Source organism: Dactylosporangium sp. NPDC000521 (assembly GCF_042898305.1).
GTDB lineage: Bacteria > Actinomycetota > Actinomycetes > Mycobacteriales > Micromonosporaceae > Dactylosporangium.
This window is the reverse complement of the sequence record NZ_JBIAYW010000016.1, coordinates 57,245-169,187: the sequence shown is the minus strand read 5'-3', so window position 1 is coordinate 169,187 and position 111,943 is coordinate 57,245. Positions and strand designations below refer to the sequence as shown.

At 73.3% G+C, this 111,943-nt stretch carries 106 protein-coding genes and 1 riboswitch (2 of these 107 cut by a window edge); of the genes, 49 read left to right on the top strand and 57 right to left on the bottom strand.

Annotation, left to right across the window (positions count from 1 at the left end; all coding sequences use genetic code 11):
- Window positions 1–302, bottom strand: the 5' portion of a protein-coding gene (gene tsaA, locus ACFY3L_RS39285; RefSeq protein ID WP_389336454.1) for a tRNA (N6-threonylcarbamoyladenosine(37)-N6)-methyltransferase TrmO. 109 nt of this gene lie to the left of the window's left edge; only the first 302 of its 411 coding nucleotides appear in the window; the start codon lies at window positions 300–302; its stop codon lies off the left edge, out of view.
- 92 nt (window positions 303–394) lie between these two features.
- Between tsaA and ACFY3L_RS39280 the strand changes: the two genes are divergently transcribed.
- The gene (locus ACFY3L_RS39280) at window positions 395–2,134 is read left to right on the top strand and encodes a trypsin-like peptidase domain-containing protein (protein WP_389336451.1); all 1,740 of its coding nucleotides are present in this window, start codon (window positions 395–397) and stop codon (window positions 2,132–2,134) included.
- On the opposite strand, the gene ACFY3L_RS39275 is transcribed toward ACFY3L_RS39280, so the two are convergent.
- Window positions 2,112–3,068, bottom strand: coding sequence for a hypothetical protein (locus ACFY3L_RS39275; RefSeq protein ID WP_389336448.1), 957 nt, complete (start codon window positions 3,066–3,068; stop codon window positions 2,112–2,114). The two genes, ACFY3L_RS39280 and ACFY3L_RS39275, sit on opposite strands and share 23 nt — an antisense overlap.
- A 63-nt stretch (window positions 3,069–3,131) precedes the next feature.
- On the opposite strand from ACFY3L_RS39275, the gene ACFY3L_RS39270 reads away from it, so the two are divergent.
- The gene (locus ACFY3L_RS39270) at window positions 3,132–3,728 is read left to right on the top strand and encodes a TetR/AcrR family transcriptional regulator (RefSeq protein WP_389336445.1); all 597 of its coding nucleotides are present in this window, start codon (window positions 3,132–3,134) and stop codon (window positions 3,726–3,728) included.
- Between the two features lie 126 nt (window positions 3,729–3,854).
- Here ACFY3L_RS39270 and ACFY3L_RS39265 read toward each other — a convergent pair whose 3' ends face one another.
- Complete coding sequence (locus tag ACFY3L_RS39265; RefSeq protein ID WP_389336442.1) at window positions 3,855–4,793, bottom strand: RNA polymerase subunit sigma-70; 939 nt, start codon at window positions 4,791–4,793, stop codon at window positions 3,855–3,857.
- Entirely contained in the window at window positions 4,790–5,572 is a 783-nt protein-coding gene (locus ACFY3L_RS39260) for an SAM-dependent methyltransferase (protein ID WP_389336439.1), read from the bottom strand. Before ACFY3L_RS39260 ends, ACFY3L_RS39265 begins: the two co-directional genes overlap by 4 nt.
- Before the next feature lie 143 nt (window positions 5,573–5,715).
- Between ACFY3L_RS39260 and ACFY3L_RS39255 the strand changes: the two genes are divergently transcribed.
- Together ACFY3L_RS39255 and ACFY3L_RS39250 are read left to right on the top strand one after the other, a co-directional pair.
- Window positions 5,716–7,962 (top strand): PAS domain S-box protein, encoded by a 2,247-nt coding sequence (locus ACFY3L_RS39255; protein ID WP_389336436.1) that lies wholly within the window; start codon window positions 5,716–5,718, stop codon window positions 7,960–7,962.
- A 32-nt stretch (window positions 7,963–7,994) separates the two neighbouring features.
- On the top strand, window positions 7,995–8,477 hold the full coding sequence (locus tag ACFY3L_RS39250; RefSeq protein ID WP_389336433.1) for a DUF6069 family protein: 483 nt from the start codon (window positions 7,995–7,997) through the stop codon (window positions 8,475–8,477).
- Here ACFY3L_RS39250 and ACFY3L_RS39245 read toward each other — a convergent pair.
- From ACFY3L_RS39245 to ACFY3L_RS39235, 3 genes are read right to left on the bottom strand one after another with little or no spacing between them, the layout of a single operon-like run.
- Window positions 8,394–9,062 (bottom strand): TetR/AcrR family transcriptional regulator, encoded by a 669-nt coding sequence (locus tag ACFY3L_RS39245; protein WP_389336430.1) that lies wholly within the window; start codon window positions 9,060–9,062, stop codon window positions 8,394–8,396. The genes ACFY3L_RS39250 and ACFY3L_RS39245 overlap by 84 nt on opposite strands.
- The gene (locus ACFY3L_RS39240) at window positions 9,062–9,979 is read right to left on the bottom strand and encodes a class I SAM-dependent methyltransferase (RefSeq protein ID WP_389336427.1); all 918 of its coding nucleotides are present in this window, start codon (window positions 9,977–9,979) and stop codon (window positions 9,062–9,064) included. The genes ACFY3L_RS39245 and ACFY3L_RS39240 overlap by 1 nt, the downstream gene beginning before the upstream one ends.
- Window positions 9,980–9,983: 4 nt before the next feature.
- Window positions 9,984–11,072, bottom strand: coding sequence for an ROK family protein (locus ACFY3L_RS39235; protein ID WP_389336424.1), 1,089 nt, complete (start codon window positions 11,070–11,072; stop codon window positions 9,984–9,986).
- Between the two features lie 41 nt (window positions 11,073–11,113).
- On the opposite strand from ACFY3L_RS39235, the gene ACFY3L_RS39230 reads away from it, so the two are divergent.
- Window positions 11,114–12,346, top strand: coding sequence for an MFS transporter (locus tag ACFY3L_RS39230; RefSeq protein ID WP_389336421.1), 1,233 nt, complete (start codon window positions 11,114–11,116; stop codon window positions 12,344–12,346).
- A gap of 243 nt (window positions 12,347–12,589) precedes the next feature.
- Here ACFY3L_RS39230 and ACFY3L_RS39225 read toward each other — a convergent pair whose 3' ends face one another.
- Window positions 12,590–13,333 carry an NADPH-dependent F420 reductase gene (locus tag ACFY3L_RS39225; RefSeq protein WP_389336418.1) on the bottom strand — a complete coding sequence of 248 codons (744 nt, stop codon included), beginning with the start codon at window positions 13,331–13,333 and terminating at the stop codon, window positions 12,590–12,592.
- A 44-nt stretch (window positions 13,334–13,377) separates the two neighbouring features.
- Here ACFY3L_RS39225 and ACFY3L_RS39220 point away from each other — a divergent pair, with 44 nt between their 5' ends.
- A complete protein-coding gene (locus tag ACFY3L_RS39220) occupies window positions 13,378–13,866 on the top strand; it encodes a hypothetical protein (protein WP_389336415.1) in 489 nt (162 codons plus the stop codon).
- A 5-nt stretch (window positions 13,867–13,871) separates the two neighbouring features.
- Here the strand turns inward: ACFY3L_RS39220 and ACFY3L_RS39215 are convergent, their stop codons facing one another.
- Together ACFY3L_RS39215 and ACFY3L_RS39210 are read right to left on the bottom strand one after the other, a co-directional pair.
- Window positions 13,872–14,354 (bottom strand): DUF6069 family protein, encoded by a 483-nt coding sequence (locus ACFY3L_RS39215; protein WP_389336412.1) that lies wholly within the window; start codon window positions 14,352–14,354, stop codon window positions 13,872–13,874.
- A gap of 38 nt (window positions 14,355–14,392) precedes the next feature.
- A complete protein-coding gene (locus tag ACFY3L_RS39210; protein WP_389336538.1) occupies window positions 14,393–15,373 on the bottom strand; it encodes a helix-turn-helix domain-containing protein in 981 nt (326 codons plus the stop codon).
- A gap of 49 nt (window positions 15,374–15,422) precedes the next feature.
- Between ACFY3L_RS39210 and ACFY3L_RS39205 the strand changes: the two genes are divergently transcribed.
- Both ACFY3L_RS39205 and ACFY3L_RS39200 read left to right on the top strand, forming a co-directional pair.
- Window positions 15,423–16,292 carry a hypothetical protein gene (locus ACFY3L_RS39205; RefSeq protein ID WP_389336409.1) on the top strand — a complete coding sequence of 290 codons (870 nt, stop codon included), beginning with the start codon at window positions 15,423–15,425 and terminating at the stop codon, window positions 16,290–16,292.
- Between the two features lie 46 nt (window positions 16,293–16,338).
- The gene (locus tag ACFY3L_RS39200) at window positions 16,339–17,130 is read left to right on the top strand and encodes a TVP38/TMEM64 family protein (RefSeq protein WP_389336406.1); all 792 of its coding nucleotides are present in this window, start codon (window positions 16,339–16,341) and stop codon (window positions 17,128–17,130) included.
- Here the strand turns inward: ACFY3L_RS39200 and ACFY3L_RS39195 are convergent.
- Together ACFY3L_RS39195 and ACFY3L_RS39190 are read right to left on the bottom strand one after the other, a co-directional pair.
- Window positions 17,097–17,690, bottom strand: a complete 594-nt coding sequence (locus ACFY3L_RS39195; protein WP_389336403.1) for a hypothetical protein — start codon at window positions 17,688–17,690, stop codon at window positions 17,097–17,099. The two genes, ACFY3L_RS39200 and ACFY3L_RS39195, sit on opposite strands and share 34 nt — an antisense overlap.
- A gap of 44 nt (window positions 17,691–17,734) precedes the next feature.
- A complete protein-coding gene (locus tag ACFY3L_RS39190) occupies window positions 17,735–18,694 on the bottom strand; it encodes an EamA family transporter (RefSeq protein ID WP_389336400.1) in 960 nt (319 codons plus the stop codon).
- Between the two features lie 47 nt (window positions 18,695–18,741).
- Here ACFY3L_RS39190 and ACFY3L_RS39185 point away from each other — a divergent pair, with 47 nt between their 5' ends.
- Both ACFY3L_RS39185 and ACFY3L_RS39180 read left to right on the top strand, forming a co-directional pair.
- Window positions 18,742–19,242 (top strand): MarR family winged helix-turn-helix transcriptional regulator, encoded by a 501-nt coding sequence (locus ACFY3L_RS39185; RefSeq protein WP_389336397.1) that lies wholly within the window; start codon window positions 18,742–18,744, stop codon window positions 19,240–19,242.
- 263 nt (window positions 19,243–19,505) lie between these two features.
- Window positions 19,506–20,039, top strand: a complete 534-nt coding sequence (locus ACFY3L_RS39180) for a hypothetical protein (RefSeq protein WP_389336394.1) — start codon at window positions 19,506–19,508, stop codon at window positions 20,037–20,039.
- A 202-nt stretch (window positions 20,040–20,241) separates the two neighbouring features.
- Here ACFY3L_RS39180 and ACFY3L_RS39175 read toward each other — a convergent pair whose 3' ends face one another.
- From ACFY3L_RS39175 to ACFY3L_RS39165, 3 genes are read right to left on the bottom strand one after another with little or no spacing between them, the layout of a single operon-like run.
- On the bottom strand, window positions 20,242–20,892 hold the full coding sequence (locus ACFY3L_RS39175; RefSeq protein ID WP_389336391.1) for a 4'-phosphopantetheinyl transferase family protein: 651 nt from the start codon (window positions 20,890–20,892) through the stop codon (window positions 20,242–20,244).
- 23 nt (window positions 20,893–20,915) lie between these two features.
- Window positions 20,916–22,190: a PLP-dependent aminotransferase family protein gene (locus tag ACFY3L_RS39170; RefSeq protein WP_389336388.1), complete on the bottom strand. Its 1,275-nt coding sequence runs from the start codon at window positions 22,188–22,190 to the stop codon at window positions 20,916–20,918.
- Entirely contained in the window at window positions 22,191–23,303 is a 1,113-nt protein-coding gene (locus ACFY3L_RS39165) for an alpha-hydroxy acid oxidase (protein WP_389336386.1), read from the bottom strand.
- A gap of 64 nt (window positions 23,304–23,367) precedes the next feature.
- On the opposite strand from ACFY3L_RS39165, the gene ACFY3L_RS39160 reads away from it, so the two are divergent.
- Genes ACFY3L_RS39160 through ACFY3L_RS39150 form a run of 3 tightly spaced genes read left to right on the top strand, consistent with a single transcriptional unit; the run spans window position 23,368 to window position 25,885 of the window.
- Entirely contained in the window at window positions 23,368–24,066 is a 699-nt protein-coding gene (locus tag ACFY3L_RS39160; protein WP_389336383.1) for an SGNH/GDSL hydrolase family protein, read from the top strand.
- A 2-nt stretch (window positions 24,067–24,068) separates the two neighbouring features.
- The gene (locus ACFY3L_RS39155; RefSeq protein ID WP_389336380.1) at window positions 24,069–25,004 is read left to right on the top strand and encodes an alpha/beta hydrolase; all 936 of its coding nucleotides are present in this window, start codon (window positions 24,069–24,071) and stop codon (window positions 25,002–25,004) included.
- Window positions 24,989–25,885 (top strand): aminoglycoside phosphotransferase family protein, encoded by an 897-nt coding sequence (locus tag ACFY3L_RS39150; protein WP_389336377.1) that lies wholly within the window; start codon window positions 24,989–24,991, stop codon window positions 25,883–25,885. Before ACFY3L_RS39155 ends, ACFY3L_RS39150 begins: the two co-directional genes overlap by 16 nt.
- A 722-nt stretch (window positions 25,886–26,607) precedes the next feature.
- Here ACFY3L_RS39150 and ACFY3L_RS39145 read toward each other — a convergent pair.
- The 16 genes from ACFY3L_RS39145 to ACFY3L_RS39070 form a co-directional block, all read right to left on the bottom strand.
- Window positions 26,608–27,387 (bottom strand): 2-hydroxy-acid oxidase, encoded by a 780-nt coding sequence (locus tag ACFY3L_RS39145; RefSeq protein ID WP_389336374.1) that lies wholly within the window; start codon window positions 27,385–27,387, stop codon window positions 26,608–26,610.
- 2 nt (window positions 27,388–27,389) lie between these two features.
- A complete protein-coding gene (locus ACFY3L_RS39140; RefSeq protein ID WP_344502406.1) occupies window positions 27,390–27,674 on the bottom strand; it encodes an acyl carrier protein in 285 nt (94 codons plus the stop codon).
- A 24-nt stretch (window positions 27,675–27,698) separates the two neighbouring features.
- Window positions 27,699–28,625: a 3-oxoacyl-[acyl-carrier-protein] synthase III C-terminal domain-containing protein gene (locus ACFY3L_RS39135; protein WP_389336371.1), complete on the bottom strand. Its 927-nt coding sequence runs from the start codon at window positions 28,623–28,625 to the stop codon at window positions 27,699–27,701.
- Window positions 28,622–29,992: a hypothetical protein gene (locus ACFY3L_RS39130; protein ID WP_389336369.1), complete on the bottom strand. Its 1,371-nt coding sequence runs from the start codon at window positions 29,990–29,992 to the stop codon at window positions 28,622–28,624. The genes ACFY3L_RS39135 and ACFY3L_RS39130 overlap by 4 nt, the downstream gene beginning before the upstream one ends.
- Complete coding sequence (locus tag ACFY3L_RS39125; RefSeq protein ID WP_389336366.1) at window positions 29,985–31,625, bottom strand: AMP-binding protein; 1,641 nt, start codon at window positions 31,623–31,625, stop codon at window positions 29,985–29,987. Before ACFY3L_RS39125 ends, ACFY3L_RS39130 begins: the two co-directional genes overlap by 8 nt.
- A gap of 4 nt (window positions 31,626–31,629) precedes the next feature.
- Complete coding sequence (locus ACFY3L_RS39120) at window positions 31,630–32,622, bottom strand: transketolase C-terminal domain-containing protein (protein WP_363411797.1); 993 nt, start codon at window positions 32,620–32,622, stop codon at window positions 31,630–31,632.
- Window positions 32,622–33,587: a thiamine pyrophosphate-dependent dehydrogenase E1 component subunit alpha gene (locus ACFY3L_RS39115; RefSeq protein ID WP_389336363.1), complete on the bottom strand. Its 966-nt coding sequence runs from the start codon at window positions 33,585–33,587 to the stop codon at window positions 32,622–32,624. The genes ACFY3L_RS39120 and ACFY3L_RS39115 overlap by 1 nt, the downstream gene beginning before the upstream one ends.
- Window positions 33,588–33,614: 27 nt before the next feature.
- Window positions 33,615–34,415: a DUF3050 domain-containing protein gene (locus ACFY3L_RS39110; protein ID WP_389336361.1), complete on the bottom strand. Its 801-nt coding sequence runs from the start codon at window positions 34,413–34,415 to the stop codon at window positions 33,615–33,617.
- 20 nt (window positions 34,416–34,435) lie between these two features.
- Complete coding sequence (locus tag ACFY3L_RS39105; protein ID WP_389336535.1) at window positions 34,436–35,347, bottom strand: phytanoyl-CoA dioxygenase family protein; 912 nt, start codon at window positions 35,345–35,347, stop codon at window positions 34,436–34,438.
- 53 nt (window positions 35,348–35,400) lie between these two features.
- Window positions 35,401–36,495 carry a 4-hydroxyphenylpyruvate dioxygenase gene (gene hppD, locus ACFY3L_RS39100; RefSeq protein WP_389336358.1) on the bottom strand — a complete coding sequence of 365 codons (1,095 nt, stop codon included), beginning with the start codon at window positions 36,493–36,495 and terminating at the stop codon, window positions 35,401–35,403.
- Between the two features lie 59 nt (window positions 36,496–36,554).
- A complete protein-coding gene (locus ACFY3L_RS39095) occupies window positions 36,555–37,805 on the bottom strand; it encodes a beta-ketoacyl-[acyl-carrier-protein] synthase family protein (protein WP_389336355.1) in 1,251 nt (416 codons plus the stop codon).
- The gene (locus tag ACFY3L_RS39090) at window positions 37,802–38,314 is read right to left on the bottom strand and encodes a beta-ketoacyl synthase N-terminal-like domain-containing protein (protein ID WP_389336532.1); all 513 of its coding nucleotides are present in this window, start codon (window positions 38,312–38,314) and stop codon (window positions 37,802–37,804) included. Before ACFY3L_RS39090 ends, ACFY3L_RS39095 begins: the two co-directional genes overlap by 4 nt.
- Window positions 38,315–38,400: 86 nt before the next feature.
- Window positions 38,401–39,561: a beta-ketoacyl synthase N-terminal-like domain-containing protein gene (locus ACFY3L_RS39085; protein ID WP_389336352.1), complete on the bottom strand. Its 1,161-nt coding sequence runs from the start codon at window positions 39,559–39,561 to the stop codon at window positions 38,401–38,403.
- Window positions 39,562–39,569: 8 nt separating this feature from the next.
- Window positions 39,570–39,773, bottom strand: coding sequence for a hypothetical protein (locus tag ACFY3L_RS39080; RefSeq protein ID WP_389336529.1), 204 nt, complete (start codon window positions 39,771–39,773; stop codon window positions 39,570–39,572).
- Window positions 39,774–39,811: 38 nt separating this feature from the next.
- Window positions 39,812–40,090 (bottom strand): acyl carrier protein, encoded by a 279-nt coding sequence (locus ACFY3L_RS39075; protein ID WP_344502394.1) that lies wholly within the window; start codon window positions 40,088–40,090, stop codon window positions 39,812–39,814.
- Window positions 40,087–41,616: a class I adenylate-forming enzyme family protein gene (locus ACFY3L_RS39070; protein ID WP_389336348.1), complete on the bottom strand. Its 1,530-nt coding sequence runs from the start codon at window positions 41,614–41,616 to the stop codon at window positions 40,087–40,089. The genes ACFY3L_RS39075 and ACFY3L_RS39070 overlap by 4 nt, the downstream gene beginning before the upstream one ends.
- Before the next feature lie 703 nt (window positions 41,617–42,319).
- Between ACFY3L_RS39070 and ACFY3L_RS39065 the strand changes: the two genes are divergently transcribed.
- The 5 genes from ACFY3L_RS39065 to ACFY3L_RS39045 are packed head-to-tail and all read left to right on the top strand — an operon-like array spanning window position 42,320 to window position 46,398.
- Window positions 42,320–43,228, top strand: a complete 909-nt coding sequence (locus ACFY3L_RS39065) for a methyltransferase domain-containing protein (RefSeq protein ID WP_389336346.1) — start codon at window positions 42,320–42,322, stop codon at window positions 43,226–43,228.
- A 5-nt stretch (window positions 43,229–43,233) separates the two neighbouring features.
- A complete protein-coding gene (locus ACFY3L_RS39060) occupies window positions 43,234–43,491 on the top strand; it encodes an acyl carrier protein (protein WP_389336343.1) in 258 nt (85 codons plus the stop codon).
- Window positions 43,488–44,684 (top strand): glycosyltransferase, encoded by a 1,197-nt coding sequence (locus ACFY3L_RS39055; RefSeq protein ID WP_389336340.1) that lies wholly within the window; start codon window positions 43,488–43,490, stop codon window positions 44,682–44,684. The genes ACFY3L_RS39060 and ACFY3L_RS39055 overlap by 4 nt, the downstream gene beginning before the upstream one ends.
- Entirely contained in the window at window positions 44,668–45,432 is a 765-nt protein-coding gene (locus tag ACFY3L_RS39050) for an ABC transporter permease (protein ID WP_389336337.1), read from the top strand. Before ACFY3L_RS39055 ends, ACFY3L_RS39050 begins: the two co-directional genes overlap by 17 nt.
- 12 nt (window positions 45,433–45,444) lie before the next feature.
- Window positions 45,445–46,398, top strand: a complete 954-nt coding sequence (locus tag ACFY3L_RS39045; protein WP_389336334.1) for an ATP-binding cassette domain-containing protein — start codon at window positions 45,445–45,447, stop codon at window positions 46,396–46,398.
- Window positions 46,399–46,458: 60 nt separating this feature from the next.
- Here the strand turns inward: ACFY3L_RS39045 and ACFY3L_RS39040 are convergent, their stop codons facing one another.
- A complete protein-coding gene (locus ACFY3L_RS39040) occupies window positions 46,459–47,715 on the bottom strand; it encodes a condensation domain-containing protein (protein ID WP_389336331.1) in 1,257 nt (418 codons plus the stop codon).
- Between the two features lie 905 nt (window positions 47,716–48,620).
- Here ACFY3L_RS39040 and ACFY3L_RS39035 point away from each other — a divergent pair.
- Both ACFY3L_RS39035 and ACFY3L_RS39030 read left to right on the top strand, forming a co-directional pair.
- Window positions 48,621–50,087, top strand: coding sequence for a condensation domain-containing protein (locus tag ACFY3L_RS39035; protein ID WP_389336328.1), 1,467 nt, complete (start codon window positions 48,621–48,623; stop codon window positions 50,085–50,087).
- A 3-nt stretch (window positions 50,088–50,090) separates the two neighbouring features.
- A complete protein-coding gene (locus tag ACFY3L_RS39030; protein ID WP_389336325.1) occupies window positions 50,091–51,416 on the top strand; it encodes a condensation domain-containing protein in 1,326 nt (441 codons plus the stop codon).
- Here the strand turns inward: ACFY3L_RS39030 and ACFY3L_RS39025 are convergent.
- Genes ACFY3L_RS39025 through ACFY3L_RS39015 form a run of 3 tightly spaced genes read right to left on the bottom strand, consistent with a single transcriptional unit; the run spans window position 51,403 to window position 55,357 of the window.
- Entirely contained in the window at window positions 51,403–52,803 is a 1,401-nt protein-coding gene (locus tag ACFY3L_RS39025) for an FAD-binding oxidoreductase (RefSeq protein ID WP_389336322.1), read from the bottom strand. The two genes, ACFY3L_RS39030 and ACFY3L_RS39025, sit on opposite strands and share 14 nt — an antisense overlap.
- A gap of 12 nt (window positions 52,804–52,815) precedes the next feature.
- On the bottom strand, window positions 52,816–53,793 hold the full coding sequence (locus ACFY3L_RS39020) for a DNA topoisomerase IB (RefSeq protein ID WP_389336526.1): 978 nt from the start codon (window positions 53,791–53,793) through the stop codon (window positions 52,816–52,818).
- A gap of 19 nt (window positions 53,794–53,812) precedes the next feature.
- Window positions 53,813–55,357: a CHAD domain-containing protein gene (locus ACFY3L_RS39015; protein ID WP_389336319.1), complete on the bottom strand. Its 1,545-nt coding sequence runs from the start codon at window positions 55,355–55,357 to the stop codon at window positions 53,813–53,815.
- 372 nt (window positions 55,358–55,729) lie between these two features.
- Here ACFY3L_RS39015 and ACFY3L_RS39010 point away from each other — a divergent pair, with 372 nt between their 5' ends.
- A complete protein-coding gene (locus ACFY3L_RS39010; protein ID WP_389336316.1) occupies window positions 55,730–57,829 on the top strand; it encodes an alkaline phosphatase family protein in 2,100 nt (699 codons plus the stop codon).
- Between the two features lie 133 nt (window positions 57,830–57,962).
- Here the strand turns inward: ACFY3L_RS39010 and ACFY3L_RS39005 are convergent, their stop codons facing one another.
- Window positions 57,963–58,553: a DedA family protein gene (locus tag ACFY3L_RS39005; RefSeq protein WP_389336313.1), complete on the bottom strand. Its 591-nt coding sequence runs from the start codon at window positions 58,551–58,553 to the stop codon at window positions 57,963–57,965.
- Complete coding sequence (locus ACFY3L_RS39000) at window positions 58,550–59,302, bottom strand: MBL fold metallo-hydrolase (RefSeq protein ID WP_389336310.1); 753 nt, start codon at window positions 59,300–59,302, stop codon at window positions 58,550–58,552. The genes ACFY3L_RS39005 and ACFY3L_RS39000 overlap by 4 nt, the downstream gene beginning before the upstream one ends.
- A gap of 101 nt (window positions 59,303–59,403) precedes the next feature.
- Between ACFY3L_RS39000 and ACFY3L_RS38995 the strand changes: the two genes are divergently transcribed.
- Window positions 59,404–60,183, top strand: coding sequence for a class I SAM-dependent methyltransferase (locus ACFY3L_RS38995; protein WP_389336308.1), 780 nt, complete (start codon window positions 59,404–59,406; stop codon window positions 60,181–60,183).
- Here ACFY3L_RS38995 and ACFY3L_RS38990 read toward each other — a convergent pair.
- Window positions 60,162–61,556, bottom strand: a complete 1,395-nt coding sequence (locus ACFY3L_RS38990; protein ID WP_389336305.1) for a condensation domain-containing protein — start codon at window positions 61,554–61,556, stop codon at window positions 60,162–60,164. The genes ACFY3L_RS38995 and ACFY3L_RS38990 overlap by 22 nt on opposite strands.
- 505 nt (window positions 61,557–62,061) lie before the next feature.
- Between ACFY3L_RS38990 and ileS the strand changes: the two genes are divergently transcribed.
- The 3 genes from ileS (at window position 62,062) to ACFY3L_RS38975 (ending at window position 66,804) form a co-directional block, all read left to right on the top strand.
- Window positions 62,062–65,196: an isoleucine--tRNA ligase gene (gene ileS / locus ACFY3L_RS38985; protein WP_389336302.1), complete on the top strand. Its 3,135-nt coding sequence runs from the start codon at window positions 62,062–62,064 to the stop codon at window positions 65,194–65,196.
- A 223-nt stretch (window positions 65,197–65,419) separates the two neighbouring features.
- Window positions 65,420–65,656, top strand: a complete 237-nt coding sequence (locus ACFY3L_RS38980) for a hypothetical protein (RefSeq protein ID WP_389336299.1) — start codon at window positions 65,420–65,422, stop codon at window positions 65,654–65,656.
- An 11-nt stretch (window positions 65,657–65,667) separates the two neighbouring features.
- Window positions 65,668–66,804, top strand: coding sequence for an SPFH domain-containing protein (locus ACFY3L_RS38975; protein WP_389336296.1), 1,137 nt, complete (start codon window positions 65,668–65,670; stop codon window positions 66,802–66,804).
- 95 nt (window positions 66,805–66,899) lie between these two features.
- Here ACFY3L_RS38975 and ACFY3L_RS38970 read toward each other — a convergent pair whose 3' ends face one another.
- Window positions 66,900–68,324, bottom strand: coding sequence for an MFS transporter (locus ACFY3L_RS38970; RefSeq protein ID WP_389336293.1), 1,425 nt, complete (start codon window positions 68,322–68,324; stop codon window positions 66,900–66,902).
- Window positions 68,325–68,409: 85 nt separating this feature from the next.
- On the opposite strand from ACFY3L_RS38970, the gene ACFY3L_RS38965 reads away from it, so the two are divergent.
- Window positions 68,410–69,357, top strand: a complete 948-nt coding sequence (locus ACFY3L_RS38965) for an Lrp/AsnC family transcriptional regulator (protein WP_389336290.1) — start codon at window positions 68,410–68,412, stop codon at window positions 69,355–69,357.
- Here ACFY3L_RS38965 and ACFY3L_RS38960 read toward each other — a convergent pair.
- The 4 genes from ACFY3L_RS38960 to ACFY3L_RS38945 form a co-directional block, all read right to left on the bottom strand.
- Window positions 69,354–71,753, bottom strand: coding sequence for an Hsp70 family protein (locus tag ACFY3L_RS38960; RefSeq protein ID WP_389336287.1), 2,400 nt, complete (start codon window positions 71,751–71,753; stop codon window positions 69,354–69,356). The genes ACFY3L_RS38965 and ACFY3L_RS38960 overlap by 4 nt on opposite strands.
- A complete protein-coding gene (locus ACFY3L_RS38955; RefSeq protein ID WP_389336284.1) occupies window positions 71,750–72,856 on the bottom strand; it encodes a glycoside hydrolase family 26 protein in 1,107 nt (368 codons plus the stop codon). The genes ACFY3L_RS38960 and ACFY3L_RS38955 overlap by 4 nt, the downstream gene beginning before the upstream one ends.
- Complete coding sequence (locus tag ACFY3L_RS38950; protein WP_389336281.1) at window positions 72,853–74,760, bottom strand: glycosyltransferase family 2 protein; 1,908 nt, start codon at window positions 74,758–74,760, stop codon at window positions 72,853–72,855. The genes ACFY3L_RS38955 and ACFY3L_RS38950 overlap by 4 nt, the downstream gene beginning before the upstream one ends.
- A gap of 219 nt (window positions 74,761–74,979) precedes the next feature.
- A complete protein-coding gene (locus ACFY3L_RS38945) occupies window positions 74,980–76,218 on the bottom strand; it encodes an MFS transporter (protein ID WP_389336278.1) in 1,239 nt (412 codons plus the stop codon).
- A 34-nt stretch (window positions 76,219–76,252) separates the two neighbouring features.
- On the opposite strand from ACFY3L_RS38945, the gene ACFY3L_RS38940 reads away from it, so the two are divergent.
- The 4 genes from ACFY3L_RS38940 to ACFY3L_RS38925 all read left to right on the top strand — a co-directional run bounded on the left by ACFY3L_RS38940 (window position 76,253) and on the right by ACFY3L_RS38925 (window position 79,992).
- Complete coding sequence (locus ACFY3L_RS38940; protein WP_389336275.1) at window positions 76,253–77,020, top strand: alpha/beta hydrolase; 768 nt, start codon at window positions 76,253–76,255, stop codon at window positions 77,018–77,020.
- Window positions 77,021–77,197: 177 nt separating this feature from the next.
- Entirely contained in the window at window positions 77,198–78,181 is a 984-nt protein-coding gene (locus ACFY3L_RS38935; protein WP_389336272.1) for an amino acid ABC transporter permease, read from the top strand.
- Window positions 78,181–78,960 carry an amino acid ABC transporter ATP-binding protein gene (locus ACFY3L_RS38930; RefSeq protein WP_389336269.1) on the top strand — a complete coding sequence of 260 codons (780 nt, stop codon included), beginning with the start codon at window positions 78,181–78,183 and terminating at the stop codon, window positions 78,958–78,960. Before ACFY3L_RS38935 ends, ACFY3L_RS38930 begins: the two co-directional genes overlap by 1 nt.
- 15 nt (window positions 78,961–78,975) lie before the next feature.
- On the top strand, window positions 78,976–79,992 hold the full coding sequence (locus ACFY3L_RS38925; protein WP_389336266.1) for an ABC transporter substrate-binding protein: 1,017 nt from the start codon (window positions 78,976–78,978) through the stop codon (window positions 79,990–79,992).
- A 246-nt stretch (window positions 79,993–80,238) separates the two neighbouring features.
- On the opposite strand, the gene ACFY3L_RS38920 is transcribed toward ACFY3L_RS38925, so the two are convergent.
- Genes ACFY3L_RS38920 through ACFY3L_RS38910 form a run of 3 tightly spaced genes read right to left on the bottom strand, consistent with a single transcriptional unit; the run spans window position 80,239 to window position 82,509 of the window.
- Window positions 80,239–80,721: a hypothetical protein gene (locus tag ACFY3L_RS38920; RefSeq protein ID WP_389336263.1), complete on the bottom strand. Its 483-nt coding sequence runs from the start codon at window positions 80,719–80,721 to the stop codon at window positions 80,239–80,241.
- The gene (locus tag ACFY3L_RS38915; RefSeq protein ID WP_389336260.1) at window positions 80,699–81,328 is read right to left on the bottom strand and encodes an RNA polymerase sigma factor; all 630 of its coding nucleotides are present in this window, start codon (window positions 81,326–81,328) and stop codon (window positions 80,699–80,701) included. The genes ACFY3L_RS38920 and ACFY3L_RS38915 overlap by 23 nt, the downstream gene beginning before the upstream one ends.
- On the bottom strand, window positions 81,325–82,509 hold the full coding sequence (locus ACFY3L_RS38910) for a S8 family serine peptidase (RefSeq protein WP_389336257.1): 1,185 nt from the start codon (window positions 82,507–82,509) through the stop codon (window positions 81,325–81,327). The genes ACFY3L_RS38915 and ACFY3L_RS38910 overlap by 4 nt, the downstream gene beginning before the upstream one ends.
- 77 nt (window positions 82,510–82,586) lie before the next feature.
- Here ACFY3L_RS38910 and ACFY3L_RS38905 point away from each other — a divergent pair, with 77 nt between their 5' ends.
- The 3 genes from ACFY3L_RS38905 (at window position 82,587) to ACFY3L_RS38895 (ending at window position 86,451) form a co-directional block, all read left to right on the top strand.
- Window positions 82,587–85,229, top strand: coding sequence for a CHAT domain-containing protein (locus ACFY3L_RS38905; RefSeq protein ID WP_389336254.1), 2,643 nt, complete (start codon window positions 82,587–82,589; stop codon window positions 85,227–85,229).
- 562 nt (window positions 85,230–85,791) lie between these two features.
- The gene (locus ACFY3L_RS38900) at window positions 85,792–86,169 is read left to right on the top strand and encodes a YybH family protein (RefSeq protein WP_389336251.1); all 378 of its coding nucleotides are present in this window, start codon (window positions 85,792–85,794) and stop codon (window positions 86,167–86,169) included.
- A gap of 159 nt (window positions 86,170–86,328) precedes the next feature.
- Window positions 86,329–86,451, top strand: a complete 123-nt coding sequence (locus ACFY3L_RS38895) for a hypothetical protein (RefSeq protein WP_389336248.1) — start codon at window positions 86,329–86,331, stop codon at window positions 86,449–86,451.
- On the opposite strand, the gene ACFY3L_RS38890 is transcribed toward ACFY3L_RS38895, so the two are convergent.
- Window positions 86,448–87,455 (bottom strand): LacI family DNA-binding transcriptional regulator, encoded by a 1,008-nt coding sequence (locus tag ACFY3L_RS38890; RefSeq protein ID WP_389336246.1) that lies wholly within the window; start codon window positions 87,453–87,455, stop codon window positions 86,448–86,450. The two genes, ACFY3L_RS38895 and ACFY3L_RS38890, sit on opposite strands and share 4 nt — an antisense overlap.
- 57 nt (window positions 87,456–87,512) lie before the next feature.
- Here ACFY3L_RS38890 and ACFY3L_RS38885 point away from each other — a divergent pair, with 57 nt between their 5' ends.
- Window positions 87,513–88,310: a phytanoyl-CoA dioxygenase family protein gene (locus ACFY3L_RS38885; protein ID WP_389336243.1), complete on the top strand. Its 798-nt coding sequence runs from the start codon at window positions 87,513–87,515 to the stop codon at window positions 88,308–88,310.
- A 15-nt stretch (window positions 88,311–88,325) separates the two neighbouring features.
- Here the strand turns inward: ACFY3L_RS38885 and ACFY3L_RS38880 are convergent, their stop codons facing one another.
- On the bottom strand, window positions 88,326–89,204 hold the full coding sequence (locus ACFY3L_RS38880) for a GNAT family N-acetyltransferase (RefSeq protein ID WP_389336240.1): 879 nt from the start codon (window positions 89,202–89,204) through the stop codon (window positions 88,326–88,328).
- A 59-nt stretch (window positions 89,205–89,263) separates the two neighbouring features.
- Here ACFY3L_RS38880 and ACFY3L_RS38875 point away from each other — a divergent pair, with 59 nt between their 5' ends.
- From ACFY3L_RS38875 to ACFY3L_RS38850, 6 genes are all read left to right on the top strand, one after another.
- On the top strand, window positions 89,264–89,836 hold the full coding sequence (locus ACFY3L_RS38875) for a hypothetical protein (RefSeq protein ID WP_389336237.1): 573 nt from the start codon (window positions 89,264–89,266) through the stop codon (window positions 89,834–89,836).
- Window positions 89,829–90,233, top strand: coding sequence for a DUF2809 domain-containing protein (locus ACFY3L_RS38870; RefSeq protein ID WP_389336234.1), 405 nt, complete (start codon window positions 89,829–89,831; stop codon window positions 90,231–90,233). The genes ACFY3L_RS38875 and ACFY3L_RS38870 overlap by 8 nt, the downstream gene beginning before the upstream one ends.
- 66 nt (window positions 90,234–90,299) lie before the next feature.
- On the top strand, window positions 90,300–93,110 hold the full coding sequence (locus ACFY3L_RS38865) for a glycoside hydrolase family 9 protein (RefSeq protein ID WP_389336231.1): 2,811 nt from the start codon (window positions 90,300–90,302) through the stop codon (window positions 93,108–93,110).
- Window positions 93,111–93,163: 53 nt separating this feature from the next.
- Window positions 93,164–93,454 (top strand): hypothetical protein, encoded by a 291-nt coding sequence (locus ACFY3L_RS38860; RefSeq protein WP_389336228.1) that lies wholly within the window; start codon window positions 93,164–93,166, stop codon window positions 93,452–93,454.
- Window positions 93,454–93,975, top strand: coding sequence for an adenylyl-sulfate kinase (locus tag ACFY3L_RS38855; protein WP_389336225.1), 522 nt, complete (start codon window positions 93,454–93,456; stop codon window positions 93,973–93,975). Before ACFY3L_RS38860 ends, ACFY3L_RS38855 begins: the two co-directional genes overlap by 1 nt.
- A 251-nt stretch (window positions 93,976–94,226) precedes the next feature.
- Entirely contained in the window at window positions 94,227–94,580 is a 354-nt protein-coding gene (locus ACFY3L_RS38850; RefSeq protein WP_389336222.1) for a hypothetical protein, read from the top strand.
- 178 nt (window positions 94,581–94,758) lie between these two features.
- Here ACFY3L_RS38850 and ACFY3L_RS38845 read toward each other — a convergent pair whose 3' ends face one another.
- Window positions 94,759–95,385 (bottom strand): FMN-dependent NADH-azoreductase, encoded by a 627-nt coding sequence (locus tag ACFY3L_RS38845; RefSeq protein WP_389336218.1) that lies wholly within the window; start codon window positions 95,383–95,385, stop codon window positions 94,759–94,761.
- A 96-nt stretch (window positions 95,386–95,481) separates the two neighbouring features.
- Between ACFY3L_RS38845 and ACFY3L_RS38840 the strand changes: the two genes are divergently transcribed.
- Together ACFY3L_RS38840 and ACFY3L_RS38835 are read left to right on the top strand one after the other, a co-directional pair.
- Window positions 95,482–95,904, top strand: a complete 423-nt coding sequence (locus ACFY3L_RS38840; protein ID WP_389336215.1) for a MarR family winged helix-turn-helix transcriptional regulator — start codon at window positions 95,482–95,484, stop codon at window positions 95,902–95,904.
- Window positions 95,905–95,917: 13 nt separating this feature from the next.
- Complete coding sequence (locus tag ACFY3L_RS38835) at window positions 95,918–96,841, top strand: hypothetical protein (protein WP_389336212.1); 924 nt, start codon at window positions 95,918–95,920, stop codon at window positions 96,839–96,841.
- Between the two features lie 30 nt (window positions 96,842–96,871).
- Here the strand turns inward: ACFY3L_RS38835 and ACFY3L_RS38830 are convergent, their stop codons facing one another.
- Window positions 96,872–98,800, bottom strand: coding sequence for a S8 family serine peptidase (locus ACFY3L_RS38830; RefSeq protein WP_389336209.1), 1,929 nt, complete (start codon window positions 98,798–98,800; stop codon window positions 96,872–96,874).
- Between the two features lie 246 nt (window positions 98,801–99,046).
- On the opposite strand from ACFY3L_RS38830, the gene ACFY3L_RS38825 reads away from it, so the two are divergent.
- A complete protein-coding gene (locus ACFY3L_RS38825; RefSeq protein ID WP_389336206.1) occupies window positions 99,047–99,541 on the top strand; it encodes a roadblock/LC7 domain-containing protein in 495 nt (164 codons plus the stop codon).
- Between the two features lie 18 nt (window positions 99,542–99,559).
- Here ACFY3L_RS38825 and bluB read toward each other — a convergent pair whose 3' ends face one another.
- From bluB to ACFY3L_RS38810, 3 genes are all read right to left on the bottom strand, one after another.
- The gene (gene bluB, locus ACFY3L_RS38820; RefSeq protein WP_389336203.1) at window positions 99,560–100,180 is read right to left on the bottom strand and encodes a 5,6-dimethylbenzimidazole synthase; all 621 of its coding nucleotides are present in this window, start codon (window positions 100,178–100,180) and stop codon (window positions 99,560–99,562) included.
- Window positions 100,181–100,221: 41 nt separating this feature from the next.
- A riboswitch (cobalamin riboswitch) is annotated at window positions 100,222–100,427 on the bottom strand.
- Window positions 100,428–100,437: 10 nt separating this feature from the next.
- Entirely contained in the window at window positions 100,438–101,124 is a 687-nt protein-coding gene (locus ACFY3L_RS38815) for a metallophosphoesterase (protein WP_389336200.1), read from the bottom strand.
- 29 nt (window positions 101,125–101,153) lie between these two features.
- Window positions 101,154–101,894 (bottom strand): MBL fold metallo-hydrolase, encoded by a 741-nt coding sequence (locus ACFY3L_RS38810; RefSeq protein WP_389336197.1) that lies wholly within the window; start codon window positions 101,892–101,894, stop codon window positions 101,154–101,156.
- Between the two features lie 71 nt (window positions 101,895–101,965).
- Here ACFY3L_RS38810 and ACFY3L_RS38805 point away from each other — a divergent pair, with 71 nt between their 5' ends.
- Complete coding sequence (locus tag ACFY3L_RS38805) at window positions 101,966–102,916, top strand: GlxA family transcriptional regulator (RefSeq protein WP_389336194.1); 951 nt, start codon at window positions 101,966–101,968, stop codon at window positions 102,914–102,916.
- A 57-nt stretch (window positions 102,917–102,973) separates the two neighbouring features.
- Here ACFY3L_RS38805 and ACFY3L_RS38800 read toward each other — a convergent pair whose 3' ends face one another.
- Window positions 102,974–103,666 (bottom strand): HAD family hydrolase, encoded by a 693-nt coding sequence (locus ACFY3L_RS38800; protein ID WP_389336191.1) that lies wholly within the window; start codon window positions 103,664–103,666, stop codon window positions 102,974–102,976.
- Window positions 103,667–103,735: 69 nt separating this feature from the next.
- Here ACFY3L_RS38800 and ACFY3L_RS38795 point away from each other — a divergent pair, with 69 nt between their 5' ends.
- Window positions 103,736–105,163, top strand: a complete 1,428-nt coding sequence (locus ACFY3L_RS38795; RefSeq protein ID WP_389336189.1) for an MFS transporter — start codon at window positions 103,736–103,738, stop codon at window positions 105,161–105,163.
- A 151-nt stretch (window positions 105,164–105,314) separates the two neighbouring features.
- Complete coding sequence (locus ACFY3L_RS38790) at window positions 105,315–106,277, top strand: zinc-binding alcohol dehydrogenase family protein (RefSeq protein ID WP_389336186.1); 963 nt, start codon at window positions 105,315–105,317, stop codon at window positions 106,275–106,277.
- Window positions 106,278–106,463: 186 nt separating this feature from the next.
- Here ACFY3L_RS38790 and ACFY3L_RS38785 read toward each other — a convergent pair whose 3' ends face one another.
- Window positions 106,464–107,276 carry an alpha/beta hydrolase family protein gene (locus tag ACFY3L_RS38785; protein ID WP_389336183.1) on the bottom strand — a complete coding sequence of 271 codons (813 nt, stop codon included), beginning with the start codon at window positions 107,274–107,276 and terminating at the stop codon, window positions 106,464–106,466.
- Between the two features lie 98 nt (window positions 107,277–107,374).
- On the opposite strand from ACFY3L_RS38785, the gene ACFY3L_RS38780 reads away from it, so the two are divergent.
- The gene (locus ACFY3L_RS38780; RefSeq protein ID WP_389336180.1) at window positions 107,375–107,776 is read left to right on the top strand and encodes a hypothetical protein; all 402 of its coding nucleotides are present in this window, start codon (window positions 107,375–107,377) and stop codon (window positions 107,774–107,776) included.
- Window positions 107,777–108,146: 370 nt separating this feature from the next.
- On the top strand, window positions 108,147–108,647 hold the full coding sequence (locus ACFY3L_RS38775) for a hypothetical protein (protein WP_389336177.1): 501 nt from the start codon (window positions 108,147–108,149) through the stop codon (window positions 108,645–108,647).
- Window positions 108,648–109,007: 360 nt separating this feature from the next.
- On the opposite strand, the gene ACFY3L_RS38770 is transcribed toward ACFY3L_RS38775, so the two are convergent.
- Window positions 109,008–109,943 carry an NADP-dependent oxidoreductase gene (locus tag ACFY3L_RS38770; RefSeq protein ID WP_389336174.1) on the bottom strand — a complete coding sequence of 312 codons (936 nt, stop codon included), beginning with the start codon at window positions 109,941–109,943 and terminating at the stop codon, window positions 109,008–109,010.
- Between the two features lie 101 nt (window positions 109,944–110,044).
- Between ACFY3L_RS38770 and ACFY3L_RS38765 the strand changes: the two genes are divergently transcribed.
- A complete protein-coding gene (locus ACFY3L_RS38765; protein WP_389336171.1) occupies window positions 110,045–111,010 on the top strand; it encodes a GlxA family transcriptional regulator in 966 nt (321 codons plus the stop codon).
- On the opposite strand, the gene ACFY3L_RS38760 is transcribed toward ACFY3L_RS38765, so the two are convergent.
- Window positions 110,974–111,943, bottom strand: partial view of a hypothetical protein gene (locus tag ACFY3L_RS38760; RefSeq protein WP_389336168.1) — the 3' portion only. It continues 374 nt past the right edge of the window; 970 of the gene's 1,344 nt are visible here — the last part of the coding sequence; the start codon falls outside the window, past its right edge; its stop codon occupies window positions 110,974–110,976. The two genes, ACFY3L_RS38765 and ACFY3L_RS38760, sit on opposite strands and share 37 nt — an antisense overlap.

The following is a 111,943-nucleotide window of genomic DNA, read 5'->3' as shown; positions in this document are numbered from 1 at the left end:
GTGACGCGGTGCAGGCCGACCGGGTTGGGGCGGTCGGGGGAGCGCGTGCTGAAGACGCCGGTCGCCGGGCGGCTCAGGTCGCCGCGCGGGTGGACGGTCAGGGTGTCCCGGTCGGCGCGGTCGAGCCAGGTGAGCAGGAGGACGTCGGTGCCGGCGGTCAGGTCTCGCAGGCCCGGCCCGGCGGCCTCGGTGAACCGCAGCCACGCGTCAGGGGCGCCCTCGTCGCCCTGCTTCGGGGCGGCGGCCCGGTCCTGCAGCGGCGACTCCACCCAGCCGATCGGGTGAAGGACGAAATCGGTCATGGCGGTCGACCGTACACGAGCGGGGACGGCTCACGGCGAGTTCCCAGCCGAAGTCCAGTTTGGGCGGAGGTGTGGTGTGCAAGGTGGACATCATGAGTGACGAGGACCGCCAGTGGAGCGCACCGCCCACCGCAGCACGCCCTGCGACGCCCGGCCAGCCGCCGGGTGCGGACGGCTCCCCGGGCGCCTCCGATCTCCCGCCGTCCGGCGGAGGCGCTGAGTCGCCGCCGGCCCCGCCCGCCGGGTCTCCGCAGGCATCGCCGCCGGAGCCGATCTGGGCCAGGCCGGTCGGGGACGAGCCGCGCACCGTGGCGACCAGCGCGGCGACCGGGCAGGTGCCGGCGGGTCCGTTCCCGCCGTCGGTGGGTCAGCCCGCCGCCGCGCCGCAGACGGCGCCGCTGCCGGGTCACCCGCAGCACGCCGCCGGGGCGCACCCGGCGCCGCTGCCAGCCCATCCGCAGCACGCCGCGGGCACGCACACCGCGCCCCTGCCGGGACAGCCGCACACCGCGCCCCTGCCGGGGCAGCCGCAGCACGCGGCGCCGGGCGCGCAGACGTGGCCGGCGCAGCAGGCGGGCGCGTTCCCGGCCGGCGGGGCGCCCGGGATCGGCTCGAGCACGGCGACGTTCCCCGCGGTCACCGCGCCCGGCCAGCAGCCGCACAACGGCCACAACGGCCACAACGGCCACTCCGGGCACGGCAGCCAGCCGGTCTCCGGCTACCCGGTCTCGGCCTACCCTGTCTCGGGCTACCCGGTGTCCGGTTACCCGGCCTCGGGCCAGCCGGCCTACGCGCCGCCGCGGGAGCCGGTGCGCGGCGGGCGGGTCGCCGGGCTCATCGTGGCGGGCATCGTCATCGCCGTCGTGTCGGCGTTCGGCGGGGGGCTGGTCGCGACCAGGTTCGCCGGCGACAGCGCCGCGCCCACCACCGTCATCACCCGCAACGCCGCCCCCAACCTCGAGCGCGGCTCTGTCGGTGCCGTCGCCGAAGCGGTCCTGCCCAGCGTCGTGGACATCTCGACCGGCGAGGGCGAGGGGTCCGGCGTCATCATGAGCACCGACGGCACCATCATCACCAACAACCACGTGGTGGCCGGGGCGACCAACCTGACCGTCACGTTCAGCACGGGCAAGACCGCCAGCGCCACCGTCGTCGGCACGGATCCCGCCGGCGACATCGCGGTCATCAAGGCGCAGAACGTGTCGGGCCTGACGGCCGCGAAGTTCGGCGACAGCGACGCCCTCCGGGTCGGTGACACCGTCCTCGCCGTCGGCAGCCCGCTCGGCCTGCAGGGGTCGGTGACCGCCGGCATCGTCAGCGCGCTGCACCGCACGATCAGCTCGGGCGAGCAGGGCTCGCGGTCGATCGCCGACGCGATCCAGACCGACGCGGCGATCAACCCCGGCAACTCCGGCGGCGCGCTGGTGAACCTGGCCGGCGAGGTCGTCGGCATCAACACCGCGATCCTCACCGCCGGCCAGAACAGCAACGGCAACATCGGCGTCGGCTTCGCGATCTCCGCCAACCGGGCCCGCTCCGCCGCCGACCAGCTCGCGAAGGGCGGGAAGGTCAGCCACCCGTACCTCGGCGTGCAGCTCGGCGACGGCGACGGCGGCGCCCTGATCGGTGGCGTGGTGGCCGCCGGCCCGGCGGACAAGGCCGGCATGAAGACCGGCGACATCGTGACGAAGATCGGCAACACGCAGATCAAGGGCGCGACCGACCTCATCAACGCCATCCAGGCCGCCAAGGCCGGCGACCAGCTCAAGATGACCGTCAAGCGCGACGGCGCCGAGCAGCAGCTCACCGTCACCCTGGGCGAGTCGCCGTGACGCCCCGCCCGGCGATCAGCGCCCGGAACCGCTCGAACGCCGGCTTCGGCGTGTAGTCCGAGCGCACCAGGCCGAACTGGAACATCGTGGAAGGGTTGGCCGAGTCGGCGTCGCGCAGCGAGAAGTGCTCGTATGTCGTGATGTTCAGCGGCTCCGCCAGCCCTTCCACCGTCCGCACGACGGTCTCCAGCACGTCGGCCTGGCGCTCGTACGAGCGACCGGGCCCCGTCGCCCAGCCGTGCTCGGTCACGTGGATCGGCACCGACGCGGGGACGCCCGCGGCGGCGAGGCTGACGTCCCGGAACCCGCGCAACACCGACATCACCGCGCCGGCGAACGCGTCCGCCGGTACAGGACGGAACACGTCAGGGAAGAAGTCCAGGCCGACGTAGCCGAGCGCGTCGCGGAACTCGCCGCCGCCGAGGCGCCCCAGGCCGGTCCAGAACTCCTGCGCGGGGTCGAAGACCGGCGTGGAGTTGCAGCCGACCAGCACGTCGAGCCCGAGCCGGTCCACCTCGTCGCGGGCGGCCAGAACGCCTTCCACGATCGCCCGCCGTACGTGCGCAGACCCTCCGTCGCCGCCCGGGCCGTCGTGGTTGGCCTCCTCGCCGACCTGCAGCGTCGCGAGGACGTCGCCGTGCGCGCGGACCAGCCCGCGCAGGAACGCCAGCCAGCCGCCGAGGTCGCCGCCGGGCTCGCGGAAGCAGGCGACCAGGTCGAGCCGCCGCCCGCCGGTCGCGTGCCGGGCGGGGTGCGGCGGCGCCTCCTGATGACCGCCGCGGGCGTCGCTGTAGTGCACGTAGCCGCGGACGAGGTGCGGGCGCAGCTCGTCGAGCCGCTCGTCGATGCGCGCCGCGTCCTCCGGCGGGCCGGGGGTGGGCGCGCCGTCCATGTCGGCACCGAGGCCGCCCGGGTAGATCCCGAAGTTCACCATGCCGACACCGTACGGCGAAAGTTGGTGTCACACCAAATTTCAAGTGACGCTAAGATTCTGGTCGTGGCGTTGCGGGCGGAGAAGAAGGCGGCGACCAGGGCCGCGATCGCGGACGCGGCTCTCGCGTTGTTCCTGGCCAGGGGGTTCGACCGGGTGACGGTCGCGGAGGTGGCCGAGGCGGCCCGCGTGTCGGTGAACACCGTCTTCAACTACTTCCCGACCAAGGAGGACCTCTTCTTCGACCGGCAGGAGCAGGTCGTGCAGCGGTTGGCGGCGGCGGTACGAGGCCGCGCCCCGCACGAGTCGCCGGTGGACGCCGTCCGGCGGCTGTTCCTGGCCGAGCTCGACCGGGGGGAGCCGACGCTCGGCCTGTCGCCGGACGCGGGAGCGTTCTGGCAGGTCGTCGAGGACTCCCCGGCGCTGCAGGCCCGGGCGCGGCTGCTCGCGCAGCTGGCGGAGGAGGCCCTGACCGAGGCCCTGAGCGAGGTCGTGGGCGGCGCGCGGTGGCGGGCGGCCGTGCTCGCCGGCGTCGACCGGGCCCTGCATGTCCTGATCCGCGACCGGATCCGGGGCGGCGCCGACCCCGACACGGTGCGCGCCGAGGTGCGGGCCGAGGCGGAGGCCGTCTACGAGGCCCTGTCCAGGGTGGCGTGGGCGTGAGCGGGTCCGCCGCCGAGCCGCGGTCAGTGTTGGCGTGCGCCGGGGGCGCGGCCTGCTCCGAGGTCCTGTCCAGGGTGGTGTGAGCGGGCCGCGGTCAGGGCCGGCGTGCGCCGGGGTGCGGCCTGCCTACGAGGCCCGGTCCAGGCTGGCGGCGTGGGCGGGCAGGTCGAAGAGCGGGAACAGGTCCCCGCGGCCGAGGAACGCGACCGACGACGTGATCAGCGGGCCGCCGGTGAGCAGCAGCAGGGCGAAGGGCCGGCCGTCCCGGTACTGGCCGAACGCGGGCCCGCCGTTGGCCCGCACCTGGATCAGCACGTCACCGCGGCACGCGTCGGAGGCGCGCATCGTCGCCGCGATCGCGTCGCGGCCCGACAGCCACCACGAGAACGGCGGCATCGACATCGTCGCGTCCTCGTGCAGCAGCGACACGAGCGTGTCGACGTCGTGGTTGGTGAACGCGTGCACGTACCGGTCCAGCAGCTCCTGATCCAGCCGCCCCGCCGGCTGCCGCTGGTGCGGCACCGAGGGCAGGGCGGCGCGGGCGCGCTGGAGGGCGCTGTTCACCGCCGGCACCGACGAGTCCAGCAACGTCGCGACCTCCGCCGCGGACCAGGCCAGGACGTCACGGAGGATGAGCACCGCGCGCTGCTTCGGCGGCAGGACCTGCAGGGCGGCCACGAACGCGAGCCGGATCGTCTCGCGCCGCACGGCGAGCTCCGCCGGATCCGCGGGCGGCAGGACCCTGGCGTCCGGGACGGGGGAGACGAACGCGGACTCCGGCAGCGGCGCCCCGAAGCCGCCGCCCGGCACGCCCGCGGGCGCCAGCTCGACGGCGAGCGCGCGGCGGCCGGCGGCGCGCAGCACGTCCAGGCACACGTTGGTGGCGATCGAGTAGAGCCATGTCCGCAGGGTCGCCCGCCGCTCGTCGAACCGGCCGGCGGCGCGCCAGGCCCGCAGCATCGTCTCCTGCACCGCGTCCTCGGCGTCGAACGCCGAACCGAGCATGCGGTAGCAGTACCCGGTGAGCTCCACCCGGTGCGCGTCGAGGTCGGCGCCGGTGATCACGACCGGACGCCGACGGCGCCGAGACCGGCGTACGCCTCCGGGTCCTCGACCGGCGGGTCGCCCGGGTCGGGGCGCCACATCGGCAGGTGGACCAGGCCGGGCTCGAGCAGCTCCCAGCCCTCGAACAGGGCGAGGATCGCGGCGCGGTCGCGCAGCACCAGCGGTGTGCCGGTCCGCACGTACAGGTCGGCGAGGGCCTCGAGCCGGTCGGTGCGCGAGCCGGCGGTGCCGTGCGTGATCGCGAGGAGGCTGCCCGGGGCGGCGGCGTCCCGGTAGCGGCGCAGCGCCGCGTGCAGGTCCGCCGAGTCCGGGATGAAGTGCAGCATCGCGACCAACAATAGGCAGACCGGCTCGCCGAAGTCGACCAGCGCCCGCACCGACGGGTCGTCGAGGATCCGGCCGGCCTGGTGAAGATCGGCCTGCAGGACCACGGTCAGCGGGTCGTCGCCGAGGATCTGCCGGGAGTGGATCACCGCGGTCGGGTCGGCGTCGACGTAGACGACCTTCGCCCCGGGGTCGGCGGCGCGGGCGGTCTCGTGCACGTTGCCCTCGGTCGGGATGCCGGAGCCGATGTCGATGAACTGCCGCACGCCGCGCGCCGCGGCGAGCCGCACCACCCGGCGCAGGAACGCCCGGTTGTCCCGCGCGACCCGCGGCAGGTCCGGGACCAGCGCGTACGCCCGCGCGGCGACCTCCCGGTCGACGGCGAAGTTGTGCGTCCCGCCGAGGAAGTGGTCGTAGATGCGGGCGGCACTCGGCCGGTTCGGGTCGACGCTCATGCCGGCACCTTCCGCTGCGCTCCAGGCGTCAGCATGAGCCCCGCCTGCGACCTGATCCGCTCGCGAGCTCGCTCATGCGCTGCCACCTTCCGCACCCGCTTTCCGAAACTTGCCAACCGTCCGTTTTGATCATCTTACTCTGGGTGAGTAGGCGGACGTGCGGGGGCGGTCAGGTGCGGTGGACGGAGGCGCTCGCCAGCGGCCTGCTCGAGGTGGCGCCGGACGCGATCGTGGTGAGCGACGGCGACGGTGAGATCGTGTTCGCCAACGCCGCGGCCCGGGCGATGTTCGGCACCGACGACCTGGTCGGCGCCTCCGTCGACGTGCTCGTGCCGCCCTCGACGCCGACCATGACCGAGCGGGTCCGCTCGTACCTGGGGGTCCTCCAACCCGACCGCCGCCAGGGCCAGCCGCTGCGGGCGGTCCGCCGCGACGGCTCCCAGTTCTCGGCCGAGGTCGTCCTCTCCGTCGTCGAGGGCCACATCTTCGCCGTCCTGCACGACCTCACCGGCGCGACCGGCGTGGACCGGGCCCGGTCGCTGCTCGCCTCGATCGTCCAGTCGTCGCACGACGCGATCATCTCCACCGACCTCGACGGCATCGTCCTGTCGTGGAACCCGGGCGCCGAACGGCTCTACGGTTACACCGCCGGGCAGATGCTCGGCCGGTCGAAGGACCTCATCATCCCGCCGGAGCACCGCGCCGACGAGGCCGAGATCCGCTCGATCGTCGCCGCCGGCGGGCGCGTCGACCCGTACCGGACGCTGCGGGTCCGGGCCGACGGCTCGCTCTTCACCGTGTCGATGCTGGTGTCGCCCCTCGAGGGGCCTGACGGCCGCACCATCGGCGTCACCACCACCACCCGCGACATCAGCGAGCGCGAACGGGCCGAGGCCCAGATGCAGGCGGTCATCGACGCGGCCCCCGACGCGCTCGTCGGCGTCGACGAGCGCGACCGGGTCGCCCTGGCCAACGCCCAGGCGGAGCGGCTGTTCGGCCACCCCCGCTACGACATGCTCGGCATGCCGGTCGCCCGCCTGCTGCCGGAGGGTGCCCGCGTCGACGGCTGGACCGGCCCGGCCGCCCGCCGCCGCGACGGCACGCTCCTGCCGGTCGACATCACCCGCAGCGTCCTGCCCACCGACGAGGGCGTCATCACGCTCGCCGGCATCCGCGACGTCACCGAGCAGATCGCCGCCGGCGCCGAGCAGGAACGTCTCCGGGCCGAGGCCGACCGGCAGATGGACGAGGTCCGCCAGCAGCGCACCCAGCGCCTCGAAAGCCTCGGCCAGCTCGCCGGCGGCGTCGCGCACGACTTCAACAACCTGCTCGCCGTCATCCTCAACTACGCCGAGTTCATCGTCGAGGACGGCGCCGGCACCCCGTTCGAGGAGGACGCGAAGCAGATCCTGCGGGCCGGCCAGCGCGGCAGCGAGCTCACCCACCAGCTCCTGGCCTTCGCCCGGCGGGAGGTGATCCGGCCGGTGCCGCTGGACGTCAACCGGGTCATCGCCGAGATCGAGCAGATGCTGACCCGCTCCATCGGCGAGCACATCGAGCTCGGCACCGCCCTGGCCGACCGGCTCCCCACCGTCGTCGCCGACCCCGGCCAGCTGGAGCAGGTCCTGGTCAACCTCGCCGTCAACGCCCGCGACGCCATGCCCGAGGGCGGCCGGCTCACCATCGACACCGGCACCGTCACCGTCGACGACGAGCACTCCCTGACCCGCGACGGCTTCAAGCCCGGCCTGTACGTGCGGCTCCGCGTCTCCGACACCGGCACCGGCATGCCCCGCGACGTGCAGGACAAGGCGTTCGAGCCCTTCTTCACGACCAAGCCCAGCGGCGCCGGCACCGGCCTGGGCCTGGCCACCGTCTACGGCATCGTCGTGCAGGCCGGCGGCACCGTCCGCCTGTACTCCGAGCCCGGCCTCGGCACCACCATCACCATCCTGCTGCCCGCCAGCGACGCCGAGCCGCTCCACACCGGCGGGCAGCCCTGCCCCGGCCGCCCAGCCGGCCAGGGCCAGACGGTCCTCGTCGCCGAGGACGAGGAGGCGCTGCGTGAGGTGACCACCCGCATCCTCGGCCGTGGCGGGTACACCGTGCTCGCCGCCGCCGACGGCGCCGACGCGCTCGAGGTCGCCGCCGCCCACGACGGCCCCATCCATCTCCTCCTCAGCGACGTCGTCATGCCCGGCATGCTCGGCCGCGTCCTCGCCGAACGCCTCCACCGGCAGCGCCCCGAGACCAGGGTGCTGTTCATGTCCGGCTACGCCCAGCCCGTCCTCACCAGCAACGGCATCCTCGACCCGGGCGTCCACCTCGTCGAGAAGCCCTTCACCGGCGCCGACCTCCTCGCCGCCGTCGCCGAACAACTCGCGCCCTGAATTTCTTCGGTGGGGTTGTCGATCGGGGGTGGGTGCCGTTCGACCTGTGGTCAGGGACCGGCACCGCGCCGGTCATCTCACCACCGGAGGTCACCATGTCCGCGACGTTCACCACCACCACCACCGCCCGTCCCCGCACCACCACCACCGCGCTCGTCGTGACCGGTCTCGCCGCCACCGCCCTGGCCAGCGCCGCCACCACGGCCGTCGCCGCCGCCGGCACCGCCGCCGGGATCAGCCTGGACATCAGCGGCGAACCCATCCCCGTGCCCGGGTTCGCCACCCTCACCGCCGTGTTCTCCCTCATCGGCGTCGTCCTCGCGGTCGCCCTGTCCTACAAGGCCCGCCACCCCCGCCGCACCTTCACCCGCACCACCATCACGCTCACCGCACTGTCCCTCGTCCCGGACGCCATCGCCGACGCCACCACCTCAACCAAGGCCCTGCTCATGCTCACCCACCTCATCGCCGCCGCCATCGTCATCCCCGCCATCGCCCGCCGCCTGAATGCCTGACCCGTCAGCCGGGCGGCTGCCGGGCGGCGGTGGCGGGGTGAGGGCGGCGCGGAGGAGGTGTTCGGCGGTGGTGGCGAGGGCGGCGTGGTCGAGGGTGTCGTCGAGGACGGTCTGCAGGAGGAGGCCCTGGTAGATGGCGATGAAGATCCTGATGACCGAGTCGGCGTCGACGCCCGGTGGCAGTGCGGTGCCGGCGAGGAGGCGGGCGGGGCGGTCGATGCCGGAGCGGACCAGGTCGCGGATGCGGTCGGAGCGGACGGTCTCGGCCCAGACCTGCAGGGAGAGCTGGCGGGCGGCGCGGGTGCCGGGGTCGCCGAGGTCGCGGAGCAGGGCGGTGTACGCGGTGACCGGGTCCTCCTCGCGGAGGCGGCGCTCGCGCTGTTCGTGGCGCTCGGTGGCGATGGCGGCGATCATGTCGTCCTTGTTGGTGAAGTACCGGTAGACGAGGCCGGCGCTCACGCCCGACTCGCGGACGATGTCCTGGACGGAGGTGCGGTGGAAGCCTTCGCGGGCGAAGCAGGCGGCGGCCGCGTCGAGGATCTGCCGGCGGCGGGCGGCGAAGTGGGCGTCGTCGACCTTCGGCATCAGCCGGCCACCGGCCCGGTCTCCGAAGCGGCCCCGGTCACCGAAGAAGCGCCGGTCACCGAGGCCCTGGCGACGCGGTAGAACTCAGCGGTCGGCTCGGCGGCGTGGCGGGGCGCGGGCAGCAGCAGCGCCGCGGCCGCGCGGGCCGACAGGTCCTCCTCGAGCCGGAGGCCGCGGGCGGCCAGGTAGGCGGGGACGGCGACGGGGTCGAGACCGAACGTCCAGGGCTCGCCCTGGCGGCGCACCGCGGCGTGCCACTCGGCGGCGCCCGGGAACGTGGCGGTGCCGTCCAGGACGCCGCGGTCGACGTACGTGAAGATGACGGTGCTGCCGGCGGGGCACAGCGTGGCGAGGGCTCGCAGGGTCGCGTCGACGGCGTCGGCCGACAGGTAGTTGGTGACGCCTTCCCAGATCACGACGGTGCGCAGCGTGGGATCGAGGCCGGCGGCGCGCAGGACCGTGGCGAGGTCGTCGGTGATGAGGTCCGCCGGGGCGAACACGACACCCGGCCGGGCGTGGCGGCCGAGGCGGCGCCGCTTCGTGGCCTGGGTCGCGGGGTGGTCGACCTCGAAGTACGTGGCGCCGGGGGAGAGGCGGTGGGTGCGGCTGTCGAACCCCGCGCCGAGCAGCACCACCTGACGGGCGCCTCCGGACAGCGCGGAGCGCAGCCAGCGGTCGATGAGGGCGGTGCGGACCACCGCCGAGGCGCGCGGGCCGCCGGACCAGCGCCGGTCGATGTACCGCACCAGCGCCGCGTGCACCCCCGGCAGGCGGCACAGCGCGACCACGGGACGGTGCCGCGGGGCGAGGAGGCGCCACGCCAGGGGGTCGCGGAAGAGGCCCCCGCCGGGCCGTGCCGACTCCAGGGCCCGGAACCCCGCGACGTGCTCGGCGGTGCGGCTGCTGCGGTCGATCACGCCGTCAGAATAATGAACGAACACCCATTTTTGAAGGGATGCCATACGCGGCGTCGAGGACCTGCATTGCCGCGCCGGCCGCGATGACGTCGGCGCCGAGCTCGGCGAGCGTGACCGAGACGTCCAGCCAGTGTGAGGTGGGGATCGCGTCGCGCGTGGCGGTGCGGTACACCTCGGGAAACCGCAGCAGGTCGGCACCGGCGAGCACGATGTGACCGACGTCGGTGGTCTGCAGCAGGTTGACGATGCCCGCGGCGAGCACCCCCGCGGCGTCGTCCACGCGCCCGTCGGCGAAGGCCGTGTCGTGCAGGATCTCCAGGCAGCCCGCCCGCCCGCAGACGCAGCGCGGCCCGTCGAGCTGGAGGACGGTGTGCCCGAACTCGCCCGCGTTGGTGTGCGCGCCCCGGTAGGCGGCGCCGCCGAGCCACAGCCCCGCGCCGACACCGGACTCGACCATGATCAGGGCGCCGTCGCGGAAGGCGGGTCCGCGCCGCCACGCTTCGGCCGTGACGCCCGCCGTGACGTCCTTGTCCAGGTGTACCGGCAGCGCCAGGGCCTCCTGTGCGAGCTGCCGCAGCGGCACGTCGTGCCAGTGCCGCAGCCGGTGCGCGTCCCGGACGATGCCGGCGGCGTGGTCGAGCGGCCCGACCATGCCGATGCCCACCCCGACCAGGTCCTGGCTGGCCGGCATCGAGGACTGGAGCGCGTCCAGGAGCTGGCCCGGCGTGAAGTCGGGCGGCAGCGGCACGACCCGCGAGGCGAGGACCGTGCCGGCGAGGTCGGTCAGCACGGTGCGCAGCGTGGTGCGGGCGACGTGCACGCCGACCGCGTGGCGGCTGCCCGGCACCAGCCGGTAGATGCTGGCCGGCTTGCCGACGCCCTGCCGGCGCAGCCCGCACACCTCGACGAGGCCCTGCTCGACGAGCCGGCCGAGGACCTTCGACACGGCCTGCGGGGTCAGCCCGGTCGCCTCGGCGACGCCGGCCCGGTCGAACTCGGCCCGGGTCCGCGCGAGCGCGACGACGAGCGACTCGTTGTAGTCCCGCAGGTGCTCGAGATGCACGCGAGCAGGTGCCGCGCCGGGCGTGTCCATCACCACAGTGTATTACGCAACAGCGTTGCTAAACTGCCCGCATGGACCACCTGACCGCGTCCCGGCGCTGGACGGCCCTGCTCGCCCTCGCGCTGGGCGGCTTCGCCATCGGGCTCACCGAGTTCGTCGCGATGGGGCTCCTGCCGGACATCGCCCGCAACCTCCTGCCGTCCCTCTATGCGCAGTCCAGCGCGAAGGCCGTCGCGCATGGCGGTTGGATGATCACCGTGTACGCCCTGGGCGTCGTCGTCGGTGCGCCCACCATCGCGGCCCTGACCGCGCGGGTGCCGCGCAAGCGTCTCGTCGTGGGGCTGCTGGCGCTGTTCGCGGCCGGGACGGTCGCCTCGGCGCTGGCCCCGACGTTCGAGCTGGTGCTGGCCGCCCGGTTCGTCGCGGCCCTGCCCCACGGCGCCTACTTCGGCGCCGCCGGCCTGCTCGCCGCCGCCATCATGGGCCCGGGCAACCAGGCGAAGGGCTTCGCGGTCGTCCTCGGCGGCCTCACCGCGGCCAACCTCGTCGGCGTTCCCGCCATCACGAGGCTCGGCCAGACGGCGAGCTGGCGCACCGCGTACATGGTGATCGCCCTCATGTTCGTCCTGACGCTCCTCGCCGTCGTCGCCACCGTGCCCGCGGTCGCCGCCGCGGTCGACGGCTCGCCCCGCGCCGAGCTGGCCGCGTTCCGGGCGCCGCAGGTGTGGCTCGTCGCCGCGGTCGCCGCGCTGGGCTTCGCGGGCTTCTTCGCCATCGACAGCTACATCGCGCCCGTGACCACCCACGTCGCCGGCCTGCCCGCCGGCACCGTCCCGTGGGTCCTCGTCGCCGTCGGCCTCGGCATGACCGTCGGCAACGCCGCCGGCGGCTACTTCTCCGACCGTGACCTGCGCCGCAGCATCCTCGGCGGGTTCGCCATGTTCATCGCCGCGATGGTGGTCTTCGCCCTCGTCGCGGGCTCCACCGCGGGCCTGTTCGCCGGCGCCTTCCTCATCGGCGCCACCGGCCTCTTCCTCGGCCCGGCGATGCAGTCGCGCCTGATCAGCGTCGCCCCCACCGCCCAGCTGATGGGCGCCGCGGTCAACCAGTCCGCCATGAACATCGCCAACAGCCTCGGCGCCGCCCTCGGCGGCCTCGTCATCGCCCGCGGCTGGGGCTACCTCGCCCCCGCCTGGGTGGGCGTCGCCCTCGGCGTCGTGGGCCTGGCCCTGGCCGCCGTCAGCTTCGCCGTCGAGGACCGCACCACCCCGGCCGCTCCCGAGCCGGCGCTCAGCGTCCGCTGACCGGCGGGTGCGATGATCGCCGGCAGGCCTGAGCATGGGCTGGCCGGCGTGTGGCGCAGGATCTCATCCGTGGCGAGGGCAAGTCGTGGGTGGTGTTCGCGTCCGGGACCTCGGTTCAGGCCCCCGTGCGGGATGGCGGGGCTCGGCTCAGGCCCGCGTGCGGGATGGCGGGGCTCGGTTCAGGCCCGCGTGCGGGGTGGCGGGGCTCGGTTCAGGCCCGCGCGAGGGGTGGCGGGGCACGGTTCAGGCCGTGGTGGGCTTCGCCGCGGCGAGGGCATCGCGCACGACCTGCGCGCTCGCCGGCGTGCCGGGAAGGGCGCCGTACGCGCCGTAGGGGCTCACGTAGACCGGGGTGTCCCGCTGCGTGCGCCAGTTCTCGGCGAGCGGGCCCGCGTCCACGGTGTCGAAGCCGAGGCCGTCGAGGAGCTCGGTGACCGCCTGCTTGGCGGCCGCGTCGTCACCGGCGATCGGCAGCGCCGACCGGTCCGCGCTGCCCGCCGGGCGGGCCAGGGACCGCAGGTGCTCGAACCAGATGTTGTTGAACCCCTTCACCACGCGGGCCTCCGGGAGGTGCCGCTGCAGCAGCTCGCCGGTGGTGGTGGAGCCGTCCTCCAGCTCGTCGAAGACGCCGTCACGCTCCGGGTAGTAGTTGTTGGTGTCGATGACCACCTTGCCCGCGAGCGGTTCCGCCGGGACCTCCCGGTAGGCCCGCAGCGGCACGGTCACCACCACGATGTCGCCGGCCGCGGCCGCCTCCGCGGGGGTCGCGGCGCGGGCCTTCGGCCCCAGCTCGGACACCAGGTCCTGGAGGGTCTGCGGACCACGCGAGTTGCTCAGCACCACGTCGTGACCGGCGGCGACCGCCAGCCGCGCCACTGTGCTCCCGATGTTGCCACTGCCGATGAGCCCGATCGTCGTCATGTCAGCACGAACCCCGGTGCTCCTCGGCCGATTCCGGCCCGCGGCGGACCGTGACGGGCGGCACACCGGCCGGGACGACCAGTGCGGGACCTCGGCGATAGGATCTGAACGTGTTCAAAAACGTGCGGGGCGGGTCGTTGCTGCTGGCCGGGCTGGTCGGGTCGGTGGTGCTGCGCGGCGCGCTGCGGGTGGCGACGGTGATGAACGCGGCGCCGTTGCTGGGGCCGGTCCACTTCCTCACCATCGACGCGGTCGGCCGGTCCGCCGGGACGGCGGTCTGGGCCGGTGACATCGTCGCGTCGGTGCTGTGTGCCGCCGCGACGGGGATCGCCTGCCACGGGCTGCGCGGCGACCGGGCGTGGGCGTACCCGCTGGGCCGGGGACTGGCCTGGTTCTACGTCGCGGTCAACGCGGTCGCCGCCACGGTCTGTGGTGTGGCGATGCCGGGTTGGAGGCTGCTGGCGGTGCCGTTCGGGCTGTACGTCGTGTCGCTGCTGGTCGCCGTCGCCGCGCTTCGCCGGTTGGGGGCGGAGCGCGGGTCGGCGACGGTCGTCGGGATCATCAGCCTGCGCCGGGCGGCCGCTGCCGCGGGGCGTTGAGCCCGTCAGGCATTCAGGCGGCGGGCGATGGCGGGGATGACGATGGCGGCGGCGATGAGGTGGGTGAGCATGAGCAGGGCCTTGGTTGAGGTGGTGGCGTCGGCGATGGCGTCCGGGACGAGGGACAGTGCGGTGAGCGTGATGGTGGTGCGGGTGAAGGTGCGGCGGGGGTGGCGGGCCTTGTAGGACAGGGCGACCGCGAGGACCACGCCGACCAGGGAGAACACGGCGGTCAGCATTGTGAACCCGGACACGGGGATGGGCTCGCCGCTGATGTCCAGGCTGATCCCGGCGGCGGTGCCGGCGGCGGCGACGGCCGTGGTGGCGGCGCTGGCCAGGGCGGTGGCGGCGAGACCGGTCACGACGAGCGCGGTGGTGGTGGTGCGGGGACGGGCGGTGGTGGTGGTGGTGAACGTCGCGGACATGGTGACCTCCGGTGGTGAGATGACCGGCGCGGTGCCGGTCCCTGACCACAGGTCGAACGGCACCCACCCCCGATCGACAACCCCACCGAAGAAATTCAGGGCTACTGGCGGGCGAAGGTGCGGCGGTGGGTGGTCGGGGTGATGCCGCGGCGGGCGGTGAAGTGGTGGCGCAGCGTGTCCGGGCTACCGAGGCCGGCGCGGGTGGCGATCGCGTCGACGGGCAGGCCGGTGGTCTCCAGGAGCTGCTCGGCCAGCCGCAGCCGCTGGTCGAGCAGCCAGCGGTGCGGGGAGGTGCCGGTGACGTCCTTGAACCGGCGGGCGAAGGTGCGCGGTGACATGTACGCCCGGGCCGCGAGGGCCTCGACCGGCTGCGGGGCGTCCAGGTTGGCCCGCATCCAGTCCAGCAGCTGCGCCAGGTCGTAGTCGTCGGGGGTGGCCGGCACCGGGGCCTCGACGTACTGGGCCTGGTCGCCGGCGCGGTGCGGCGGGACCACCATGCGCCGGGCGAGGGCGTTGGCGGTGGCGGCGCCGAACTCGCGGCGGATGATGTGCAGGCAGGCGTCGATGCCGGCGGACGCGCCGGCGCTGGTGACGACCGGGCCGTCCTCGACGTAGAGCTTGTCCGGCTCGAGCAGCACCCGGGGGTGCCGCGCGGCGAGCCGGTCCGCGAACTGCCAGTGCGTGGTGGCCCGCCGGCCGTCCAGCAGGCCCGCCTCGGCCAGGGCGAACGCGCCCGTGCACACCGACAGCAGCGTGGCGCCCCGGTCCGCGGCGGCCCGCAACGCCGAAGCGACGCCGGCCGGAAGCGGCGGAGCGGACGGCCACGCGGGGATGGTGACGAGGTCGGCGCCGGCGATGCGGTCCAGGTCGTGGTCGACGCCGACCGGGAAGCCGGACGTCGTCGGCAGCAGGCCGGGCGTGGCCGAGCACACCGCGAAGTCGAAGCGGGGCAGCCCGTCCTCGGACCGGTCCAGGCCGAAGACCTGGCAGACGATGCCGAGCTCGAACGCGGCCACCTGGGTGCCGACGACCGCCACGACATTGCGCACGGCGATCAGTATGGCAGATTCTTCCGGCACCATGGCATTCCTGCCACTGCCGCGTTCCAGCACCGGCGGCGAGGCTGGACGCATGCCTCAGTCAGTTCTGCCGCTGCCCGGCGGCCGCCCGTACAGCGTCGTCGCCGCCGCGCCCGGTCCCGGGCCGCATCAGTGGGCCGGTGCCCCCGGCGCCACCCTGGACTCGGACGGGTCCGTCGTGCTCGCCTACCGGGTCCGCGGCGAGGACGACCACAACGTCATCGCCCGATCCGCCGACGGCGCGCGCTTCACGACCGTCGCGGTGCTCAGGAAGGAGCTGTTCGGCGCGTCGATGGTCGAGCGCCCCGCGATCGTGCGCCTCGACGACGGCACCTGGCGCCTGTACGTGTGCTGCGCCGTGCCCGGCACGCCACGCTGGTGGATCGGTGCGCTGGAGGCGCCCACCCTGGAGGAGCTGCCCGCGGCGGCGGTCGTGCCGGTGTTCCGCGGCGACGACGTGACCGCGGTCAAGGACCCGGTGATCCGCCGTGACGGCGACCGGTGGCAGGCCTGGATCTGCTGCCACGAGCTGGACGTGCCGAGCGAGGAGGACCGCATGCACACCTCGTACGCCACCAGCGGCGACGGTCTCGAATGGACCTGGCACGGCCGGGTGCTGGCCGGCCGGCCCGGCGAGTGGGACGCCCGCGGCGCCAGGCTGACCAGCGTCCTGCCGGACGGCCGGGCCCTCTACGACGGCCGGGCCAGCAAGGAGGAGAACTGGTTCGAGCGCACCGGCGTCGCCGCTCCGGCCGAGCCGGGCCGGCCGGGGGTCACTGTGGGGCTCACCGCGGTGCCGGACGCGCCGGTGGTCGACGTGCGCTACGTCGAGGTCCTGACCCTGCCGGACGGCGGCAGGCGGCTGTACTACGAGGCTCGCCTGCCCGACGAGAGCCACGAGCTGCGCACCGAGCTGCTCTGACGGCCGCCGGAGCGCGGGGAGCCGCGGGTGGCGGCATGATGGGATCATGACGGTTCGTGCTGGGCTGCTGCACGTCGCCGGGCTGCTCCTGCTGGTGGCGATGGTGGTGGCGGCGGCGGTCCTCATCGGGGTGCCCGACCAGCAGCGGCTGCGTGAGGACGTCCTCGGGCTCGGGTGGTGGGCGCCGGTCGCGTTCAGCGTGTTGTACGCCGTGGTGTCGCTCTCGCCGTTGCCGAAGACGGTCTTCACACTGGCGGCGGGGGCGTTGTTCGGGGTGCCCGCCGGGGTCGCGATCGTCGTCGGCGGCGCGATGCTCGGGGCGGTGGCGGCGTTGCACCTCGGGCGGTTGCTGGGCCGGGACACCGTGCGGTGGCTGACCGGTGGCCGCCTCGACCGCCTGGACAGCCTGCTGGCCGGCAACGGGCTGCGCACGATCGTGGTCGCCAGGCTGATCCCGGTCGTGCCGTTCACCGCCGTGAACTACCTCGCCGGCCTGACGTCGGTGCGGCTGCGCGACTTCGTCCTGGGCACCCTGGTGGGCATCCTGCCGGCGACCACCGCGTACGTCACCGTCGGCGCCTACGGGTCGCAGCCGGGGCACTGGCCGATGTGGGCGGCCCTCGCGACGCTGCTGGTGCTCACCGTCGGCGGGCTCGCCGCCGAGCGCCACCGCCGCCGCCGCGCGACCGCGACAGCGGCCCCGGCCGGCGATCAGGCCGTCGACCAGGCCGTCGACCAGGCCGTCGACCAGGCCGTCGACCAGGCCGTCGATCAGGGCGTCGATCAGGTGCCGGCGGACGACGATCAGGCGTCGGCGGGCTCGCGCAGCAGCGGGTGAGCCGCCGCGGCGACGAGGTGCACCACGAGCGCAGCGGTGGTCCAGCCGGCGAGGGGCGTGCCGTGGACCTGGAACTTCGAGGCCACCTCGGGCGCGAACGCGGCGAGCGCCGCGAGGATCTCGAAGCGCAGCACCGCCACCGCGGCGAGCGCCCCCACGGCGACGGCGCACGCGACCGTCCACAGGTGCGCCGGCAGTCGCTTGACCGTGCCGACGACCGCGAACAGCCCGATCGCGACCACGCAGGCGATGGCGAACCCGTCCAGCATGCCGGGGATCGCGTGCTCCAGCGCCGAACGGGCGGTGGCGTGCGCCCCGTCGCCGTACGTCTGCAGCATCGACGCCTCGCCGCGGGCCGTGACCCGCCCGTCGGGGAACAGGTCCACGTCGAGGCGCCGGGCCGGGTCGGCGTCGTGGTTGCCCCGGGCGGTGCTGAGGCCGTGCACCGTGCAGGTGGCCCAGGCGCCGGTGGTGAGGCCGACCAGGGCCACCGCCGCGCCCACGACCGCTGTGGCGGCCAGCGTCCGGCCGGCCCAGACGCGCCAGACTTCCTCGGCCACGATCCCCCCGGCGCATGCGGCCCGAACCCATCGGAGGTGTCAGGCTACCGGTACATCAGTGATCGCCGCTGCCCGTGCACCGCTCGCTCGGTCCGGGTCACCGCCGTGGTGGCGGCCTCGCTGGAGGTGGGCGCGGATCGGGTGCCCACGACGACGGCGGTGAGGACGGCGGCGGCGCCGAGCAGCTGGCCGGGGGAGAGCGCCTGGTCCAGCGCGAGCCAGCCGAGCACCGCCGCGACGACCGGGCTGAGCAGGCCGAGCAGCGTGACCCTGGCGGGCGCGAGGGACGTCACGCCGCGGAACCACAGGAAGTAGGCGCCGGCGGTGCCGACCAGGGAGAGGTAGCCGAAGCCGGCGGCGTTGGTCCACGTCAGTGCCGGCGGAAACCCCTCGACGAGGAGCATCACCGGGGCGAGCAGGGCGCCGCCGACGGTCAGCTGCCAGCCGGTCAGCGCCAGCAGCGCCGTGCGGCGGTCCGGCAGGCCGGGTGGGGTGCCCCAGCGGCGGCCCAGCACCGTGCCGAGGGACATCGACACCATGCCGGCGGCCGCGGCGGCCAGGCCGATCGGGTCGAGGGCGGCGTCGGAGCGCAGCACCAGCAGCGCCACGCCGGCCACGCCCACGGCGCCGGCGAGCAGGACGCGCACCGCGGGGCGCTGGCAGAGCAGCGCGAACGCGAGCGCCGCCACCACGAACGGGCCGAGCGCGCCGAGCACGGCCGCGATCCCGCCGGGCAGCCGGTAGGCGGCGACGAACAGCAGGGCGAAGAACAGGCCGATGTTCAGGAACCCGAGCACCGCCGCGCGCCACCACCAGGCGCCGGACGGCAGCCCGCGGCGTCCGGCGACGGCGACCGCGGCCCCGGCCAGCAGCAGCCCGGCCGGCAGCGCGCGCAGCGTCCCGGCGAGCAGCGGGCGGCCGTCGGGCAGCAGCTCCGTGGTGACGAGGTAGGTGGTGCCCCACAGCGCGGGAGCGACGGCGGTCGCCACGGCAAGGTTCCTCATAGCTAAGTAGCTTAGCACTAAGCTACTTACAAGCAAGATGTGCGAGGATGGTGGATGTGGCAGACGACGTCGACCGGATCGTGGAGCAGTGGGCCCGCGAGCGACCGGACCTGGAGACCGAAGCGATGGCTGCGTTCGGTCGCGTGTACCGCCTGGCGAAGATCGTCGGCGACCGGCAGGAGCGCGTGTACGGGGCGCTCGGACTCAGCCGCGGCGAGTTCGACGTGCTCGCGACGCTGCGCCGGTCGGGCGAGCCGTTCCAGCTGTCGCCGAAGGCGCTGACCTCGTCGCTCATGCTGACCTCGGGCGGGATGACCGGCCGCCTCGACCGCCTCGAGCGGGCCGGGCTCGTCGCCCGCTCGCCCGACCCCGCCGACCGTCGCGGCCTCGTCGTCACGCTGACCGGCGCCGGCCGGACGCTCGTCGATGAGGCCGTCGCCGTCGGCCTGGCCGAGCAGCGGGAGGTCTTCGAGCGGCTGCCCGAGCCGCGCCGCCGCCAGCTCTCCGCGCTGCTGCGCGAGCTCCTCGCCGCCGCCGAGGAATCCTGAAGGTCCACAAAGGACACGATGTTTGAGGGTCCCGCGGACCGGCAACCAAGACAGTGCAAGCCCTCAGCTTCCGTACTGCCCTATCGACTGCGGAGGCGAGCGGAGCCACGAGCGGTGGGCCCCGGCACACGACGCCGGGGCCCGCCGTCGTTCTCCGCGCGTTTTCTGTCGCACCCGGTTTTCCGCGTACTTTGTCGCGCTCGGTTCTCCGCGCGTTTCTGTCGTACCCGGCACGTAGCGTCTGTCGTACCCGGTGCGTAGAGGTGCGGCTCGGCGCCGCCGCACCGCCCGACGCCGTCGCCCGGCTCACCGCGCAGGGGCTCGTCGTCACCGGCGACAACGGCGTCTCCGTCACCCAGGCGCGGCTCGCCGCGCAGGGACCCGCGCTCGCCGTCTGGTTCCACGTGCTGTCCGGCATCCTGGCCGTCGTCCTCGGCGCCGGCGGCCTCGTCATCGCCGTCGGCCGCCGCGAACGCCTCGCCGACGTCGCGGCCCTGCGCGTCCAGGGCCTGAGCCGCAGGGCGGCCGCGCGGACCCAGCTGTGGACGTACCCGGTGCTGGTCGCCACTTCCGGTGTCCTCGGCCTGGCGACCGCCCTCATCGCGTGGCGGCTGACGGGCTGGGCGCTGCCCGTGTTCGGGGAGGACCTGCCTGGCTTACCCCTGCCGCACTGGCCGGGCCTCGTCCTCGTACCGTCGACGTGGCTGCTCGCCGTGGTGCTGCTGACGACGGTCGCCGCCGTCGCCGCCGCCCGTCCACGACCCGCCGCGCCCGCCGTCGCCGCGTCCCGCCCCTGACCGCGCTCCGCACCGGCGCGGGGGGCACCGAAGGCTCGACGAGCTCCGCCATGGGTCGACATCCCAGGCCACGTACGCCGAGCTGTCCGAAGTGGACCTTCCGGTGTTCCGGTGGGCCGACTCGTGCGCCGGGCAGGTGTTCACCCCGGAGGAACGGCCTCCCGGGCGGCGTTGCCCGAGCGGCTTGCCGACGCCACGGGAATCAGCCGTGGGCATGCTGTGTGACGGTGAACGGGGCGGAGCCCGCCAGGGCGACCGCCGCCCGGAAGCCCTCCGGGGCGGCGAGGTCCGCGATCCGGAACGGGCCGTCATGGTCGACCACCACCGGGGCGGGCCCGGCGACCGGCGTGGCCAGGCCGCGGGTCAGCCGCGCCCCGGCCGCTTTGACCAGGGACTCCTTGCGGGCCCACAGTTCGGCGAAGCGTTCGTGCCCGTCGGCGCCCGTCACCAGGCCGGCCTCCGCGGGCGGGTAGAAGCGCCGGGCCATCGCGGCGCAGTCGAGGGCCGGCACGACCCGCTGCAGGTCGACCCCCACGGGGCGGTGCGGCGACACGGCGACCATGACGAGGTCGCCGGAGTGTGACAGGTTGACCTCGACGCCGGTGTACGGGCCGCTCAGCGACGGCTTGCCGTTGGGGTTGCGGGTCCAGTGCAGCCCGGCCGGCGGGGCGTCCAGGACCGCGCCGACGAGGCGGCGGGTGACGGCGTGCGCGACGATGAACCGGCGGCGGTCGATGGCGTGCACGATCGACGCGTGGCGGCGCCGCTCCTCGGCGTCGAGCAGCGCGAACATGGCCGGCAGCGCGGACTCCGGCACCCGCGCGTCGGCCAGCCAGACGTCGACGGTGTCCACGACGAGGACGCCCCCGGACCTTGTCAGACCGAGGCGAGGAACCCGGCGAAGCGCCGGACGCCCTCGTCGATCTGCGCCGGTTCGAGGGCGCTGCACGACAGCCGGATCGCGTGGCTGCCGCCGTCGCCCAGGTAGAAGAAGCGCATCGGGGTCCACAGCACGCCGTGCTCGCGGGCCGAGATCTCCAGCAGCTCCTCGGTGGCGTCCACCGGCACGTCGACGACGACGAAGAAGCCGCCGCTGGGGCTGTTCCAGCGCACGGGCCCGCCGCTGAAGTGCCGCTCCAGGGCGGCGAGGAGGGTCCGCAGGTTCCGCCGGTAGAACTGGATCTTCGCCTGGTTGGCGCCGCGGATGCTGAAGCCGCTGTCCAGCAGCATCCCGCCGACGACGGCCTGGGAGAGGGCGGAGGTGTTGACGGTGAGCATGCTCTTGACCGTCGACAGCTCCTCGGCGAGGACGGTGCGGCGCCCGGCGGCGTCGACGACCGGCTGGTCCGCGACGAGGAACCCGACCCGCACGCCCGGGAAGTACGACTTGGCGAACGAGCCGAGGTAGATGACCCGCTGGTCGGTGTCCAGGGACTTCAGCGTGGGCCGCGGCTCGTCGTCGAGGCCGAAGAGGCCGTACGGGTCGTCCTCCAGGATCAGCAGGTCCGCCTCGGCGGCGACGTCGAGCAGCGCCCGGCGGGTCTCCACCGGCAGCGACACACCCGACGGGTTGGCGAAGTTCGGCACCAGGTACAGGGCCTTCGGGGTGCGGCCGCCGGCCCGTACCGCCGCGGCGACCTCACGAACCGTCGAGGGCCGCAGCCCGTCGGGCGACTCCGGCACCGGCACCACGTCGATGCCGAGGATCCGGGCGGCGCCGGTGAAGCCGACGTAGCACGGCTCGGCGGCGAGGACGACGTCGCCGGGGCCGGCGCACAGGCCGCGCAGCGCGATGACCATCGCCTCCTGGCAGCCGGCGGTCACCATGACCGCCTCGTCCGGGACGCGGATGTCCTCGTCGACGTCGAGCATGCGGGCGATGAGGCCGCCGATGTGGCCGTTGGTCCGCCCGTACATGGTGAGCAGCACCCTGCTCTGCGCGTCGCTGACGCCGCTCTCGCGCAGGTGCGTCAGGTACGCCTGCAGATGCTTGTCGACGTCGGCGGCGGAGTGGAACTCGTCGAACGGCCGGCCCGCGGCGAGCGAGATCGCGTCGGGGAACCGGCCGGCCACCTCGTTGAGGAAGTTCATCGAGGTGGACACCGGGTCGGAGACCGACACGTGCAACGCCTCGCGGGACAGCTCCACCATCTACAGTTCGCCTCCAGGTCGGGCCCGCACCACCGACCGGTCCAGATCGGCGAGGCGCGGGCGGCCGGCGAGCGCCATCGCGTGCGCCAGCTCATCGGTCGTCGTGCGCAGCAGTCCTTCGACCCCGTCGGCGCCGCCGGCCGCGAGCCCCCACAGCGGCGGCCGGCCGAGCAGCACCATGCGGGCGCCGAGCGCGAGCGCGACGAGCGCGTCGGTGCCGCGGCGGACCCCGCCGTCGAACAGCACCGGGATCGCGCCGGCGACCGCGTCGACGACCTCGGGCAGCGCCTCGAGGCTGGCGACGGCACCGTCGAGCTGGCGGCCGCCGTGGTTGGACACCACGACCCCGTCGGCGCCGTGCTCGACGGCCAGGGCCGCGTCCTCCGCGGTCAGGATGCCCTTGAGCACGATCGGCAGCCGGGTCTGCGACCGCAGCCAGGCCAGGTCGGCCCACGTGACGGCGGCGTCGAAGGACTGGGCGGCGTGCTCGGCGATCGCGGAGTGGCCGACGTCGCTGTGGTGGGTGAGCGCCATGACCGCCGCGTCGATGTTGACGGCGGCGACGTCACCGCCGATCGCGAACCCGTTGCGCATGTCGCGCCAGCGCCTGCCGATGCGCGGCGCGTCGACGGTGAGCACCAGCGCCGTGTAGCCGGCGTCCTCGGCCCGCCGGATCAGCCCGGTCATCACCTCGCGGCGGCGGAACCAGTACAGATGCAGCCACAGCCGCCCGTCCGACGCCGCCGCGATGTCCTCGAGGGACCTGCTGGCGAAGACGCTCACCACGAACAGCGCGCCGACGGCGCTCGCGCCCCGCGCCGTGGCCACCTCGCCCTCGGGGTCGACGAGCCGGTGGTACGCCGTGGGCCCGACCCCGATCGGGGTCCGGAGGCCGGCACCGAACACCGACACGGCGGTGTCGACTGTGGACACATCGGTCATGACCCGGGGCCGCAGCCGCAGCCGGTCGAACGCGCTGACGTTGGCGCGCAGGGTGCGCTCGGACTCGGCGCCGCCCTCGATGAAGTCCCACACGTCGGCGTCGACGAGCTCCCGGGCGAGATGCTGATAGTCGGAGGCGGTCAACACCGGTCCGGTCTGAGATCGTGTCACCGGCGCTCCATAGGCGGTAGCCTATCGGAACCACGCCACGACCGACAGGAGCCGAAAGGCTTGCATGGGCACGGAGAGCATGCTGACCGCCGAAGTTTCCGACCCGTTCTGCCTCGCCGCCGGCGAGGCCGCCGCGCTCCTCGCCGGGCATCCGTGGCACCGGTTCGCGATCCTCGGTGACAGCGTCGCGGAGGGCCTCATCGACCCCGTCGACGGCTACCACCCGCTCGCGTTCCCCGACCGGGCGCGGGCGGAGCTCCTGCACGAGCGCCCCGGCCTCGCGTCGGTGAACCTGGGCCGGCGCAACCTGCGCGCCGCCGAGGTCCTCGCCACGCAGCTCGGGCCGGCGCTGGAGTTCCGGCCGGACCTGGCGCTGGTCATCTGCGGCGCCAACGACGCGATGCGGCCCGGCTACGAGTCGCGCGCGGACGACGTCGACGCGACGCTGACCGCGATCGTCCGGCCGCTGCAGGACGCCGGCGCCCAGGTCATGACCGTGTCGTTGTTCGTCATGCCGGAGTACCCGTCGATGCCCGCCTGGCTCGGCCCCGCGTTCTCCCGCAGGATGACGCTGCTCGGCCGCCGCACCGCCGCGCTCGCCGCGTCGCTCGGCACCATCCACGTCGACCTTGCCACGCACCCGGCGATCGCCCTCGGTGAGGTCCTCACCGGCGCCGACGGCCTGCACGGCAACGGCCGCAGCCACGCCATCGCCGCGGCGGAGATGATCCGCCGCCTGTCCCGCGAGATCCAGGGAGCGTAGAGATGCCACTCGACCCGCAACTGCAGGCGATGCGTGACCGGCGCGAGCGCGACGGCGTCACCCCGCTGTACAAGATGACGCTCGAGGACGCGCGCGCCGAGGACCTCGCGTCCATCAAGGCCGGCGCCGGCGACCCCGAGCCCGTCCACGAGGTCACCGACCACTGGATCGACGGGCCCGGCGGCCGGCTGCAGGTCCGGGTGTACCGTCCGTCCGCCGACCGCCCGCTGCCCGTCCTGATGTACTTCTACGGCGGCGGCTGGGTCCTCGGCACGATCGACACCGCCGACGGGATCAGCCGCACCCTGGCCAACAGCGCCGGCTGCCTGGTCGTCGTCCCCGAGTACCGGCTCGCGCCCGAGCACCCGTTCCCGGCGGCGATCGAGGACTGCTGGGCCGCCGTGCAGTGGGTCGCCGGCAACGCCGGGACGCTCGGCGCGGACCCGGCGCGGATCGCGGTCGGCGGCGACAGCGCCGGCGGCAACCTGGCCGCGGCCGCGACCCTCATCGCCCAGGAGGCCGGCGACCTCACCCTCGCCGGCCAGCTGCTCGTGTACCCGAACACCGACCAGCTCGCCGACGACGAGTCCATGCGGGACAACGGCGACCCGTACCTGTTCAACCACCACTCCGTCGCCTGGTACCGCAGGCACTACCTCATCGACCCCGACGACGCCGAGAACCCGCTCGCGTCGCCGCTGCGAGCCGAGACGCTGAAGGGCCTGCCGCCCGCGCTCGTCATCACCGCCGAGTACGACCCCCTGCGCGACCAGGGCGAACGCTACGCGAAACGGCTCGCCGACGACGCGGTCCCCGTCACCCTCGCCCGCTACGACGGCATGTCCCACGGCTTCTTCGCGATGACCGGCGTCGTCGACGGCGCCCGCGTCGCGCTCGCCCAGGCCGCCGCGCAGCTTCGGGCGTGGTTCGGATCCTGACGACCCTGTTCCGTAACGTCACCGGCGTGTGGGGCGCCGCGGGCGAGCGCTGGCTCGCCGACCTGCCCGCCCTGCTCGACGGCCTCGCCGCCGACTGGGATCTCGTCCTCGGCGCGCCGTACGACCTCACGTTCCACTACGTCGCGCCGGTACGGCAGGCCGACGGCACACCCGCCGTCCTGAAGGTCGGCTTCGAGCTGGAGGTCGAAGCGGCGGCACTGGCGGCGTTCGACGGCGGGGGCGCCGCCCGGCTGCTGCGGCTTGATGCGCCCCGGGGTGCCCTGCTGCTGGAGCAGGTGACCCCCGGCCACCGCCTCCGCGACCTGGTCCCGGCCGATGACCCTGCGGCGACGGCCGTCCTCGCCGACCTGATGCGGCAGTTGCACGTCCCGCCGCCGGCGTCGCACGTCCCGCCGCCGGCGTCGCACGGCCTGCCGCCGGTGCTGTCGCAGGTGGATGCCCTGGACCGGCACCGCGGTCCGGTCCCTGCCGACCTGGTCACACAGGCCGCGGCCCTGATGCGCTCGCTGTGCGCGACCGCTTCCCGGGAGGTCGTCCTGCACGGCGACCTGCACCACGACAATGTCCTCGCCGGCAGCCGTGCACCGTGGCTGGCGATCGACCCGCACGGCCTCGTCGGCGACCCCGGCTACGAGGTCGGCTCGATCCTGTTCAACCCGTTCCCCGACGACCGCGACCCGGCGCTGACCGCCCTCGTTCCCGCCCGGCTGCGCCAGCTGTCCTCGGCCCTCGGGCTCGCCGAAGACCGCCTGGCCGCGTGGGGCTTCGTTAAGGCCGTCCTGTCCTCGGTCTGGACCGCCGACTCGGGCGGCCCACTGAACCGCGCCCTCGACGTCGCCCACCTCCTGCGCCCCACCTGACCTGCGCCTTGGCCCGCAGCCCCGGCGGTCAGGTACAGTGCGTCATCGACTGGTGACGAGCTTAAAGATCAATTAGGTGGACTCAGGTACGGTGGAGTGGAACGGTCCGCCCGACACCTGGACCCGCCTTCTGAGCCCTGGAGGCGCCGGCCCGACGACGGCGTCCTGCCCTGAAACGTCAGCTGCCGGCAGCGCCCGCGCGCGTGGCCCACGTAGCGCGCGAGGTCCACGTGGCGCGATCGGCGCGCGCCCGGGTAGCGCAAACGGCACGGACCCGTATGGGCGTGGCGCTTGGCCTTAGCTGAGGACCGCCGCGCACAGCCCCAGCCGGCCGCGTCCGCGTCCGCGTGACGCCCCGGCAGGCGGCGTCCGCGTACTGCCCCCGACGGGCGGCAGCCGCGTAGTGCCCCGGCGGCGGCCCCGGCGGGCGGCAGCCGCGTAGTGCCCCGGCGGCGGCAGGCGGCAGGCGGCAGCCGCGTAGTGCCCCGGCGGCGGCAGGCGGCGTCCGCGTAGTGCCCCCGGCGGGCGGCAGCCGCATCCGCGTGACGCACGGCGTCGGCCGGAGACGGCATGCGCGCGGCCCGATCGCCGCGCCCGTGGCGCAACGGCACCGACCGCATGGGCGCGGGGTCAGCCGAAGGTCGCCGCGCACAGATAGCGCAGGATGGGCGCGGGGTCAGCCGAAGGCCGCCGCGCACAGATAGCGCAGGATGGGCGCGCGGTCAGCCGAAGGCCGCCGCGCACAGATAGCGCAGGGCGGGGTCGTGGTCGGCGACCGCGATCCTGCCCGCCGTCGCCAGGTCGAGCCCGGCCAGGGCCTCCCACACGCCGGTCATCGGTTGGGCGGGGTCGGCGAGGATGACCCGGTCGGCCTTCACGTCGTCGGCGAGCGATGCCAGGCCGCCGCCGAGGATCACGGTCGTCGCGGACAGGCCGTCGAGCACGCTCAGCGAGGGCGCCGCGTCGGGCAGGGTGGTGACCGTCGTGAGCGGGGCGGGGGAGGAGGCCGACAGGTGCAGGGCGATGCCCGCGTGGGCGGCGGGCAGCGACAGCGGCACGCCCGGGTCGTAGGGCAGGTCGGCCTGTTCGACGGCGAGGAGCAGCGCCTGCGGGTGGGTGGCCGCGTAGGTCCGGATCAGCGACAGCGCGGTGAAGGCCGCCGTGCGGCCCTGGTCCGAGACGGCGAAGGACATCGGCTTGCCGGGGCACACGTGGGTCAGGTACGTGCTGACGGCGCGGCCCGGGGAGATGTCCGGCACGTCGTAGGCGAGCACCAGCAGGTCGACCGGCGAGGAGGGCAGCAGCGACTCGGCCATCTCGCCGTACGACTGGCCGGCGGACGAGTCCCGGGCCAGGGTGAGGTCGAACGGGGCGAGCAGGTCGGTGAGGTACGTCGACAGGCGCGCGGCATGCCCGGTGTCAGAAGCGAGCGCGGCCGGCGACGGGAACCGGCGCGACACCGCGCGCCGGAGGCCCCAGCGGTCGTCGTGGAGCGCGGGCATGCTCACTCTTCCGGCAGCAGGTTTCCGGCGACGTAGTCGGCGAGGCTGCCGACCGTCTCGAAGTTGTCGCGGCCCATGTCCTCGACGCTGATCTCGCGCTCCAGCTTGTCCTCCAGCTCGAGGACCAGCTCCAGGCCGGTGGTGGAGCTCATGCCGAGGTCGTCCATGAGCGTGGTGGTCTCCGACGCGCCGGTGACCTCCCGCTTCAGCACACGGGGCAGCAGCTCGCAGATCGTGTCGACGACCTGCTGGCGCAGGTCCGGGTCGATGGTCGTGGTGTCGCTCATGACAAACCCCTTCAAAAACAGAACCTAATGCGTGAAGACCATGGCGGAGAAGGTCGCGCCGCGGCCCGCGCCGGCGGCGGCGATGACGTAGTGGTCGCCGGGGCGCAGCAGCGAGCGCCGCACGGCGGTGCGGTGGTTGAGGAACGCGTCGGCGCAGAAGACGTGCCCGTAGTCGGCGACGTGGTCGAGCAGCACCTGGTCGAGGGGGTAGCCGATCCGCTTGCACACCCGCTGCCAGGCCACCACGTTCACGTTGTGCGGCAGGATGAGCGAGATGTCCGCCAGGGTCAGCCCGGCCCGCTCGACGGCGGACGTGACGGCGGCGCCCAGCGCGTCGTGGTAGATCCGCTGGAACTCGCCGGCCACCTCCTCCAGCTCCCCGTCGAACTCGCCCCGCAGGTCCGCGACGTACGACAGGAGCCGGTCCCTCGGTCCGGTGGCGGAGACCAGGCAGGCCGCCGCCCCCTCGCCGAACATCGACGTCTCCGGCACGAAACGCGCCTCGCCGGTGAAGGCCTTCTCCCCGGTGAGGACGAGCGCGAGCGCGGACGGGTCGGCCGATGCGAGCAGCCGCCCGGCGAGGTCGAGGGCGAGCAGCCCGGAGGCGCACGCGTGGTGCCCGACGGCGAAGGCGGAGGCGTGCTGGAGCCCGAACGACCGGCACACCTCGTGCAGCGGGTTGAACGGGTAGGGCACCACGCCGGGGAACGTCCGCGCGTAGAGCACGTACCGGATCCGCGCCGTCTGCGCGGCGGTGAGCCGCAGGTCGGCGACCGCCAGGCCGAGCAGCTCGGTGAGGGACAGGTCCGGCGCCTGCGCGGCGGAGCCGAGCTTGTGGTAGCGGCGGAACACCCGCAGCTGCATGGGCGTCAGCTCGAACTCGTCGGCGAGCGACTCGATCGGCACGCGGTCCGGGGGCACGTAGGTGCCGATGGCGGCGAGAGCGGTCACGACGACTCCGTTCCGGCGAAGTTCTCCAGTGCCGTCAGCGCCTCTTGTACGGCGAGCGCCTCGACCGCCCGGGCAAGCGCCTCCACACGGGCGGGAGGCGTCCGCCACGTGTCGGTGAACCAGGTCAGGCGGAATTCGCCGGGCGCGTCGTCCACGTCGATGTTCAGCGGGTCGTAGGGGTCGTCCTGCGCGACGGTCCAGGTGAACACGCCCGGTGCGGCGTCGCGGACCTGCGCGGCGGTGGGCACGGGGCCCGGGAACATCTGCCTGCTGATGGTCCGCCGGTCGTTGAACCAGACCCCCGCGTCGAGGTCGACGTCCAGGGTCGCGGCCAGCGCCGCGACCGCCGCCGGGTCGTGGTAGGCCCACTTGTACGCCAGCATCGCCGCGATCCCGGTCCTGCGCATGGCCTCCTCGTACGGCAGCCCGGCGACGTCGGCGACGCAGATGCCGTGCTGCGCCACCATCGCCACGACGTCGCCGAGCCCGCGGCGGAACCGGTTGTCCACCATGGGCCGGATGATCGCGGGCCGTCCGTCACCGGCCTGGGCGGTGACGGCGAGTGCCAGGAACGTCATCAGCACCTGCGACGTGTCGATGTCGAAGACGACGGACACGGCGTGGGTCGCGCGGTACAGCGCCGCCGAGACGAACGAGCCCCGGTGATACCGCGGCCCGGGCCGGGAGGCCGGCGGCACCACCGGGGGCAGCTGCCGCAGCATCCTGTCCCAGTGCCGCAGCGCCTTCGCCGCCTGCTTCTGCCCTTCCGGCGACGCCTGCCAGGCCGCCTGTGCGAGGGGCTGCAGGCCGGTGGTCGGCCCGGGCGGGTCGGTGCGCCGGGCGGCGACCTCGCGGAGCATGAGCAGGCCGCCGAAGCCGTCGGTGACCAGGTGGCAGGTGACCGTCGACAGGTAGGCGGGGACGCCGCCGACCCGCACGACCCCCATCCGCACCGGCCACTCCTCGACGAAGTCGTAGGGCAGGGCCCGGTAGTGCGTGTCGACCGAGGCCGTGAACGCGGCGGGATCGGCGCCGTCGGGCACGTCGAAGACGTCCAGCCCGATCGTGCCCCAGCCGGCCACCGCCTGCAGCGGCGTGCCGTCGGCGGTGAAGCGCAGCCGGGTGCGGAACGTCGGGTACCGGCGCATCGCCCAGCGCAGGTCGTCGGCGAGGTCCTCGAGGGTGGTCCCCTCGGCCACCTGCGCCCAGCCGCCGATGGGCAGCCAGGAGCGCTGGCGGACCATGGCCTGCCAGATCCCGAGCTGTCCCCATGACAGCGGCCCGGTCCCGGCCCCCTCGCCGTCGAACCGCACCGGGATCCGGGTGGTCGCGACCAGCGAAGGGGCCGGCAGGTACGTGTCAGGCATTCGCCAACTCGGCGAGATGCCGCTGCCGCATCAGGAACTTGCGGACCTTGCCGGTGGGGCCGGTGACGATGTTCTCGTCGGGGAACACGACGACCTTCCGCAGCGTCGCCGCCGCGGCCGGGGTGAGCGCGGCCGCGACCGCCGCCGTGTGGTCGACGGTCGGGTCGGCGCTCTCGTGCAGCGACAGCAGCACGTCGGAGACGACGCCGGCGTCGGTCTTGAACGACACGATGGTGCAGTCGCGCACGTCGGGCACCGCGCGCAGGATCTGCTCCTCCGACATGGCGGTGTAGAGCCAGTTTCCGCCGCCGAGGTCGACGGAGTCGACGGCCCGGTCGACGTGGTAGTAGTAGCCCTCCGCGTCGCGGAACATCAGGTCGCCGGTGAGGTAGTAGCCGTTGAGCCGGTGCTTGTACGTGTTGGCGTGGTCGTTCCAGTAGCCGGGTGCGAGCGTCGGGGACTTGAGGCCGAAGTGGCCCACCTGCCCGACCGGCACCTCCTCGCCGGTCGTGGTGTCCAGCAGCGCCACGTCGGCGAAGACGTGCGGCACGCCGACGCACCGGCCGTAGCGCTCGGTGTCGGGGCTGTGGGTGATGTGGAACGCGGAGTGCCCCATCTCGGTCGAGCCGAGCCCGTCGACGAAGCTGGAGCCCTTGACCCGCTGGACGACCGGGCGGCCGTCGGCGGAGCGGGTGACGGTGTTGTGGCTGCCGACGTTCACGAGGTTGCGGATGTGCGGCTCGTGCGCGCAGTCGCCGGTGTTGAACCACAGCGACACCGAGTCCATCTCGTGCTGGGTCAGGTCGAAGCGGGCGAGCTCCGACCAGGTGACCGCGAAGCCGAAGACGCCGGTCGGCTTCCACCGCTCGATCGCGTCCAGCACCGCGCCGCCGTCGCTCTGCTGCGACAGGAACAGCAGGTCGGACCGGTTGCTCAGGGCGTGGTTGATGGTCATGATGCCGGCCGCGTGCGGGGCCGGCAGGGCACTGAGGATCCGCTCGGTGCCCTGGGCCCTGGGGCCGCTCAGCCGGATCTTGCGGGTGGCGTGGAACAGGCTGGCGTGCGAGTGCACGACGGCGGTCGGCATGCGGGTGGTGCCGGAGGAATGGGTGATGGCGATCGGGTCGTCGGCGTGGTGCTTGAACGGCGCGGGTGCCTGCGCCGGGTCGCCGGTGCCGGTGTCGGCGGCGTCGATGACGGGGATGCCGACGTCGTGGCCGGCGAGCCGCTCGAGGTGGGCCGCGTCGGTGACGAGCGCGGTCGCGCGCAGTTTGGCGATGTACTGCACGGCGATGTCACCGGCGATGTTCGGGTTCATCAGCGCGGGGATCGCGCCGAGCCAGACCAGGCCCATCCAGTTGAGGAAGCAGTCGGCGCTGCTGGTCACGTAGACGGCGACGGGGTCGCGCCGGGTGATGCCGTTGGCCTGGAACCAGGCGGCCCTGGCCGCGGCGCGGTCACGCAGCTCGCCGAGGGTGAGGCCCTGCCAGGCGGGGAAGCCGTCGACGTCGACGTCGAACGCGATGCCCGGCCCGTCCAGCGCCGCGCCGTGCTCGATGAGCTTGTGCAGCACGTTGCCGGCACCGACGTCGGGGTCGGCGGCGAGCGCCGCCCGGATGCTCGTGGACGCCATGGGTCTACTCCTCGGTCTGCGTGGGGAACGAAAGCTTCGCCACCTGCTCGACGGCGGTGCGGATCTGCGCGCGGGTCGGCTGCAGCGCCAGGTCCAGCTCCCGGGCGAACGGCAGCACCGCGCCGTCGGGGCGGGTGATCCGTTTCGGTGGCGCGATCAGGCGCATCTGCTCCGCGGCGGTCGCCAGGATCTCCCCGCCGATGCCGCAGGAACGGTTGGAGTCGTCGACGACGACGAGCCGGCCGGTGCGCTCCAGCGACGCGGCGAGCCCGGCCCAGTCGAACGGGTGCAGCGTCCGCGGGTCGAACACCTCCACCGACACGGTCCCGGCGAGCTCCTCGGCGACGGCGAGCGCGTCGTGCACGAGGTGGCCGACCGCGACGACCGTCACGTCGTCGCCGGGGCGGTGGACGCGGCCGACGCCGAGCGGCACCGGCGCGAGCGTGGCGAAGTCGACGTCGTCGCGGACCCCGATCGCGCCCGCGGGGGCGAACACGATGACGGGGTCGTCGTCGCGGATCGCGGTCAGCAGCAGGCCGTAGGCGTCGGCGGGGGTCGCGGGCACGACCGTCTTCACGCCGACGTGGGCGAAGAGGCTGTACGGGTGGTCGGAGTGCTGCCCGGCCCAGCCGCCGCGGGAGCCGGAGCTCGGCAGCAGGTAGGTGACCGGGACGTTGATCTGCCCGCCGGTCATCAGCGAGAACTTGTGGGCCTGGTTGGCGATCTGCTCGAACGCGAGGAACAGCAGCGCCGGGATCTGGAACTCGATCACGGGCCGCTGGCCGGCCATCGCGGCGCCGGTCGCGAAGCTGGTGAACCCCTGCTCCGAGATCGGCATGTCGACGACCCGTTCGGGGCCGAACTTCTTCAGCAGTCCTGTGGTGACGTTGCTGACCGCGACGCCGACGTCCTCGCCGAACACGACCACGCTCGGGTCGGCGGCCATCTCGGTCGTCAGCGCCCGGTTCAGTGCCTTCAGGTACGACAGGTTCGGCATCAGGAGACCCCCGCCCTGGCCCGCAGGCCGTCCGCGTACAGGTGGTCGAGCGCGCCGGCCGGGTCCGGCAGCGGGCTGTCGACGGCGAACCGGACGGCCTCGTCGAGCAGCGCCTCGATCTCAGCGTCGATCCGGTCCCGGTCCGCGACCGGGATGCGGGAGCCCTGCAGCGCCACCGGGTCGCGCTGGACACCGACCGCGACCTCGTCGTCGGTGCGGTACCGCGGCCGCGCCGCGTGCTCCCAGGTGTGGTGGGCGTCGAAGCGGTAGGCGACGCACTCGATGAACGACGGGCCGCCGCCGGCGCGGGCCCGCTCGACCGCTTCCGTGGCCGCGGCGAGCACCGCCTCCGGGTCGCTGCCGTCCACTGTGGACGCCGGGATGCCGAAGGCCTCGGCCCGGCCGGTGATCGAGCCGGCCACCGCCTGCTCGACCCGGGTGGTGGTGGCGAAGCCGTTGTTCTCGCAGACGAGCACCACCGGCACCTTCCACAGCGACGCGAGGTTCATCGTCTCCAGCACCACGCCCTGGCTGACCGCGCCGTCGCCGAAGTAGGTGACGGCGACGAGGTCCTTGCCGGCCCGCCGCGCCGCCCACGCCGCACCTGTCGCGATCGGCACCGCGGCGCCGACGATCGCGTTGGCGCCGAGGATGCCGAGGCTGAAGTCCGCGGCGTGCATGGAGCCGCCCCGGCCGGCGTTGAGGCCGGTCGCCCGGCCCGCCAGCTCGGCCAGGGTCCGGGCCGGGTCGGCGCCTTTGGCGAGGACGTGCCCGTGCCCGCGGTGCGTGCTGGTGATGACGTCGCCGGGCCGCAGCGCGGCGCAGGTGCCGGCCGCGATCGCCTCCTGCCCGATGTACGGGTGGATCCCCCCGACGATCGTGCCGTCCCGGACGAGCTCGATCGCGCGTTCCTCGAACCGGCGGATGAGGCGGACCGTCCGGTACAGCCCGGCGGCGTCAGTCACGTGGTACTCCTTCAGCGAAACGGTGGACTAGGCCGCGAGGACCTTCTCGTCGATCTTGGCGAGGATGCCGCTCCAGAGCTTGGCGCGGGCGACGAGGGCGAGGTTGATCGTCTCCACGCACTCGTTCCACTTGTTCTCGTCGTCGCCGCAGAGGTCGGTGACCATCTGCATGGCCATCGGCGTGTGGAACTCGCCGTCGACCTCGATGTGCCGCTCCAGGTAGTCGACGAAGGTGCCGAGCTGCCCGCCCTGCTCGTTGACCTTCACGACCTGCTGGAACATGTCGGGGATCAGGTCCTCGCGGCCGAACGCGAACGCCGCCGCCTGGCAGTGGATCGGCGCGGTGTCGATGAGGTGCCAGGTGAGCCCGACGAACTCCGCCGAGGCCTCGGGCACGCCCGCGGCCGCCATCGCCGCCGGCACCGGGGTCTTGTCCCGCAGCAGCGAGATGAAGGTGTCGATGACGGTCGTGTCGGCGCCGGCCTCCTGCATGCCGAGCAGGTACAGCTCGAAGTGGCTGATGAAGCCGCCGCGCAGCTCGTCGCTCTCCTCGACCAGGACGATGTCGTTGATGAGCCGCCGGCTGCCGGTCGGCCCGGTCGGGATCCACGGCACCTCGACGCAGGTGAGGTTGCGCTGCAGCGACTTCAGCAGCGACATGAAGTCCCACACGGCGAAGACGTGGTGCTCCAGGAACGTCTGGATCGCCGGCAGGCTGTCCAGGCGGGCGTAGATGGGGTGGGTGACGACCTCGGTCCGGGCGTCGGCGATCAGCGCCTCGAGCCGGTCGATGCCGGGGTGCCGCTGACCCCAGTCGTATCGGGACATGTGAGCCTCCTGAAGGTGTGTTAGGCCGTACGCCACAGCACGGGGCAGTACTCGGGGTCGGAGTAGTCGGGACGGCCGTCCTCGGTCCGTCGCACCAGCACGTCGTGGTTGTAGGCCACGAGATCCCCCGTGCTGAGCTGGAACGGGCGGTACGCGTTGGCGCCGTCCTGCAGGTGGAACGAGATCGCCCGCCGCGGCCGGTCGCTGCGGTTGGCGCCGCTGCCGTGGTACGTGCGGCAGTGGTGGAAGCTCATGTGTCCCTTGGGGATGATCATCGGGACCTTGGTGACCTTCGCGTTGTTGTACGCGGCGTTGTCCGAGAGCATCACTTCAAGGTCGTCGTTGTCGCGCTCGGCGAAGTGCCGGGTGGTGGTGTCGTCGGTGCCGATCTCCTCCCAGCGGTGGGAGCCGTCGATCATCGTGATGGTCCCCATCTCCTCGTCGCAGTCGTGGAAGGGGATGAACGCGGTGAGCATGTTGTCCGACGTGCACGAGGCCCAGTAGTGCCGGTCGAAGTGCCACGGCACGACATTGCTGGGCTCGCCCGCGATCGGCGGCTTGTAGATCAGCGTCGACTGGAAGACCCGGATCTCGTCGGCCTTCGCCAGCCGCGCCGCGACCGCGCCGAGCAGCGGTTTGCGCAGGATCCGCGCGATCGGGTCGCTCTCGTAGTGCACGTAGTCGTTGTGCCGTTGCACGTCGCCCTTGGACGGCTCCCAGTAGGCGAGGCGCGGCGGCCGGACCGGTAACGAACGGGACCGCTCACCGGCGTAGAACCGCTCACTCGCCGCGAGCAGCTCGTCGACCTCGTCGTCGGTGAAGATCTTCTTGGACAGGTACCAGCCGTGCTGGGCGTAGTGCTCGACGTCGTCGTCCGACGGCAGCAGCGCCAGCTCGTCGTCGGACAGCGCGAATGTCCGCGTGGGCGAGATGGTCAAGGTCTATGTCCTTTCAGGAGTAGGACAGGAGTAGGACTGGGGAGGGGTCAGCTGCGCAGGCCGTCTGTGGTGTCGCGCACCGCGGCGAGCTCGCGCTCCTTGGCCGCGTACAGCGCGGGGATGTTGCTGGTGCCGAACGTCCGCGCGCCGTGCCGGTCGATGAGCTCGAGGAAGTACGTGCGGCGGATGTGCGTCGACTTGGCGAAGATCTGGTACATCTGCCCCCAGTGGTCCCGGTCGACGAGGATGCCGAGCGGCCGCAGCTGGTCCACGGGCACGTCGACGGCGCCGAGCCGCGACTCGAGCACGTCGTAGTAGCTCGCCGGCGTCTGCGCGAACTCGACGCCCTTGGCGCTGTACGCGCGCACCGCGTGCACGATGTCGTGGGTGCTGTAGGCGATGTGCTGCACGCCGGCGCCCTCGTGCCACGACAGGAAGTCGTCGATCTGGCCGGCGCGGCGGCTCAGGTCCGGCTGGATCAGCGTGAACGTGACGCCGCCCGACGGGCTCTGCACCACCTTCGACTGCATGCCCTGCTCGCCGACCTCGATGTACTCCTGGAAGATCATGGAGAAGCCGAAGACGCGCTCGTAGTACTGGACCGTCGCGTCGAGCTCGCCGGCCTGCAGGCAGATCGCGGCGTGGTCGATGGTGTGCAGCAGGTCCGCGTCCGTCGGTGCCGTCGGCGCGCCGGTCATGTCGATCGCCCCGGGCAGGAACGCGCCGTCCCCGGGGGCGCGCTGCACGAGCCGGTGCGTCACGTCGCCGAAGCCGGACACCTCCGCGGTCACGACCGTCGAACCGCCGTGCTCGAGCCGCTGCGGGGCCTGGATCGGGGTGGCGCCGGCGGCCACCGCCTCGGCGAACGCCGTCTCCACGTCGGCGCAGCCGAACGCGATCACCGCGACGCCGTCGCCGTGGCGGGCCACGTAGCGGCTCGCCCGGTGACCGCCGCTGAGGCCGGAGGTGAGCAGGATCCGGATGTCGCGCTGCCCCAGCAGCACGCTGCGCTGACCCATGAGGCCGGTCTCGGGGCCGCCGTGGCCGTAGACGTGGAAGCCGTACGTGGCGCACAGCTGGTGCGCCGCCTGGCGGGCGTCGCCGACGAACATCTCGATGTGGTCGGTGTCGAGGATCTGCATGGCCTGCTTCCCTTTCGGGTTCTGATCGGTCGTTCCCAGGGGTCTGTGACGCGCGGGCGTCACGCCGTGCGTGTCCAGGCGGATTCCGGCCGGCCGAAGACGAGGCTCACGTTGTGGCCACCGAAGCCGAAGGAGTTGGACAGGACGTGGGTCACCTGCGCGGGTCGGGGTTCGCGGAGGTGGTCCAGGTCGCAGGCGGGATCCGGCTCGTCCAGGTTGTGCGTCGGCGGGAGCAGCCCGCGGAGCAGGGCGTGGACCGACACCGCGGCCTCCACCACCCCGGAGGCGCCGAGCATGTGGCCGGTCACGCCCTTCGTCGAGCTGACCGGCGGGGCATCGGCACCGAAGACCGCGCGGATCGCGGTCGACTCGGCCACGTCGCCGAGCTTGGTGCTGGTGCCGTGCGCGTTGACGTAGCCGACGTCCCCGGGGGTGATCCCGGCGTCGGCGACGGCCCGGCTCATGCAGGCGGCGGCGGCCGACCCGTCGGGGCGCGGGGTGGTGGGGTGGTGCGCGTCGTTGGTGGCGCCCCAGCCGACGATGTCGGCGTACCGGCGGGCCCGGCGCGCCTCGGCGTGTTCGGCGCGTTCGACGACGAAGACCCCGGCGCCCTCGCCGAGGACGAGCCCGTTGCGCCGCCGGTCGAACGGGCGGCTCGCGGCGGTCGGGTCGTCCCAGCCGCGGGCGAGCGCCCGGGCGTTGCCGAACGTGTCGGCGAGGGTCGGGAAGAGCGGCGCCTCGCTGCAGCCGGCGACGACGACGTCGGCCTCGCCGGCGCGCAGCAGCCGCACCGCCTCGCCGATCGACTGGGCGCCGGCGGCGCACGCGGTGCCGATGGAGGAGCTGTACCCCTGGATGCCGTGGCGCATCGCGACCCGGGCCGCGCCCATGTTCGGCAGCATCCCGGGCAGCAGGTAGGGGCTGACGCCGAGGCGGCCCTTCTGCGAGCGCAGGACCGCCTGCGCGTCGAGGGTCGCCAGGCCGCCGGTGCCGGACAGGATGATGGCGATCCGGAACGGGTCGACGTCGCGCCCCACCTCGATGCCGGCGTCGGCGAGGGCCTGCTCGGCGGCGGCCATCGCCATGATGATGTACCGGTCGACGACCCGGGTCTCCGGCGCCGGCAGGACCGACGTGGGGTCGATCGGCGGCGAGAACGCGGCGACGTCGGCGGACCCTGCCAGGGGGTGGTCGGCCGGCGGCTTCACGAGCCCGGACCGGCCCTCGCACATCGCGTCGAAGACCTCGGCGCCCGTGCCACCGACGGGGGTGACGAGCCCGATCCCGGTCACCGCGACGGATCTGCTCATGCTGTACCCCTTTCGACCACGACGACCGCGGACGCGGTGTCGTGGCTGGTTCCGGTGATGGCCTCGGGCACGGTGGCCTGTTCGAGGAGGACGACGAGGACCTCGCCGGCGTCGCCGTCGGCGAGCAGCAGCCGGGCCACGTCCAGCCCGGCGTCGGTGCTGTCGACGCACACGACGGGGCCGGTCAGGCCCCACTTCGCGGCGACGTGCCCGGCGACGGCGTTGGGCACCGACTGGAAGAAGAACAGCGGCCCGATCCGGCCGCCGGCGTCGACCGCGGCCGCGACGTGCGCCGCGCTGGCCGCGTCGCCGGTCGACGTGACGAGCACGATCGCGGTCACCGCCGGTGGAGCGCTCTCCGGACGGCGCTGCAGGCAGCGCCCGGCGATGGCGGCGACCAGCGGGTTGAACGACGAGTGCACGAACCCGGCCAGCTTCGGCAGCTCCTCGTCGCCGGGCTCCGGCCAGCCGGCGGCGGCGGCGACGTCGAGCCCGGCGCGCGTGGCCAGGGCGGTCAGCGGCGGGATCTCCTCGACGAACAGCTCTGCCGCACCGAGACCCTGCTCGTGCTCCGTCGGATCCAGGATCAGTTCGCTCATGCCGATCCGACCACGAGTGCGGTGTTGGCGCCGCCGAACGCGGCGTTCAGCGACAGGGCGTAGGACGGGGTCGCCGCGGTGAACCCGTCGAGGACCAGGTTCAGCGGGCAGTGCTCGTCGGCGGCGAGGAACCCCGCGTTGACCGGCAGCCGGCCGGTGCGCAGCGCGTGCAGGGTGACGATCAGCTCCAGCACCCCGGACGCCTCGAGGGCCTGGCCGTGCAGCGACTTCGTCGAGGAGACCGGCACGGTCGCGGCGTGCTCGCCGAGCGCGGTGCGCAGCGCCGTGGACTCCGCGACGTCGCTCTGGGCGGTGCCCGAGCCGTGCGCGTTGACGTAACCGAGGTCGCCCGCGCCGATCCCGGCCCGGTGCAGGGCCGCGGTGATCGCACGGGCGAGCCCGTGGCCCTCCGGGTGCGGCTGGCACGGGTGGTACGCGTCGCCGGCCCGTCCCCAGCCGGCGAGGCGGGCGAGCGCCGGCACGCCACGCTCGCGGGCCGCCGCGGCGGACTCCACGACGACCGCGCCGGCACCGTCGCCGAGCAGCAGGCCCCGCCGCCCTTCGCTGAACGGGCGGACCTGTCCGTCAGTGGACAGTGCACGGCCCGCGTCGAAGAGGGAGAACTGATCAGCGTCCACGAGGTACCCACCGGCCACGACGATGCGGTCGAGCTCGCCGCGGGCGATCGCCGCCGCCGCGTCCGCGACCGCCGTGCTCGCCGCGACGCAGGCCGAGGTGTACGCCCGGATCCCCGCTCCCAGCGGCAGGTCCCCGGCCAGCCCGGTGCCGCCGGCGAGCGCGGCGGTGAACGCGGTGCTGCTGTGCCGGCGGCGGTCCGCCTCGGCCACCCTGGCGAGGGCCGGATCGCCGTGCAGGGCGAGGAAGAGCGGTGCGCCCGCCCGCTCGGCCGTGCTGAGCTTGGCCTCGTCACAGGCCTCGTCGACGACGCGCACCAGCTCGTCGGTGAGGACGGGGGAGCCGGGCATGACCGCGGCCACCCCGACCCGCCGTCCCGTCACGTCGAAGCGCTCCACCGGCTGGAACGCCGGCGTGCCGGCGTCCAGGCCGTCGGCCAGGGCGGTCATGCCCCGGCCGAACGCGCTGAGCACGGCCGCGCCGGTCAGCACCACCTCACCCGGACCGCGCCGAACGGTCATGGTGGCGGTCATCGTGAACCCGTCTCGACCTTCAGTTCCTGGAGGACCTCGAGCGTCCCGCTCACCGTCGACATGCGGGCGAGGGCGTCGTCATCGAGGTCGAGCGGCCCGCCGTAGTGCTGTTCGAGCTGGTGGACGAGCCAGGCGAGCTCCAGGGAGTCGATCCCCTCGGCGACGTCCGCGGGCGACCGGTCGCCGTACGTGGCGAGCATCGCCACGACGTCGTCGCGGGTTGGTGCAGCGGCCACGCTCAGCTGCCCGCCGTGGCAGCGGCGGACCGGCGCTCGGCGACGGCGGCGATGAACTCGCCCACGGTCATCCCGGCCAGCTTCTCCGCCTCGTCGTCGTCGAAGCGCACGCCGAAGCGGTCCTCGACGCGGACGGCGAGCTCGGCGAGCGACAGCGACTCGAGGTCGGCGCCGGCCGGGCCGAGCGCGGTGTCGTCGTCGATGTCCTCGACGCTGTAGTTCATCTCGGTCAACGAGTCCAGCAGGAACTGGCGAATCTCCTGGTCGGTCGTCTCGCTCATCGTGCGTGGTTCCCTTCCTTGACAGGTGCCGGCGCGACCGGGTCGGTCGCGCCATCGGTCACGTCTGTTCCCACCCGCTGCGCCGGGATGGCGCCCGCGGTCGAGCCCGGAGCGGCTGCGGCCGCCGGGGCCGAGGCGGCCAGCAGCGCGGCGCGGTCCCGGACGAGCTTGCCGGTGGCGGTCCGGGGCAGCTGCTCCACGACCTTCAGCACGCGCGGGCGCTTGAAGCCGGCGAGGCGTTCGGCGAGCCGGTCCTGGACCTGCGCCGCGGTGGCGCCGTCGCGCAGCATCACGTACGCCTCGATCGCCTTGTCGTAGGTCACGACGGCGCTGGCGACGCCGGGCAGCGCGGCAAGCGTGTGCTCGACCTCGGTCAGGTCGACCTTGAGGCCGCCGACGGAGACCTGGGAGTCGCGCCGGCCGTGGATGCGCAGCCTGCCGGTGGCCTCGTCGACGCTGCCTGCGTCCTTGGTGTGCAGCCAGCCGTCGGCCCAGCGGGCGGGGTCGACGAGGCCCAGGTACGGCGACGCGGGCAGCGACACGAGCAGCTCGCCGGCCTCTTCACGGACGGTGAGACCGGGTGCGGGGGTGAGGGAAGGGCGGTGCTCGCCGAACAGGTCGGTGGCGATGACCCCGACCTCGGTCATGCCGTACATGTTGCCGAGCCGGATGTCGTAGCGGTCGACGAAGCCGGCGTAGACCTCGGCGCGGACCAGCTCCCCGCCGGTGGTCATGCCGGTCAGCTGGGGGAGCGGGGGCGGTGTCTGCACCGAGGAGAGCAGCTCGATGTGGAAGGGGACGCCGAGCAGGGTGGTCGGCTCGGGCCCGGCGGCGACGGCGGACAGGATGCCGTCGGCGGTCATCCGCGCCGGCACCACGAGCTGAACGCCGGCGTGCAGGCCGTAGAGCAGGCCGCCGACCAGACCGAGCACGTGCACCATGGACGCGAGCGAGACGATCCGCTCGCCGCCCTGCGGCACTCCCGCGCCGATCTTCACATAGCGTTCGATCTCCTCGACGAGGTTCGCCGCGGTGCGGGCGATGACCTTCGACGGGCCGGTCGAGCCGGAGCTGAGCTGGATGAGCGCGTGCGTGGTGTCGGCGGGCCGCCCCGGGTAGGTGGCGACGCGCTCCTCGATCTCGACGAAGCCGCGCAGCGGCCCGCCGGTGACGTGCTTGGCGGAGACGACGACCTGCGGTGCCAGCCGCTGCAGGGCGTTGTCCGTCTCGTACGGGGTGAGCCGGTGGTCCAGCAGCGCGGCCCGGGCGCCGAGGCGCCAGGCGGCGAGGAGGTTCGTGACGAACGCGAGCGACGGGGCGAGGGCCAGCGCGACGGACCCGCCGCGGCCGAGGCCGGCGGCGGCGAGCACGGACTGCTTGGCGGCGACCAGCGCGCGCAGGTCCGCGCGGGTGACGGGGGTGTCGAAGACCAGCGCGACCTGGTCGGCGGGGCCGGCCAGCAGCACCTCGTCGACCCACGACGGGTCGAGCGGGACAGGCTGGGTTTCGAGCACGGCGTCGGTCACCGGCGAACCCCTTTCTCCGCGCGCGGCCGCTCCGCCGACCGATCGGCCCACGTTGGCCGGCGATCAGCGTGTGCAGCCCCCGATTGAACACACTGGCGAGAGCCGGGAGCGGGCCTGCGGTCACCGGCACGAATCACGCCCGGACACAATGCGCAGGAAATAGTCACCCCGACTAGCCATAGACCTTACGCAATCAAAGCCGTTTTACAAGAGTGCACAACCCGACTGTGCCGCTGTTTGTCCGTTCTGCCACGCCTACGTCCGCTAAGAATCGTTTGCTTCGATACGTTCTCCATTCGGGCAGGTCAGGGACATGCTTTGCGGATCTCCCAGGTCAATCCGGGTTCGGGGGACATCCCGCAACTGCCAAAAAGGGCATTACGCGCAACTGGCGGCGCACCGGATACAACCGGTATCTACCCTGAGAACACTCTCCTCCCGCCCATTGCAGTGCGCTACGGTGCGTAAACGCCACGATTGACACGCGTCCACGTCGGGTCGGGCCGATATACCGATTCCCCATGTATGTCGGCATGATGAGGCTCCTCCTGCGCGATCTCCGACAGCCCAGGCCACGCCCCGTCCCGGACCATGTAACGTGCATTGACAAGCGTCGGCGCGCCGCCCATACAATGGCCGGGCTCCGTGCGTCCCTATCCAGGAACGCCCCATAGCTGGTGATCCCATTCGGAGATTTGCGACTGTGAAAGCAAATGCCAGTTCCGCATACCCGTCCGCACCGGCCGGGCCCGGGCTGAACGCCGCTGTCGAGCGGTATTACGACACCACCCTGGACCTGTACGAGGACCTGTGGGGCCAGCACGTGCACCACGGCTTCTGGGACATCGGCGAGCGCCCCGGCAACGACGACGACCGGCACGCCGCGACCGACCGGCTGGTGCGGGAGCTGGTCGACTTCGCCGGCATCCCGGCCGGCGCCCACGTCCTGGACGTCGGCTGCGGCATCGGCGGGCCGGCGATGCACCTGGCCGGGCCGCTGGGCTGCTCCGTCGAGGGGGTCACCCTCAGCGCCGCGCAGGCCGCCCGGGCCAACGAGAAGGCCGCGGAGCTGGGCCTCGGCGAGCGCACGAGGTTCCGCCAGTGCGACTTCATGGCCAACGACTACCCGGACGCGTCGTTCGACGTGGTCTGGGCCGTCGAGAGTCTCATGCACATCGCCGACCGGGAAGCGTTCTTCGCCGAGGTCCTGCGGGTGCTGAAGCCCGGCGGCATCGTCGCGATCGCCACCTGGTCGGTCCGCGACGGCGAGCTCACCGCCGAGGAGGCCCGGGTCGTCGACCAGATCCTGCGCCACCAGGTCATGCCGAGCTTCTCGTCGCTGGAGGAGCACGAGCGGCTGGCCGCCGCCGCCGGGTTCACCGGCATCGCGATCGCAGACTGGAGCGCCAACGTCGCCAACTCCTGGGAGCCCGGGTTCGCCCAGGTCAAGGAGCTCGACAACGGCCGGTCGATGATGCGTGACCTGGCCCGCGACCGGGGCGTCGACGTGCTCGGCTTCTTCTACGCCGGCCCGCTGATGCTCAAGGGCTTCGAGACCGGCGCGGTGACCTACGGCGCCGTGCGCGCCACGAAGCCGGCGGCAGGGGACTGATCGTCGTGGCCGCGGCGCCGCATCAGGAGATCGTGGAGCTGCTGCGCCAGGTCACCGGCGAGGACGAGGCCTGGGCGGCCGGCATCACGCCGTCCACCCGCGTCGACACCGACCTGTTCGTCGACAGCCTGGAGATCGTCGAGCTGGGTGTGCGGATGCGGGAGGCGTACGGCGTGGACCTCCCCTCGTACCTCGGCGGCCTCGACCTGCAGCAGCTGATCGACCTCACCGTCGCGGACCTCGCGGAGCTGACCGCCGCATGAGCCGCTTCCTGTTCCTGTCGCTGCCGTTGACCGGTCACGTGAACCCGATGGTCGCGGTGGCGAAGGTGCTGCTCAGCCGCGGTCACGAGGTGCTGTGGGCGGGGTCGGAGTCGTTCCTGCGGCCCCTCGCCGGGCCCGACGCGGTGATCCACCCGATCCCGCTGCGCGCCCACCGCGGCCAGGCCGAACGCGGCCTCGACGCGACCCGCTCGCGGTGGGAGGGCTACATCCTGCCGCACACCAAGTACACCCGCAAAGGCGTCGAGGCGGCCGTCGAGGCGTTCCGGCCGGACCTGCTGGTCGTGGACCAGCACGCCATCGCCGGGCCGATCGTCGCGCACCGCTACGGCCTGCCGTGGGCCACCGTCGCGTCCAGCGCGATGGAGCTGACCAGGCCGTTCGCCCGCGGGCTGCCCCGCGTGGAGGAGTGGATCCAGCAGCAGATGCGCACCGCGTGGACCGTCGCGGGCCACGACGGCGACCCGCCGTGGGACCTGCGGTTCTCCCCGCACCTGCTGATCAGCTTCCTCGGCGAGGACCTCCTCGACGACCCGTCGCAGCTGCCGCCGAACACCGTCACCGTCGGCCCGTCCATCGCGGAGCGCGCGCCCGACCCGGACTTCCCGTTCGACTGGCTCGACCCGGACCGTCAGCACGTGCTGGTCACCATGGGGACCCTCAACATGGACCAGGCCGCGCACTTCTACCCGCGCATCCTGGCCGCGATCGAGCCGCTCGGCGAGCGGCTCCAGGCGGTCGTCGTCGCGCCGCAGGGCACCATCACCGGCGAGCCGGATCACGTGCTGGTGCGCCGCCCGGTGCCGGTGCTGGACCTGCTGCCGCACCTGCACGCGGTGGTCAGCCACGGCGGCGCCAACACCGTCAACGAGTCCCTGGTGCACGGCGTGCCGCTGCTCGTCGCCCCGATCAAGGGCGACCAGGCGCTCATGGCCTCGGCGGTGGCGCGGGCCGGCGCCGGGCTGCGGGTCTCCATCGACCACGCCCGGCCCGAAGCGCTGCGCGCCGCGCTGCTCGACCTGCTCGACGACCCCAGGTACGCCGAGGCGGCGCGGGTGACGGGCAAGCGACTGCTCGCGGGCGGTGGCGCCGAGGCCGCCGCGACGGCACTGACCCACCTCCTCTCCTCAAGCACGACGTCTGAAAGCGAGCAAGCGCGTGAAACTCCTGCGTGACACCTGGTTGATCTTCCAGCGGCACATGTTGCTGATGCTCCGGTCGCCGTTGTGGGTCGTCCTCGGCGTGGCCCAGCCGGCGGTCTACCTGATCCTGTTCGCGCCGCTGCTCAAGCCGGCGCTCTCGTCCGTCGGCGCCAACTCGATGAGCGACGCGTACAAGATCTACGTGCCCGGCATGCTGATCGCGCTGGCCCTGGCCGGCGGCCTGTACGTCGGCTTCGGCCTGCTCGGCGACCTCGCCAACGGCGTCATCGAGCGGTCCCGGGTGACCACGGTCAGCCGGGTCGCGCTGCTGCTGGGCCGGTCGCTGCGCGACGTCGTCACCGTCATCGTCCAGTCGATCATCATCACGATCCTGTCGCTGCCGTTCGGCGTCTTCGTCAACATCGGCAGCCTGCTGCTCGGCTACGCGATCCTCGCCCTGTGCGCGCTGTCGTCGGCGTCGATCTCCTACGGCATCGCGATCCGCGTCGCCAACCCCAGCGTCCTGGGCCAGGTCGTCAACAACATCGCCCAGCCGCTGATGCTGCTGTCCGGCACCCTGCTGCCCCTCGCGCTCGCGCCGCTGTGGCTGCGCACGGTCGCCGACTTCAACCCGTTCAACTGGGCCGCCAAGGGCCTGCGGGCGCTGTTCATCGGGCACACCAGCGACCCGGCCATCTGGCAGAGCATCGCCATCACCGCCGGCCTCATGGTGGTCGCCGTGATCTGGTCGGCCCGCACATTCTCGCGCTCGGTCCGGTAAGGGAGCACTCTCATGATCAAGATCAAAGGGTTGAAGAAGGTCTACAAGTCGGGCCGCGGCAAGAAGGCGACCAGCGTCGAGGCGGTCAAGGGCATCGACCTGGACGTCGCGCAGGGCGAGATCTTCGGCTTCCTCGGCCCCAACGGCGCCGGCAAGACCACCACCCTGCGGATGCTCGCGACCCTGATCTCCCCCGACGACGGCGAGGCGACGATCGCCGGGGCGAACCTGCGTGCCGAGCCCGAGGCGGTGCGGCGCGTCATCGGCTTCGTGGCCCAGGGCGGCGGCACCACCGACGACGTCAGCGGCCGCGAGGAGATCGTGCTCCAGGCGCGCATGTACGGCATCGGCAAGGCCGAGGCGGAGAAGCGCGCGGAGGCGGCCCTGGCCGCGTTCGAGCTCACCGAGTTCGCCGACCGCAAGTGCAAGACCTACTCCGGTGGCCAGCGCCGCCGCGTCGACATCGCGATGGGCATCATCCACCAGCCGCAGGTGCTGTTCCTGGACGAGCCCACCTCGGGCCTCGACCCGCAGAGCCGCGCGCACATGTGGGACGAGATCCGCCGGCTGCGGGCCGAGGGCATGACGGTCTTCATCACGACCCACTACCTCGACGAGGCCGACGCGCTGTGCGACCGCATCGCGATCATCGACCACGGGGAGATCGTCGCGGAGGGTACCCCGGCGGACCTGAAGCGCGAGATCTCCGGCGACGTCGTGACCGTGGTCGTCGGTGACGAGGCCGAACGGGCCGGTGAGCTGCTCGGCGAGCAGCCGTTCGCCAACGGTGTCGAGGTCCGTGAGGACAACGAGCTGCGGCTCAACGTCGAGTCCGGCGACTCGGCGATCCCGCAGATCATGCGGACCCTGGAGGGCGCCGGCATCAAGCTGGAGACGATCGAGCTGCACCGCCCGACCCTGGACGACGTCTTCCTCACCAAGACCGGGCGTTCGCTTCGGGACTGATGCCGCTGCTGTACGTGAAGGGGGCGCGACCTGTGCAGGTCGCGCCCCCTTGTCGTGTGCTCAGAACCGTTCGCCGCCGAGCGTCTGCGCGAAGCACTCCTGCATCGTGGTCATCACAGTGGTCAGCGAGTCGCGGTCGAAGCCGGACCGGTTCACCCGGAACATCAGGTTGAGCGAGGTCAGGCCGCGCACGATGAGGTAGAAGCCGGGTCCGGTGGTGCGGCCGTGGTCGAAGAAGTCGATCTTCGGCGCGACGGGGTGGTCCTCGGACGGGAAGCCGGGCGGTGCGAGCATCGGGTTGTAGTAGAACCCGCGGTCCGCCGGCGGGTCGAGCTTGGCGTGCTCGTCGCGGATCTGCCAGATCGCGTCCGGTGAGCAGACGCCGTTCTTCAGCGCGTTGAACGCCTTCCAGTGCACCTTCGGCAGGATCTCCTCGAACGGCTCGGCCGCGTCGAGGTCCAGCAGCAGCGGCGCCCACTGGTTCAGGCTGGTCACGACCCGGGCGTGCTGCTCGTCGAAGCGGTTGGCCGACATCGGGAAGAGCAGCACCTCCTGCTCGCCGGTCGCGGCCTGGATGCCGCGGTAGTACGCGGCGAGGATCAGGCTGGCGAGGGTGACCTCGAACTTCGCCATCGCCTCGTGCGCCTGCGGCATCGGGATCCCGGTCTGCAGCACCGCGCCGACGGGGTCGAGCTCGCCGGTCTCGTGCCGCCGGGGCGCCGCGGCGAGGGTGCGCCGCCAGTACCGCTCGGCGTTGCGCAGCCGGCCGCTGCCCTCGCCGGTCTGGTTGAGGGCGAGCTCGAGGGGGCCGGGCGCCGGCGGCAGCCCGGTGCCGCCGAGGATGGTCTCGAAGTCCTCGCGCAGCACGACCGAGGCGACCCCGTCGGCGGCCATGTGGTTGACCACGATCAGCACCTGCCGCGGCGCGTCCCCCTCCAGGAGGATCCACGCCCGCCAGGGCAGCTCGGTGAGCGCGTCGATGGCGCGGCGGATCTCCGCGGCGTCCTTCGCCTCGCGCTCGGCGACGTCGGCGGTGCCCTGCCTGACCTGCGCGAGGACCTCCTCGGCGGTGTGCGCGGCGATCCGCTGCCGGGGGAAGCCCTCGGGGTCGATGACGTAGGTGGTGCGCATCGAGGCGTGGCGCATGGCGACGGCGCCGAGCGCGGCCCAGACCTGCTCCTGCGTCCAGTCGCCCTCGGGCAGGTCCCAGACGAAGGACAGGTTGGCCTCCCACAGCCGGTCGGGCGGGAACCGCTCGATGTCGCGCCAGACGGACAGCTGCCCGACGGTGGCCGGATACGTCTCGTCGCCGGACACGATGTGCCTCCAGATGGTGCTCGTTGCGGTGGTCGATCGCTTCCGTGGGGGAGCCCGCCCGGGCCGGGGGACGACGCCCATGCCCGTCGGGTGCCGTCCCGTCCTGACCGGCGCGGGCTCCCTTTCCTCATTCGGTGCCGTGGTGCCGTGGTGCTGTGTGGTGCTCTGTCATCTGATGCGGAGGGCTGGATCAGCCACCCGACACGACGCGGCTGGAGACGACCCGGCCGGAGACGACCCGGCTGGACACGACGCGGCTGGACACGACGCGGCTGGAGACAACGCGCATGAAGTTCACCTCCTCATATCGTTTGGCACATCACAGTGCGATATGGAATGGCGGAGCACACCACATCCGTCGACTTCACGACGAATCCCGGAAGTGCCCCGCGGTCATTTTGAACGACCGAAGTCTATGACCGCCAGAAGCATCACCCCGCCTGTGGATCGTGTCAACCGCTCACGTTACCGCTTCGGCAATTTTCAATGCCTTTCGCATCTCCCGGGCGCTTCCGCGAAAATCGGACATAACGATCGTTAAAATTCGGACCTTCGTGCATTGATTGGATGAGATCAATGTTCACCTCTTTCGTCAGGTAGAAGACAGCCGATAGGCTTCGGAGCAGTGCTTGCAGGGTGGGCCTGGGCGATCGTCCGGGCCCGAACAGGTCGGGATCCTGACAACGTGCAGGTGGTCCCATTCGAGCACTCTCCATTGACCTGGCGAGGGAGGTGCGAAATGAAGGCTGCTCAGCTGCGTGGCAACAGTGCCCAGCTCCGGAACGCACGACTCTAATCCTGTCGGGGCGGCCGGTCGGCACGGCGCAGGCGTCGCCGGCCGGCCGCCCTGCAGTCAGGGGCCGATGCGGCCTACGCGCACACCGACGATCGCGAGGCGGGAGATCATGGCGGAGACTGCAACGGCGCAGCGGATTCCCGTGCACTTCGAGGGTGCGGGAAAGGGTGTCGAGGAATTGACCTGGGGTCAATGGGCGGCATGGCGATCCATGGAGCTCGGCGGTGGCCGGGTCGACTGGGCCGGCGGCACGATGCCGTTGCTCGACGGTCAGACGATCGAACAGATCGTCATGGAACTCGCGTTCCTCATGAGCCGGCATCAATCCCTGCGCACCCGGTTCCGCATCGGCGAGGACGGCCTGCCCCGGCAGGTGCTGGCGGACTCCGGCGAGCTGCTCATCGAGATCGTCGACGCCGGGCAGGACGACCCGGCCGACGTCGCCGAGGCCCTCGACGCCGCGTACCGCGACGCGCCGTTCGACAACGCCGAGGACTGGCCGGTGCGCGTCGGGGTCGTGTGCCGCGACGGGACCCCGGCGTGGTTCGTCGCGCTGTACTCCCACATGGCCATCGACGCCTACGGCATCGAGGCGATCATCAACGACCTGCCGAACCTGGACCGGGCCACCGGCGAGCACCTCGCCCCCGTCGCCGGCGTCCAGCCCGCCGACCTGGCCCGCCAGCAGCGGGCGGGCGCGGCCCGGCGGCAGCACACCGCGTCGCTGCGGCACTGGGAGAAGCAGCTGCGCGAGATCGCGGCCCAGCGCTTCCCGGCCGTCGAGGACCCGCCGTCGCCGCGGTACTGGGAGGCCAGCTACTCCTCGCCCGCCACCTACCTCGCGCTCGGGCGGATCGCCGAGCGGACCAGGGCGCACAGCAGCACGATCCTGCTCGCCGCGTACATCCTCATGCTGGCGCGGGTCTCCGGCGACCCGACCACCGTGGTGCGGATGCTGGTGAGCAACCGCTTCCGGCCCGGCTTCAAGGAGTCCGTCGCCGGGCTGGCGCAGAGCGCCCTGTGTGTCGTGGACACCGCGGATGTAAGTTTCGACGAGCTCGTCGCCCGCGTCTGGAAGGCGCAGCTGACCGCCGGCATGCACGCCTACTACGACCCCCGCGACCTGTGGAGCATGATCGACCGGGTGGGCCGGGAGCGCGGCGAGGCCCTCGACCTGCAGTCCTACTTCAACGACCGGCGCCGGACCATGGCCGTCGCCGAGGTCCTGCCGCAGGCGAGCCCGCAAGACATCAACGAGGCGTTGTCCAGAAGCCGACTGCGATGGGGATCGAACAACGACGATCCCGCAGCAACGGTGTTCTTCCTGATCAATCCCGTGCCCGATACGGTCGACATCGGGCTGCGCGTTGACACCCGGCGGGTGGCACCCGACGATCTGGTGGCGATCCTGCGGGGGATCGAGGAACTGGTGGTCGCCGCCGCGCTCCAGGATCAGCCACAAGACGAGCCACAAGTCGAGTCACAGGACGGGCCACACGACGAGCCGCAGGCCCAGCTTCAGCACGAGCCTCAGCACGAGCTTCACAACGAGCCTCCGGACCAGTCTCAGGAGTAGCCGATGCACGTCGCCACGTCGCGGATCGCCGTCGCCTTCCACGGCGCCGGCGCCGGCACCGGGCCACTGACCTGGGGCCAGCAGGAGATCTGGCGGACGATGCGGCGCACCGGCCGGACGATGAACATCGGCGGCACCGTCGCCCTCGCCCCGGGCACCACGCTGGAGGAGCTCGCCGCCACCCTGGGCCGCCTCGCCGGCCGCCACGAGGCGCTGCGCACCCGCTTCCAGCTCGCCGGCGACGTGCCACGGCAGACCGTCTGCGCATCGGGCACGGTCGACCTGGAGGTCGTCGCGTCCTCGGAGGAGGGCGCCGCGGCGACGGCCGAGGCGTTGCGCAGCCGGTACGAGTTCACGCCCTTCGACCTGGAGCGCGAGTTCCCCGTCCGGTGGGGCGTGGTGACGACCGGCGGCGCGCCCAGCCATCTCGTCGTGCAGTACTCCCACCTCGCCGTCGACGGGTTCGGCATCGACGCCCTGGTCCGCGACCTGCCGAACCTGGACGAGCCCGTCACCGGGGTGCGCGCGCTCGAGCTGGCGCACCGCCAGGCGCTGCCCGCCGAGCGCCGGCACAGCGCGAAGTCCCTGCGGCACTGGGAGGCGTCGCTGCGGGACCTGCCGGCGCAGCGCTTCGGATGGTCCGACGACCCGCGCACGCCACGCTTCTGGGAGCTGGTCTGCCACTCACCGGCGCTGCACCTGGCTCTGCAGGTCGTCGCCTGCCGTACCGGCGTCGAAACGGGGCACGTCCTGCTCGCCGCCTACGGCGTCGCCCTGTCCCGGGTCACCGGCCGCACGCCGAGCGTCGCGCAGGTGCTCGTCAGCAACCGCTTCCGCCCCGGTTTCGCCGACGCCGTCTGCCACCTCACCCAGCCCGGCATCTGCGTCATCGAACCCGGCGGTGACCTGGACTCGGTGGCGCTGCGGGTGTGGCGGTCCGCGACGAGCGCCTACCTGCACGGCTACTTCGACCCCGCCGAGCACCGGGCGATGCTCGACCGGCTCGCCACCGCCCGCGGCGAGACGGTCGACATCTCGTGCTTCGTCAACGACCGCCGCGGCCCGGCCGGCGCGGTGCCGGCGGTCGCCCCGACGGCCGAGCGGATCCGGGCCGCGCTGCCGCGCACCACGCTGCGCTGGGACCGCCGGCTGCCGACGTACGACGGCACCCTCTACCTGCAGGTCGACGCCGAGCAGGACGCGATCGGCCTCGCGATCTGGGCCGACACGCACCGGCTCTCCCCGGCGCAGGTCGAGGCCTGCGCCCGCGGCATCGAGGCCGCCGCCGTCGGCGCGGCGCTCAACCCGCCGCCCGTTACGGCAGCTTGACCGACTGCGGCGTGGAGAACACGTCCTCGGGGTCGTAGCGCAGCTTCACCTGCTGCAGGCGCGGGTAGTTCGCACCGTAGTAGGCGCCCGCCCAGTCGGTCAGGTCCCGGCTGGCGTAGTTCTGGTACACCTCGCCGGTCAGGTGCGGCGACAGCTCCTCGACGAACCCGTCGATCCACGCCACGCTGCGGTCGGTGTCCTCGTCGAGCTGCCAGTGCGAGATGACGGAGATGTAGTGCAGCGGGGCCCGGTGCACGAACGCGGTCGCGTCCGGCGCGACCCGGCCGATCGCGCCGCCGCCGAGCAGGTCGAAGCGGACCATCGAGTAGCCCGACGGCACCCGCCGGAAGTTGTCGAGGATCGTCGCGAACGCGGGCTCGTCGAACCCGCCGGCGGTGAAGTAGCCGCCGGACCACTTCGACTGCAGCCCGTACACGATCTCCTCGCCCATGCCCTGCATGAGGTCGAAGTAGGAGGTCTCGCCGATGGAGCTGAACAGCGGCTCGCCGAGCGCCTCGATCGGCCGCAGCGCCTCCGCCGCCTCCGCGGGCGGGCCGACGTACATCCCGTACATGACCACGACCTGCTCACCGTCCGGGTACGGCTCGGTGGTCAGCAGCAGGCAGAGCGCCAGCCGGTCGTCGGCGCGGTCCTCGTACAGGTCGCGGTAGGCGCGGAACACCTCCTCGGCCCGCTCGAGCGGCCAGGCGACGACCCCGCCGACGACCGTCTTCGGCAGCGGGTTCAGCCGGTACGTCAGCGACGTCACCACGCCGAAGCCCGCGCCGCCGGCGCCCCGCAGGGCCCAGAACAGGTCCGGGTGCTCGTCCTCGGTGACCCGCAGGACCGTCCCGGACGCGTCGACGACCTCCGCGGCGACGATGTGGTCGCAGCCCAGCCCGTACGTGCGGCCGAGCGGGCCGTAGCCGCCGCCGAGGCTGTAGCCGGCGTTGCTGACGGTCGGGCACTCACCGCCGGGCCCGGCGAGCCCGTACTCGAGGCCGTCGTCGCCGGTGAACGAGTGCTCGACGTAGGTGACCTTGTCGATGTCGCGCCAGCCGGCGCCGGGGCCGACCGTGACCGTGCGCGCGTCCGCGTCGAGACTGATCGACCGCAGGCCGCCGACGTCGACGACGACACCGCCCTCGACCAGCGACAGCCCGGTCGCGTGGTGCCCGCCGCCGCGGACCGCCAGGGGCAGCCCCTGCTCCCGGGCGAACGCGATCGCGGCGGCGACGTCGCCGGCGTCCGCGCACTGCGCGATCAGCGCCGGCCGGGTCCGCACGCGGGTGTTGAACAGGACCCGCGCGGCCTCGTAGCCGGGGTCGTAAGGGGTCACCAAGGTGCCGTGGAAGGTGTCGCGAAGTCGCGCAAGATCGAGCCGCACCCGCAGATCTTGTCATCGACCCGATTCGTCGGCAAGCAGGCGCAGGACCGCCACCTCGCCGCGTGCCTGGTCGCTCGCCGCGGCCCTGGGGATCGTGACGCCGTCGCCGTACAGGTCCACGACCCGCGGATCCACATAGGACGCCCGGGCGACGGCGGGCGTGTTGCCGAGGAAATCCGACACCTCCCGCATCACCCTGGGCACGGCCCGCTTGGTGACCTTCGGCTCCCGTGCGAGCAGGCGGGCCGCGAGGACCGTGCCGTGCCACGTCCGGAAGTCCTTCGCCGAGATCTCGGTCCCGGCGATGTCGCGCAGGTAGTCGTTGATGTCGCCGCTGCGCACGTCGACCCACCGCCGCCCGTCGCGGAAGACCAGCAGCTCGTCGCCCCCGGGCTCGCGCTCGAGGAGCTTCTTGACGACGGCCCGCACGTCCGCGTCGGCGACGTCGACGGACCGTTCGATGCCGCCCTTCGCCGGGTAGTGGAACCGGACCGCTCCGCGGGGCAGCGCGACGTGCTCGCGCAGCAGCGTCGCCAGCCCGAACGTGCCCTCCTCGCCGGCCGCGTACTGCTCCCCGCCGATCCGGAAGCGGCCGACGTCCAGCAGCCGCACCGCGGCGGCGAGCACCTTCTCCCGGCCGAGCCCCCGCGCGCTCAGGTCGCCGGCGACCCGGTCGCGGATCGCGGGCAGGCGCGCGCCGACCTCGAGGACGTGGTCGAACTTCGCCGCGTCGCGCTTGACGCGCCACACGTCGTGGTAGCGGTACTGGCGGCGGCCCGCCGCGTCGGTGCCGACCGCCTGGATGTGGCCGCGGGGGTCGTCGCTGACCCAGACGTCCTTCCAGGCCGGCGGGACCGCGAGAGCCTTGATCCTGGCCAGCTCCGCCCGGTCGGTCACGGCCGCGCCGTCGGAGCGGTGGTACGTGAAGCCGCGGCCCCGGCCCCTCCTCCGGTAGCCGCCCTTGCCGGGTGTGGTGCGCCGCAGCCGCATGCTCACCCTGTACCCACATTCACGAAAGCCAGCCGCGGACCTTCCGGCGGGTGGCGCGGCGGCGGGCGCGGGGGAGCTGGTCGAGGGCGATCCGGCCGTGCTCGGCCTGGCGGGCGTGCAGCAGCCCGTACGTGAACGCGTTCTCCCCCTGACCGAAGGCGTGCAGGCCGTACTCGCGGAGCAGGTCGGCGGTCACGTTGGCGTCCTGGTGGGCGCCGAGCAGGTCCTGCAGGTCGGTGAGCCGGTCCGCCAGCTTCGCCGCGGGCTTGCCGGCGACGGGGGTGGCGAGCTCGGCGGCGTACCGGGCGCGCTTGTACGCCTTCCGCGCCGCGTGCAGCCGTTCGTCGCGGGCGCGCCCCGGTGTGGTCGTGGTGCTGCCCTCGGCCCAGGCGGTGGTCTCGGGCGTGTTCACGGCGGCGGTCAGGCGGCGGTCGGCGCGGCGGACCGCCCGGCGCGCCAGGTGCCGCAGCTCCCGCTTGGTGACCCTGCCGGGGCCACCGACCGCCGCGACCAGCGCGTCCAGGTCGTTGAGGAGGGTGATGTACCGCTGGCTGTCCAGCCCGGCGATCAGCCGCCGGCGTGCCTGCCCGGTCCGGGCCGCGAGCAGCTGGGCGATCCGCGCCGCCACCGGCCCGAGCACCAGCTCCGGCGGCTCGGCGGCGAGCAGGTCGGCGAGGCGCTGCGCCATGACGTCGCCGTCACGGACCTCGCCGAGCAGCCCGGTCAGCCACTTGACCTCGTCGTGCAGCCGGTCCAGGTCGCCCTCGGACGCGTTCATCAGCGGCGCGAACGTGCGCAGCGTCGAGCGCAGCCGCCGCGTCGCGACCCGCATCTTGTGCACCGCCTCGGCGTCACCGGCGCGGACCTCCGGGTCGAGGGCGACGACGGCGTCGCGCTGGGCGCGCACGTAGTCGACGACCGCCCGCCGGCCGGCGCTCTTCGTGCGGGACTCGGCGGCGGGTGCCGGGTGGTCGGGGCCGAGCGCGCGGGACAGCTTCGACGGCGACGCCGACGGGCGGGCGCCGGCCGCGCGCAGCGCCTCGTCGATGCGGGCGAGGTCCTCGGGTGAACCGTCGACCAGCTCGACCTCCAGCTCCCGCCAGCGCTGCACGACCCCGGCACCGATCAGCGACTCGGTGTCGACGGTGTCGTCGGCGACGAGCGCGATCGTGGTGCCGTCCGCGGACCGCAGTCCCTGCTCGACGCGGTGGGTGCGGATACGCGCGACCGGGCGCAGCGGCTCGCCCCTGGTCAGCGCCCGGATCTGCGTCGTGACCTCGGCCGGAGGCGTGCGCTGCTTGGCGGTGGCGGGCGCCTGCAGCTCGCTGCGCTCCCCGCCGGACGGACGCTTGAGGTGCCAGCCGGCGTCGTTACCACCGCTGCGGCGGCGCAGCGTCACCTTGCTGGAAGTGAGGCGCAGCCCCGCGGTGTCGTAGTAGGTCGCGTCCAGACGTTGGTCATCGGGAGCTGTAACCGTGGCCACATCAGCGATTCCGATCATCGAGGGCATCGCGAAGTCATCGGGCAGCTCGTACTTCCGTTCCACCTCAAGCTTTTCGGCCATGTTTACAGCCTATCGACAGAACTCCGTATGACGAAAACCTAAACAGGAAGCCAAGAAAAGATGGCGCAGGCCCTGTCGGTCCGGAGGTTTGGCCGCTACGGTGTTGGCAGCGCAAGGTTTTCGGGCCACTCCGGTCCGCGGACGCGCCTCCCACGGAGAGGAGTGCACCCATGGCGAAGAAGTCGAAGAAGGACAAGAAGAAGGACAAGAAGGGCAAGAAGAAGTAACTCGCCCGCTCTGTGTCGCCCCCGCGCCGTCACCCGGTGCGGGGGCGACAGTGCGTTGAGGGCCGGTCACCCCTGGTATGAGCCTACCCAGCCTGAGGTGTTTCGCTGCGAATCCGCGCAATCGGCGGGACGTAACCTGGGTCAGGTGAATTGGCTGGTGCGCGCCGTGTCGTCGTCCGTGATCGGGCAGCGGGTTCGATTCGCCGGACGGATGCTGCGCGACTGGCGGCTCACCGTCGCGTGGGGCAAGTCGCTGCTGCGCAGCGGCGTCACCTCCGTCGTCGTCCTCGCCGTCACGTTCTGGCTGCTGCCCGGCGTCACCGCGACCGGCGGCCCCGCGGCACTGGTCGAGCTCACGGTGCTGCTCGCGCTCATCGGCACCCTCATGCGGCTCGTGCTCTTCGGCGTCGCCGTCGTCGTCGGCGGGCTCGGCGTCCTGCTCGTCGGGGTGCTGCTGCAGACCGCGGTGATGTTCACCGCGCTGCAGGTCGCCGAGGGCGTCTCCGTCGGCAGCGTCATCGACGCGTGGATCGCCAGCTGGACCGCCGCCGTCCTCACCGCCCTGGTGAACTGGCTCGCCGACGCCAGCAGCGACGACGTGTTCCTCGGCCAGACGCTGCGCCAGATGGTCCGGCGCAACCAGGACAACCCCGCCACCGCGCCCGGGGTGCTGTTCGTGCAGCTCGACGGCCTGTCCGCGCCCCTGCTGTCGTGGGCCGTCAAGGCCGGCAACCTGCCCAACCTCGGCAAGTGGCTGCGCACCGGCACGCACACCCTCGTCCCCTGGCACACCGGCATGCCCGCGACGACCCCGGCGAGCCAGGCCGGCATCCTGCACGGCAGCGAGTCCGAGGTGCCGGCGTTCCGCTGGTACGAGAAGGCCACCGGACGGCTCGTCGTCACCAACCGCCCGAGGGACGCCGCGGACGTCGAGGCCCGCATCTCGACCGGCCGCGGCCTGCTCGCCGACGGCGGCGCCAGCATCAGCAACGTCTTCTCCGGCGACGCCCCGACCAGCCTGCTCACCTTCAGCAACGCCGGCCTCCCGGGCCGCACGGCCCGCGGCTACCTGGCGTTCGTGGCCAGCCCGTACGGCTTCGCCCGCGCGATCGTCCTGTCCGTCGGCGAGATGCTCAAGGAGATCCAGCAGGCCCGTCGGCAGCGCTTCCGCAACGTCTACCCCCGCGTGCCACGCATGGGCGCCTACGTGGCGCTCAGGGCCGTCACGAACGTCCTGCTCCGCGACCTCAACGTCTCGCTCATCGCCGAGCAGATGACCCGCGGCGCCCCCGCCATCTTCGTCGACTTCGTCGACTACGACGAGGTCGCCCACCACGCCGGCCCGCTGCGCCCCGAAGCGATGCAGACCCTGGAAGGCCTCGACCGGGTCCTGGGCACCCTGCACCGCCTCGCCCAGGTCGCCGGCCGCCGCTACGAGATCGTCGTCCTCTCCGACCACGGCCACAGCCAGGGCGCGACCTTCTCCCAGCGGTATGGCCAGACCCTGGAGCAGGTCGTCGCCTCCATCGCCGGCCAGGTGGCGGCGTCCACCCCGGGCCCGAACGACGACGAGGCCGCCCGCGCGCACAACCTGCTGCTGGCCGTCGCGGGCAAGCCCGACCGCACGACCCCTACGCCCCCGCCCGCGCCGGTCGTCACCGTCGCCTCCGGCAACCTGGCCATGCTCTACCTCACCGAACACCCCGGCCGCGCCACCGTCGAGGACATCGGCGTGGCCCGCCCCGCCCTCATCCAGGGCCTCGCGGCGCATCCCGGCATCGGCCTCGTCGTCGGCCTCTCAGCGGTCGACGGCCCGGTCGCCTTCGGCCCGGCCGGCCGCCACCGCCTCCACGACGGCCACGTCGAGGGCACCGACCCGCTCCTGCCGTACGGCCCTCACGCCGCCCGCGACCTCCTCACCCACCAGTCCATGACCAACGTCGGCGACCTGGTCCTGGTCAGCCGCGTCGACCAGGGCACCGACGAGGTCGCCGCCTTCGAGGAGCTGGTCGGCTCCCACGGCGGCATCGGCGGCTGGCAGACGGAGGCCGTCCTCGTCCACCCGGCCGGCTGGTCCAGCCCGCCCCACCCCCTGGCGGGCCCCGCCGCGGTCCACCGCCAGCTGGTCCAGTGGCTCACCGACCTCGGCCTGCGCGAATCTTCCACTGCCGCCACCGACGCCGGCCCCGGAGGCGAATCCCCTGACGACGTCGATCTCGGCGTCGATCTCGGCTCAGCGCGCTGACGGCGAGCCGCGGCGGGCGGAGGGCGATTCGTAAGCGGGGGACCGGCGGTGGTGCCGGGCCGCTTGCTGCACCTTACCCCACCGAAAGAAATCGATCTTCCGCTTCTCGCTCTCCGTAGCCTACCGCCTCCCCTCAGATGTCGAGCTGCCCCTGAGGGCGGTCGCGGCGGTGGCGGAGCCAGCCGGCCAGTTGGGTGGCGCCGAGGGCGATGACGAGGGCGGCCACCACGCCCTGCCAGGGTTGCGGGAAGACGCTGCGGCCGAGGAGGCCGATCGCGGCGTAGGTGGCGGACCACAGCGCGCAGGCGGCCACGTTCGCCGTCGCGAAGCGGCGCCAGGAGAGGCCGACGATGGCGGCGGTGAGCAGGACCGGGATGCGGCCGCCGGGGATCAGGCGGGAGACGAGGAGCGCGCTCACCGGGCGCTCGTCGAGCCGCCGCTTGACGGTCTCGGCGAGGTGCAGCGGCTGGCGCAGGATGCGCAGCCGGCGGGTCAGCGCCTCGCCGCCCGCGCGGCAGATGGCATAGGTGCCGGCGTCGCCGCAGTAGGCGCCGGCGGCGCCCGCGCAGACCACGAGCAGCAGCGCCAGGGGGCTGCGGTGCGCGGCGACGACCGCGGTCGCGCTGACGGCGGCGCCGGTCGGCAGGATCGGGACCGTGGAGCCGGCGGCGACGACCACGAGAAGGCCGGCGAGCGCCGCGAGCAGGCCCCCGAAGGTGGTCACGCGGCCACCGTGAGGGACTCGCCGGGGGCCAGGACGCGCACCTCGGTCTTCGGGGCGGCGGCGGCGGTCAAGGCGGCGAACTCGTCGCCGGGGCGGTGGAAGCGGTCGGGGCGGACACGGCCGCAGCCGACGGGCCAGAGGGTGCCCCAGTGGATCGGGACGGCCTGCGCCGGGTTGATGAGGCGCATCGCCTCGGCGGCGCCCGCCGGGTCGAGGTGGCCGGCGCCGAGGGTCCAGCCCCAGCCCCACACCGGCACCATCGCCAGGTCCAGCGGGCCGAAGGACTTCATCTCGTCGAACAGGCCGGTGTCGCCGCCGAACCACGCGGTGCGGGTGCCTTCGAAGACGTAGCCGAGCGCGGCCGCCCGGACGCGCGATGAAGGGTTGCGGCGGCCGTCATGCAGCGCCGGTACGGCGCGGACCCGCAACGACCCCACGTCGACGGACTCGCCGGCGGCGATCTCGGCGACGTCCCGGGACGTGCCGAGGCGGGAGCGCAGGAAGGCGCCGCCGCCGCGCGGCACCACGATGCGCGTGGACGACGGCAGTGTGCGCAGCGACGGCAGGTCGCAGTGGTCGCCGTGCAGGTGGGAGATGACGACCGCGTCCGGCGCCGGGTCGAGGACGGGCCGGGGGCCGCGCCGGCGCTGCAGGTGTGCCAGCCGGTTGCGCAGCACCGGGTCGGTCAGGATCGTGGTGCCGCGGTCGGCCACCGCCACCGTGGCATGCCCCCACCAGGTGATGTTCATGGTGCCAATCTTGCCCGACGGGGTGTCACGCTCCGCTCCTTGTAGGCCACAGCACGACATGTTTAGATCAATCAACTTTTCTGTGGAGGGACCCGAAGACGATGTCAACCGATGCAGCTGCCTTAGCCTGGGACTGGGAAGACCCGCAGGGGATCGAGGCGGTGGTCGACTCGTTCACCGCCGATCTCGGCAAGTGCGAGAAGCTGGAGCTGCTGCTCAAAACGGACCTCATCACCCGGGAGCAGCTGGAGCAGCTGGGCATCACCGGCATCGAGTTCGCCGCGTTCAAGACCGACCACCCGCAGGCGCTCGGCACCGACCTGGTGTCGGTCAGCAGTCCGGAGCTCACCTCCGAGCGGGGGAACATCTACCGGGTCGACGGCTCGGCGTACTTCGCGGAGCTGGACATCTCCCAGCCGCTGCCGATCGTCGACGACGCCGTGGACTGGGTGTACGCGGAGCACCTCATCGAGCACGTGTCGATGAAGGTCGGCATCGCGTGGCTGAAGGAGGTCAAGCGGGTGCTCAAGCCGGGCGGGTTCGTCCGGATCACCACGCCCGACCTGAAGATCTACGCGCAGAGCTACGTCAACGGCGACGGCTTCTTCGGCAAGCACCGCCGCCGGGTCGACCGGGCACTGACCGGGGTCGCGCCGAAGATGCCGCCGCGTGGCGCGTTCATGTTCAACCAGCTGTTCTACGTGTACGGCCACCGCTGGATCTACGACCTCGAGGAGCTCCAGTACGTGCTGACCACGGCCGGCTTCGACCCGGAGGGCATCGCGGTGCGCTCCTACCGCGAAGGCGCCCGCCAGGACGTCGCCGACCTCGACCAGGTCCTGCGCAACGACGAGAGCATCTACGTCGAGGCGACCGCCTGACCCAAGGCCGCCTGACCCGAACCCGCCTGGTCTGAAGCTGCCTGGTCTGAAGCTGCCTGCCCCAGGGCGACGGCGAAGCGCTCCATCGCGAGCAGCAGGCGATGCAGGTCTGAGATCGCCAGGTGGTGCGTGTCGACCTCGACGGTGAGCTGCATGGTGTCCACGACGTCGTCGACGTTCACCATCAGCTGCTCGTTGAAGAACGGCAGCGGCCGCTCCGACACCAGTGCCGTGAGCGGCAGCGCCGCCTCGATGTCCGCCGCGGTCGGCACCTCGGACGGGGCACCTTGCGCCTCGAGGATGCCGACCCGCCGGTCGTTGTAGAACACCGCGAGGTCGACGCCGCCGAGCCGGTCGAAGAGGGCCAGCCGCGCCGCCGGGTCGTAGTAGGCGTGCTTCGATGCGTTCAGGAAGGCGCGGCGGGCCCGGTCGACCGCCTCACCCGCCGGGACCCCGCTGACGTCCAGGACGGCGAGCCCGTTCTGCGCGAGCGGGCTGATGACGTCGGCGAGGCCGGGCCGGAAGCGGTTGCTGACGATGACCTGCGTGGCGAACGGTGCCGCCTGCCCCGTCACCTCGTTGCAGGCCACGGCGTACGCGGCGAGCAGCACCGAACCGGTGTCGGTGCCGAGCAGCGCGGCGGCCCGCTGTGAGGCCAGCAGCAGTGCGGTCGAACGCCACACGACCTGCCGCCACCGGGGCTCACCACGGTCCACGGCGGCGGGCAGGCGCCGCGGCGGCAGCGGGCGCAGGGCCGCCTCCCAGTAGCGCATCGCGGCGTCCGTCGTCCGGGACGACGAGCGCTGCGCCGCGACGAGGTCGAGGGGGCGCATCGCCGTGTACGGCGACTCCCGCGAGAACAGTGAACGGATCATCGTCCCGAGCGCGCTGCCGTCGGCGACGAGGTGGCTGACCTGCACGACCACGTGCGTGACGGTGCCGTCCCGGCGCACCACGGCCTCCCGGATCGGCCACTCGTGCTCGTAGTCGAAGTTGCGCGCCTTCCACTCCGCGAACAGGGCGCCGGCGATCTCGGCGGGGTCCTCGTCCGGTCCGGCGTCGTGCACCTCCAGCACCGCCGTGCCCTCCGCCACGATCTCCTGCTGGACCAGGTGGCAGGCGTCGACCGAGGTGGCGTGCCAGGGCTCGGTGAAGACCAGCCGGGAGCGCAGCGCCGCGTAGCGGCCCATGAGGAACCGCAGCTCGCAAGCGATGTCCTCGACGCCGCGGCCGTCGGTGACCGGCACTGCCCCGCCCATGCTCATGGAGGTGCCGACCTCCACGATCGCCCGCCACACCTGCTGCTGACCCCAGGCGAGCCCGCCGACGCCGGCACCGTCACCCTGGAAGGAGACCTGGATGTAGGAAACCACGACCGCCTCCAATCAAGATTGACGGAGATCATATCGATGGTTGGCGGCCGGCGAGCGCGGGAGCGGACATTGCGGCCACCTCGTGCGGTGGGAGTGGCCGCGCGTACAGGTAACCCTGACCGAACCGGTAGCCGAGGTGCCGCAGGCGACCTGGCTGAGGGACCTCGGCACGGCCGCGCCGCAGTCGGTGAGGCGGTCATGAGCCGCCAGAACCGGCGGCCCGCCGCGGGGAGCCCCGGCGCCCGGGCGGCGGCGCGGGCGACGAGCGCGGCCAGGCCGAGCGCCACGGGGACCGTCAGCAACGCAAGCGTCTCGGGCACCGGCACCCCGGACGCGAACAGCGCCGTCCACAGCACCTCGGCGAGCAGGCAGGCGGCGACCGCCGCGACGATGACACCGGTGTCTTCTGCTCGATCATTCCGGTGGCTTCTGCTCGATCATTCCGGTGGCACATCGGCAGCGCCCGCGCGGAGCTGAGCGGACCCGGCCGGTAGGATGCCCTGACATGTACCGGCCCGTGCCCGCGCAGGTTGACCTGCCCGCCCTCGACCACGACGTGCTGCGGTTCTGGCAGCGTGACGGCATTTTCGCCCGCAGCCTCGAGCAGTCCCGCGGCCGTCCCGAATGGGTGTTCTACGAGGGGCCGCCGACCGCCAACGGGATGCCCGGCGCCCACCACATCGAGGCGCGGGTCTTCAAGGACGTCTTCCCGCGGTACCGGACGATGAAGGGCTACCACGTCGAGCGCAAGGCCGGCTGGGACTGCCACGGCCTGCCGGTCGAGCTGGCGGTGGAGAAGGAGCTCGGCTTCACCGGCAAGCACGACATCGAGGACTACGGCATCGCCGCGTTCAACGCGAAGTGCCGCGAGTCGGTGACCCGGCACACCGACGCGTTCGCCGAGCTGACCCACCGCATGGGCTACTGGGTCGACATGGACGACGCGTACCGCACCATGGACCCGCCGTACATCGAGTCGGTCTGGTGGTCGCTCAAGCAGATCTTCGACAAGGGGCTGCTCGTCGAGGACTTCCGGGTCGCGCCGTGGTGCCCGCGCGACCAGACCGCGCTGTCGGACCACGAGCTCGCCCAGGGGTACGAGACCGACGTCGACCCGTCGGTGTTCGTGCGGTTCCCGCTCACCTCCGGCCCCCTCGCGGGCCGCGTGTCGCTGCTGGTGTGGACGACGACGCCGTGGACCCTCGTGTCCAACACCGCGGTCGCGGTCAACCCGGACGTCACGTACGTCGTCGCGACCGACGGCACCGAGCAGGTCCTGCTCGCCGAGCCTCTCGTCGCGGCCGTCCTGGGGGAGTACGGCCCCGACGCCTGGACGCTCACCGGCGAGTCGTACCTCGGCAAGGACCTCGAACGGTGGACCTACCGGCCGCCGTTCGACCTGGTCGAGGTGCCCGACGCGCACATCGTGATCCTCGCGTCCTACGTGACCACCGACAGCGGCACGGGCCTCGTGCACCAGTCGCCGGCGTTCGGCGCAGACGACCTCGCCTCCTGCCGCGCGTACGGCCTGCCGATGGTCAACCCGGTGCGCCGCGACGGCACGTTCGAGCCGCAGCTGGACCTGGTCGGCGGCATGTTCTTCCGCACCGCGAACGGTCCGCTCGTCGACGACCTCCGCGAGCGGGGGCTGCTGTTCCGGCACGTGCCGTACGAGCACAGCTATCCGCACTGCTGGCGCTGCCACACGGCGCTCATCTACTACGCGCAGCCCTCCTGGTACGTGCGGACCACCGCCGTCCGCGACGACCTGCTGCGGGAGAACGAGCGCACCAACTGGCAGCCGGCGAGCGTCAAGCACGGCCGCTACGGGGACTGGCTGGTCAACAACGTCGACTGGGCGCTGTCGCGGCAGCGGTACTGGGGGACGCCGCTGCCCATCTGGCGCTGCCCCGCCGACCACCTGACCTGCGTCGGCTCGCTGGCCTCATTGAGTGAGCTGGCGGGTCGTGACCTGGCGGACCTCGACCCGCACCGGCCGTTCATCGACGAGGTCACGTTCGCCTGCCACTGCGGCGAGACCGCGACCCGTGTCCCGGACGTCATCGACGCCTGGTACGACTCGGGGGCGATGCCGTTCGCGCAGTTCGGCTACCCGTACCGCAACGCCGACCTGTTCGAGAGGCGCTTCCCGGCGCAGTTCATCTCCGAGGCGATCGACCAGACCCGCGGCTGGTTCTACACGCTGATGGCCGTCAGCACGCTCGTCTTCGGGCGCTCCTCCTACGAGAACGTCGTCTGCCTCGGCCACATCCTCGCCGAGGATGGCCGGAAGATGTCCAAGCACCTCGGCAACATCCTGGAGCCGATCCCGCTGCTGGACCAGCACGGCGCCGACGCGGTGCGCTGGTTCATGGCCGCGGTCGGCTCGCCGTGGTCCGCGCGGCGGGTGGGGCACACGACGCTGCAGGAGGTCGTGCGCAAGACCCTGCTGACGTACTGGAACACCGTCGCGTTCCAGGCGCTGTACGGGCGCACCGCCGGCTGGACCCCGTCGCCGTCGGACCCGGCCCCCGCCGACCGGCCCGTCATGGACCGCTGGGTGCTGTCCGAGCTGCACACCCTGGTCGGCCGGGTCGACGCCGCGATGGACACCTTCGACACCCACGAGACCGGCAAGCTCCTCGCCGCGTTCGTCGACGACCTCTCCAACTGGTACGTGCGCCGCAGCCGCCGCCGGTTCTGGCGCGGCGACCCCGCGGCCCTCGCCACCCTGCACGAGGTCGTGTCGACGGTGACGCTGCTGCTCGCCCCGATCGTCCCGTTCATCACCGAGCGGGTCTGGCAGGACGTGGTGGTGCCCGTTTCCCCCGGCGCGCCGCCGTCGGTGCACCTCGCCGCGTACCCGTCGGTCGCCGCGGAGCTGATCGACCCCGCGCTGTCGGAGCGGATGGGGCTCGCCCGCCGGCTCGTCGAGCTGGGCCGCGCGGCCCGCGCCGACTCCGGCATCCGTGTCCGCCAGCCGCTGTCGCGGGCCCTCGCCTCCGCGGCCGGCTTCGACCAGCTGCCCGCCGACCTGCTCGCGGAGATCGCGGCGGAGCTCAACGTCGGCTCGATCGTGCCGGTCGACGCGGCCGGCTCGTCGCTCGTCGACGCCACCGCCAAGGCCAACTTCCGCGCCCTCGGCAAGCGCTTCGGCAAGGGCGTCCAGGACGTGGCGAAGGCGATCGCCGCCGCGGACGCCCTGGCGCTGCGGGATGCGCTGCGGTCCGCCGGCTCGGCGACCGTGGTCGTCGACGGCGCACCCGTCGAGCTGACGCCGGACGAGGTCTTCATCACCGAGACACCGCGCGAGGGCTGGACCGTCGCCGCCGACGCCGGCGCGACCCTCGCCCTGGACCTGCGGCTCACCCCGGAGCTGGAGCGGGCCGGCCTGGCCCGCGACGCCGTACGGCAGGTCCAGGAGGCCCGCAAGAGCAGCGGCCTGGAGGTCGTGGACCGCATCGAGCTGGCGTACACCACCACCCGCGACGACACCGCGCTCGCCCTCGCCGAGCACCGCGACCTCGTCACCGACGACGTCCTCGCCACGGCGTGCACCGAGGGCGAGCCGGCCTGGCCCGGTGCGGTGCCCTTCACCGACGACTCGCTCGGCCTCACCTTCTGGCTCCGCAAGGCCTGACCAGAGCCTGACCAGAGCCTGACCAGAGCCTGACCAGGGCCTGACCAGGGCGTGACCAGGGCCGACGGGGTGGTGCCTGCCGTGTGCGGGTGCCACCCCGTCGGTGTTCCGTAGGACACACGTCGGCGGGCCACACGGGGTGGTGCGACAGGAGCACAATCTGGATCGCACACGTCACGACGCGCGATGGGCGCGGAGCGGTCGACGGGGTTGGGAGCAGCCGGTGCGCGGTCAGTCGCTGGTCGGCAAGGTCGGCGTGGTGGTCACCGCGGTCCGCGGGGGAGACCGGCCCGGGGAGATCCGGGTCGTGGTCCAGGGCGTGCCGCACCACTATCTGGCCTACGCCGCCCAGCCGCTGCCGGCCGGCGCTCACGTGCTCGTCATCCACTTCCGCGGCGCGCGTCAGGTCGACGTCGAACCGTGGTCGTCGATGCCCGGTGACCACACCACCCCTGGCTGAGAGAGGCCACCATGTTCGGTTACCGTGTGCCCGCCCCCAACGAAGCGCTGCTGATCAGCGGCCGGAAGCAGCGGGGGGCCGATGCGCTGCCGTTCAAGATCGTCACCGGGCACGGCGCGTTCGTCGTCCCGATCTTCGCCAAGGCGTCCCGGCTGACCCTGGCCATGCAGGAGGCCGAGGTCGAGGAGGACTGTTACACCCAGCAGGGCCTCACCCTGCACGTCCAGGCCGTCATCGCCTTCAAGGTCGGCGACGACCACGAGTCGATCGCGGCCGCGGCCCGCCGCTTCCAGGGCGACCAGTCACAGATGCCCGTCCTGGTCGGCCGGATCTTCAGCGGGCACCTGCGCAGCATCATCGGCAGCATGACCGTCGAGGCGATCATCCGCGAGCAGCAGACCCTGGCCGACGCGATCGTCGACGCCAGCAAGACCGAGATGGCCCGCATCGGCCTGGACATCGACTCGCTGCAGATCAGCAGCATCCACGACAAGGGCGTCGGCTACATCAAGGCCCTCGCGGCCCCGCACCAGGCGCGGGTCAACCAGGAGGCCAACATCGCCCAGGCCGTCGCCGACCAGGCCAGCGCGATGGCGCAGCAGGAGAGCAGGCGCAACCAGGCCGAGTACGCCCGGCAGACCGCCATCGCCCAGGCCCGCTACCAGGCCGAGATCGATCAGGCCCAGCAGACCGCCGCGCAGGCCGGCCCGCTCGCCGCCGCCCAGGCCCAGCAGCACGTCCTCGTCGAGCAGGCCATCGTCGCCGAGAAGCGCGCCGAGCTGCGCCAGGCAGAGCTCGTCGCCGAGGTCATCCGGCCCGCGGAGGCCGAGGCCGAACGGATCCGCACCCTGGCCCGCGCCGACGCCGACGCCACGAAGCTGTCCGCGGAGGCCGCCGCCGCGCAGGGCCGCATCGCCCTCGACCAGATGATGATCGAGCAGCTGCCGGACCTGCTCCGCGCCGCCGCGGAGGGCCTGCGGGGCGCCAACCTCACCGTCCTCGACGGTGCCGAGGGTCTCAACAGCGTCGTCGCCTCCCTCGCCGCCCAGGGCACCGCCCTGCTGGAGGCCGTGCGCAAGGGCATGACCGCCACTCCCACCGAGCCTGCCTCCCCCTCGACCGCGCTCGCCCGCCGCGAAGCCGGCTGACCGCACAGCGACGCCCACCAACCCCGGTGGTGGGCGACCGCTTGCGCCGGGAGCTGTCCGCGGGTGGCCCGGCGCACCCGCGCACAGGTCGTGGGTCAGTGGCCGCCGGCCGTGGCCGCGGCGGGCATGGCCGGCCGGCCGGCCGAAGGCCCGGGAATGGCGGAGCGGCGGACGAGGAGGAGGACCAGCACGCCGGCGAGCAGCGCCAGGCCGCCCGCGACGAGCAGGGTCTGGTCGAGCGCGTCCGCCACGCCGGCGCGGGGGTCGCGGTGGGTGGCGAGCCGGTGGCTGAACACGGCGCCGAAGACCGCCACGCCGAGGGCGAACCCGAGCTGGCGGAACGTGTTCACCGCCCCGCCGGCCATGCCGCTGCGCTCAGGTGGGGCGGCGGAGAGGGCGGCCGAGGACAGGACCGGCAGCACGGCCGCGACGCCGACGCCCGCCACCACAAGGCCCGGGATGAGCGCCGTCGCCGGGCTCGACGCGGTGAGGCGCGCCTGCAGCAGGTCGCCGGCGGCGATGAGCAGCAGGCCGACGCCGACCGTCCAGCGCGGCGCGATCCGCTGCAGCAGCCGGCCGCCCAGCGCCGCCACCACGAACGACGCGACGCTCATCGGCAGCGCGCCGAGCAGCCCCGCGTCGATCGGGCCCTTGTGGAGGAACTCCTGCAGCCAGACGGTCACGAACGGCAGGTACGCGAACGCCGCCGCCTGCACCAGCACCGCCGCGACCATCAGCGTGCTGAACGAGGCGCTGCGGAACAGCCGCAGGTCCAGCATCGGCTGCTCGGTCGCGCGCTCGATCAGTACGAAGGCCGCCAACGCCGACGCGGAGATCCCGAACGCGGCCAGGGTCGACGGCGCGGTCCACCCCGCCTCTCCGCCGCGGATGAGCGCGAACGTCACCGCCGCGGCGCTGAGCGTGAACGCGACGGTGCCCGGCAGGTCGAACCGGGTGCCTGGGCGGCCCTTCGACTCGGTGACGCCACGGACGGTGAACCACACGGCGAGAAGGCTGACGGGCAGGTTGACCAGGAAGATCCAGCGCCAGCCGAAGTGCTCGGTGAGCAGCCCGCCGGCGATCGGCCCGGCCGCCGCGGCGGCGCCGTTGACCGCGCCCCAGACGCCGAAGGCGATGCCGCGGTCCTTGCCGCTGTACGTGACGCTGAGCAGCGCCACGGTGGTCGCGAACATCGCGGCCCCGCCGGCGCCCTGCAGGAACCGCGCGGCGACGAGCAGCCCGGCGCTGTTCGCGACCGCGCACAGCAGCGACGCGGCGGCGAAGACCACCGTGCCCGCCAGGTACACCCGGCGCCGGCCGTGCCGGTCCGCGAGGGCGCCCGCGCCGAGCAGCAGGGCCGCGAGGGCGAGCGCGTACCCGTCGAGGACCCACTGCAGCCCGTCGAGCGAGGCGTGCAGATCGCCGGCGACGGCCGGCAGCGCCACGGTCACGATCGTGACGTCGACGAGCAGCATGAACGTGCCGATGCACACGGCAAGCAGGGGAGACCATTTCCGCATGCCGACGACTCTGCGGTGGATTTGGCCACTGTACGAAGCCACGGCGGCGGATCCGACGGATTTCGACACCCACTAGGCTGCGGTGGTGGAAATCGACATGCTCGACCGGCAGATCGTGGACGCGTTGCGGGTCGACGGGCGGGCCGGCTTCAGCCGCATCGCCGAGGTGCTCGGCGTCTCCGACCAGACGGTCGCCCGCAGGTTCCGGCGGCTGCGCGCGGAGGCCGGGGTGCGGGTCGTCGGCCTGCCCAACGGTGTCCGCCTCGGCTACGACAAGTGGATGATCCGCGTGCAGAGCACCCCCGGCGGCGCGTCGGCGATCGCCGAGGCCCTCGCCCGCCGGCCCGACACGACGTGGGTGACGATCGCGTCCGGCGGCACCGAGGTGACCTGCATCGTGCAGAACCCCGGCACCGCCGACCGGGAGGCGCTGCTGCTGCAGAAGCTGCCGAGCACCCCGCGGATCGTTTCGGTCCGCGCGCACTGCCTGATCCACGACTTCGCCGGCGGGGCGGTCGACGCCGCCGGCCCCAACGCGCTCACCCCGTCGCAGGCCGCGGCCGTGCGGCCCCCGGCGCCTTCAGGCGAGGCCGTCCTGCTCGACACCGACCGGCCGCTCGTCGCCGCCCTCGCCCGCGACGGCCGCACCGGCCTGCCGGAGCTCGCCGCCGCCACCGGCTGGTCGGAGTCCACGGTGCGGCGCCGCCTCGACCACCTCCTGCGCACCGGCGCGCTGTTCTTCGACGTGGAGGTCGACCCGGCCCTGTTCGGGTTCAAGGCGAGGATCCTGCTCTGGATGGCCGTGGCACCCGCCCACCTTGAGGCCGCCGGCCGCGCCCTGGCCACCCACCCGGAGGTCGTCTTCGCCGCGGCCACCACCGGCGCCACCAACCTCGTCGCCACCGTCATCTGCCCCGACATGGCCGGCCTGTACGACTACCTCACCCGCCGCATCGGCCCGCTGCCCGGCATCGAGCGCGTCGAGACCGCCCCCGCCCTGCGCCACGTCAAGCAGGTCGGCGCCGTCGTCTAGGACTCCCGCGCCGTGAAGCGCTCCGCGTCCCTGGTGCCGTGGGAGTTCTTGGCGGTGTTGTACCCGCCGACCGCGTAGACGGTGTTCCGGCTCGTGGTGACCGCCATGCCCGCGCGCGGGACGGCGAGCTCGGGCAGCCGCTCCGCGACGCCGTCCTTGAGGCACCACCATTGGAAGACCTTGTCGCCGTCGTTGCCGCCGAGCACGCACAGCCCGAAGCCTTCGAGCATCACGGCGGAGGCGCCCTCCCGCGGCTGGGGCAGCTTCGGATGGTTGTCGGCGAGCTTGCGTTCGACGAGGACGTCGATGTCGCCGGTCGTTCCCGCGGTGCCGTTGCCGCCGATGAACCATGAGGTGCCGGCCCCGTCGCTCGCCCCGGCCAGCTTCTCCCGCGGCTGGCGCAGCGACGCTGCCGAGGTGTCCCAGCCGGCCTGGGTGGGTCGCATCTCGTAGATCGTGGCCGTGGGCTGCCCGCTGCTGTCCTTGCCGCCCGCGTAGACGATGCCCTTGCCGTCGAAGACCGCGACGCCCGCCTGCCGGGGCGCCGGCAGCGCGCCGGACGCCACCCACTCCCCGGTGAGGAGGTCGAGAGCGTAGACCTTCGGGGTCGCGCCGGCCGCCGTCCAGCCGCCGATGATGAACAGCTCGCCGGAGGGCGTCACCACCGCCGCCGTCTGGCTCACCGGCTCCCGCAGCCGCGGCCCCGCCTCCCACGTCTTGGTCGCGGTGTCGAACACCCAGACGGTGTCGAGCTGCGTGCGTGGGTTGTCGGCGGTGAAGCCACCGATGACGTACAGCTTCCCGTCGAGGAACGCCGCGGCGGCACCCTCGATGCCGACGGGACCATCGCCGGTCGCGGTCGGCACGTCCGGCAGGGTCTCCCACGAGCCGAGCGGATCCGGCCTGGTCAGCCACCATGCGGCGGCACCGGCGACGAGCAGGAGCACGGCGACGGCGGCCGCGACCAGTGCCAGGCGGCGCCGGCCGGGAGGCGCGGGAGCGGGCAGCGGTGACCCGGAGACGGTCGGCCCCGAGACGGTCGGCCCCGAGACGGTCGGCCCCGAGACGGGCGGCCCCGAGACCGGCGGATCCGAGACCGGCGGCCCCGAGACCGGGGCACCGGACATCGGGGCGGCCGAGACCGGCACGGCGGACACCGGCTGACCTGAGACGGGCACGCCCGAGACGGGGGCGACGGGGGCCGGAGAGACGTGGGCCGGGGTGCCGTACACGCCGGTGGTGGTGCCCGTCAGCTGCTGCGCCGGGTAGCCCTGGGTCTGGTATCCCGTCTGCTGGGGGACGGCGACGGAGGCGGTGCCCGTCGCGGGGGCCGCCGACAGCTCCGCGGGGTGGATGACGGCGCCCTCGGCGACCGGGAGCTCCGGCTGCTCGAGGACGGTCGGCACGACGCCGAGCGAGCGGTGCAGCATCCGCGCGACGAGCGGCACCCGCGACGAGCCGCCGGTGAGCATGATGCCGGCGAGCTGGTCCGGGGCGAGCCGGCACGAGGCGACGACCCGGGCCGTCTCCGCGACGGTCTGGCGCAGCGTCGGCTCGACCAGCGCCTCCAGCTCGTCGCGGGTGAGGTGCAGCGCCGCCTCGACGCCGGGCACGGAGACCGGCGCGGCCGCGGTGCGCGACAGCATCTCCTTCGCGCCGCGGACGTCATCCCAGAAGAGGCGCCGGTCGCGGCGGTCCTGCGCGGTGTGCGGCCGGTGCAGGCGCTGCCACGCCATGGGGTCGGAGCGGCGCAGCAGGCCGCCGACGTGCTCGACCAGGGCCGCGTCGAGGTCGAGGCCGCCGACGTCCTCCAGGCCGCCCGCGCCGATGACGGTGAAGCCTTCGGGGGAGTGGCGGACGACGGCGATGTCGACGGTGCCGCCGCCGAAGTCGTAGACGACCATCGAGGCGCCGCGGGGGAGCGGGTGGTTGAGGGCGCTGATGAAGTAGCGGGCCGCGGCGACCGGCTCGGGCACCAGGCTGACCTGCGGCCAGCCGGCGAGCGACGCGGCCTCCTGCAGCAGCGTCCTGCGGGTGTGCGCCCACGACGCCGGGTACGTGAGCACGACCGGCGGCGGGGTGCGGGTGACCTCGGCGACGCCGGCCGCGACGGCCCGCAGCACCGCGGCGAGCATCTCCCGGGTCGGGACCTCGGTGTTGCCGAGCAGGACCGTCGGCTCGTCGATGCGGCGCTTCGGGTTGGGCTCGTAGCGGGCCGGGTCGAGCTGGGCGAGGCGCTGCGCGTCGCGGCCGACCGCGAGCTGCCCGTTGTCCTGCAGGAACACCGCGGACGGCATCAGCGGCGCGCCGTCGAAGAGGACGGGGCGGCGCCGGCCGTCGGGGGAGCGGATCACCGCGACGGTGTTGGAGGTGCCGAGGTCGATGCCGACGATCATGATGTACCCCCAGGACGACGGGCGACGGTCGGCACCATGCCGGGGGTGTACGACGCGGTGAAGTACGGCTGCGCGATCCCGGCCGCGAACGCCTTCGACGCCGCCGGGGTCGCCGCGATGCGCCAGTCGGTCTCCTTGACCGCCTCGTACCAGAGGAACCCGATGATCTCCGGGTGCTTCGGCAGCGACCGGAGCAGGTCGGTGATCCACTCCGCCTTGCGTCCGGCGGCGTCGGTGGCGGCGACCTCCGTGACGACGACCGGCCGCTTCGAGATCGTCGCGACCGAGGCGAGGGTCTTGCGGTAGATCTGGTCGAAGGTCTGGTACTGCTCGAGCCCGCCGGTGCCGTAGTAGCCGGACAGGCCGACCCAGTCGACGTAGTCGTCGCCGGGGTACAGCTGCTGCAGCGGCGTCGAGCCGTCGTAGGCGACGTTCGGGCTCCACACCCAGATGACGTTGCCGGCGCCGGCGGCCTCGAAGAGGTCGTGCACGTGCCGCCACGCCGCGACGTAGTCGCCCTTGCGGTTGCCGTTGGCGGACTCGCACCACGGGTACCAGTAGCCGTTCATCTCGTGCGCGAACCGGATCGCGACGGGATACCCGAGGCCCTTCACGCCAAGAGCCCAGGCTCTGATGTAGGAGTCGTACGCGCCGCCGGTGATGCGGGACAGCCGGTAGTCGGGCTGGTCGCCGCGGGAGGCGTCCTGCTTGGGCGCGGAGCGGAAGTTCCACGGCTCCCACGCGAGGATCGGCAGCATGCCCCGGTTCACGATCCGGTCGAACGGCTGCCGGTCGAACGTCTTCGCCCCCGCCCAGCCCTGCGCGAACATCATCACCTGCGGCTGCTTCCCGGCGGCGGCGACGAACCCGTCGTACTCGGTGAGGTCCGCCGGCCCGCGGGAGGTGAACACGCCGAAGAACGCCTTCCCGGCCGGCGGGAAGGGGACGCCCGGCCCGCCGGAGAAGGTCGGACGAGGCTCCGCATGACGGGTCCCCCACAGCACCGCGGGGCCGGACGAGGCGGCGACGGCGGGCGCGACCACGAACGTGTAGCCGCCGACGAGCAGCAGCGCGGCGAGCATGATCCGGGGCAGTGTGATCACACCGGCCCCCGCGTGACGGAGAGGCCGGGCACCTGCGGCAGGTCCGACAGCCGGATCGTCGAGGTGGTGGTGAGCGACTCGCGGACCACGGCGGCCTTGCCGCGCACCGTCATGACCAGCGGGCCGGTCTGCGTCGTGGGATCCGTGTCCTGCGCGACGAGACGCCGGTCGCGCAGCCAGGAGACCCACGCGATCAGCGGCGGGCAGAGCCCGGCGACGATGCTGAGCCCCGACCAGAACCGCAGCGCGTCGGAGTGGTGCCCGAGCCACAGGCTCACCCCGAGCAGCGCCGCCGACAACCCAGCCCACGCCAGGTGCAGCCGGAACGACGCCGGGCCGTCCGCGGACGCGAGGCGCCCCTTCGCGGTCACCGCGTACGCCAGGGGGCGGCGCAGCAGCGCGGCGACGCCGGCCACCACGTACACCGGGACCGCGAACAACGCGAGCAGCATCCCGTGCACGCCCAGCTCGCGACGCTCGTGCTCGGCCAGGTTGAACCGGCGCAGCCACAGCCACAGCAGCGCCCAGCTGCCCATGCTCGCCGACCACAGGATCAGCCACAGCTGCCACTCGACCCGCATCGCGCCGATGCCGAACGCCAGATAGGCGGCGGTCGCGATCGTGCCGGACACCGCGGACAGCGCGACGCTCGGGTAGTAGGACTGCACGAGGCCGTAGCAGAGCCGCTGCGCGGCGCTCAGCTTCCTGACGTGCGGCCGGGAGCGCAGCAGGATCTCCCAGACCCCGTACGCCCAGCGCTTCTGCTGGTTGAAGTAGTCGGTCCAGGTCGTCGGGCCCTCGCCGACCGCGATCACGTCGGGGGTGTAGACGCCCTTCCAGCGCCGGTCGGTCAGCGGGTTCTTCGCGCCCATCACGACCATCGAGGTGAGATGGTCCTCGATGATGCTGTCCTGGTACCCGTCGATCAGCGCCCACGCCAGCGGCCTGTAGAGGTGGTTGGTGCCGATGAGCAGCGGCGCGCCGAGCCCGTTGCCGCCGCGCTCGATCAGGCCGCTGAAGAGGTACTGCTGCACCGACGCGCCGTGCACGACCCAGCCGCCGTACATGTTGCCGTAGACCTGCGGGGCGACGACGAACGCGACGTCGGGGTCGCGGAAGTAGCCGACGGTGCGCTCCAGGAAGCTCGGCAGCGGCACGTGGTCGGGGTCCATCTGCGCGACCACGTCGTAGACGTGCTCGTGGGTGAAGCGCCACGCGTTGTGGTTGCCGGCCTTGGTCTTCGCGCGGAACGGCCCGTCGGGCTGGTTGAACTCGGGCCGGCCGCGGCGGCTGAAATGCTTGACCCCGAGCTTCTTCGCCATCGCCTTCACCCGCGGGTCGTTGCCCTCGTCCAGGATCCAGATGTCGACGTGCCCCGGGTACCGCACCCGCTGCATCGCCTTGAGGGACCGCTCGACGACGTCGATCGGCTCCTTCGCCGGCACGATCGTGGTGAGCATCGCGATGCGCAGCCCGGGCTCCGGCACCATCGGCACCGGGTCGGCGGCCTTCCACGCGAACACCCACACGGCCAGGTTCTGCAGCAGGCGCACCAGCTCCACGAGGAGCACGAAGCAGAACGCGACCCGCGCCACGATCACGGTGCCGGACAGCTCGCCGGTCATCGCGCCCGGGACGTGCCGGGGCAGCGCGAGCCAGCCGATGAAGACGATCGCGGTCAGGAGGTTGAGCGAGATGAGGACGCTGAGCATGAACCGCTGCGCCGGCCGGGCCGTGTTCCGGTACACGACCGGCAAGTGGGGGCCGGCGGGGGTGGTGAGCGGGCCGGTGAGGGTGTTGCAGGCCGCGTAGGCGCGGTGGGTGCCGGCGTCGCGGAGCCGGCGCGCCAGCGCTCGCTTCTCGGCGGGTGTGGTGCGGACGGTCGCGGCATGCTCGTCCGCCACGTCCCTGCCTCCCTCACCGGTCTGAATGGAACATCTGCCCGAACCAGCCCGATCGTAGGCGAGCCCAGCCATCCGGCGGTGGTGTCTTTCCGCCGTTTCCGCATTTGTACGCGTGGATTCCAGCACCACTGTTCGCGCTGCTGAACGCCGTGCTGGCGATTCGGAAAGGTATCTTCGCCGGGGTGTTCCCGCGGCGAATGTAGGAGATCCGACAGCGGGTCAGGCGTTCGGATTGCCGGACTTTTCGCCACCTGCGGCGGCGTGCTGCGCGGCGTCGCGCTGCTTCGGCGCGGAGCGCCCGGACGGCGGCGGGACGGCCGCGGACAGCAGCGGGTCGAGCAGGAGCGCCGAGAGGGCGGCGGCGATGAGGACGGCCGCGGCGAGCGCGACGGACCGCGGGCCGGCGCCCTCGATGATCAGGCCGCCGACGAACGACCCGGCGGAGATGCCGATGTTGAACGCGGAGCTGCTGCCGGCCGACGCCATGTCGGTGCTGCCGGGGGCGACCTGCAGCGCCCGGTTCTGCACCGCGGCCGCGAACGCCGCGTACGCGCCGCCGGACGTGGCGAGCGCGACGACCACGAGGGGTTGCACGGCGCCGCCGGCGTACAGCACGACCGAGGCCGCGCACAGCAGCGACATCGGCACCGCGAGCGCCGGCCACGGGTACCGGTCGAGGAAGCGGCCGACGGCGAGCGTCCCGACGACGCCACCGACGCCGGAGACCAGCAGCAGCGGGCCGAGCGACGACGCGTCGAAACGCGCCACGTCCAGCAGGAACGGCGTGATGTAGGTCTGCGCGGTCATCGCCCCCGCGACCCCGAGCGACGTGACGAGCAGCAGCAGCAGGTAGCGCCGCAGGTCGGGGGCGGCGCCGCGGGCCGAGGCGGCGCCCGAGGGCAGCGCGCCGGGCAGCAGCGTCACGACCGCCACGCAGGTCGCCGCGCCGATGACGGCCATCACCCCGAACGCGGCCCGCCAGCCGAGCTGCTGCCCGAGCCACGTGCCCAGCGGCACCCCGAGCACCGGCGCGAGGGACGCCCCGATCGACAGCCGGGCCACGGTGCGCCCGCGCCGCGACGGCGGGAACATGGCGGTGGCCGTCGACGCCACGATCGACCAGAACAGCGCCTGCGTCATGCCGACGACGAGCCGCGCCCCGAGCAGCATCGCGTACCCCTGCGCGACCCCGGACACCGCCGTCGCCGCCGCCGACACCCCGAGCGCCGCCCCCAGCAGCAGCCGGCGCGGCAGCCGCCGGGTCAGCACGGCCATCGGCACCGACAGCACGAGCACGACCGCCGCATATCCGGTCAGCAGGAGGCCGGCCTCGGCCCGGGTGCGCCCCAGGTCGTCGGCGATCACCGTGAGCAGCCCTATCGGCATCACCTCGACGGTGACGAAGGTGAATGTCGCCACCGACAACGCGGCGAGGGCGGCGTTGGCGCGGCGGTCCACCTGACCACCATAAGTGCTGTCTAGGGTAAGGGGCATGGCCCTTGTGCGGTGTGATTTCTTCTCCGACGTCCTCGGCTTCAGTACATCGATGACGGTCGTGCTGCCGCAGCGCACGTCCGGGCAGGTCGGCATGGGTGGCAGCGGGCGCGACGGCGACGTGCCGACCCTCTACCTGCTGCACGGACTGAGCGACGACGACACCATCTGGACCCGGCGGACCTCGATCGAGCGGTACGTGGCGGAGCTCGGCATCGCCGTCGTCATGCCGCAGGTGCAGCGCAGCTTCTACGCCGACGAGGTGTGGGGCCGGCCGTACTGGACGTTCGTCGCCGAGGAACTGCCCGCGATCGCCCGCGGCTTCTTCCGGCTGTCCGCCGACCCGTCGGAGAACTTCGTCGCGGGCCTGTCGATGGGCGGCTACGGCGCGTTCAAGCTCGCCCTGCGCCACCCCGACCGCTTCGGCGCCGCCGCCAGCCTCTCCGGCGTCCTGGACCTCGGCGACCGGATGCGCACGATGACCTCGGAGGTCGACCCGCTCATGTGGCGGCGGGTCTTCGGCGACGCCCCGTTCGACGGCGGCGACAACGACCTGTTCGCGCTGCTGGACAAGGTCGCCGATCCGCCGCCGCTGTTCCAGTGGTGCGGCACCGAGGACGCCCTCTACCCCGGCAACGTGCGCTTCCGTGACGCCTGCGCGGCCCGCGGCGCCCCGCTCACGTCGCGGTTCAGCGCCGGCACGCACGAGTGGTCCCACTGGGACGACAAGATCCGCGACGTCCTCGCCTGGCTGCCCCTGCCGTAGCGGCGTCTCCACGCGCCACGGATGTGTCCTGCGCCATGTGTAAATACTAGTTTTCCGATAGGGATTGACAACTTATTCGCGTCTCTTTTAGGTTGCTGGCAAGCCCGATCCGCAACCCGATCCGCCCACGCCCCCCTCGTCGTGGGCGGTGTCGTCGCACCCTGATGGAGCGCGCGCATGAGCGAGCCCGCAACCCTCGAAGCCGCACCCGCCGGTCCACCGATCAACACCCCGCCCGTCCGGTTCGACCCGCAGGCGGCGCGGCGCAGGGTCACCCCGCGGCCGCGCCCCTGGCGCTGGTTCGTCAGCGCCGTCGTGCTGGTGGTGCTCACCCAGGTCGTCGTCGGTGTCTTCACCAACCCCCGCTACGAGTGGCACAAGTTCTGGGCGTACTTCACCCGCGAGTCGATCCTCGACGGCGTCGTGGTCACCCTGAAGGTCGTGGCGCTCAGCGCGCTGGCCGGGCTGCTCCTCGGCGTGCTCGTCGCGCTCGGCCGGCTGTCGACGAACCCGCTGGTCAACGGCCTGTCGTGGGCGTACGTGTGGTTCTTCCGTGCGCTGCCCCTGCCGCTGCTGCTGATCATCACCTTCAACTTCTCGTACTTCTACCCGCGGCTGGGCGTCGGCGTGCCCTTCGGGCCGGTCTTCGCCGAGGTGCGGACGGCCAGCCTCACACCGCTCGTGATCGGCGTCATCGCGCTGAGCCTCAACGAGGCGGCGTACGCGGCCGAGGTGATCCGCGGCGGCATCCTGTCGGTCGAGCCCGGGCAGATCGAGGCCGCCAACGCGCTCGGCCTGTCCAAGGCGCGGCAGCTGCGCCGGGTCGTGCTGCCGCAGGCGCTGCGCTCGATCGTGCCCGCCTACGGCAACCAGCTCGTCGGCCTGGTGAAGGCCAGCTCGCTGGTCTACTACGTCTCGCTGCTGGACCTGTTCGGCGCGGTGTTCGTGCTGGAGTCACGGCACCCCGAGTCGCTCGTGCCGATCCTCATCGTCGGCGCCGTCTGGTACCTCGTCATCACCGCCGCCCTGTCGATCGTGCAGTTCTACGTCGAGCGGTTCTACGCCCGGGGCACCGTCCGCGCGCTGCCGCCGACCCCGCTGCAGCGGCTGCGCCGCTTCACCGTCTCGTCCTACGTCCGCCTGACCCGGAGAGGCTTCTGATGACGGCCACCCTCGACACGGCCGCGGCACTGGAGATCCGCAACGTGCACAAGTCGTTCGGCACCCGGGAGGTGCTGCGCGGCGTCGACCTGACCGTCCGGCCCGGCGAGGTCGTGGCGATCCTCGGCCCGTCCGGCTCGGGCAAGTCGACGCTGCTGCGCACCATCAACCACCTCGAGCAGCCCGACCACGGCTACGTCGCGGTGCACGGCGAGCTGATCGGGGTCGAGGCCCGCGGCGCCCGGCTGCACGAGCTGTCCCCGCGCGCCGTGCGGCGCCAGCGCACCCGGATCGGCTTCGTGGCGCAGAGCTTCAACCTGTTCCCCAACCTCACCGCGCGGGACAACGTCGCCGAGCCGCTCATCGCGCACAAGCGGCTCGCCCGGCCCGCCGCCTACGAGCGGGCCACGGAGCTGCTGGCCAAGGTCGGCCTCGGCGACCGTGGCGACGCGTACCCGCGGCGGCTGTCCGGCGGGCAGCAGCAGCGCGTCGCGATCGCCCGGGCGCTGGCCCTCGAACCGAACCTGCTGCTCTTCGACGAGCCGACGTCCGCGCTCGACCCCGAACTGGTCGGCGAGGTGCTTTCGGTCATCCGGCAGCTCGCCGACAGCGGCACCACGCTGATCATCGTCACCCACGAGATCGGGTTCGCCCGCGAGGTCGCCGACACCGTGGTGTTCATCGACGACGGCGTGATCGTCGAGCAGGGGCCGCCGGCCCAGGTGCTCACCGCGCCGCAGCAGCCCCGCACCCGCGAGTTCCTCGCCAAAGTCCTCTGAATATTAAGGAGAACCATGCGCACCGTCAGACCATCCCGCAGGGCGTTCGCGTTCGCGGCCGTCGCCGTGACGCTCACCGCGAGCCTCGCCGCCTGCGGCAGCGAGGACGAGGCCAACGCCGGCACCGCCGCCGCCGCGAGCGGCACGGTGACGATCGGCGCGCAGGCGAAGGACATCGGCAAGGTGACCGAGCTGAAGGTCGAGAAGCAGCAGGCGATCGCCGACCTGGTCCCGGCCGCGATCAAGGCCGACGGCAAGCTGACCATCGGGCTCGGCGCGCTGCCGACCGGCTTCCCGCCGCTCGCGTTCGTCGGCGACGACGACAAGACCCTCACCGGCGCCGAGCCGGACCTCGGCCGCCTCGTCGCCGCCGTGCTCGGCCTCACGCCCGAGATCAACAACGCCACGTGGGACAACCTGTTCGTCGGCATCGACTCGGGCAAGACCGAGGTCGGCTTCTCGAACATCACCGACACCGAGCAGCGCAAGGAGAAGTACGACTTCGCCTCGTACCGGCAGGACAACCTGGGCTTCGCGGTGAAGGACGGCAACGCCTGGACCTTCGACAAGGACTACAAGAAGCTCGCCGGCCTCAAGGTCGCCGTCGGCGCCGGCACCAACCAGGAGAAGATCCTGGTCGCGTGGCAGGAGAAGCTGAAGGCCGAGGGCAAGACCCTCGACATCAAGTACTTCGCCGACACCCCCACCACCTTCAAGGCGCTCGTCTCCGGGCAGATCGACGCCTACTTCGGCCCGAACCCCGGCGTCGCCTACCAGATCAGCCGGACCAAGGGCACCGCCGACGCCGTCCGCAACGCGGGCGTGTACTCCGGCGCCGGTGAGACCCTGCAGGGCCTGATCGCGGCCACCACGAAGAAGGACAGCCAGCTGGCCAAGCCCATCGCCGAGGCGATCAACTACCTGATCGCCAACGGCCAGTACCAGCAGTGGCTCGCCGCGTACAACCTCGACACCGAGGCCGTGCAGACCTCGCAGGTGAACCCGCCCGGCCTGCCGAAGTCCAACGCCTGAGGCGTCCGTCCCGGGGCGTCGTGAAGTTTCGTGAGATCGCGGCGCGCCGCAGGGACGAACTCCCGGGCGGCGCGCCACCGATCGCGGCTTCACGATCACCACCTCCGGGGTGCGTCGACGTCGACGCGCAGGGCACCGCCGACGGCACCGTCCTGCAGATGGGACTGCTACGGCGGCGGGGGCACCCAGTCCAACCCAGGTCTGGTCGCGGCGGCACCGCCGCGTTCCTCACCGCACCTGAGGGGGTCAGGTGAGGAACGTGGCGGTGCAGACCTGGGTGGTCTCCGGGCCGGCCGGCCCCCACCAGATGCGCAGCGGGCCGACCGGCAGGTCGCGCACCGAGAAACGGCCGAGCCGGTCGGTCGTGCCGGTCCACTCGCCGCCGGCGTGACGGACCCGCACCGGGGCCTCGACCGGGTGGCTGGCCTGCCCGACGAGCCGCACCCGGCCGCCGTCGACGACGACCTCGACGTCGATGACCGTGCCGCCGCTGTCGAAGCTCAGCAGCCGCGGGTCGTCCGCGTCGCTGTCCGCCGGGCCGGCGCGCACTCCGGCGGGGGCGCCCGCGACGGCGCTGTCCAGCAGCAGGGCGGCCAGCGCCGCGTCCGGGTCGCGCCAGGCCAGGCCGGCCGAAGCCGCCTGCAGCAGCCTCGCCGGGACGGGGTCGGTGTCGACGTACAGCCGCGTCACCGCCTCGCCCAACTCGTCACCCGCGGGTGGTTGCGTCATGTGTGCCTCCCTTCACCGTCGGTCCGTGGTGTCTCCGGGGCGTCGCCGCGCCGGGGTACGGCTCGCCCGTGAGCAGGCCGCGTAACGTCTCCAGGCAGCGGGCCCGGGTCGGGCCGATGCTGCCGACCGGCATGTCCAGCGCGGCGCCCAGCTCCGCGTAGCTCGGCGCCGGGTGCGCGCCCATCGCCCGCAGCAGCCGCGCGCACCGGTCGGGCATCCGGTCCACCGCCTGCCACAGCAGCCGCTGCTCCTCCGCGCGCAGGGCCTCCTCCTCCGGCAGGTCCGTCGTGGACGGCGCCCGGCCGAGGTGCTCCGCGACGTCGGCGGGGGACTCCCGGCCGCGCCTGCGGATCATGTCGATCGCCTCGTTGCGGGCGGTCGTGGCGAGCCATGACCCGAGCCCGGCGCCGTCGCGGATCTGACCCAGCTTCTCGACCAGTCGGAACCAGGTCGCCTGGAACACGTCGCTCGCGTCGGCCTCGTTGAACCGGAAGCCGCGCGCGACCGCCCAGACGAGTCCCGAGTAGCGGGCCACGAGCGCGTCCCAGGCCCGCTGATCGCCGTCCGCGGCCTCGATCAGGGCGATGGTCGGATCGAATGCCGTCACAGCACAGCAGCGTACCCGCCAATTGATCGTGTCGATTCCGACGTCACCTCCTTGGTCGCCGAAAGCACGCTTCCGGTCGATGCGGCGCGCTCCACGATCAGCGCGACCACGTGCGGGGTGGCGAACGACGTGCCGCTCCAGGTGGCCCAGCCGGTGCCGAAGTCCGGGTGGTGGATGTACGTGCTGACGACGTCGGCGCCCGGCGCGGCCACGGTCACCCACGGGCCGCTGTTGCTCCACCCGCACAGCGCGTCGCCGTCGTGCGCGGCGACCGCGACGATCTGCTGCCGCCACGGCACGTCCGCGCCGGCGAACCCGGCGGGCCAGAACGGCCGGTCGGTGACCCCGTCGTTGCCGGCGGCGGCGACCACGACCCGGTCGCGGCCGACCAGGAAGCGGTTGAGCGCCCAGCGCAGCAGCACCGGCGGCTGGCCGTCCACGGTGTACGAGCCGAGCGACAGGTTCAGCACGTCGGTGTCGGTGAGGGCGGCGATCCGCAGCGCCAGCTCCAGCTCGGTGCCGACGCCGAACGTGTCGAGCACCTTGACGATGCGGACCTGCGCCCGCCGGGTGCCCTGCAGGATCACCCCGGCGATGAAGTTGGCGTGCCCGACGTCGGAGTCGATGACGTTGTCCCGGTCGACGTCGACCTCGGTCTCGTGGTCGCTCTGGCCGACCCGGTACCGGCTGGCCGGCAGCGGGCTGTCGGCCCACACGCCGGTGTCCATGACCACGACCCGGGCGGCGCCGGCGGCAGCGGGGGCCGCGTCGATCGAGGCGGCCGCCGCCGCGACCGGGCGCCCGAACGGCCCGCCCTGCTCGTACGGGGAGGCGAGCAGCACGTGGTTGGGCCCGGCGACCGTGCCGTCGGACGCGCGCTCACGGGTCCGGCGGGTCGCCTTGATCGCGTCGAGACCGGGGGCCCGCAGCCGGCGCACGCCGGGCACCGGCTCGTCCGTCGCCACGTCCGCGGCGCGGTGCCCGAGCCCCTCCACAACCCGCCGGGCGTCGTCGTAGTGCTCGTCGACGACGAGCAGCTCGCCGCTGACGTACCGCACCGGCTGGCCGCCGGTGACCTCCGTGCCGAGCCAGCGCAGGCCGGCCAGGTGCGCCGCGCGCCGCTGCCGCCACCGCTCGAGCCGCCGGGTCGGGTCCACGGATCCGTCTTCGAAGTCAGTCATGTCCAACGTGACGTTCGAGTGACACCGCCGATACGTCGGGTACCCGACAGTTCCTGTCGATGGCAGGATCGTCGGTTGTGAAGCCGCCGCTATCCGGCCCGACACCGGCGCCGCCTTCTGCCCTGGCGTTGGCGACGCGGGCCGTCGAGGCGGTCGCCGCCGATCCCGAGCACGCCGCTGTCCTGGCCGTCGCCGCCCTCGCCGCGGCCCGGCGGGCGAAGGACCCGGACGCGACGTCGGTGGCGCACCGGGCGCTGGGGCTCGCCGCCCGGGCCGGCGAGGACGCGCAGACCGCGGCCCGGCACCTGCGCGCCGCGCTGCGGGTCGCGGTGCGGCACAACCGGATGACCCTGGCGGCCGAGGCGCGGATGAGCCTGGCGCTGGTCCTGGACGACCTGGGCCGCCCCGCGGCCGCCGTCCGGGAGATCGACGTCGCCCTGTACAGCCTGCGCGGGCTGCGCCGTGGCCGGGCGGTGATGCAGCGGGCGCTGATCCTGCGCAGGCTCGGCCACGACGACGACGCGATGGCCGGCTACCGCGCGGCGCTACGGGTGTTCCGGCGCGCCGGCGACCGGCTCTGGCAGGCCCGGGCGCTCAACAACCGGGGCATCCTGCACGGCTACCACGGCAGCCACCGCCTCGCCGCCGCCGACCTGGACGCCGCCGCCGCGATCTACGCCGAGCTGGACCTGCCCGCGGCCGCCGCGCAGGTGCAGCACAACCTCGGGTTCGTCGCCGCGCAGGTCGGTGACGTCCCGCTGGCCCTCGCCCGCTACGAGCAGGCCCGCGCGGTGCTCACCCGGGAAGCCGGCCCGCACGCCGTCGCCCTGCTCGACCTCGCGGAGCTGCTGCGCTCCGCCCGGCTGCTCCCGGAGGCGCAGCAGGCGGCCCAGGACGCCGTCGACACCTGCCGCCGCGGCCGCCTCGACACCGCCCGCGGCGAGGCGGCCCTCCTGCTCGCCCGGGTCGTGCTGGCCCGCGGCAACGCCGAGGAGGCCCGCGACGCGGCCCGCTCCGCGCGGCGTGCCTTCACCGCGCAGCGCCGCCTCCTGCCCGCCGCCCGTGCCCGCGCCGTCGAGCTGGGCGCGGTCATCGCCTCCGGCCGGGCGCACCGCGGCACGCTGCGCGCGGTCCAGGAGGTGGCGGCGGAGCTCACCGCCGCCGGCTGGCTGCTGCCCGGCTGCGAGTCGTGGCTCGACGCCGCTCAGCTCGCCCTCGCTCTCGACGACCGAGCCGGCGCCGCCGCCTGCCTGGAACGGGCCGCCGTCGTCGCCCGGCGCGGCCCGGCCGTGCTGCGCGCCCGCTGGTGGCACCTGCGAGCGGTCGCGCACCTCGCCGACGGCGACGTCACCGCCGCGGCCCGCTGCGCCGACGCCGGGCTGCGCGAGTTCGAGGCGCACCGGGCCAGCCTCGGCGCCACCGAGCTGCGCGTCCGCAGCGGCGGCACGGTCGCCGACCTCGCCGCGTTCCGGCTGCGCCTCGCGGTCGCGCACGAGCCCGCGGAGCAGATCCTGCAATGGTCGCAGCGGTGCCGGGCCGCGGCGCTCTGGCTCCCACCCGCCCGGCCCAGCGGCGACCCCGTGATCGCCCGCGACCTGGCCCGCCTGCGCAGCGTCCACGCCGACCTCGCCGCCGCCCCGATCGGCGCCGCGCACACCGGCCGGCTCCTGCAGCGCCAGCGTGACCTGGAGGAGCAGGTGCGCCGCCGCTCCTGGCAGGCGCACGGCACCGAGGAGGCGACCGCCGCCGGCCCGCCCCTCGACGTGCTCGCCGCGGCCCTCGGCGACCTCGCGCTCGTCGACCTGCTCGCCGTCGACGCGAGCCTGCACGCCCTCGTGCTCGCCGGCGGCCGGGTCACGCACCGCCCGCTCGGCCCCGTCCAGCCGGTCCTCGACGAGCTGCACGGCCTGCGCTTCGCCCAGCGCCGCCTCGTCGCCGGCCGCGGCCACCGCGGCGCCGCGACCCTCGCCGCCGACCACGCCGCGGCCGACCTCGACCGCATGCTGCTCGCCCCGCTCGACGACCTCATCGGCGACCGCGACCTGGTCCTCGCCCCGACCGGCCACCTGCAGGCGCTGTCCTGGTCCCTGCTGCCCCGCTGCCGCGGCCGCGCCGTCCGCGTCACGCCCTCCGCCGCGACCTGGTGGCGGGCGCAGCGCACCCCCCGCCCCGCCGGCCCCTCGGTGTTCGTCGGCGCCGCCGACCCGCCGCAGGCGCTGCGCGAGGTGACGGGGATCGCCGCCGGTACACCTGGCGCGACCCTGCTCGCCGGCGACCGCGCCCTCGTCGGCGACGTGCTGCGCGCCCTGGACGGCGCCTCGCTGGGCCACATCGCCTGCCACGGCCAGTTCCGCACGGACAACGCCCTTTTCTCCGCGCTCCTGCTCGCCGACGGCCCGCTCACGATGTACGACCTCTCGGCCCTCGACCGCCCGCCCGGCACCCTGGTGCTGTCCGGGTGCGACACCGGCCTGTCCGCCGTGCACCCCGGGGAGGAGCTGCTCGGCCTGACCAGCACCCTGCTCCAGCTCGGCACCCGCACCGTGGTGGCGAGCACCGGCCCGGTCGACGACGAGGCCACCCGCGCGCTGATGACCGACTTCCACAAGCGCCTCGGCTCCGGCTGCACCGAGGCCGCCGCCCTCGCCGCCGCCCAGCTCGCCACCGACGGCGACGCCCGCTACAGCAGCGCCGGCTTCGTCTGCTACGGCGCCGGCTGAGCTGTAATTCCCCCCACCGCTGCCGCGCCGGGGCCCGGCGGGGATTCTCACCCGCACCCCAATGCGCCGCTCCGCGGCGCACTGCCCGCGCCGAGGCGCGGGGCAGGGCGAGCGGCTGCGCCGCATCCGGTGGCCGGCCGCCGCGGTGGCCGGGGTTGGGGTCCGCCATGATCCCGAATGATTCTGGTAGCCAGGGCTACCGGAACCGCACGGGATCATGGGGAAGCGACCAGGGTCGATCGCTAGACCGGGAAGTACCACGCTCAGGACGGCGATCTAGTTCCGCCCGCTTGATCGAAGTCGCAGGCTGGCCGCCCAGGCGGCCAGATCCGTCCTTTGATCACGCGGGGGCTGACGGTCCGGCAGCGTTCATGGTGGGCTGCCGGCCCTCCAGCGTCCTTGGCGACAAATACGAAATGTCGGATAAATTCGGGCGCTTGCGCCTGGATTCATCCGGGGAGTGGGGTGGCGCCTGCGGGTGCGTTGGTCCGCGCCCGTCGGGCCCCGGAACGGCTACGATGCGCGGGCGGACAGTGATGAGCGTCGAAAAGGGGGCCGGTCGGTGGTGGGGAGCGGACTGCAGGAGGCGCTCGAAGAGCACCTGGGGGCGCTGGAGCGCAAGGACCTCGCGGCGTACGCGGCGACGCTCGCCGAGGACGTGGTACTGATCCTGCCCAACGGCACGGTCGTCGACGGCAAGGCGGCCATGGTCGAGTTCCACCGCGAGATGTTCGCCGACGACAGCTGGACGCAGGACCGCACGGTCCGGAAGGTCACGCTCGCCGGCAGCACCGGATGGGTGCTGATCGAGTACCTGTGGACGACCGTCGACGCCGAAGGCGCGGTGGAGTCCCAGACCCGGGCGTACTTCACCCTCACCTACGCGCTCGTCGACGGCCGGTGGCTCGTCGTCGCCGACCAGAATACCCGCCTGCCGTAGCGGGCGGGTGCGGCGGGCCCAGCCGGCGGTGCCGAGGGCGGGGAGTGCCCGGCCGGACAGGCTGGAGCGTCGGCTACCCGACTCGCGAGACAGGAGGATCTCAACGCGGTGCACTGCACTGGCGGCTCGGCACCGACGACTCCAGCCGGTTGTCTCGACATGTACAACGAGGGCAACCAGATCGCCAAGACCGTCGAGGACGCCCCGATGGTGCCGGCCGGCTCCGGCATGCTCGCGGGCGGCCGGATACTCGAGTGGGGGCGGTTCGACCTGCTGTCCTAGAAGCCCGCGGTGCTCTCGCGGATCTCCAGGTGGTGGGGGACCGTGATCCAGCGGGCGGGCAGCCGCGCGCCCGCCGGGGTGAGCCGGTCCGCCAGGCACTGCAGGGCGTGCCGGGCGATCGCCGCCTTGTCCGGCGCGACCGTGGTCAGTGACGGCGTCGCGTAGCGGCCGTCCTCGATGTCGTCGACGCCGGCGACCGCCACGTCCGCCGGCACCCGCAGCCCCGCGCGCAGCGCCGCCCGGATCGCGCCGAGGGCGAGCTGGTCGTTGAAGCAGAACACCGCGTCGAACGGCACCCCGGCGGCCCGCAGCCCGTCGAGCGCGGCGGCGCCGTCCTCGCGGTGCAGCGCGCGCACCGGCACCTCCAGGGCCGGGTCGGCGGGCAGCCCGGCCGCGGCGAGCGCCGCGCGGTAGCCGGCCAGCCGGTGCGCGGCGGTGCCGTTGGCGAGGTGCGGCTGCAGGCCGATCGCGGCGACCCGCGTCCGGCCGAGTCCGATCAGGTGTCCCGTGGCCTCGGTCGCGGCCGTGACGTCGTCGATCGCCACGTGGTCGGCGTCGCCGTCCTGCTCGCCCAGCAGCACCAGTGGAGGACGGCCGGGAAGTGGCACCAGGTCGGCCGGTGCGAGGGCCCACGGGCTGATGATCAGGCCGTCGACGACCTGCGCGCGCGCCCCCTCGAACAGCCGCCGCTCCCGCTCGGCGTCGCCGTCGGTCTGGTCGACCAGCAGCGTCCACGAGCGCTCCTCGGCGCCCCGGGTGAGCAGCGCGGCGAGCTCGCCGAAGTACGGCGACGCGATCTCCGGCACGACCAGCCCGACCAGCCCCGACCGCCCGCCGCGCAGGCTGCGGGCGGCAGCGTTCGGCCGGTACCGCAGCTCGTCGATCGCCCGCTGGACGCGGGCCCGGGTCTCGGGCGCGACGAGCGGGAAGTCGTTGACGACGTTGGAGACGGTGCGGACCGAGACGCCGGCCCGCTCGGCGACGTCCTTCAGGCTGGCTCCCACGAAACTCATGGTATGCCACCACTTGCAACGTTGCATGCACGTTGCAACATGGACGGCATGACACCCCGTGACGACATCTACCGCGACGGCATCACCGCCTGCCCCGGCGCCTTCAGCGCCGAGTGGGCCGACCGGATGCGCGAGGACATCGAGGTCGCATTCGCCGAGGCGCTCGCCCGCCCCGGCGGCGCCGTCGGTCGCGGCCCCAACCGCTACTACGTCGAGATCCACCCCGAGCAGCTGCGCGGCTTCACCGACCTGGTCACGCACCCGTGGGTCACCGCCGTCTGCGCCGACGTGCTCGGCGACGACTACGAGATCGTCGAGCTCGGCTTCGACGTGCCCCTGCCCGGCGCCGTCGACCAGCCGTGGCACCGCGACTTCCCGATGACGGAGACGACCCGCCGCGAGGGCCGCCTCGACTCCCTCGCCTTCAACCTCACCGGCGTCGACACCGTCGAGGCCATGGGCCCGTTCGAGATCGCACCCGGCACGCAGTTCGACGACGAGCCGGACTTCGACCACGGCATGTTCCCGCCGAAGGAGAAGTGGGGCCGCTACCAGGAGCGCGCCGTCCGCAAGTACCCCCGCCGCGGCGACATCTCGGCCCGCTCGGCGCTCACCGTCCACCGCGGCACCGCCAACGTCTCCGACACGGCGAGGCCCGTCCTGGTCCTCGGCGTCGACGCCCCCGGCGCCGGCAATGCGGAGCGCCACGACCTGGCCGTCACCAGGTCGTTCTGGGCGACCCTGCCCGACGAGGTCCGCGCCCACCTGCACTGCCCCGTCGTCGACGAGCTCACCCCGATCGTCCAGAAGCACACCATCGAGGGCCTCGTCATGGGCGCCGCCTGACCGGCGCGGCGGCCGCTAGAGGTGCTTCTCGAACCAGTGGTGGGCGTAGGGCTCGTCGTTGAAGGCGGGCACCTCGTCGTAGCCGCTGGTGCGGTACAGGTGGATCGCCTCGGTGAGGTTGCGGTTGGTGTCGAGGCGGACGGTGCGGTGGCCGGCGGTGGTGGCGTGGCGCTCCAGCTCACCCAGGATGCGGCGGCCGAGGCCCAGGCCGCGGACGGTGGCGGAGACCCAGACGCGCTTGATCTCGGCGGGGGCGTCGCGGTGCAGTTTCAGGGCGCCGCAGCCGACCGGCTCGCCGGACAGGGTGGCGAGGAGGAACACGCCCCGGGGCGGGGTCAGCTCCTCGTCGTCGACCGGTCTGCTGACACCTGTGTCGAAGCCGTCGTCGAAGCGCTGGGAAAGCTCGCGGGCATACGCGCGCAGGCAGGCGCGGGCCCGCGGATCGGCGGGCGGGCAGGCCGTGAGCTCGACCATCGACGCCAGGAGCAGGCGCTCGACCTCCGCCATCGCGGTCGCCAGGCGGGACCGCTGGGCGTCGCTGAGCGGCCCGAGGATCGAGTGCGCCAGGTCGTCCGAGGCGCGGTCGAGGACCGCCCACTCGGCCCGCCCCGCATCCGTCAGAGAAGCTTCGCGGACGCGCGCGTCGCCGCTCGTACCGGCGCCGACGACGACGAGGCCATCGGCTTCGAGGGACCGCAGGAGCCGGCTCAGATAGCCCGCGTCCAGGCCGAGGCGGGCGCGCAGGGCGGCCACCTCGGCGCCGGCGGGGCCGATCTCCCACAGCAGGCGGGCCTGGCCGAGCGGGCGGCCGCGGGACAGGTACTCGTCGTCGAGCGCCCCGACGCGCTGCGTCACGGTCCGGTTGAAGCGGCGGACGGTCTGGAGGAGTTCCACATGTCTGACTATAGTCAGGTAACCCTCCGCAGTGGTGCCCGCCAGGCATACTCGACCCCGTGAAACGAGGCTGGTTGCTCGCGGTGGTCGCGACAGCGCTGATGGGCTGCATCGGGCCGTTCGCCGACACGGTCGACGAGGCGCTCCAGGACACCCCCGGCGACTACGACGAGTGCTGCATCAACGCCGAGCGGCCGCTGCTCGGCAAGCTCGCCGGCGCCCCGGTCACCGCGGTGACCGCCCCGGACTTCCCCGGGTTCCGGGTCGACGCCGTCGTCACGACGCACCAGTTCGACGCCGCCACCGAGAAGAAGGTGACCTGGGGGAAGGACGGCGACGGGCTGATCGCGCCGGACGACACCCACGACTACGTCCTCGCCCTCGTCGCCGGCGTGCCCGGCGGCGACCCGAAGGCCTACCCGCAGACGGTCGTGACCGTCGTGAAGGGGGCCACCTACGAGTCCACGCCGCTCGTCGACCCGTCCGACGGCAGCCGGATCAGCTCGGTGATCCTCGCCGTGCGGGTCCCGGCCGGGCAGGCGGTCCTGCTCACCGCCGAGGACCCCGGCCCGGGCGACCCCGCGGTCGACCTGCGCACCGGCCGCGCCGTGAAGTTCCCCGCCGATGCGTAGCCGCCTGCTCGCCCTCGCCGGTGTCGCGGCGGCCCTGGCGGTCGCGTTCGCGATCCGGGCCGTCGACGACGGCGCGCTGCGCCAGTACTCCGGGACCGCGCTGTACGCCTCCATGATCTACGCCGGGGTCTTCGTCCTCCGCCCCCGGACGACCCCGCTCGTCGCGGGCGCCGTCGCGATCGCCTGGTGCTGGGCGGTGGAGCTCGCGCAGCTGACCGGCGTCCCCGCCGAGCTGTCCGCGCGGAGCCTCCTGGCGCGGTACGCGCTCGGCGTGAAGTTCGACCCCGTCGACCTGGCCTGGTATCCGGTCGGCGTCGTGCCGCTGGTCCTCGTACACCTCGCGCTGAGAAGAAAGTTTCATGCCGCGACCAGGGAGGACGAGCCGGTCAGGCGGTGAGATGCCCGCGCCGGGGCGGTGACGCGGTTCAATCCGCGCACCGCCACCCGGAGAGGAGCACCACCCATGCGCAGGAGGATTCTCGGCGCAGTCGCGGCGCTCGGGGTCGCCGCCGCCACGACGGTCATCGCCGTGGCAGCCTCGACCCCGGCGACAGCCGCCCCCGCGTACAACTACGCGGAGGCACTGCAGAAGTCCATCTGGTTCTACGAGGCCCAGCAGGCCGGGCCGAAGCCCGCGTGGAGCCGGGTCGGGTGGCGCGGCAACGCCGCCACGACCGACGGCGCCGACGTCGGCCTCGACCTGACCGGCGGGTGGTTCGACGCCGGCGACCACGTGAAGTTCGGCTTCCCGATGGCGTTCTCGACCACCATGCTCGCGTGGGGTGCGGTGGAGTACCGCGACGCGTACGCGCAGTCGGGGCAGCTGACGCACCTGGTGAACAACCTGAAGTTCGTCAACGACTACTTCATCAAGGCGCACCCGTCCCCGAACGTCCTCTATGGACAGATCGGCTCCGGCAACCCCGACCACGCCTGGTGGGGCCCGGCCGAGGTGATGCCGATGGCGCGGCCCTCGTACAAGATCGACGCCACCTGCGGCGGCTCGGACCTCGCCGGTGAGACGGCCGCCGCCATGGCCGCCTCGTCGATCGTGATCCGCCCGACCGACGCCGCGTACGCCGACAAGCTCGTCACGCACGCGAAGCAGCTGTACTCGTTCGCCGACTCGGTGCGCCGCAAGTACAGCGACTGCATCACCGACGCGGCCAGCTACTACAACTCGTGGAGCGGCTTCAACGACGAGCTCGTGTGGGGCGCGATCTGGCTCTACCGCGCCACCAGCGACGCGACCTACCTCGCGAAGGCCGAGGCGGGCTACGACAACCTCAGCAACGAGAACCAGACCACGACGAAGTCCTACCGGTGGACGATCGCGTGGGACGACAAGTCGTACGGCTGCTACGTGCTGCTGGCGAAGCTCACCGGCAAGCAGCGGTACGTCGACGACGCCAACCGCTGGCTGGACTACTGGACCGTCGGCGTCAACGGCCAGAAGGTGCCCACCTCTCCCGGTGGCCAGGCGGTGCTCGACAGCTGGGGTTCGCTGCGGTACGCCGCGAACACGTCCTTCGTGGCGCTGCTCTACAGCGACTGGCTCACCGACGCCACCCGCAAGGCCCGCTACCACGACTTCGGCGTGCGGCAGATCAACTACATCCTCGGCGACAACCCCCGCAAGTCCAGCTACATGATCGGCTTCGGGGCGAATCCGCCGAAGAACCCGCACCACCGCACCGCGCACGGGTCCTGGACCGATCAGATCACCAACCCCGAGATCTCGCGGCACACGCTGTACGGGGCGCTCGTCGGCGGGCCGTCGTCGCCGAACGACGCCTACACCGACAGCCGGTCCGACTACGTGATGAACGAGGTCGCCACCGACTACAACTCCGGGCTCACCTCCGCCCTGGCCCGCATGTACGGCGAGTACGGCGGCACCGCCCTCGCCGGGTTCCCGGCCGCGGAGACCCCGGACGGCCCGGAGATGTACGTCGAGTCCTCCATCAACACCCCGGGGACTACGTTCACCGAGGTCAAGGCGATGGTCTACAACAAGTCGGCGTGGCCGGCGCGGACCCTCGACCAGGGCTCGTTCCGCTACTACTTCACCCTCGACGGCACCACCACGCCGTCGCAGATCTCGCTGACCAGCGCCTACAACCAGTGCTCGGCACCGACCGGCCCGACGCTGGTCAGCGGCAGCACGTACTACGTCACGGTCAGCTGCGCCGGGCAGAAGATCGCCCCGGCGGGCCAGTCCGCGTGGCGGCGCGAGGTCCAGTTCCGCATCACGTCCGCCGGCACCTGGGACCCGACGAACGACTGGTCGTTCCCGGCCGGCGCCACGCAGAGCCCGAACAACCACATCACGCTGTACGACGGGGCCACCAAGGTCTGGGGCGAGGCTCCCGGCACCGGTCCGGCGGACACCACGCCGCCGTCCACGCCCGGCGCGCCGACCTTCACCAACGTGACCTCGACGTCGGTCACCGCCTCGTGGGCGGCGTCCACCGACAACGTGGGCGTCGCGTCCTACCGGGTGTCCTCGGCGGCCGGGGTCGTCGGCACGACGACCGGCACGTCCCTGGCCATCACCGGGCTGTCGCCGGCGACCGCGTACAGCTTCCTGGTCGTCGCGGTCGACGCCGCCGGCAACACGTCGGCGGCCTCGCCGGTCGGCACCGTCACCACCGCACCCGCGACCGGTGACGTCACCCCGCCGTCGAAGCCCGGCACGCCCGTCGCGTCGGGGGTCACCAGCAGCGGCGCGACCCTCACCTGGGCCGCGTCGACCGACGCCGTCGGCGTCACCGGCTACGACGTCCTGCGCCTCGGCGGCACCGCCGGGCCGGTCGTCGTCGCCACCGCCACCGGCACGACCGCCGCGGTCACCGGGCTGACGGCGTCGACGGCGTACCAGTTCGCGGTCCGGGCCCGCGACGCCGCCGGCAACCTGTCGGTGCTGTCCGACCCGGTCACGGTCACGACCACCGGCACCACCACCGGCAGGTCCTGCGAGGCCACCTACCGCGTCACGAACCAGTGGGGCGACGGCTTCAACGGCGAGGTGACCGTGCGCAACTCCGGCGGCCAGGCGATCACCGGCTGGACGGTCACGTTCACCTTCCCGGGCAACCAGCGGGTCACCAACGGCTGGTCCGGCGTCTGGTCGCAGACCGGCGCCGCCGTCACGGTCCGCAACGCCGACTGGAACGGCGCCCTGGCACCCACCGCGTCGACGGCGGCCGGGTTCAACGCGTCCGTCAGCGGCACCAACACCGCTCCGGCCACGGTCACCTGTACCGCGAGCTGAGCTGTGCGATCGGCCCCGGCGCGTGGCGCGCCGGGGCCGTATCATTGACGGCGATGACCGACGTCGTGATCGACCTCGACATCCCCGCTCCGGCGGCTGTCGCGGGAAGCCGCCGCCGTGGCGTGCTGCCGCGGATCGCCGTGCTGGCCGCGTGCGTCGCGGTGGCCGCCGTGCCGGCCGCCGCGCCCCTGCCGGTGTCGGTGGGGCAGCGGCTGCCGGTCCCGAGCTACTGCACCGGCGACCCGCTGCCGGGCGGCCGCCTCAACATCGTGCAGGACCACGTGTACATCCTCCTCGACGGCCAGACCGGCGTCGTCCTGAGCACCGGCCGCTGCCCCCGCTGATGACCGGCGCGAGCGAGGTGCTGTTCATCGGCGGCAGGTCAGGCGTCGGCAAGAGCAGCGTGGCGGTGGAGCTGCACGTGCGGTTGTCGGCGGTGGGTGTACGGCACTGCGTCATCGAGGGCGACAACCTCGACCTGGCCCATCCGCCACCGTGGGAGCACCACCTCGCGGAGCGCAACCTCGCCGCCATGTGGGCCAACTACCGCGCCCTCGGCTACCGGCGCCTGATCTACACCAACACCGTCAGCGTCCGGCAGGTCGCCGCGCTCACGGCCGCGATGGGCGACGACCCGCGCGTCACCGCCGTCCTGCTCACCTCCTCCGACGCGACCGCCCGCGCCCGGCTGGCCCGGCGCGAGATCGGCACCGCCCTCCAGCTGCACGTGGAGCGCAGCGACGCCGCGGCCAGGTCCCTCGACGCGTCGGTGCCGCCGTCCGTACACCGGATCCCCACCGACGACAGGACCGTCGCCGACCTCGCCACCGACATCCTGGCGCTGACCGGCTGGCCGTCCCGGTAGGGTCCGCGCCGCCTACCGCGGCCGCACCTCGACGCCGCGTCCGCGCAGGACCGCGGGCACGTCGTCCATCGTCGTCGCCGTGAACCGGCACCGCACTTCACGGCCGCCCCGGACGGCTTCCTCGCCACGACGATCCCCGCCCTGCCGCCGCTCGGCGCGACGGCCTGACCGGCGGACCGTCCTGCCGGCGCGGGGCCGGGGCGCCCGAAAACCACGTGCGGGAGGGCGGCGGGGCGTGTTGCGATCGGGGTATGACGATCGACCGGACGCGGCGCTACGAGCGGGGGACGCAGGTGTGGTTCGGCGGGCAGGGGCAGCGGTGGGCGGCCATGCGGGTGTTCGCGCCGGCGGACCCGGCGGAGGTGGCCGGGTACGTCGTGCGGCGCCAGCGGGAAGCGGTCCGTGAGAGCGTCTCGGCGGCCGTGCGGGCGGTGCTGCCGTGCCGGCGGATCCAGCGCGACCACCCGGGTCCGGCGCGGGAGACACCGTTCGCCAGGCACGGCGCCGGCCGGAGCGGCCACGCCGGCGGCAGGCGGCAGGTCTGGGGGCCGGCGCGGCGCCGCTCGCCGGCATGCGTCAACGGGTCGGGAGCGAGAGGACGGTGACAGCGGCGCGGCCCGCCGGGCGGCGCCCCGCGCCGGTGCCTGGCGGGCCGCCCCTGCGCCGGTGCGACGAAGGACGGAACGGGGCCTGACCGTCCCCGACAAGGCCCCGCCTCGACGGTCCGACCCCCCGGACGGCCCGCACGCGCAGGACAGCGGGCCGGCCCGGGGGAGTGGTGCGTCAGAAGCGCTTCGCGGCCTCGGTCGCGTCGGCGGTGGCCAGGGCGCGGCCCGCGGCGGCGTCGGCGGTGGCCAGGTTGGGACGGAAGGCGACCGTGGTGATGTCGGTGATACCGGCCCAGCGCAGCCAGTCCTCGAAGTACGGGCGCTGGAAGTCGGTGCCGAACGCGGGGCCGCGGCCCTCGCCGTAGACGGCGCTGGTGTAGACGACCGCGGCCTTGCGGCCGGTGAGCAGGCCGCGGTAGCCCTCGACGGGGTCGAAGCCGAAGACCAGGCCCGGCTGGCTGACCACGTCGATGAACTGCTTGAGGATGTACGGGATGCCGGCGTTCCACATCGGCACCGAGAACAGCAGCTTGTCGGTGGCGGCGAAGCGGTCGAACGCGGCTCGCGCGGCGGCCCAGGCGGCGGCGCCCTCGCCGGTGGGCTCGACGCCCGCGAACACGTCCATCTTCGCGCCGGCGGCGGCCGGGCCGAACGCCGGCAGCGTGCCGTCCCACAGGTCCCACTCGGTGACCTCGTGGGTGGGGTGCTGCTCCCCGTACACCTGCAGGAAACGCGACGCGAGCGCGCGTGACTCGGAGCGGGTGCCGCGCGGGGACGCCGAGATGTGCAGCAGCTTGGTCATGGTGAACCTCCGAAAGAAAGTGTGTGCGCACGCACCTAACATTGGTGAAAGCTAGCCACTTGCGTGCGCACGCACAAGAGTTGGTACGGTGTGACGATGGACAACACGGCCGCCTGGGCGGGCCTGCTGCGGGTGCACGCCGCGCTGGTCCCGGTGCTGGACCAGGAGCTGCAGGCGGCCCACGGCCTGCCGCTGACCTGGTACGACGTGCTGCTGGAGCTCAACTCGGCGAAGGACCGCCGGCTCACGATGGGGGAGCTGGGCGCGAAGGCGGTGGTCAGCCGCAGCCGCACCAGCCGCGTCGTCGACGAGCTCACCAAGGCCGGCCTCGTCGAGCGGGTCGCCAACCCGGCCGACGGGCGCTCGGCGTTCGCGCGGATCACGGCCGCGGGCCGGGCCAGGCTGCGGGCCGCCGCGCCGACCTACCTCGCCGGCATCGAGGCGCACTTCACCAGCAGGATGACCGCGGCCGAGGCACGCACGGTCGCGACGGCATTGGAAAAAGTGCTCAAGGGGTAGATACTCACCGGGCATGGAGAAGGGTCCGGGTCGTGACCTCGCGCACGCGCTTCGCACCGGCCCGTTCTCCGCGGCGCTGCACCTGGCCATCGAGGACCGCGGCATCCGCCTCGAGGAGATCCAGCAGCAGCTCGCCAGCAAGGGCGTCAGCGTCAGCATCACCACGCTGAGCTACTGGCGGCGGGGGCGCAGCCGCCCCGAGCGGCCCGAGTCGCTCAAGGCCGTCCGGCTGCTCGAGCAGATCCTGGCGCTGCCCGAGGAGTCGCTGATCGTGCAGCTCGGGCCGCGCCGCCCGCGGGGGCGCTGGCTGAGCCAGCCGCCGGGCACCATCGACGTCGACCGGCTGTTCAGCGACGGCACCAGCGTGGCGAAGATGGTCGGCGAGCTCGACCGGTGGATGTACCACGAGCTGACCAGGCTGAGCCTGCACGACCTGTACGTCGTCGGCCCCCGGCGGCAGGAGCTGGGCCTGACCTGCCGGCAGGTGCTGCGGGCCAACATCGACCGGGTCTCCCGGACCGTGGCGGTCTTCCTCACCGACGACCCGGCCGCGAAGGTGACCGTCAGCGCGATCCGCAACTGCCGCATCGGCCGGGTCCGGTCCGACGCCGGCGGGCTCGTCGCGGCGGAGATCATCTTCGACCGGATGCTGGCGCAGGGGGAGACGGTGGTGGTGGAGTACCAGTACCGCAGCGACTCGCTCTCACCGACCGACAAGTACTACCGGGGCTTCTCGACACCGGTCACGGAGTACGTGCTGCAGGTGCAGTTCGACCACGACGCGGTGCCGGCACGCTGCCGGCGGTTCGAACGCCGCGCGCTCAACGCGCCGGACCAGGGCGTGTGGGAGACGTGGATCGGCTCGACCCACGGCGCCCACGTCGTCGCCTCCGACGTTCCCCCCGGCATCGTCGGCATGCGGTGGGAGTGGGAGTGATCGCCGTTGACCACTCCCACCCCCTTCTGGTTATGACGCGCTGATCGAGACGTCGTCGAGGACGAAGCTGGTCTGCAGCGACCAGTCCTCGACGCCGTTGAACTTCAGCGTGACCGTCTGCCCCGCGAACGCGCTCGCGTCGACGACCTTCTCCACGTACCCGCTGGTCCTGTCCAGGTTCGTGTAGGTGGCCACGGTGGTGCCGCCGAGGGTGACGGTCAGCTTGTCGTAGGCCAGGTTCTCGGTCTCCGCGGTGGTGATGCGGATCCAGAAGCGCAGCTGCACGGTGGTGCAGCCGGACGGGATCGCCACCGGCTGCGAGACCGTGTCGGTCTGCACCCGTCCACCGCCGTTGAGCCACGCGTTGCGGGTGCCGCTGCGCGCCGGGTACTGCGACCACGTGCCGATCACGTTCGCGGTCGCGGTCCACGGCGACGTGCCGCTCTCGAAGCCACCGTTGCCGACGGGCTGCGAGGGTGCGCAGCCGCCGCCACCGGTGGTGACCGTCCAGGTGAACTGGGCCGACGCGGTCTTGTTCGCCGCGTCCGTCAGCGTCACCGTGACGTTCGAGGTGCCCGCCGTCGTCGCGCTGCCGGTGATCCGACCGGTCGACGCGCCGATGGACAGCCCGGCCGGGAGGCCGGACGCGCTCCAGGTGTACGGCGTGGTGCCGCCGCTGCCCTGGACCTGCACGTCGACCTGTTGGCCGACGACGGAGCTCTTGTTGCCCGGGCTGGTCACGGCCGGGTCATTGGTGCCCCCGCCGATGAAGGCCGTGTAGAGCAGGACGTTCGGCGACCCGCTGCCGGCGCTGGTGATCTTCCCGGTGGTGCCGTTGTTCACGAGCGCGTCGCGGACCTGCGCCGGCGTCGCGTTGGGGTTCGCGCCCAGGTAGAGCGCGGCGGCGCCGGTGACGTGCGGCGACGCCATCGAGGTGCCCGTCATCGTCGCGCTGCCGGTGTTGCTGGAGTACGACGCCGACACGATGCTCGTCCCCGGTGCGAACAGGTCCAGGCACGAGCCGTAGTTGCTGGTGCTGTTGCGGGCGTCGGAGCTGTTGCTGTTGCCGACGGTGATCGCCGCGGCGACCCCCTGCGGGCTGTAGTAGCAGGCGTCGTCGCCGTTGTTGCCGGCCGCCTGCACGAACTGCACGCCCGAGCTGATCAGGCTCGACACCGCGCTGTCCATGGCCTGGCTGCTGCACCGGCTGCCGCAGCCGATCGAGTAGTTCGCGACCGCCGGCTTCTGGGCGTTGCTGCGCACCCAGTTGATCCCCGCGATCAGGTCGTCGTTGGTACCGGTGCCCTGGCAGTCAAGGACGCGGACCGAGACGAGGTTCGCCTTCTTCGCGATGCCGTACGAGGTGCCGACCGCCGTGCCCGCGACGTGCGTGCCGTGGCCGTGGCAGTCGGCGGGGTTGCTGTCCCCGTCGACGATGTCGGTGCCCTGCCTGACCCGGCCGCTGAAGTCGACGTGGCTCGCGTTGAGGCCGGTGTCCAGCACGTACACGGTGACGCCCTGCCCCGGGTTCGCCGGGTAGGTGAACGCCTGGTTCAGTGGCAGGCTCCGCTGGTCGATGCGGTCGTCGCCCCAGTTCGGCGGGTTGTTCTGGGTGTCGAGCACGGTGATGCGCTGGACCGCCTCGACCGACGCGACGGCCGGGTCGGCGGCCAGCCGCCGCGCCTGCTGCGCGGACATGCTCGCCGAGAAGCCCCGCTGCACGGTGTCGAACACGTGCCGCGTCTGCCCTCCGAACCTGCCGGTGAGCCGCTGGGCCTGGGTGGCGATCGCGGTGGAGCCGTCCTTCAGCGTGACGATGTAGCGGCCCGCCACCGCGTCGGGACTGTCCGCGTACAGGATCGCGCCTTGCGCGGTCGCCGCCGCCGGTGCGGCCGCCGCGAAGGCGCCGGCCAGCGCCGCGACGAGCGCGGTGCCGGCCGCCGTAATTCGGTGGAACACGGTGAGACCTCCTCCGAGGGGATGCCGGCTCCGTGGCCGGGTCCGGTTGACGCCGACCCCGGAGGGCTGCAGCAGAAGGTAGGAGGACGCGACCGTCGATGGTCACCCCGGTGAACAGACGGCGACGATCTGCGCCGTCAAAACTGTTTATGAGTGGCGCGCGGTTCACCGGCGGTGACCGGCGGATCGGTAGAACCTCGCGCTGGCCCGCCATCAGCTGCGCGCGATCGAAGCGGGCCTCGAACTGTGACGTCCGGCTTCTTCGGCGGCGCTCCCGGCGCGGACGGCCTGCCGCGCCGGGAGCGCCCCGAGCCCGGCGGCGGGGCCGGGCAGCCGCAGCCGATCGGCGCCCGGCCCGAGCCGCTCGACGCCGCCCTGTCGCCGGTTCGCGCCGCGATGGAGGACCTCCGCCTGCGCGTGCCGGGGGTCCGCGGCAGCGTGCTCGCCGGCGTCGACGGCCTGCTGGTCACCTACGACCTGGGCGCCTGCGACACCGGCGGCGGGACCGACCCGCACGACGCGGCCGCCCTGGCGGCGACGACCTTGGGCCGGCAGGTGGCGCTGGTGCTGGGGCAGGCGCCGTTCCGGGACGCGACCATGCGCAACGACGGCGGTTACTTCACCGTGTACGCCGTGGACGGCGGCACGCTGCTCGCGGTGCTCGGCAGCGACGGGCTCAGCGTCGCCCGCCTGCACCTGGAGGCCCGCCCGACCTGCCAGCGCCTCGCCGCGCTGCGCTGAGCCCGCGACCGCGAGGGCTCACCAGCGGTCGTGGTGCAGGGCCTCGGAGAGCGGGGTGCGGCGGCGCCAGCCGTGGCGTTCCAGGTCCGGGACGGACTCCAGGTGGGTCACCGGGCCCAGGCAGAGCCAGGCGACGGGCCGGACGGTGGCGGGGATGCCCAGCAGGTCGCGGACGAACGGTTCGCGGTAGAACGAGACCCAGCCGACGCCCAGGCCCTCCGCGGTCGCGGCGAGCCACAGGTTCTGGATGGCGAGGCAGACGGAGTAGAGGCCGGCGTCGGCGATCGCGTGGCGGCCGAGGACCGCCGGGCCGCCGCGGCCGGGGTCGTACGTGACGACCACGGACAGGGCCGACTCCAGCACACCGTCGATCTTGATCCGGGCGAAGGTCGCGGCGGACGGGGCGTCGAGGGTGGCCGCGAACGTGTCGCGCTCGGTGCGGACGTGGTCGTGGAAGGCGCCGCGCAGGGCGGGGTCGCGGACGAGGACGAAGTCCCACGGCTGGGACAGGCCGACGCTCGGCGCGGCGTGGGCGGCGCCCAGCACGCGGTCGAGGACGTCGGCGGGGATCGGCGCGCCGGTGAACTGGCCGCGCACGTCGCGGCGGCGGTGCACGACGTCGTACAGGTCGGTGCTCATGAGGGCAGGCTCCCGCTGCTCGTGGCCGCCCGTCACGGACGGACGGCCGGTGACCGCGAGGCCGGTCTTCGGACTCTCGGATCAACGCCTGCACCGTCCGCCTTCCCAGCCCTGGGGCCAGTGACCGCGCACCGCGGGGTGCGCATGGACGGCAGCTCCCCGATCACCGCGGCGGGCCCGTGCCGGATTCACACCGGCTTCCCGATTCTCCCCAGGGCACTGGGGCACCTCGCATCAAGTTCGTGCCGCCAGGCAGCCTACGGCACGCAGAGCCGGTAGTGGGTGGTGAGCCGGCCGTCCTCGACGAGGTGGAACGCGAGCGCCGGCGGCGGCTCGGGCCGGTCCTCCGGCTCCCACGGCAGCACCATCGTCGACTCGACCCCCGGCGCGGCGAGGACCGGCACGCCCGCGAACGTGCTGACGGCGGCGCTGTGGACGTGCCCGCACAGGACGGCCAGCACGTCCGGGTGGCGGCGGAGGACCTCGGCGAGCCGTCCGGCGCCGAGCTGGCGGACCTGGTCCGCGGCGGGCTTGCCCACCGGTACCGGCGGATGATGACAGCACACGAGCGCGGGCATGCCCGCCGACGCCGCGAGGGTGTCGTCGAGCCACTGGAGGGTGTCGTCGTCGAGCCATCCCTCGGCGTGCCCGGGCACCGACGAGTCGCACAGCGCGAACAGCACCCCCGCCACGGTCTCGGCGCGGTCGGTCCGGAACGCGGCCGGGTCGTCGTGGTTGCCGGGCACCGCGAGGACGGGCACGCCGAGCGTCCGGAGCCGGCCGAACGCCGCGTATTCGGCGTCGAGCCCGTGGTCGGCGACGTCCCCGGTGACGAGCACGGCGTCCACCGGCCGGCGGAGGTCGCCGAGGTACGCGAGGACCCGGTCGAAGCGGTCGGGCGGCGGGGCGCCGAGGTGGAGGTCGCTGAGGTGGGCGATGAGCACCCCTGCCGGTTACCCAGGCGGGCGCGCGGCTACCGCAGCAGGTGCGCGCTGCCCGCGGCCTCGAACGCGGCGCGGACGTCGGCGACGCCTTCGGTGAAGTGCGCCCAGCCGTCGACGTGGACCGGCACCACGGTCTTCGCGTCCAGGAGCCTGGCCGCCGCCAGCATTCCGGCCGCGCCGAGCGTGAGGTCGGCGTCGCCGAGCAGCGCGGTGCGGGCCCTGCCGCCGAACAGGATCGCCACGTCGACGGACGGGAAGCGTTCCGCGATCGCGGCGACGACGTCCAGCGACGCGTTGTCGCCGCTCACGTAGACGGTCGGCAGGCCGTCGCCGTGCAGGACGAACCCGGTGACGGGGCCGGTGAGGTGCTCGGTGCCGGCGGGGCCGTGCCGCGCGGGGACGGCGGTGACCCGCACGTGGCCGCCGCCACCGGGGCGCGGCAGGTCGGCGTGGGACCACGGGTCCAGGCCGGTGACCTGGCCGCCCAGGCGGGCGGCCGCCGCGGGGGTGCTGAGCACCACCGGTACCGACGCCGCGAACGCACGACCGAGGGTGTCGAGGTTGTCGGGGTGCTGGTCGTGCGAGAGCAGCACGACGTCGACGGCGCCGGCGTCGTCGGGGGTGCCGGCGGCGGGCTCGGTCTTGGTCAGCACGCGGTTGCCGAGCTGGTACCGCCCGGGCGGGTCGAACGTGGGGTCGGTGATGAACGTGACGCCACCGACGCCGAACACCACGGTCGGGCCGCCGAACCGCTGGAACTTCATCGTCATGGCCCTCACCCTCGCCGCTCCGGACGCTCGCCGGCAGTGGCCGGAACGCCATCCTCCGATACGATCAAGCCATGACGCGTTCGGCGACGACGGTCGGGGTGCTGATCGGCGACGGCGCGCCGATGCTGGAGGTCGCCGTGGCACCCCGGGTGTTCGGCGTCGCGGCCGTCTTCGACGTGCGGACCGCGGGCGAGCACCCGGGCCCGCTGTCGACGACGGCGGGCATCGCCCTCACCGCCCCGCACCCGCTCGACGACCTCGACACCGCCGGCGTCGTCGTCGTGCCCGGCTGGCGGGTGCCCGGCGGCGCGCCGGTCGCGCCCGGCATCCTCGACCGGCTCCGCCGCGCGCACGACGAGGGCGCCACGGTCGTCGGGCTGTGCCTGGGCGCGTTCGTCCTCGCCGAGGCCGGCCTGCTCGACGGCCGCCGCGCCACGACGCACTGGCGGCACCTGCCCGCGTTCGCGGCCCGCTTCCCCGCGGTCGACGTCGTCGAGGACGCGCTGTATGTCGACGAGGGCACGGTCGTCACCAGCGCCGGCAGCGCCGCGGGGCTCGACGCCTGCCTGCACCTGCTGCGCCGCGACCACGGCCCCGCGCTCGCCAACGCGGCCGCCCGCGCCCTCGTCGTCGCCCCGCAGCGGGCCGGCGGCCAGGCCCAGTTCATCGAGCGCCCGGTCCCGCGGCTGCGCGCCGGTGACGCCGTGAGCGACGCGATGCGCCTCGCCCTGGAGCGCCTCGACGACCCGGCCCTGGACATCGACCGCCTCGCCGCCGCCGTCCACCTGAGCCGCCGCACGTTCGACCGCCGCTTCCGCGAGACGACCGGCTCGTCCCCGCTGCGCTGGCTGCTCCAGCAGCGCGTCCTGCGCGCCCAGCACGTCCTGACCACCACCGACCTGGACATCGACGCGGTCGCCCGCGCCTGCGGCTTCACCGACGGCGTCGCCCTTCGCCCTCACTTCCGCCGCCAGGTCGGCGTCCCGCCCCACGCCTACCGCGCCAGCTTCCGCACCCCCTGAAACCGCCCCTGCCACGCCCGGCACCCGGGCTCGGCCGGCGCGCTCCCGGCCGGTGGCTCAGTGGGGGAGCAGGAGGGCGGGCAGGTCGAGCAGCGAGCCGATCCGGTCCGCTTCGCCGGACGGGCCGGTGCCGGTGCGGTCGAGGTGGACGGCGCGCAGGCCGGCGGCGCGGGCGGGCAGGACGTCCAGGTCGTGCCGGTCGCCGACGCTCACGACGGTCTCCGGGGCGAGGCCCCAGCGGCGGCACGCCTCGGTGAAGACGGCGGGGTCGGGCTTGAACAGGCCGAGGGTCTCGGCGGTGTAGACGGGGCCGGCGAGGTCACGCAGGCCGATGCGGGCGAGCTTGCCGTTCTGCTGCTCCTCGATGCCGTTGGTGAGGACGGCGGTGCGCAGTCCCGCCTGCCGGATCGCCGCCAGTGCGGGGCGGGCGTCCGGGTAGGCGGCCCAGGACCGCTCGTACATCAGCAGAAAGCCGGAGAAGAGGGCGTCGAGCCGCTCGTCGGCCTCGCAGGGGGTGCCGAGGGCGGCGAGGAAGTCGCGGAGCCGGTTGCGGCGCTGCTGCTGAAACGTGACCCGGCCGGCGCGCCACGCTTCCAGGTGCCGCTCCTGGACCGTGGCCCACAGGGTCCGGTTGCCGGCGTCGGGCTCGACCCCGATCGTGGGCAGCCAGCGCCGCAGGGCCGCGGTGACGGCGGCCTCGTGGTCGAGCAGGGTGCCGTCGAGGTCGAGCAGGACGCCGCACAGCTTCACACCGCGCACTCTACGGGGTGACGCTTCTAACCCTATTTCCGATCGGAAAAGCAGGTATACGATCATGCGGTGCCGGTTGAGGGTGTCAGGGCGCGGTGGGTCGTCGCGGTCTGCCTCGGTGCGGGGTTCACCACGCTGCTGGACCAGTCGGTGCTGAACGTCGTGGTGCCCGCGCTGCGCGGCTCGTTGCACGCCGGCACCGCGTCGCTGCAGTGGATCCTCGCCGGGTACTCGCTGACGTTCGGGCTGGCGCTGGTGCCCGCGGGACGGCTCGGCGACCTGTACGGCCGGCGGTCGCTCTTCGTCGGCGGCCTCACCGTGTTCGCCGCGGGTGCGCTCGTGGCCGCCACCGCCGGGCACGGCTGGGTCGTCGCCGCGGCCAGGCTTGTGCAGGGCTTCGGCGCCGGCATCGTCAACCCGCAGATCATCGGGCTGTTCCAGGACCTCTTCCGCGGGCGTGACCGGGCCCGCGCGCTCGGAGCGTACGCCTTCGTCGGCGGGGTCGCCGGCATGCTGGGACCGCTGCTCGGCGGGGCGGTCCTGCAGGCGGCCGGGCCGGGGTCCGGCTGGCGGCTGGTCCTGCTGGCGAACCTGCCGTTCGCGGTCGTGACGATCCCCCTCGCGCTGCGGTTCCTGCCCGCCGGGCGCCCCGCGGGGCACACCGGCGACCTCGACCTCGGCGGCCTGCTGCTGCTCGGCGGCACCACCCTCGCCGCGCTGCTGCCGCTCGCCGGCACGGGCGGTGGCGCCTGGTGGCTGCTCGCGGCGGGCACGGGCCTGGTGGCGTTCCTCGCGTGGGAGCGCCGGTGGACCGGGCTCGGCCGCACCGCGATCCTGCTGCCGTCGCTGACCCGCAACCGCGGCTACGTCCTCGGCGTGCTCGTGGCCATGTGCTACTTCGGCGCCACCCTCGCCCTCAACCTGGTGCTGTCGCTGTTCCTGCAGGACGGCCTGCACTACTCGCCGCTCGCCGCCGCGGCGATCGCGTTGCCGAGCGCGGTCGGCTTCACGCTGACCTCGGCGCTCGCCTCGGGGCTGCGGCGGCGGGGCACCACGGTCGCGCTCGGCGTCGCGGTCGCCAGCATCGCGGCCGCCGTCGCCTCGGCCGAACTGCTACCGCCGGGGCGGGTGGTGTGGGCCCTCGCGGTGGCGCAGTTCGTGACGGGGGCGGCGGGCGGCTTCGTCAACTCGCCGAACCAGGCGCTGACGCTGTCCCACGCGCCGCCGGGCGTCAACGGGCTCAGCGCCGCGCTGCTGCAGCTGTCGCAGCGGCTCGCGGCGAGCGTGAGCATCGCGGCCGTCAGCGGCATCTTCCTCGCGACGGCGGCCGCACCCGGTGGTCCCTCCGCCGCGATGGCCCGCGGGGCGGCGCTGTGCCTGGGACTCGCCACGCTCGGCCTGCTCTTCGCCGCCCTCGACCGCGACCGCCCCCGGGATGCGCCCGACCCGTCGCTCGTCGCGGCCGGGCGCTCGACGCGGGCGCCGTCCGGGGACTGACCCCGCGCGGGCGTGCGGCATGCGGTCGTCGTCCACCCGGCCACGCCGCCCGCGTTCCCGCAGCCTGGCTCTCCCATGTACCGCCCGGACCCGGCCGCCGGCGCCTGGCGGCGGATCCTGGAGCTGATCGGGGCCTCGTAGGGTTGGCCGCATGCGCGCCATCCGCTGCGACCGCTTCGGCGGCCCCGAGGTCCTTTCGCTCACCGACGTCCCCGACCCAGAGCCCGGCCCCGGTCAGCTGCTCGTCGAGGTCAGCGCCGCCGGCGTCAACTACGCCGACACGTCTCGCACGCTCGGCACGTACAGCGGCGGCCAGACCCTGCCCTTCATCCCCGGCACCGAGGTCGTGGGGCACACCGCCGGCGGCAGGAGGGTCGCGGCGCTCACCTTCGCCGGCGGCGGCTACGCCGAGCGCGCCGTCGTGTCCACTGTGGACGCCGTGGACGTGCCGGCCGCCGTCGCCGACGGTGCCGCGCTCGCGCTGCTGGTGCAGGGCCTCACCGCGTGGCACCTGCTGCACGGCAGCGCCGCCCTGCGCCCCGGCGAGACCGTCGTCGTCAACGCCGCCGCCGGCGGCGTCGGCACCCTCGCGGTGCAGCTGGCCCGGCACCTCGGCGCGGGCCGGGTCATCGCCGCCGCGTCCAGCCCCGCGAAGCGCGACCTCGCCGTGTCCCTCGGCGCCGACGCGGCCGTCGACAGCGACCCCGACGGCTACCCGGCCCGCGTCCTGGCCGCCAACGGTGGCGCGCCGGTCGACGTCGTGCTGGAGTCGACCGGCGGGCCAGCGTTCACCGCCGCGCTCGAGGTCCTCGCGCCGCTCGGCCGCCTCGTCACCTATGGCGACGCGTCCCGCCGCGGCCGCCCGCCCGTCGACCCCGCGATCCTCGCCGACCGCAGCATCGCCGTCGCCGGCTTCTGGCTCCGCCCCGTCCTCACCCGCCAGGGCGCGTTCGCCGGACCGCTCGGGCAGCTGCTCGACCTGACCGCGGCCGGGGTGTTGCGGCCCCGGGTCGGGGCGGCGTACCCGCTGCACGACGCCCGCCGCGCGCACGAGGACCTGCTGGCCCGCGGCACCACCGGCAAGCTCGTCCTCACCGTCGGCCGGCCTGGCTGAGCTACGCCGACAAGCTCGTCCTCACGGTCGGCCGGCCTGGCTGAGCTACGCCGGCAAGCTCGTCCTCACCGTCGGCCGGCCTCGCCGACGGTGTCGAGGGGGCGGACAGCGGGACTCGTTTGCCCGGAGCGGACCGTCCTACCGTCCTACCGTCCTACCGTCCTACCGTCCTACCGTCCTACCGTCCTACCGGGCCGGCGGGGCGAGGTGGCGGTCGAGGAAGGCGATGACGGTGGTGGCGAGCTCCAGGCGGTGATCGGAGAGGGCGTGGTCCGTCGGGAAGAGCGTGTGCTCGAGCAGGAGGTGCGGCTGCTGCTCGTACGCGCGGACCAACGGCACATGGTGGACCTCGTGCGGGGTGACGGGGTCGCGGCCGGTGCCGATCAGCAGGACCGGGCGGCCCTCGAAGGCCGGGGCGAGGCCCGCCAGGCGCCAGGCGGGGCCGGCGGCGGTCATCTCGCGCACAAGGGCCTCGCCGCTGGTGCCGCGCAGCGGGAGCAGGTCGCTGCCGAGCGCCTCCACGCACTCGGCGCGCACCACCGGATCCGCGCACAACTGCGCCGCGGTGCCGACGTCGAACCCGGCGACGGACACGGTCGCGCGGACGGCGGGGTCGGCGGCGGCGGTCATCAGCGCGGCGAATCCGCCGAGGCTGTGGCCGGCGACCGCGACCCGCGACGGATCCAGGCGGTGCTCGGCCGCGAACGCCTCCTCGCGGACGGCGGCCACGACCGCGGCCGAGTCCTCCAGGACGTGCCGCCACGAATAGTCGCCGCCCATGCCCCACGAGCCGCGGTAGTGGAAGACGAGCGCCGCGTAGCCCGCCCGGCGCAGCGCCTGCGCGAGGTCGAAGTTGCGCTCGTTGCCGGGGAAGCCGTGCAGGAGCACGACGACCGGGTGCGGCCCGTCTCCGGCGGGCAGGTGCAGGACGCCGGCGAGGCGCTCGCCGCCGCTGGTGAAGCTGACCGCGGGCGTGCCGGCGTACGGGGGCGTCGTCATCGTCCGGACGCTAGCACCCGGCGGTCGTCGCGCGGCGAGTTGTCCAACGGTGTCCAACGAGGCGTCATCGACAGATGTCACATCGACACAATGCACGCATGGCGGCGGTACAACTCGTACATGATGAAGCGTTCTGGAACTACCGGGAGCAGACCCGGCAGCACGGCGCGCAGCAGCGCACCGGACGGTTACGGGCCTGGCGGGAGGACGGCGGGCGGCTGCTGGCGATGCTGACCGTCCAGCCGTACTTCGAGGACTACGGTTGCACGATCCCGCAGCAGGTGCGGGCCAGGTTCCCGTTCTCGGGGCGGCTCGTCGACGTGGTCTCCTACGAGCCGGGCTGGTGGGGCGGCAGCTGCCGGTATCACATCGCGGACCCGGCGCACGCGAGCGTGCAACGGTGGAAGTCGGTGGACGCGCGCTCGGTCGCCAGGCGTCTGGGGCCGGGGTTCCTGATCGACGACGAGGCGGACACGACCTTCGGCCGGCTCGGGGCGTGAGGTCGTCGCCCCTGCCCTGGTGGCGGAAAAATCGGTTAAAACCGCATATATCCGGTTTGGCATCCGTAGCGTCGGGTTGATGAGGATGGTTCACAGGCTGGTGGGCGCTCTGGCCGCCCTCGCGGTGACCGGTGCCCCGGCACTCTCCGCGCCCGCCACCGCACTCGTTCCCGTTCCCCCTGCGGCTTCCCCGTCTCCGTTGCCGTCGTCGGCGCTGTCTTCACCTTCTTCGCCTTCTTCGCCTTCTTTGGCTCCGGCGGCTCCGGCTCCATCTTCGGCTTCGGCTCCGTCTTCGTCGGCTCCTTCGGGTTCGGCTTCGGAGGACCTTCGGCCGGCGCTGCTGACCGCGGCGGATCTGCCCGATGGGTTCGTGCCGATCGCCGCGGCCACCAACGACGACGGCGCGGTCACGCTCGGCGGCAACTTTCCAGGCTGCCCCTCGCTGGACCCCGTGACCGGCGACGGCACCACGGCCGCCGCCGTCACGTACAGCAAGGGCGCCGTCGGGCCGTACCTGACGCACGCGCTCGTGCACTTCCCGGCCGGCGGCGCCGCGACGGCGATGGACCGGCTCGCCGCCGCGGTCACCACGTGCAAGTCGTTCAGCCAGGAGCTCGCCGGGATCACGGTCCGCTTCACGCTCGCCCCCGCCGAGGTGCCTCCGACGCTCGGCCAGCGCGCCTTCGGGGTACGCATGACCGGCGACACCGACTTCGGCATCGCGGTCACCGCCGACATCGTCGCCGTGCACCGCGGCGACTTCGTGCTGTGGCTCAACGACATGACCGTCGGCACCACACCCGCCGGTATGGTCACAACCCTCGCCAAGACCGCAGCCGACCGCTGCGCGACCCGCGTGAAGGGCTGCTGACCCGCGCCCCTGCCAAACCCTGCTGCCCTGCGATTTCATCGACGCCACGGCAACGTACTACGATGTGTAGCGGGACAGCTCCGCGGCGAAATCGCGATTTGGTGAGCGGTGTTACCGTGTGAGGGTCGGAACACGTCACGGGCGTCGGTCTCTTCACCGACTCCGCGGCCAACGATTCCGCGGCTCTGGAACTGCTGGCTCTAGGAACTGCTGCTCAGGAGCTGCTGGCTCTCGGACTGCGGCTCCCGGACTGCGGCCCAGGAACCGCTGGCTCTCGGGCTACTGCTCGGGAGCTGCAGGCTCTCGGACTGCGGCTCTGGAACCGCTGGCCCAGGAAACGCTGGCCCAGGAGCTGTCGGCTCAGGAGCTGCTGACGGCGAGGACGACCTTTCCGGCCGAGCGGCCGGTCGCGACGAGTTCGTGGGCCCGCGCGACCTCCTCCAGCGGCAGGACGGTGTCGACCACGACCCGCAGCTCGCCCTTGTCGACGAGGTCCGCGAGGGACCGCAGCCCCGCGTGGTCGGGCTGCACGAGCAGGAACCCGGCCCGGCGGCCCTGCTGCCGTGCCTCGTCCGCCAGGTACGCCTCGGCGGGCGAGGCGAGGGACACCAGGATGCCGCCGGGGCGCAGGGTGCGCAGGGAGCGGGGGCCGTACTCGCCGCCGATCGGGTCGACCACGACGTCCAGGTCGGTGGCGACGTCCTCGAACTTCACGGCGGTGTAGTCGATCACCTCGTCCGCGCCGAGATCGCGGAGCAGGTCGTGCTTGGCGGCGCTGGCCGTGCCGATGACGTGCGCGCCGCGCGATTTCGCGATCTGCACCGCGAGGTGGCCGACGCCGCCGGCGGCCGCGTGGATCAGGACCCGCTGGCCCGGGCGGACGTCCGCGGTGTCGACGACCGCCTGCCACGCGGTCAGGCCGGCCAGGCCGAGGCCCGCGGCCTCCACATGGGACAGTCGAGCCGGCTTGCGGGCCAGGTGCCGGGCCGGTGACGTCACGAAGTCCGCGTACGTGCCGGCGGCCTCCGGCAGGCGCGGCATGCCGAACACCTCGTCGCCCGGCCGCAGCCAGGTCACGCCGAGGCCGGTCTCCTCGACGACGCCGGACACGTCCCAGCCGAGCCGGACCGTGGTGCCGAGCAGGCCGCCGGTCGTGCGGTGCCACAGGTCGGTGGGGTTCACCGCGGTCGCGTGGACGCGGACGAGGACCTCCGAGATCCCCGGCTGCGGGCGGTCCACCTCCACGACCCGCAGCACCTCGGGCCCGCCGAACCCGTCTTGACCGATCGCGCGCATTGTTGCTTCCCATCTGTTCGACGAAGTGTGCGCGTTCAGCGTCGCCGTGACTGGGGCCGCTTTCGAGTGGCCACATTGCCAGTATGTGCAAAGATCTGGCCATGGCAGCCAGTGTGCACCGTGTCGTCGTCCTCGCCCTGGACGGGGTGTATCCGTTCGAGCTGAGCATTCCGAGCAGGATCTTCGGCACCGCCGGGCCGCTGCTGTACGAGGTGCTGACGTGCAGTCTCGACGGCGCTCCGGTCCGCACCGGCTACGACTTCGACGTCGCGGTCCAGCACGACGCGTCCGTGATCGGCACCGCCGACACGCTGGTAGTGCCGCCGTTCGTGTGCGCGCCCGAGGGGCCCCGCGACTGGCTGCCCGCTCCACTGGCGGCGGCGCTGCGGCGGCTGCGTCCCGGCGCGAGGATCGTGTCGATCTGCACCGCCTCCTATGTGCTCGCCGCGGCGGGGTTGCTCGACGGCCGCCGCGCCACCACGCACTGGAACGACGCCGAGCACTTCCAGCGCACGTTCCCTCAGATCGACGTCGACGCGTCGGTACTGTTCATCGACGACGGCGACGTGTTGACAGCGGCCGGCGCCGCCTCGGGGATCGACGTGTGCCTGCACCTGATCCGGCGGGACCACGGCAGCGCGGTCGCCAACCGGGTCGCCCGGCTCTGCGTCGTGCCACCGTGGCGGGAGGGCGGGCAGGCGCAGTACATCGACCGGCCGGTCCCGGCACCGTCCACGGCGACGACGGCGGCGACCCGGCAGTGGGCCCTCGGCCGCCTCGACCGTCCGATCTCCCTGGCCGAGATGGCGGCGCACGCGCGGATGAGCGTGCGGACGTTCTCCCGCCGCTTCCGCGAGGAGGTCGGCATGACTTCGGGGCAGTGGCTGACCCGCCAGCGGGTCGAGCATGCCAGGCGCCTGCTGGAGACGACCGACCTGCCGGTCGACCGGGTCGCCGCGGAGTCGGGCTTCGGCACCGCCGCCTCCATGCGCCAGCACCTCGCCGGCGCCATCGGCGTCCCGCCAATGGCCTACCGCAACACGTTCCGCGCGTCCGCACCTGCCTGACCCAGTGCTCCGGCAGCGGCGCCGGAAGGGGCGGCCTCGGAAGCCGCCGCCTCGGACGCGATGGCATCGGCGGCGGCGGTACGGAACTGCTGCGTCTCGACGACCCACCGGACACGGTCCCGGTCGCGTTGCGGCATCCGGGTCAGCAGATCGGCGATGTAGCCGGCGGGGAGGACGGTAATGAGCCCGTCGCTGGGCAGGGCCGCGAGCACCAGCGCCGCGGCGTCCGGGGCGAGCGCGGTCAGGAACCGGGCGGCGACGTCAGGCGGTCGCCACTTCAGGTGCTGGGCGGCCCGCAGGGGTGTCATCGCCGCGAGCCGCGCCACGGCGTCCCCGAAATCCATCAGCAGCAGGATTTCCGTACGTGCGGGGCGGGGGAACCGGGCGGCGGCCGCAGCGGGTGGTACGGCGGCGAGCAGGCGGGCGGCAAGGGGCTCCGGCATCGCGTTGAACATCCAGGCCGCCGAACGCGCATCCATGGCGGCGATCGCACCGGCCAGCGTGGCGACATCCGGCATCGCACGGCCCGCCGGCAGCGGCCCGGACACCATGGCCTCGGCGATTCGTGCTGCTGGGGCAGCTTCGAGGGCCTCGAACACCGCGGCCAGGCGCGGCACGTCGAGGCCGGCGAGCTTCTCGGCGGCGACGGCCGGGGACAGCGCGGCGAACTCCGCGGCGGGCCGTGGATGGGTGATCGGCACGCCGTGCGTCCGGCGCCAGCGCCGCCACGAGCGGGTCGTCAGGTTGGCGGCGGGATGGTCGAGCAACCACAGCAGGTAGCCGACGCGGAATCGGACGGCCTGGTCGGGCGAGCCGGCCGCGGCCCGCAGGCGGTCCCGCAGCGACGGGCCGTCGAGAAACCGGGCCAGCTTGACGTGCCGGCGTCCAGAGTGGACGTGGTGCGGTCCGGTGCCGGCGTGGACGGCGTCGAGC

Bases quoted from the DNA above. Each gene is read 5' to 3' on its own strand.
- ACFY3L_RS39085 (WP_389336352.1), bottom strand. From the start codon at position 39,561: ATGACCGTTCGGCGCGGTCCGGGTGAGGTGGTGCTGACCGGCGCGGCC.
- ACFY3L_RS38865 (WP_389336231.1), top strand. From the start codon at position 90,300: ATGCGCAGGAGGATTCTCGGCGCAGTCGCGGCGCTCGGGGTCGCCGCC.
- ACFY3L_RS38770 (WP_389336174.1), bottom strand. From the start codon at position 109,943: ATGCGCGCGATCGGTCAAGACGGGTTCGGCGGGCCCGAGGTGCTGCGG.
- ACFY3L_RS39235 (WP_389336424.1), bottom strand. From the start codon at position 11,072: ATGGACACGCCCGGCGCGGCACCTGCTCGCGTGCATCTCGAGCACCTG.
- ACFY3L_RS38960 (WP_389336287.1), bottom strand. From the start codon at position 71,753: ATGATCGTCGGCATCGACCTCGGCACCTCCAACACCGTCGCGGTGATC.
- hppD (WP_389336358.1), bottom strand. From the start codon at position 36,495: ATGCAGATCCTCGACACCGACCACATCGAGATGTTCGTCGGCGACGCC.
- ACFY3L_RS39055 (WP_389336340.1), top strand. From the start codon at position 43,488: ATGAGCCGCTTCCTGTTCCTGTCGCTGCCGTTGACCGGTCACGTGAAC.
- ACFY3L_RS38835 (WP_389336212.1), top strand. From the start codon at position 95,918: ATGGAGAAGGGTCCGGGTCGTGACCTCGCGCACGCGCTTCGCACCGGC.
- ACFY3L_RS38860 (WP_389336228.1), top strand. From the start codon at position 93,164: ATGACCGACGTCGTGATCGACCTCGACATCCCCGCTCCGGCGGCTGTC.
- ACFY3L_RS38870 (WP_389336234.1), top strand. From the start codon at position 89,829: ATGCGTAGCCGCCTGCTCGCCCTCGCCGGTGTCGCGGCGGCCCTGGCG.
- ACFY3L_RS38925 (WP_389336266.1), top strand. From the start codon at position 78,976: ATGCGCACCGTCAGACCATCCCGCAGGGCGTTCGCGTTCGCGGCCGTC.
- ACFY3L_RS39160 (WP_389336383.1), top strand. From the start codon at position 23,368: ATGGGCACGGAGAGCATGCTGACCGCCGAAGTTTCCGACCCGTTCTGC.
- ACFY3L_RS39145 (WP_389336374.1), bottom strand. From the start codon at position 27,387: ATGCCCGCGCTCCACGACGACCGCTGGGGCCTCCGGCGCGCGGTGTCG.
- ACFY3L_RS38975 (WP_389336296.1), top strand. From the start codon at position 65,668: ATGTTCGGTTACCGTGTGCCCGCCCCCAACGAAGCGCTGCTGATCAGC.
- ACFY3L_RS38970 (WP_389336293.1), bottom strand. From the start codon at position 68,324: ATGCGGAAATGGTCTCCCCTGCTTGCCGTGTGCATCGGCACGTTCATG.
- ACFY3L_RS38885 (WP_389336243.1), top strand. From the start codon at position 87,513: ATGACACCCCGTGACGACATCTACCGCGACGGCATCACCGCCTGCCCC.
- ileS (WP_389336302.1), top strand. From the start codon at position 62,062: ATGTACCGGCCCGTGCCCGCGCAGGTTGACCTGCCCGCCCTCGACCAC.
- ACFY3L_RS38930 (WP_389336269.1), top strand. From the start codon at position 78,181: ATGACGGCCACCCTCGACACGGCCGCGGCACTGGAGATCCGCAACGTG.
- ACFY3L_RS38845 (WP_389336218.1), bottom strand. From the start codon at position 95,385: ATGACCAAGCTGCTGCACATCTCGGCGTCCCCGCGCGGCACCCGCTCC.
- ACFY3L_RS39280 (WP_389336451.1), top strand. From the start codon at position 395: ATGAGTGACGAGGACCGCCAGTGGAGCGCACCGCCCACCGCAGCACGC.
- ACFY3L_RS38935 (WP_389336272.1), top strand. From the start codon at position 77,198: ATGAGCGAGCCCGCAACCCTCGAAGCCGCACCCGCCGGTCCACCGATC.
- ACFY3L_RS39080 (WP_389336529.1), bottom strand. From the start codon at position 39,773: ATGCTCGCCACGTACGGCGACCGGTCGCCCGCGGACGTCGCCGAGGGG.
- ACFY3L_RS38895 (WP_389336248.1), top strand. From the start codon at position 86,329: ATGTACAACGAGGGCAACCAGATCGCCAAGACCGTCGAGGACGCCCCG.
- ACFY3L_RS38810 (WP_389336197.1), bottom strand. From the start codon at position 101,894: ATGACGATGAAGTTCCAGCGGTTCGGCGGCCCGACCGTGGTGTTCGGC.
- ACFY3L_RS39130 (WP_389336369.1), bottom strand. From the start codon at position 29,992: ATGCCTGACACGTACCTGCCGGCCCCTTCGCTGGTCGCGACCACCCGG.
- ACFY3L_RS38785 (WP_389336183.1), bottom strand. From the start codon at position 107,276: ATGACGACGCCCCCGTACGCCGGCACGCCCGCGGTCAGCTTCACCAGC.
- ACFY3L_RS38910 (WP_389336257.1), bottom strand. From the start codon at position 82,509: ATGACTGACTTCGAAGACGGATCCGTGGACCCGACCCGGCGGCTCGAG.
- ACFY3L_RS38805 (WP_389336194.1), top strand. From the start codon at position 101,966: ATGACGCGTTCGGCGACGACGGTCGGGGTGCTGATCGGCGACGGCGCG.
- ACFY3L_RS39000 (WP_389336310.1), bottom strand. From the start codon at position 59,302: ATGAACATCACCTGGTGGGGGCATGCCACGGTGGCGGTGGCCGACCGC.
- ACFY3L_RS39030 (WP_389336325.1), top strand. From the start codon at position 50,091: ATGCACGTCGCCACGTCGCGGATCGCCGTCGCCTTCCACGGCGCCGGC.
- ACFY3L_RS38995 (WP_389336308.1), top strand. From the start codon at position 59,404: ATGTCAACCGATGCAGCTGCCTTAGCCTGGGACTGGGAAGACCCGCAG.
- ACFY3L_RS38850 (WP_389336222.1), top strand. From the start codon at position 94,227: ATGACGATCGACCGGACGCGGCGCTACGAGCGGGGGACGCAGGTGTGG.
- ACFY3L_RS38855 (WP_389336225.1), top strand. From the start codon at position 93,454: ATGACCGGCGCGAGCGAGGTGCTGTTCATCGGCGGCAGGTCAGGCGTC.
- ACFY3L_RS38940 (WP_389336275.1), top strand. From the start codon at position 76,253: ATGGCCCTTGTGCGGTGTGATTTCTTCTCCGACGTCCTCGGCTTCAGT.
- ACFY3L_RS39035 (WP_389336328.1), top strand. From the start codon at position 48,621: ATGGCGGAGACTGCAACGGCGCAGCGGATTCCCGTGCACTTCGAGGGT.
- ACFY3L_RS39200 (WP_389336406.1), top strand. From the start codon at position 16,339: ATGACGGTTCGTGCTGGGCTGCTGCACGTCGCCGGGCTGCTCCTGCTG.
- ACFY3L_RS39015 (WP_389336319.1), bottom strand. From the start codon at position 55,357: ATGGCCGAAAAGCTTGAGGTGGAACGGAAGTACGAGCTGCCCGATGAC.
- ACFY3L_RS39245 (WP_389336430.1), bottom strand. From the start codon at position 9,062: ATGCCGAAGGTCGACGACGCCCACTTCGCCGCCCGCCGCCGGCAGATC.
- ACFY3L_RS39110 (WP_389336361.1), bottom strand. From the start codon at position 34,415: ATGTCCCGATACGACTGGGGTCAGCGGCACCCCGGCATCGACCGGCTC.
- ACFY3L_RS39205 (WP_389336409.1), top strand. From the start codon at position 15,423: ATGCCTCAGTCAGTTCTGCCGCTGCCCGGCGGCCGCCCGTACAGCGTC.
- ACFY3L_RS39020 (WP_389336526.1), bottom strand. From the start codon at position 53,793: ATGCGGCTGCGGCGCACCACACCCGGCAAGGGCGGCTACCGGAGGAGG.
- ACFY3L_RS39125 (WP_389336366.1), bottom strand. From the start codon at position 31,625: ATGGCGTCCACGAGCATCCGGGCGGCGCTCGCCGCCGACCCCGACGTC.
- ACFY3L_RS39260 (WP_389336439.1), bottom strand. From the start codon at position 5,572: ATGAGCGTCGACCCGAACCGGCCGAGTGCCGCCCGCATCTACGACCAC.
- ACFY3L_RS39095 (WP_389336355.1), bottom strand. From the start codon at position 37,805: ATGAGCAGATCCGTCGCGGTGACCGGGATCGGGCTCGTCACCCCCGTC.
- ACFY3L_RS39190 (WP_389336400.1), bottom strand. From the start codon at position 18,694: ATGAGGAACCTTGCCGTGGCGACCGCCGTCGCTCCCGCGCTGTGGGGC.
- bluB (WP_389336203.1), bottom strand. From the start codon at position 100,180: ATGAGCACCGACCTGTACGACGTCGTGCACCGCCGCCGCGACGTGCGC.
- ACFY3L_RS39210 (WP_389336538.1), bottom strand. From the start codon at position 15,373: ATGGTGCCGGAAGAATCTGCCATACTGATCGCCGTGCGCAATGTCGTG.
- ACFY3L_RS38920 (WP_389336263.1), bottom strand. From the start codon at position 80,721: ATGACGCAACCACCCGCGGGTGACGAGTTGGGCGAGGCGGTGACGCGG.
- ACFY3L_RS38840 (WP_389336215.1), top strand. From the start codon at position 95,482: ATGGACAACACGGCCGCCTGGGCGGGCCTGCTGCGGGTGCACGCCGCG.
- ACFY3L_RS39120 (WP_363411797.1), bottom strand. From the start codon at position 32,622: ATGCCGAACCTGTCGTACCTGAAGGCACTGAACCGGGCGCTGACGACC.
- ACFY3L_RS38790 (WP_389336186.1), top strand. From the start codon at position 105,315: ATGCGCGCCATCCGCTGCGACCGCTTCGGCGGCCCCGAGGTCCTTTCG.
- ACFY3L_RS39155 (WP_389336380.1), top strand. From the start codon at position 24,069: ATGCCACTCGACCCGCAACTGCAGGCGATGCGTGACCGGCGCGAGCGC.
- ACFY3L_RS39170 (WP_389336388.1), bottom strand. From the start codon at position 22,190: ATGGTGGAGCTGTCCCGCGAGGCGTTGCACGTGTCGGTCTCCGACCCG.
- ACFY3L_RS39185 (WP_389336397.1), top strand. From the start codon at position 18,742: ATGGTGGATGTGGCAGACGACGTCGACCGGATCGTGGAGCAGTGGGCC.
- ACFY3L_RS38780 (WP_389336180.1), top strand. From the start codon at position 107,375: ATGGCGGCGGTACAACTCGTACATGATGAAGCGTTCTGGAACTACCGG.
- ACFY3L_RS39045 (WP_389336334.1), top strand. From the start codon at position 45,445: ATGATCAAGATCAAAGGGTTGAAGAAGGTCTACAAGTCGGGCCGCGGC.
- ACFY3L_RS38765 (WP_389336171.1), top strand. From the start codon at position 110,045: ATGGCAGCCAGTGTGCACCGTGTCGTCGTCCTCGCCCTGGACGGGGTG.
- ACFY3L_RS39075 (WP_344502394.1), bottom strand. From the start codon at position 40,090: ATGAGCGAGACGACCGACCAGGAGATTCGCCAGTTCCTGCTGGACTCG.
- ACFY3L_RS39140 (WP_344502406.1), bottom strand. From the start codon at position 27,674: ATGAGCGACACCACGACCATCGACCCGGACCTGCGCCAGCAGGTCGTC.
- ACFY3L_RS39275 (WP_389336448.1), bottom strand. From the start codon at position 3,068: ATGGTGAACTTCGGGATCTACCCGGGCGGCCTCGGTGCCGACATGGAC.
- ACFY3L_RS39230 (WP_389336421.1), top strand. From the start codon at position 11,114: ATGGACCACCTGACCGCGTCCCGGCGCTGGACGGCCCTGCTCGCCCTC.